The sequence below is a fragment of the Tsukamurella pseudospumae genome (assembly GCF_001575205.1).
In the GTDB taxonomy this organism is placed as follows: Bacteria; Actinomycetota; Actinomycetes; order Mycobacteriales; family Mycobacteriaceae; genus Tsukamurella; species Tsukamurella pseudospumae.
In genome coordinates, this window is sequence record NZ_LSRE01000013.1 from 1 (window position 1) to 114,076 (window position 114,076).

A 114,076-nucleotide genomic window follows, 5' to 3' on the forward strand; every position below is an offset into this window, starting at 1 on the left:
GATGTTCACACCACACTTCTGCAACGCGAGCGACAGATTCTCATTGGCCTTCAAACACACCTCATGAACATGCTGATAGCTCTCCTGATCCACACCCACCCAGTTACCCGCATTCAGATTCGCGGTGTTATTGGCCGTGAGCTCAGCAATATTCGCATCCGCCACCGCCGCAGCCTTACCGAAACTCGCCGACGTGGTGTCATAGCTCGCGTAGTTGACCAGAATCCGGTCGACACTCATGGAAGTTCTCCTCTACTATTCGCAGTCGATCAGGTCAGACAGTGGCATAGCCGGTGAACAACGAACCACCATCACCATCGGTATTAGCGATCAAACCACCATTCCGATTCAGCGCCTCAGCGATCGTCTCCAACTTCTGCTGCTCCGAATTACACACGGCGATCAACTCATCCATATGCGCAACAGCCTTGTTCGTCGTATCACCCGCATTCGCGGCACGATACGCCTCAGCAGTAGTACGCACGAACTTGATGTTCGCCAACGTCAACGCAGCCACATCATGCGTCTTCGCGGTACCAGCAGCATGCGCGACGGTGTTCAGGTCATAGATCTGCGGGGGCATGTTTCCTCATCTCGGTGTTGATCGCCCCGCCCGAGCGGCGGGCGGTCACGTCTTCTCCCCGATCGACGGGACATCGACGGGCACGGACTCGTATTCGGGATCGACATCCAGATAGACCGGTACCGCGGCCGTGTCCGGAACCGCGACACGCTCGCGCCGCCTCCCCTTGGGCCGCGCGACCGGCACCGTCGATCCCGCGGGCAGCACCGGCCTGAGGGGTTCCACGGGCACCCGCGGGAGCGGGGGTGGCGGGGCCACCGTCAGGCCGTCGGTCGCCCAGTTCGACGGTGCCGCCACCTGCGGAACCGCCGACGACGACGCGGTCGCGCGCACCGCGGCCGCGGAACTGGTGGGCCGGTCACCCCGGGACAGCCGCTCCAGCGTCGGCGAGCCCGGGCGTGCCCCGAAGTAGCCGGTGGTCGACGTTCGGTTGTCCGAACCGACCGTGGACAGGATCTGGCTCAACGGCTGGGAGACGACGGTGCCGCCGGCCGCGTGTACAACGCTCGTGCCCGGCACGGCCACCTGCTGCGCGGCCGTGAGCGCGGCGCCCCCGCCCAGTCCGACGGCCTGCGGCGCGAGGCCCCCGACCTGCTGCGCCAGCATCCGGCCGAGCTCCTGCCCCGTGGTGGGCCGGGCCGCGCCCGGCGTATCGGGGGACTTGGATTCGGCACTGAGCGCGGTGGAGACGCCTTGCTCGACACGATGCGTGTTCACCACGATCGTCTGCATCAGCTTCGTTCCGGACAGCACACCGCCCGCGGTGCGCATCGCGAGCATGCTGGCAACGGCGTACGCGCCCTGCGCGGCGAGGGTCATCTTGGTGACCACGGCATCGCCGACCGACGCCGCACCCGCGGCGGCCGCCGGGATCGGCACGCCGATCGACGTCGCTACCGGTGCAGGAGGGACGAACGGCTCGAAGCTCATGTTCGCCACCGAGTTGGCGAGGTACACCGCCATCATCGACGCGTTCTGCGCCCACATTCCCGCGTACTGCGCTTCGTTCGCGGCGATGGCCGCGGTGTTGACCCCCAGGAAGTTGGTGGCGTTCAGCGTGGCGTTCGTGACGTGGTTCAGCTCGATCTCGGGCAACTGCGCCATGCCGGCCAACGCCGCCGAGTAGTCGGCGGCCTGCTTGGTGTGCCGAGTGGCGGCGAGGAGCGCCTGTTCCCGCAGCACGTCGTTGTGAGCGAGGTACATCGCGACGTTCCGCGTCATGAGGGTCGTCTCCGGCGCCTCCCAAGAGGCGGCGAGCCGAGGCAGCAGAGTGGACAGGAACACCGATCGCGCCGTCACCGACGCCGCCACGGCCGCCCACGCCGCAGCAGCCGCCGTCGCGGGGGCGGGCCCGGCCCCGGTCATGAGACGCCCGACGTTGACCTCGGGCGGAAGCGCAGGGAAGGTCATGTCACATCCAGCGTCAGAACTGCACGGCGTTATCCGCCATGATGTACGTCGAAGCGACTGCGGACAGGCTGACGGCGTACTGCGCGACCTCGGCATGATCCACGACCGACGCCGCCAGGAAGTTCGCGGCGTGCGCTGCGGAGCTGGTCGACACCAGCAGGGAGACGTCGTCGGCACCCGCGGGTACGACCGCGCCGATCGCACCCGCTGCACTGCCGATCAGGCCTGATGTGGTCGCGAGGTTGGCCATGACTTCGTTGGTTCCCGCCAGGAGCTGAATGGGTGCCACGTTCAAGCCCACCTGCCGTCCCTTCACTCGATTTTCATATTGCAACTAAAACAGAGATCCCACACTCCGTCAATCCCCAGTTACCCATGTTCTTCTATTCGAAGCACCTCACGGGCCTCTGCCGCCACCGCACGCTCGCCCGTGTCGCTGAGCTCGCCGCCATCGCGCGAGGGCTCGTTCACCCGGTCCTGATCCAGGCTCGCCAGGAAGCGTGCGAAGGTCCAGGCGTAGACGGCCGACTCGATGTCGCTGTCGGCCACTGCCAGGGTGGCGACGAGGACGGCACGCCGCAGCATGCGATCCCGCACCGCAGCGGCGTCCGGTGGGTCCTGCGCCACGTCCTCCGGAGACGCCGGTAGCCGATCGCGCGCGAGCTCATCCCGCAGGGCGCTCTCCTGCTTGCGCAGTTGGTCGAGCACATCGGACGGAATCCGCCCACCCGCATCCGGAACGCACCACGCGTGTTCGTTCGCAGCGACCTGCGCTCCGAGGTCTCTGACCAGGGCACGTGCCTGACGGTCCGCCTGTTCCGGGCTCAGCGAGCGGATCTGCTGCAGGCGTTTCGCCGACACCGTGGCCTCGACGCGGCTTCGCCCGCCGGGCAACACGGTGCCGGGTTCGTCCACGCCGACCAGGTTCTCCTCCCCGACGAAGCCGCCGTACACCCGGCTGGGGTGCGTAGTGGCGACCGCGGCCACCGTGTAGCCGCCCGCTGTTGCGTAGTGGACGAGCTGGCGCACCGGGTCGTCGACCGCCGCCCACCGGAAGCCCATCGGCTGGTTCCACAGGACCCTGACCCCGGCTGGGATCACGACATCCGGCGGCAGCCAGCCCGCATCCGAGGTGGTGACGGCCATGACCGTCTCGACATCGCTCACCAGCAATGCCGCCGCCCAATGCAGTCCGGACTCCGGGCCGTGGGGTCCGCCGCGCAGGGATCCGATGATCGATGCCACCGCGTCGCGAGCCTGCTGCGCCGCCTGGGAGAGGCGAGCGGACAACACGAGCGGTTCTGCGCGGCCCAGGATCACCGGTCCCGTCACAGGCACCGGAACCGGCGGTGTCACCGACGGGACGTTCCCCGGCTCCGCGCGGGGCGCCCCTTCCTGCGGAGGCAGATCCGGGGCCCGCCCCGGTCGCGGCTGGGCGCTGCCGGCGTCCACCATCGCACGGAGGCCCGCCGACACGAAGCCGCCGGCCGTTCCGGTGGTCGCGCCGCCCGCCTTGACGAGGTCCGCGAATCTGACGGCCTTCGGCGTCGCTCTCGTGACAGCCGGCGGCTCCACACGCACCTCCGGCTCCGACCTCGCCCCATCGACGGCCCCCGGAGTTTCGACTTCCGCGCCGGGCTCCGCTTCGGTGTCGAGACCGGAGGTGTCGTCGGGCGCGGAACCGTCCGCGGGCACGGAGTCGGGCGGCTCCGTCGGTCCGACGCGGGTGACCTGCCGTGAATCGCGCTCGTCCGGTACCCGGGCGGGAGCGCCGCCGGCCACCCCCGTCCCGGGCTTCCCCGGCGCGGGCGGAGCGGCGCCCGCGTCCACGAGCGGCACCGTCGAGTCGACGGCGACCGCCTCAACCACCGGCTCGGGGGCCGCGACCGCCTCGATCGGGGGTACGGAGATAGGAAGAAGGTTCGTCTGGGGGGCGACCGGAATCGGGCCGAGGCTCGGCGCGCCGCCCGATACTCCCGCCACGGGCGCCGCACGATTCGGAGCCGGTGTTCGGCCGAGCGAGAGGATGCCGCTGCCGAGCGACTGCGGAACCACCGGTACCGCGCCATGGGATGCTCCGCCCGTGCCGTTCACCGCGCGACCGCTACCGGTGGTCCTGTCCGCCCCTCGTGTCCGGTCGACACCCGGCGTGCGACCCAGTGCGAGGAATCCGGTCCCCGGTGCGGATGGAACCACGGCGTGGGGCTCGTCCGGCTGATCGCCCGCGTCCTCGTCCCGGTCACCATCGGGGACCGGGACCTCGAGGACCGGAGCAGCATCGGGAATCGGCGCGACATCCGTAACCGGAGCAGCATCGGTAACCGGAGCAGCGTCGGGGTCCGGAGCAGCATCGAGGTCCGGAGCAGCATCGAGGTCCGGAGCAGCATCGAGGTCCGGAGCAGCGGCGGCAGTACGGGCACCACTCACAGGCGTTCGCCCGAAGGAGAGGAAGCCGACCGCCGCGGAGGCATCGTCGTCGACCGAGTTCGCGAACGCGTCCAAGGCGGCTGCAGCGGCGTCCTGTCCGGCGGTATCCCGAACCTCGGCCTCGATGACCGGCTTCGCAGGCTCATCGGCGTGCGCACGGCCGTTGGACTTCCCGCGGCCGTCGTGCACGGCGTAACCGTTGCGGGCATGACCGTTCCGCGCGACTCGACCATTGCGCTCGACGGCGCTCACGCTCGCCCCCGGCACTCGTCCGAAGGCCATGAAACCACTGACGAGGCCGACCGGCGTCTTCTTCGGGAGGTCCGGCTCAGGAGTGGGCATCCTGTCGGCGATCTCGGAGACGCGAGCGCGAGCACGGCGATCAGGTACGCGATCCTCTCGCTGGGATCGACTCCGGCCTGCTCCGACTGCCGCTGAGCCGCCTCGATCTCCGCCTCCACCTGGTAGACGATCTCGGACTGCTCCAGGTTCACCTGCTGCAGGCTACGAGCGAGCTCGCCGAGGGCGTGCGAGACGTGCACCAGCGACTCGCCCACGCGGACGATGCCGATGAAGCTCTGCGCCCACCTGCCGGTCTCCGACTCGAGGAAGTCGACCACGTCGACCTCTCCGAGCTCCGCCGTAGCGGTCGTTCCCTCGCTCGCGACACGGAACGCGTACGACGATGCCTGTGCAGCGGAAAGCGCCCGCGATGCCAGGTCGTCCGGCGTCACCTCGTCTTCCCAGATCCCCTCGAGGAGGACGTCGGCGTGGGGGGTGTCAGGACGATCGATCACTGCGCGACCTCATTCATGCCGACTGACGACCGGGAGCACCCGCGGAGTGCATCGCCTCAGCCGCCTCGAGCTCTGGCAGGATCGCATCGACGAGGACATCGATCGTCTCGATGATCCGCTCACCGTGCGTACTGGTGCAGCCCACCGAGGAGCTGATCGACGTGACCGTCGACCGCAACTGCGCCGTCGCGATGGCCGCGCGCGCCTCGATCGCGCGCGCGCCAGCACTCTGGCCGAGGTCCGCACCGCGGTTCCGTTCGGAGCCCATGCCACCCTCCCGTCCTGCCTACGCAGCCGGCACACGGGTACCGGCCGAATCATTGTCGCAAAGAATGTACCACCACTATTGCAACTGCATCCGGCCGAGCGTTCACTTTCAGGATCGCGAGATTCCCAGGTCAGAGACTGTCACACATAAGCGACAATGACGGTTGTCGACCGGAAGCCGTTCACCGAAACCCGCACCACTGGCACACAGCCACAATTCGACCCCCGGGAGTTCGGTTTTGCGTGCCGTATCCGAGAGAGCCCCCGCAGCGCGAAGGACGCGCGAGGTAGCGGACTACGCCGTCACGCGCGACACGGCGCCGAGCGGATCCGTGTAGACACCGTCGAGCGCGGCCGCGCCGGCGGCCTGCTGCTGGACGCGACCACCCGCACCACTGACCCGCACCGCCCGGCCGGGCTCCGCCGAGGTGGCCTTGAGCGCGGCCGAGACGTGCGGCAGGATCGCGGTGTGGTCGGTGAACGCCTGGCCGCCGAGGATCAGGCGGTCGGGGTTGAAGATGTCCGCGACGAGAGCCGCCGCCTCGCCCAGGACGCGGCCGCGTTCGGCGACGATCGCCCGCGCCGTCACATCGCCGGCCTCCGCGAGCTTGTGCAGATCGGCGATGGTCCGTACCGGAAGCTTCTGCGCGCGTGCGGCATCCACCACTGCGGTGTCGGTGACGGCGTCCTCGAGTCGGCCGGTGCGCTGGGGGTCGAGCAGTTCCACGTTGCGAGTCGGCAGGTGACCGATGGTGTGCGGACCGGACTTCGGCGAGTGCACCGCGCCGTGCAACGCCAGTGCCACGCCCACCGTCTCGCGGCCGTAGACGTACAGCGTCGACCCCTGCGACTCGTAGTCCTCCGAGAGGTGCAGCTCGGCGGCGGCCATCGCCTCGACGTGCGGGGCCACCGTCACCGGCAGGCCGATCGCGCCCGAAAGGCGCTCTCCCAGTGCGACGTCCTTCCAGCCGAGGCGCGGATGGTCGGCGACCACACCGCGGTCGTCGACGCGCCCGCCGATCGCGATACCGGCTCCCAGAACGGTACGACCGTCCCAGCGCGCCAGGAACCGTCGGGCGCTCGTGGCGATCACCGACAGCACCTCGCCCGGCTCACCGCTCTCGGGCGTCGGGATCTGGATGGCGCCGACGACCTTGCCCGCAACGTCGTGCATCGTCACAGTGCTCACCCGGAACCCGATGTGGATGCCCAGCGCGAGCGGGCCGTTCGGGTCCACCTCGAGCGGGAGACGCGGGCGGCCGACGACGCCGCTCGCGGCGCGGTCGGCGCGTTCCCGCACCAGGCCCGCCTCGATGAGCGCGGTGACCTGGCGGTTCACGGTGGCCGCGGAGAGCTGGGTCTCGCGGGCGATCTCGTCGCGCAGCACGAGGCCGCCGCGACGGATCACGCGCAGCACGGCGGCCGCCGGCTTCTCCGAGACCCGCAGTTGCGGAGCGAAGACACGAGCGGGGGAGGCCGGCCGCGCCTGCCGTTCGACCCCGGCCGGACGGGCAAGGGGGTTGCGGGGCCGGGTCGTGCGGGCCGCCGCGGGGCGGACCTGGGCGGCGCGTGCCGGCGCGGTGCGGGTGGAAGCGGAAGCAGAGGCGGGAAGGTCGGCATGAAAATCGATGACGGTCATGGTTCCTCGAAGGTGTGCGTACGCCGCGACCTCCGGGGTTCACCCCGGGCGCAGACGTGAAGATGGAGTTGTCGAACGACTCGACCCGATCGACGGGCCGGAGGGAGTGCGAGCGCAAACGCTCAGCAGCAACACATTCGACAGTGCACGCGAACCATGGGGAGACGGCAACCCAGCGCGACGGTCTCATAACCGACGCGCAGATGGGCCTCAAGACTCCCGGACATGACTTGAAACTAGCACCACACACCTCGCGCCGCACAAGCGCCGTGACCGCTAGTGGGACGCAGATCACATCGATGCGCCCTCGAAAACCAGATGCGAAGCGCACGCACCGTTGTCTAGACTCAGCGTCATGCTCTCCTGAGACGTCCCCGGACCTGTTCTTCGCGCACCCGCCTCACCCGCCGTGCCGCGCCCCGATGGACCTCAAGGAGCATTCATGGCTACCTCTCTCGCTGTCTCCGCACTCTCCCTGCGTTGGCCCGACGGCACGAACGTGTTCGACGACCTCAGCTTCACCATCCCCGCCGGCCACGCCGCCCTGGTCGGTGCCAACGGAGCCGGCAAGAGCACGATGCTGCGCATCCTCGCAGGTCGGATCGTCCCGACCGCCGGTTCCGTGAGCGGCACCGGGGTCGTCGGGTACGTGCCCCAGCACCCGCAGGCGCAGCCGGAGGACACGCTCGCCGACGCACTCGGCATCGGCGGCACCGTCGCCGCCCTGCGCCGCATCGAGGGTGGCTCGGCCGAGCCCGAGGACTTCGAGGCCGTCGGTGACGACTGGGACGTCGAGGAGCGCGCGACCGCCGTCCTGGACGGCCTGGCCCTGAGGCTCGGCACCCTGGACCGCACCGTCGGGACGCTGTCCGGCGGCGAGGCCACCCTCCTGGCCATCGCCGGACAGCTGCTGCGCCGGCCCGACACCCTCCTCCTCGACGAGCCGACCAACAACCTCGACCAGCGTGCCCGCGGCCTGCTCACCGACGCGCTCGACCGGTTCGGCGGGACCGCGGTCGTGGTCAGCCACGACCTGACGCTGCTCGAGAAGATGGACAGCACCGTCGAGCTGTACCGGGGATGCGTCCGCGTGTTCGGCGGGCCCTACTCGCACTACCGCGAGGTGCTCGACGCCGAACAGGCCGCCGCCGAACAGGCCGTGACCACGGCCAAGGGCGACCTCAAGGCACAGCAGCGGGACCTGATCGAGGCGCGGACGAAGCTCGATCGCCGCAAGCGCTACGCCGACAGGGCCGAGGCCGAGAAGCGTGTGCCGCCGATCCTCGCGGGCCTGCTCAAGCAGAAGGCGGAGGTGTCGGCGGGCAAGCACCGCGTCCTGCACGAGGGCCGCGTCGACTCCGCCCGGGACGCCCTGGACTCCGCGCGGGAGGGCGTCCGCGACGACCGCTCCGTCCGGATCTCCATGCCCGAGCCCGGTCCGGGCCTGCACCGCACCCAGCTGTCCGACGGTCCGCTACAGGTCACAGGGCCGGAGCGGATCGCGCTGGTCGGCCCCAACGGGGCGGGCAAGACGACGGTGCTGCGGCGTGCCATCGCCGCCGCCCGGGAGGCCGAGACCCCGACGGTGATCGGCTACGTCCCGCAGGACGTGCGGTTCGGCCCCGCCGAGGAGGGCTCGCTGCTGGACGCCGTCCGCGACGCGCACCCGGACCTCGATGCGCAGCACGCGCACGCAGCACTGGCCCGGATGCTGTTCCGCGGCCGGCAGTCGGAGCGGATCGTGAACACGCTCAGCGGCGGCGAGCGGCTGCGGCTCGCGCTGGCGATCGCCCTGCTCGGGGATCCGGCACCGTCGCTCCTGGCGCTGGACGAGCCCACCAACAACCTCGACGTCCCGTCGGTGGAACTGCTGGTGGAGGCGCTGAAGGCGTGGGAGGGGGCGCTGGTGGTCGTCTCGCACGACCGCGCCTTCCTCGATCTGCTCGATCTGACGCGGGCGGTCGAGATCACGCGCTGATGCGACCGGCGTTCCGCGGAGAATCGGCCGAATTCCGCGTCGCGATCGCTGTGGCGGATCGCCGCGCAGGATTCGGCCGGATCCACAACGCGCGATCTCGATAAGCTGCCGGGATGGACGTGCTGGGCGGGGCGATCGCGAACAGCGTGCTCGAGGGCTGGGCTCCCACCCCGCTGGACGTCGATCGCCTCCGCGCCGTGTCCGACGGTGCCGGCCTCGCCCGGTACGTCGACGACGCGATCGCGCGGGCGATGGGGACCTCGTCGGAGGTCGGCCCTCCCGACCTGATCGACGTGCCGCGGGAGTTCACCGACACCTTCTACCCCGGTACCCGGATCCTGCGGAACCGCTTCGGCATCCGCGACGCGGACGTGCTGCGACAGCTCGAATTCGAGGTGGGCACCGCGCAGCAGATCGGCATCGAGACCGGCGCGACCCCTGGGCCGGCGTGCTCCGCAGGTACGACATGGGCTTGCGGCATCAGACCTTCTCGGCGGCGCTCATCGACCGGTACCTGGCCGACGCCACCCGCATCCTGCAGAACCGGCTCCCCCACGAGCCCGTTCGATTGCTCGGCGAGGAGCGCGACCGGCGGGTGTACTCGCACCACGCCGCGGAGGCCTACGCCTATCTCAACTGCGCGCACCCGTTCCGCGAGGGCAACGGCCGCGCGGCCAAGACGCTGCTGCAATTGCTCGCCACGAGGGCCGGGTACCGACTGGACTACGGTGCGGTGACGAAGAAGCGGTGGGACGGCGCCTCCCGCCAGTCCGCCCCGGACCAGGGTCACTACCGCCCCGACGCGCACGCCCTCTTCCGGGTGTTCGCCACGATCACGACCGCCGAGCCGGCCGTACCTCAGAGCCGGTAGGACTCCAGCCCCAGCCAGCCGGCCATCTCGCCGACGGTCTTCTCCAGCGCGGCTTCGGTTTCCGCGTCCCGCCCGCCGTCCTCCCAGGACACCTGATGCACCAGTAGCTCGCCCGCGGCACGGTCCGCCTTAATATCACACCGCGCGACGATCCGATCGCCGAAGACGAAGGGCAGGACGTAGTAGCCGTGCACGCGTTTGTGTTTCGGCGTGTAGATCTCGATGCGGTAGAAGAAGTCGAACAGCGCCTCGGCCCGCTCCCGCTGCCACACCACCGGGTCGAAGGGCGACAGAAGCGCGCGGGCCGCGATCGCCCTGGGCCGCTTGGCCTCCGCGTGCAGGTAGACGGTGCCTGCCCACCAGTCCGCCTCCACCGGGATGAGTTCACCTGCGGCCACCAGCTTCTCGACCGCCGGTGCCGCCTGCGCCGTGGACAGGCGGAAGTAATCCCGCAGGCAGCGCAGCGTGCCGATGCCGTGCGCCCTCGCCGACTGCCGGATCAACTCGATGAACGCGTCCTCGTCCGGGATCACGCGCTCGGCGAGCTCTCCGAGCACCGTCGACGTGGGCGCGTACAGCCGCTCGAACTGGCTGGTGCGCCCCGCGCTGGTGACCTCGCCCGCGTGGAACAGGACCTCGAGGCCCTCCTTCACCGACGACCAGTTCCAGCCCCAGTGCGTCTTCTCCACCACCTGATCGTGCTCGAGGTGCGCCTCGAGCGCGCGTGCGGTGAGCGGCGGCAGATCCGCCAGTTCGGCGCGCAACCGGTCGAGCTGGCCGGGGTTGCGCGATTCGTAGCTCGCGAACCGTCCGACGACCCGATCCGCGGTTCGACGGTGCCGCAGCAGCGGCCAGGTCTCGGGCGGGACCAGGGAGGCCTCGTGCGCCCACGCCTCGATGAGCCGGCGCGGTGCGCGATCACGGGCGCGGTCGAGCAGCGCGATGTCGTAGTCACCGAGCCGTGCGAACAGTGGCAGGTACTGGCTGCGCGCGACCACGTTGACGCTGTCGATCTGGATCAGCCTGAGCCGGTCGATCGTCTTCTGCACCTGCCGCATCGTCGGGGCGGCGTTGCCCGCGAACCCCGACTCGAAACCCTGTGCCGCCAGGGCGATCCGCCGAGCCTGCGGCTGGGAGATCTTCATGCGCCGGCGAGCCGCGGGAACAGGTACTGCTCGAGCATCGGCGCGATCGTGACGCCGCCGTGGTCCGCCGGGTCCAGCCACCGCGCCTCGGCGATCTCGGCGGCGGCTTGAGGATCGACGCGCAGGTCGGTGGAGAACACGGTGGACTCGATATCGGTGTTCGCCTCGTTCGCGGCCGGACCGCGCCAGGCGACCAGCAGGGTCAGGTCCTCCGTCGAGAGCGCGACGCCGAGCTCCTCGTCGACCTCCCGGACCGCGCAGTCGATCGCGGCCTCTCCCGGCTCGAGCTTGCCGCCGGGCAGCATGAAGGCATCCGTTCCGCGTTTGCGCACCGTGAGCACGCGCCCCGTCTCGTCCCGAAAACACACCGCGGCCACCGTCAACACGTCCATGCCGTCACACTAGCGACGAGCACTGACGGGCACCACGGACGGCAACGAGCGCACCCTTCCCGATCAACATCAGTCCCAGTCGACGGCGTCCTCCAGGTGCACCGCAACCGTCCTCCCGGTTCTGAGCGAGGCGAGGAGCCATGCGAGCAACAGGTAGGCCGGGAACACCGCCGGAAACGACAGGAGGACGATCCACTGCGCCCATATGCCGTACGAAGCCAGGAGCGCGTCGACCACGGCATCGAGGGCGCTCGAGCCGAGGGCGAGCTTCGGGTCCAGGAGGTAGTCGATCACCATCGCGGTGGCGATTCCGAACCACGCCACCGCCACCACCCCGATCAGGCACACGACATACCGCCGAACAGTCGGCCTCGCCCACCGGATGCGCCCGCTCACGGCACCGTGCGCACGGTGGGCAGCTGTGATCCGACAGGCGCCAGAGCAGTCCCGGGATCCGTGGTCGGGACCACCACGACCGGCGGGGCCACCGGCACCGGCGCGTAGCCGTCATCCTTCGACCAATTGGTGCCGGGAACGAGGACATTGCCATCGCCACTCATGGTGGTCCTCGCCCATCCGGTGAGCGTGCCGGGGCAGCACTGTTCAACGTGTGGAACCCAGCGCACCTTCGTCCGCCCTGCTATGAGGCCTCCGGCATTTCCTACACTGTCACCACAACGATCAGGAGACGACTGAAGATGAAGCGACTGTTCGCGGCGACGCTCATGCTATCGCTCGTCGCCGGATGCGGCACCATCACCGATATCCGGCGGAACCTCCAGACCATCGAGACCGACAAGGTACCCGTCGAAGGCACCGACGAAGCGAACCGCCTCCACGATCAACTGCGCACGCGACCGTCGTCCAACGCCGCAGAGCAACGCGTGCTCGAACTCATGCACGCCGCCTCCACAGCCCTCGCTCCACAGGTCGGGCAGCCCGTGTTCCGAGATCCATCCGACGGTGTCCGCACTGCGGCGTGCACGTCACCCTACGGTGGGCTCAAGAACGTGCACCTGACCGATCTCACCACCATGTGGGAGACGAACACTGTGCTCGATAATGCTGCACAGCAATCTATTTGGCAATCACTGAAGGCTTCGTGGCAGCAACACGGCCTGATCGCCGACAGCACGAGCGATGTACTCCACCGGCTCAACGAGGGCAAGCACGCACCGGAAGCGCAGTTCGAGACGCAGACGGCGATCTACACGACCGAGCGATCCACTCGGGTCACCATCACCGTCTCGTCGGGATGCCTGCCGAACTGAGAGCGCTACTTCCCCGTCACGCGGGCGCGCTCGATGCCGGAGAGGATCGCAGCGAAGTTGTAACCGGACATCCGGAGCTTTCCGCCGTCGCCCATCCGCGGGTACTCGGAATGCCCGGACGCGCCCTGCAACTGGCCCGCGAACGGTGTCCCACCGGCGCTCGTGGAGAGTTGAGTGATGCCGTCCACATCCCCCGGCCGGTTCCCGAAGTAGTCGGTGATCGGATGACCCGTGGCGTCGTCCAGAAGGCTGAGCCACGTCCCTGCCACAGGGACACTCAGCATCGCGGCCGCCGGGACCGACTTCGTGTAGGTGATCGGATCGTCCGGCGTCAGCTCGTAGAAGGCATGCCCGCCCGGCGCAAGATGCAGTCCCGAAACGCTGCCCAGGTCGAGTCCGGGAGAACCGTAGAACACCGCATTGTGCACGTTGTGCCCGCCCTCCTGCAGCGCCAGGCTGGTGACCAGCGAACCGTACGAGTGGCCGTACGCCGTGATCTCCTGGGTGGGGTTCACCGCGCTCAGCCCGCGGTAGAAGTGGTTCAGGTCGCCGGCGCCGGCGTGCGCGAGGTCCTCGCTCAACAGGCGCGGGTCGGTCATGCCCGACGGTGCCTCGTACCCCACCCAGGAGATCATCGCCACCGACTCCGGGTCGACCGCACCGGCCTGGCGCAGGATGTCGATGGTCTGCGCGCGCACCGCCGTCGCCTCGTCCACCATGCCGGGGAGGCTGCCCGCCGTGGTGGATACACCGCCCACAACGACGCCGAGCCTGCGCGCCTTGTCGACGTCACCCACGCCGATCGCCGCGAGCACCTGCCGGGGATTGCTCGTGGGATCGAGCAGAATCAGCGACCGATGGTCCTGCGGAGCGACCTGCTCATTGATCTTCGCCTGAATACTGCGCAGCTGATCGAGCTTGGTGCTCAGGTGTTCGGTTTCGACCTTCGTGGCCCCGTACCTCTTCGCATCATCCAGCTGCCGCTGCAGCCGATCGATGTCGCCGTTGAGCAGAGACCTGTTCGCGATGTCCCGGTACTGCGCGGGCACCCCGTCGACGTTGCCCACGTCCTGCGGATACTGCTTGGCGTACGCCTGCTTCTGATCCTCGCTCAGGCCGTTCCACCACGCGGCCACATCCTTCGGGTCCGCGTTCTTCGGCGGCGGGGCGGGCAGGCCGGCCGCGCCCGGGCCCAGCGGAACGGCTCGCGCACCGTCGGGAATCAGCACCGTCTCCCGGTAGCTCCCCGGGTCCTCCTGCTTCTCCAGGAGGGTTCCGAGCGCCCCGTACGCCCGTCCCAGAGCGGTGCTGAGCGCACCCATGATGCCGGCGAAATCGTCCTCCGGCACGGCCGCGGCCATACCGTTGAAATCCATGATCGCGTTCGCCAGCTCCTGCCGCGTGGCCAGCGTCATGGCGGCCGATTTGGACACCGCGATCGCCATCCGCCGTCCCACCTCGCCGTACACCCCGGCCATGCGATCGAACGATGCCTTGAGCGTCGCGTACTCGTCGATCCCGGCACCGTCGCCCGGCACCTGGTAGGGCACCGCCGTCACGTTGGCCTGCGCAGGCTCGCCCTGCCCGAGCATGCGCCGCAGGCCCAGGAACAACGAGACCACCGCGACCACGAAGTCCGGATCCTTCGCAATCACCCATGCCGGGAACACCGGCTGGACCTCGAGCAGGTCCGAGCCCGGGACCAGCGGATTGCCGATCCCGTTCTGCAACGGTACGAGGGTCCCGTCGGGCTTCTGCGCCCAGTGCGTCTCGCCGTGCGGACCCACCAGCTTGCCGACGGGCGCCGCATACACCGGCTTGCCGTCCTTGTAGGCGACGACCTGCCGGGCGTCCGGGGAGTAGCGGAACGTGTCCGGTGTGATCTTCGGCCCGGTGGCGGTGCCGTCCCGCGCCAGCTGCTGGACCGAGCCGTCGGCGTTCTGGACGTAGCGCACGGCCTGCCCACCGGACGGGTTCGGCGCGGTGAAGGCTATCCGGCCGTCGGTCGGTAGGGCCGAACCGTCGCCGTACACCATGCGGCGGCCGGGGTTGAGCTGCGTATTCAGCCCGGTCAGGTAGGTACCGGTCTCCTCGAACGTGATTCCCTGGTCGCCGTACACCCGCCGGGCCTCGGAGAGCACGTTGCCCCAGTACGCGTCGGAATGGCTCACCTGGCGGCCGCCCACGTCGTACCAGGTCTCCGCGAGACGCCACGTGAGCGGGCCGCCGGTCTCACCCCAGTGCGTCCCCGGCTCGAAAACGTTGCCGTCTCCCACGCGCGTCCCTTCCGCCACCTGCGCAGACGGCCGTCCGCGGCACGATTTCGGTTGAGCTTAGATCAACATTCCGGGACGTTCACTGCTAACCCGCCGAGCGATGTCTCCTTGTACTTGGACAACATGTCGGCGCCGGTCTGGCGCATGGTCTCGATGGCCTGATCGAGCGAGACACGATGCGTGCCGTCGCCGTGCAGGGCGATCCGAGCGGCGTTGACCGCCTTCACCGACGCGATGGCGTTGCGTTCGATGCACGGGATCTGCACGAGCCCGCCGATCGGATCGCACGTGAGCCCCAGATTGTGCTCGATACCGATCTCGGCGGCGTTCTCGACCTGCGCCGGCGTGGCACCCATGACCTGCGCCAACGCACCCGCCGCCATGGAGCACGCGGAGCCGACCTCACCCTGGCAGCCCACCTCCGCACCGGAGATCGACGCGCGCCGCTTGTAGAGCACCGCGATCGCCGCAGCCGTCAGCAGGTAATCGCACACCACCTGCTCGCGCCGCGCCGCCAACGACGAGCGGAACCTCAGCGCGTAGTACAACACCGACGGCACGATCCCCGCGGCACCATTGGTCGGCGCAGTCACGATCCGGCCGCCGCACGCGTTCTCCTCGTTCACCGCCATAGCCGCGACGTTGAGCCAGTCCATGGCATCAGCACCGTCGGACTCGACGAGCCGGCGGAACAGGCCCGGCGCACGACGCTTCACCCCGAGCCCACCGGGGAGCATCCCCTCAGAGCGGAAGCCCCGCTCGATGCACCCCTCCATCACGTCCCAGATGTGCAACAGCCCGGCACGAACCTCCCGCTCCGCCACCCGCTCGTCCTCGCCCGTCCGAGCGCGGCGCAGCGCGATCTCGTTCTCGAGCATCAACTGCGCAACCGTCAAGCCCGCGCGCGGACAGATCTCGAGCAACGCAGCGGCCGTGTCGAAGTCATGAGGAACACCCGACGACCCCGCCAACGGATTCACCGTCTCCGCGCCGGAATCGCGCTCCACGAAACCGCCGCCCACCGAGTAATAGACCGCCTCGTGCCCCCCGCCGTCGACGAACTCCGCACGGAACCGGATGCCATTGGTGTGCCGCGGCAGCACGGTGAGCGGATGCAACACGATCTGCTCAGCACACAGCGACACCTCATCCCGGTCCGCGATCCGCACGATGTTCGTGGCCTCGATCTCCGCACCACGCTTCTCGACGTAGTCCGGATCCACCGTCTCCGGACGGTTACCCTCAAGGCCCAACAACACCGCAGCGAAGGTCCCGTGCCCGCGCCCCGTCGCAGCGAGCGAGCCATAGAGATCGACATGCACAGCACGCACCGTCGACCGCAAGGAACGCAGCTCATCGGCGAAATCGGCCCCCGCCCGCATCGGCCCCACCGTATGCGAACTCGACGGACCGATACCCACCGAGAACAGCTCGAAGACACTGATAGTCACGCCCTCCAGCGTAGGCCCCATACAGTGGTCGTATGGGCGACGCCGCAGATCTGGACATCGACGCTCTGCTCCTCCCGGGCAAACGCAAGTACACCTTCCGGGAACTCGCGGAGCAGGCGGGTATCGACGTGGAGGACCTCCGTCTCTGGTGGACCTCCGCGGGCTTCGCCGACCTCCGCGACGACGATCAGAAGGCGTTCACGCGCGACGACGTGGCGATCGTCAAGGACCTCGGCGAGCTCTTCAGCGGCGGAGTAGTCGACCGCGATGCGGTCGTCCCCGCGGCGCAGTCGCTGGGCCAGGCGATGTACCGGCTCGCGGAGTGGCAAGCGGGAATGGTCCGGCAGTACCTCGACGGTGCCGCGGAGGCGGGGGTGAAGGATCCCGCGGCCGGCGCGGCGCGGGTGATCGACCGGATGGAGAACCTGCAGGCACATGTGTGGCGCCGCCACCTGTCGTCCGCCACGCAGCGCCTGGTGACCCTCGACTCGTCCGACGCGCTCACGGCACGCATGGCGGTGGGTTTCGCAGACATGGTCGGATACACGCGCCTGTCCCGCGGCCTCGCGATCGAGGAACTGAACACGCTCGTCGCGACTTTCGAGGCGCGCATGCAGGCGGTGATCTACGGCGGTGGCGGTTGGATCATCAAGGGCGTGGGTGACGAGGTCATGTTCGCCGCGGAGAATCCGGCGGACGCCGCGAGAATCGCCCTCGAACTGCAGGAGCCGCACGAGTACCCGGAGCTGGACGCGATCGAGATCGAGTTCCCGCAGCTGCGCGTGGGCATGGCCTACGGTGAGGTGCTGCAGCGCTACGGCGACCTGTTCGGCAGCGTGGTCAACCTGGCCGCACGCCTGACCAGCGCCGCCCGGCCCGGGACCGTGCTCATCGACGACAACTTCACGCAGGCGATCGCCGACGAGCCCGGGATCGACACCAAGAGCCTGCGCGCCTATCGCGCCCGCGGCTTCCGCGCGGTGCATCCGCACCTGCTGCGCTACGACAAGGACACCAAGGCCGCGATGCAGGCCGAGGCCGCTCAGGAGGCGGCAGCGGCGGCCGAGGCAGCCGCCGCCGAGGCGACACAGGGCGACGAGGTGTAACTCAGGCCGCGGCCAGCGCCACGGGCCGCGGGCGCGCGCCGAGCAGCTCACGGTGCACGCCGCCGACGAACTCGATCATCGAGCCGCCGAGGGCGTCGCACACGCTGCTCAGGACCTCCGACGAGGCCTCCTTGCGGCCGCGCTCGACCTCGGAGAGGTACTGCGTGGAGACCCCCGCCTCACCCGCGACCTCGGCGAGGGTGCGGCCCTGCCGCGTCCGCTCCTGCCGCAGCACGCGGCCGAACACCTCACGCAGCAGCGGCGGGCGCGCAGCCTCCGCCGACTCGTGCGTCTCGATGCTCGCCACCCCGCTCGTCATACGTTTCACCCTATCCGACGGTGCGCTCGGCGGGCGGAGCGTTCACGGTCGGCGAAACCGGCGCGTCGTCCTCGGGTAGCGGGTGCTCCAGCTCGTCGCGCGGCATCCGGGCCGCGAGGATCGCGATCGCCGCGAGCGGGATCGGCACCACCGCCGCGACCACGAAGGTCGCGGTGAGGCCGATCGCGTGGCTGACCGGACCCGCCAGGGCGAGCGACAGCGGCATGAACACCAGCGAGACGAAGAAGTCCAGGCTGGACACCCGGCCGAGCAGGCGCCGCGGCACACGGCGCTGCAGCAGCGTTCCCCAGATCACCACGGGCGCCTCGAAGACCACCCCCAGCACGAAACCCGCCGCGACCATGACCAGGACGTTCGTCGCGGTTCCGTACACCGCGAGCGGCAGCGCGCCGACGCCCCACAGGCACATCATCACCGTGAGGTAGCGGCGGGGCAGCTTTCGCGAGGCCATGAGCAGCGCGCCCGCCACGCCGCCGAAACCGTAGGCCGCGAGGATCATCGAGTGGTCCGACGGTCCGCCGCCGGCGTGGTCCTTGATCGCGAAGGGCAGCAGCACGTCGAGCGGTCCGGCCACGAGCAGTACGAGCAGGCTGGCGAACAGGAGCGTCGCCAGCAGCCACGGGGTGCGGCGCACGTACTGCACGCCCTCCCACAGCTCACGCAACGGATGTCCCGGCTCGTGCCCGTCGGCTCCGTCGCCGAGGGCACCGTCGGGCTCGAGACGGATCCGGGAGACGGAAAGGGCTCCGAAGGCGGGAAGGCACCCGGCGACGACGAGGGCGAGACCCGGCGAGTGCACCGCGATCAGGGCGCCCGCGATCGCCGGTCCCGCGGCCATGGACGCCGCCGGTCGCACCGCCGACTCGTAGCCGTTGACCGCGAGGAGCTCACCGGGCGAGACCAGCCGCGGCACCAGCGCCGAGTAGGCGGGGAAGTAGAACCCCGACACCAGGCCGAGGACGAAGGTGGCGATCAGCATCGTCGGCACCGTCACCGCGTCGGTGAGCACGAGCACGCCGACGCCGCCGATCGTGATCGCGTTGGCGATCTCCAGCACGAGCAGGATGCGCTGCTGCGGCAGCCGATCCGCGAGCACGCCGCCGGCGAGGGTCGAGACGAGCAGGCCCGCTGCGGCGCCGCCGGACACGACGGAGACGCTGGTGGGCGAGCCGCCCATGCGGATGACCTGCCAGACCATCGCGATCATCCACATCCCGTCCGCGACGAGCGCGCACAGGAGCGTCACGAACAGGAACCGGTAGTTCCTGCGCAACAGCGGGCGCAGCATGCGGGGCACGTTCCAGCGCGTGCCGAGGTCGGTGAACACCCCTCCACGTTGCCGATTCGCACGTCCGGAATCAACTGGTTTTCCCGCTTGCCATCAACCGCGGTCGAGGTATTAGCGTCGCTGTGGTGAGCATGGACACCGACGTCGATCCGCGGCGCCGCACGAGCGGCCTGCGGTGGTTCCAGGTGGGCTCGGTCGCGCTGATCTCGTTCCTCGCCTTCGAGTCCCTCGCCGTCGGCACGGTGCTGCCGCGGGCCGCCGAGCAGTTCGGCGCCACCGCCGAGTACTCGGTGGCTTTCGGCTCCGCGTTCGCGGCCATGATCGTGGCGATCGCCTGGGCCGGCCCGTGGGTCGACCGCAGCGGGGTCCGTCCGCCGCTGATGGTCGGCGGGATCCTGTTCGTGACCGGCCTGCTGGTGGTCGGGGCGGCGCAGGGCATGAACGTGCTGGCGCTGGGCCGCGCGGTGCAGGGCCTCGGCAGCGGCCTGCTCAGCGTGGTCCTCTACGCCATGGTCGGCCGTCTGATTCCCGCCGACGACCGGCCGCGGATCTTCGCGGCGTTCTCCACCGCGTGGGTGGTGCCCTCGCTCGTCGGCCCTGCGATCGCGGGCCTGACCGCCGATACCGTGGGCTGGCGCTGGGTGTTCCTCGGCATCGCGCTCCCGGCCGTCGCCGCCCTCGCCGCGACGCTGCGGGCCACCGTCGGGCTGGACGAATCCGGTTTCGTCTCCGATGGCCCGCCCGACCGTACGGTCCTGTTCGCCGCCCTGGTGGCGGGTGCATCGACGGCGATGGCGCAGTTCGCGGCGCCCCGCGGCGGGGCGGCCTTCCTGGTGCTCACCGCGGGCTGCCTGGCCGTGGCCGTCGCCGCGACGCGGCGCATGCTCCCCGCCGGGACGCTGCTGGGGCACAACGGCATTCCACGGCTGGTGCTCACCAACCTGCTCCTGGCCGGCACCTTCTTCGCGGCGGAGATCTACGTGCCGCTGTACCTCGTGCACGTCGACGCGATGTCGCCCTTCGCCGCCGGCTCCGTGATGACGGGTGCCGCCCTGCTCTGGGCGGGCGCCGCACAGGTGCAGGCGCGGATCCCCGCCTCCGGGGCGGTGCGCAGGCGACTCCCGCTCCTCGGAGCGGCCCTCGTGCTCGCCTCGGTGGCCGGAGTCGCCGCGTGCTTCGCCGCCGACGCCCCGTGGCCGGTGATCTTCGCGGCGTGGGCGATCGGCGGCCTGGGCATGGGCCTGACCTACCCGACGCTGTCGGTGCTCGTACTGGGCGCCAGCGCGGCCGACCAGCAGGGCGCGAACTCCAGCGCCCTCAAGCTGGCCGATTCCGTCGGCACGGCCCTGTCCATCGCCTGCGCCGGCGCAGTGTTCGCACAGGTACTGGCCTGGGGCCACACGGGATTCGCCGTCACGATGCTGGTGCCCCTGGCCGCCGGGATGGCGACGGTGCTCGTCGCCGCCGGCCCGACGATCGAGAAGTCAGCGGATTCCTGATCGGCGATCCCGCTGGGCGATCGCCGATCAATACTCGGCCGATTCTCCGACCACCGCGGCCTCGCGGAGCAGGTGCATCGCCCGGCGCACCACCGGGTTCCGGCACTCCGAATCCTTGACGTACGCGACGATGGTGCGCCGGGGCGCGGGATTGCAGACGTCGACGGCGACGGTGCCGGACGGCAGTTCGGTCGCGCCCAGGCGAGGCAGCACCGTGACCCCCACGCCGCGGGCGACGAACCGCAGCGCGGACGGGTAGTCGGTGGTCTCCACCACGAACCGGGGCGTGAATCCCGCCGCGGCGCACGCATCGAGCACCGCTTGGCGGCAGGCTCCGCGGCGCACGTCGTTGTCGATCCATCGTTCGTGCTCGAGCTCGGCCATGTCCACCACCTCACGGCCGGCGAACCTGTGCCCGTCCGGCACGACGGCCACGTACGACTCGACCACCAGGTCCTCGTGCGAGAAACCTGCGACGGCGGTGGTCTGCCCGTGCTCCTGCCGCACTGCGACGGCGAGATCAGGACGGCGCGCGGCGATCTCGGTGACCTCGTCCTCGATCCGCAGGCGCAGGCGGGTGTCGGGGAACTCCGCGCTGAGGGTCTGGACGACCGCGGGCATCCAGTGCGTACCCGCGGTGGCGAAGACGTTCATGGTGACCCGGCCGGCCTTCCCCGCCCGCAGATCGTCCACCGTGGCACCGAGGTCGTTGAGGCGAGCGAGGACACCGTCGGCCTCCGTGGCCAGCACCCGGCCGGCGGGGGTGAGCTCGACGCCGCGTCCGACCCGTTCGAGGAGTTTGAGGCCCGTCTCGCGCTGCAGGGCGGCGACGTGCTGCGAGACGGCCGACGGTGTGTAGCCGAGGCTGGCCGCTGCCGCCGCGACGGAACCCGTGGCGGCGACGGAGCGGAAGATCATGAGCCGGTGTGCATCGAGCATGAGGCTCCTCCATTCAGTGTTACTGAATGGTAATGCAGAAACGTTCGCTTGTGCTTACTCCGGAGCGGACGCAGGCTTGAGGCATGACGAAACGACTCCCAGCCCTGGCACTCGTCGCCGTGATGTTCGCGTGGGCCTCCGCGTTCGTGGTGATCCGCGCGATCGGCCCGCACGTCTCCCCGATCGCCATGGCCGAGGGCCGCCTGCTCGTGGGCGCCGCTGCGCTCGGCGTCGTCTGGGCGATGAAGGCGCTGTACGACGGCGGGCTCCGGCTGCCCCGCAGGCGCACCCTCGCGCTGACCGTCGGCTACGGCGCGCTCTGGTTCGCGCTGTACACGGTTCTCGTCAACGCCGCCGAACGCCACCTGGACGCGGGCACCACCGCACTGCTCGTGAACATCGCACCGATCGTCGTGGCGGTCCTCGCCGGGGCGTTCCTCCACGAGGGCTTCCCGCCGCTGCTCGTCGTCGGGATCTCGATCAGCTTCGCCGGTGCGGCCGTCATCGCCTTCACCGGGGACGGCAGGCGCGACGGTGCCGGCGTCGCCCTCGCAGTCGCCGCAGCGCTGCTCTACGGCATCAGCGTGGTCGCCCAGAAGCTGGTGCTGCGCACCGTCGATCCGCTCACCGCCACTGCGCTGGGCGCGGGCGTCGGTGCGCTCGTCCTGCTGCCGTGGGCGCCCCGGCTGTTCCGCGAACTGGCGGTCGCGCCGACGAGCAGCACCGTCGGTGTGCTCTACCTCGGGCTCGTCCCGACCGCGCTCGCCTTCCTGCTGTGGGCCTACGCGCTGGCGCACACCCCCGCCGGGGTCACGGCCTCGTCGTCGTACGCCGTGCCGGGCCTGTCGATCCTGCTCAGCTGGGCCTTCCTGGCCGAGACGCCCACCGGGTGGGGCCTGTTCGGCGGCGCGCTCTGCCTTGCGGGCGTGGCGGTCTCGCGGATCACCCCGCGACATCGGCGCACAGCACCGCCGGCCACGCCCGCACGTCCTGCGGAGTCCGGGCGACCGACAGCGACGCCCGCGGCAGCATCCTGCTGAGCTCCTCCGCCGTCGACACCGGATGCGCCGGATCGTCGATCCACGCGAGCAGCGTCACCGGGATGTCGATCCGCGCCAGCGCTTCCGGGGCCGGGAGGTCGCTGTCGGCTGCGCCCCGGAACAGGGCCGGCAGGAGTTCCTCCGGCACGTCGGGCACCGTCGCAGGATGCCCGACGGTGGCCGGCGGCACCGGCGCGTCCTCTCCCGCGGCGAGGAAGGCCTGCAGGCCCCGCTCTTCGAGGAACGTTGCGGCGGAGCGGTACTCGATCGACTTCGCGGGGCGCGTCGCCCAGGCGGTGGGCGGCACCATGAGAGTGAGGCCACCGAACCTGTCGGGATCGCGCACCGCGGCGTGCAGCAGCGTGCCGGTCCCCATGGACGGGCCGACGCCGTGCACCCGCTCGCCCGGGAACCACGCGTCGAGGAGCCGGAGGAGATCGTCGGCGAGGTTCGGCCAACGGTAGTCGGCGGGGACGGGACGGCCCGTCGAGCGGCCGTGACCACGGGCGTCGTAACGCAGCAACCGGGTTCCGCTGAGGCCGCGCCCGAGATCGAGGTCGAGCACCCGGTCCCGGGCCCGGCTCGAGGTCAGCCCGTGCAGTTGGACCACGGGGCGGCCGCCCTCGTCGCTGTACTCGACGGCGAGACGGGCACCGGGGACGTCGAAGCTGGTCATCGGCCTTCTCTCGCCGGGCGAACGGTGCGTGGAAGGGCTAGGGTACCGGCCATGCGACTGACCAATGTCGCGCACCTGCGACTGCCCTTCGGCCGGCTGTACGGATACGACGTCACCGCGTCGGAGCCTGGCGCCGCGCTGCCGGTGTCGTTCGACCAGGCGCGGCACGTCGGCGGCGGGGATCGGCCCGGATCGTGGATGGCGCTGTCCTTCCGGCTTCCCGGACCCGTACCGCGCGATCGGCTCGCGCAGGCGTGGCTCGCCGTGATCGCGCGCCACGGCGCACTGCGCACCGCCTTCCTCCCCGGGCCCGACGGCCCGACCCTGCACGAGGTCACCGTCGGACCGGGAGCGTGGGTGGAGCACCCCATCGGGCCGGGGCAGGCAGTGGGCGACGCGCTGCGGGACGTGCTCGACGATGCCTGTTCCCCGTACCGGCGTCCGGCGCACCGGCTGTGCGTGCTGGAGACCGCCGCCGGGCCGACGGTCATCGTCGCGGCCGACCACGCGCACACCGACATGTGGTCGATGCTGGTGATCGCGCGCGACCTCCTCACCGCGCTCGACGAGATCGGTGCGGACCGCGCACCGTCGTCGGACCCGGTGCCGCCCTTCGTCGACCACACCCGGGCCCTGCGCGAACGCCCCCGCGCCCCCGCGGAGGTGCGCGGGCGGTGGCGGGAGATCCTGACCGCGAGCGGCGGTGTCATGCCCGTGTTCCCGCTGCCGCTCGGCGCGCCCGAGCCGTACGTCGAACGGGTCGAGGTGCGGGACGTGCTGGGCACCGACGAGGTGGCCGCCTTCGCCGACGCGGCGCGCGCGGCGGGCGTGTCGACGCTGTCGGCGACCGTCGCCGCGATGACGCGGGTGACGCTGGATCGCGCGGGCGCCCCGTTGCGCGCTGTGTTCCCGGTGCACAGTCGCTACGACGAGCGGTGGCACGACTCGGTGGGCTGGTTCATCACCAATTCGGTGCTGGACTCGCCGTCGGCGGAGCCGCGCGCCGCCGCCGACGCCGTGCGCGAGGCGGTGGGCCTGGGCTCGTGGCCGCTCGAGGACGTGCTCGCCGAGTGGGGCGGGATGCCCGAGGCGCCCGGCATGTTCGCCATCTCGTGGCTCGACCTGCGGCGGCTCCCGGTCCGCATCGACGCCGCCCGCCTCGACGCCCAGTACGTCGGCGCGACCATCCGGACCGACGGCGTGATGCTCTGGTTCATCCTCGACGAGGCCGGCCTGCACCTGCGCTGCCGCTACCCGGACACCCTCGAGGCCCGCGCGAACGTCGGCAGTTGGCTCGACTCCGTGGTCGGCGAGCTGCAGGCCCGCGCCCGCGCGTGAGTCCGATCAGCCGGCGGCGCGCTTGCGGGCGGGCCGCTCGGCCTGCGCCTCCCGGTTCTTCACCGAGGCCTTGAGCGCGGCGAGCAGGTCGGCGACCTCGTCGTCCTCGGCCTCCTCCTCGGGTGCCTCGGGGAAGGCCGTGCCGCCGGTGGCCTTGGCCTCGATGAGCTGGCGCAGCTGCACCTGGTAGTCGTCCTCGTACTGCTCGGGGTCGAAGTCCGTGGCCATCGAGTCGATGAGCGAGGCGGCCATCGCGAGTTCCTGCGGCCGGATCTTCACCTCCTCGCTGAGCGCGGGGAAGTCCGCCTGACGGATCTCGTCGGGCCAGAGCAGGGTCTGCAACACCATGACCTCGTCCACGACCCGCAGTGCGCAGAGCCGGGTGCGGTTGCGCAGGGTGAAGGTGCAGATGGCGAGGCGGTCCGTCTCCTGCAGCGCCTGCCGCAGCAGCACGTAGGCCTTCGGCGACTTCGACGAGGGCTCGAGGTAGTAGGGCTTGTCGAACATGATCGGGTCGACCTCCTCGCGAGGCACGAACTCCGTCACCGCGATCTCCCGGTGCTTCTCCACCGGCATCGACTTCACGTCCTCCTTGGACAGCACCACGGTGTCGCCGCCCTCGGACTCGTAGGCGTTGGCGATGTTCGCGAACTCGATCTCGTCGTCGGTGCCCTCGCGGACGCGCTTGTACCGGATCCGGACCCCGTCCTTCGCATCCACCTGGTGCGACTTCGCGTCATGACTCTCGATCGCGGAGTACACCTTCACGGGCACGTTGACCAGCCCGAACGACAGCTCACCCGTCCATATCGCGCGCATGTGACCATTGTGACTGGTGTGAGTGCGGAATGCGAGACCAACTCTCGGCCCTGCGCTCGCCGGGCGTACGAGGCCGGCAACGATCCCCACGATTCGGCACGCATGTCCGTCGCGACGAGGCATGCGTCAGGCGCATGGGCACTGACCTGCGAGATCACGGCCGGGTATGCAGTTCGCGCATAACCGGGTTCGGCACTCCGGCCCGGCGCGGGTCGATCCGCTCCGGCACCAGGTCGATTCGCGACCGAGGCTGACCGGCCCGGCGCCGACCGACCGGAGTTGAAGGATATGCGCCAACCGCATAAACCGACCCCGTTTCTGCAGGTCAACGGGCATGCGTCCGACGCATGGCCGTGGCGCCGACCACCGATCCCTTCCCGGCCGGCGCCAGCACCCGATAATGGGACCGTGGCGCAGATCCGGGAGAACCGCGAGGTCGACGGCATCGCCGTGCAGCTGACCAATCTGGACAAGGTGATCTACCCCGCCACTGGCACCACCAAGGCCGAGATCATCGACTACTACCAGGCCATCGCCCCGTTCGCGCTCCACCACCTGCGGGACCGCCCGCTGACCCGCAAACGCTGGCCCAACGGCGTCGACAAGACGGCCTTCTTCGAGAAGCGGCTGCCCGGTCACGCACCCGTGTGGATCCGCCGCGGCAGCCAGCACCACTCCGACGGCGAGTCCCTCTACCCCGTCATCGACAACGCCGCCGGCATGGTCTGGCTCGGGCAGCAGGCCGCCCTCGAACTCCACGTGCCGCAGTGGACCTTCGTGTCCGACGGTGCCGCCCCTGGCCCGGAGCCGCTCGACGCGCCACCGCCCGGAGCGCAGCTACTCGTCCCGGAGGTCCCCGGCCCGCCCGACCGCCTCGTCCTCGACCTCGACCCGGGTCCGGCGGTCACCCTCGACGATTGCGCGGCCCTCGCGCTGCGCATCCGCGATCTCCTGGCCGCGATGGGCATGGACGCCTACCCCGTGACCAGCGGCTCGAAGGGACTGCACGTCTACGCGCCGCTGCCCCCGGGCGGGATCTCGTCACAGGGCGCACGGAAGGTCGCCCACGCGATCGCCGCCCAGCTCGAGTCCGAGTCGCCCGAGCTGGTCACCGCATCGATGGCGAAGGACCAGCGCGGTGGACGGATCTTCGTCGACTGGTCGCAGAACAGCGCGTCCAAGACCACCGTCTCGCCCTATTCGCTGCGCGGACGCGACCACCCGTGGGTCGCCGCGCCGCGCACCTGGGACGAGCTCGCCCGGCCCGGCCTGCGCCAGCTCGAGTTCGGGGAGGTCCTCGCGCGCGCCCTGTCCGACGGTGACCTCCTGGCCGGGCTCGACCGTGCCGACGACTCCGGGCCGGCACGCCCCGGGCCGGCAGGCTCCGGGGTCGCGCCCGCGGCACCGTCGACGCCCCCGGCCGAGCCCGTGGACCTGGGCGCGTACCGAGCCAAACGGGACGCGCGCAAGACGCCGGAGCCGTTCGGCGGCGCACCGTCGCAGGGGGATCCGATCTTCGTCATCCAGGAGCATCACGCGCGCCGCCTGCACTACGACTTCCGCCTGGAACACGACGGAGTGCTCGCCTCCTGGGCGGTCCCGAAGAACCTGCCCGACGACCCCGAGATCAACCACCTGGCGGTGCGCACCGAGGACCACCCGATGGACTACGCCGCGTTCGAGGGCAGCATCCCGAAGGGCGAGTACGGCGGCGGCGACGTGACCATCTGGGACCACGGCACCTACGAGCTGGAGAAGTGGCGCAGCGGCGAGGTCATCGTCACCCTGTACGGGAATCGCCTGCGGGGCAAGCGGTACGCGCTGATCCGCACCGGCGAGAAGAACTGGCTGGCGCACCTCACCAAGGACAAGACCGCGAGCGCGCAGGCCCCGGCGACCACGTCAGCACCGGATCCCATGCTGCCCACCGAATCCCCCATCGACCGGCTGTCCGGCGCGGACTGGGCCTTCGAGGGCAAGTGGGACGGTTATCGGATCATCGCAACGGTGCGCGGCGGCACCGTCGCGCTGCGCACCCGGTCCGGGCGCGTGGTGACCGGAGAGTTCCCCGAATTCGAATCGCTCGCACACGATCTCGATGGCATGGATGTCGTGCTCGACGGCGAGGCCGTGGTGCTCGACGCGAACGGCGTACCGTCGTTCCACCTGATGGCGGGGGGCGACACCCGGGCCGGCGCCGTACAGCTGTTCCTGTTCGACGTGCTCGCACTGAACGGCGTCGACCTCACCACACGCCCGTGGACGGTGCGCCGGCAGGTACTGGAAGGCCTTGCGCCGCTGCTCGAAGCGGACACCTCGGTGACCCTTCCCGGACTCGTGGACGCCGCCGACGGCGCACAGGCCGCGGCGCTGAGCGCCGAGCTCGGCTGGGAGGGGATCATCGCGAAGCGTCGCGACTCCCCGTACCTGCCGGGGCAGCGCGTGCGGGCCTGGCTCAAGCACAAGAACTGGCGCGACCTGCAGGTCGCCATCGGCGGCTGGAAGCCCGGAAAGGGCTCGCGGGCCAACGGGATCGGCTCGGTCCTCGTCGGCCTGCCCGCCGAGACCGGGCTGGTGTACCTGGGGTCGGTGGGTTCCGGCTTCTCGGACCGCGACCTCGCGGCGCTGCAGGAGGAGCTGGAGCCGCTGCGGATGCGGCGCTCGCCGTTCACCGCGCCGCTCGACGATCCTGACGCCCGCGACGCGGTGTGGGTGCTGCCGAAGGTGATCGGCGATGTCCGGTACTCGTCGCTCCGCCGCGGCGGCCACCTTCGGCAGCCCACGTGGCGCGGCTTCCGGCGCGACCTGCTGCCCGGCGACCTGCCGACCGCCGGCGAGGCGCCGTGGGAGAGCCCGGAGGAATAGTTAGTGCACTATTGATTAGTGCACTACTCGACTGATACCGTCGACGTCATGACCGAGACGACGACCGACGCGGATCCCCTCGCCCTGGAACGCCAGGTGTGCTTCGCACTCGCGCTCGCCAACCGCGCCGTGCTCTCGGTCTACCGGCCGATCCTGGCGCCCATGGGGCTCACGCACCCGCAGTACCTGGTGATGCTCGCGCTGTGGGACTCGTCGCCGCGGTCGGTGAAGGCGCTGGCCGCGACCCTGCAGCTCGACTCGCCGACGCTGAGTCCGCTGCTCAAGCGGCTCGAGGCGCAGGGGCTGCTCACCCGCGGCCGCGCCGCGGACGACGAGCGGCGGATCGACGTCGAACTCACCGAGGCCGGTCGCGACCTGCGCCAGCAGGCCCTCGCGGTGCCGCCCGCCGTCATCGAGAGGCTCGGCGCGAGCCTGGCCGAGCTGGAGGACCTGCACCGCGTCCTCACCACCGTCAACGCCAAGGCGCTCGCCGCGGGCGCCCTCGAGGAGACCCCATGAACGCCGTCCACCGCCCCGATCCGCTGCACTACCTCGCCTGGGTCTACACCGGCTCCCTACCGGAGCGGAACCGGGAGTGGGTGCGCCACAACCTGACCCGCCGCACGTGGATCGCCCGGCACCTGCTGCGCGGCCAGTTGGCCTTCGTGCCCGTGTACGCGCTGCTCGTACTGCTGCTTCCCGGATCACTGTGGCTGCGCGGCGCGACGGTGCTACTCGGCGCCCTGCTCGCGCTCTTCTACAACGCCGTCTACATCGTCCCCAACCGCGTCCGCCGCCTGCAGAAGAACGGCCTCGACCCCGAGCTCGAGAACCCCGCCGTGATCCGCCGCCGCGCCGAGACGCGCCGCGCCTACGAGGCCGCGTACGCGCCCACCCGCTCCTGACCGTCCCGCCCGCGGTACGGCGCACCGTCGTAGCCTGAGGACATGCCCGTCAGTGCGATCGTCACCATCCCCGGCGTCCGCGTCGGCCACACCACCGACACCGCGGCCCGCACCGGCTGCACCGTCGTGACCTTCCCGGACGGCACCGTCGGGTCCGGCGAGGTGCGCGGCGGCGCTCCCGCCTCCCGCGAGTTCGACCTGCTCTCCCCCGAACGCTCCGTGGATGAGATCCACGCCGCCGTGCTCACCGGGGGCTCCGCGTTCGGGCTCGCCAGCGCCGACGGGGTGATGCGCCGCCTCGAGGAGGAGGGGCGCGGCGTCGAGACCGTCGCCGGACGGGTGCCGATCGTGCCCACCCTGGGGCTGTTCGACCTCATGGTCGGAGACCCGACGGTACGTCCCAGCGCCGAGGACGGTTACGCCGCAGCGGCTTCCGCGTCCGCCGATGCCGAACTGCACGGTCCGATCGGCGCCGGCACCGGCGCCACCACGGGCAAGGCCCGCGGCCTGGAGAATCTCCACGACGCCGGGCTGGGGTACGCCGAGGTACGCGCCGGCGAGGTGATCGTGGGCGCACTGTGCGCCGTGAACGCCTTCGGCGACATCCTGACCGGTGAGTCGACGGCCACCGCGGACTTCGGCTACGAGCCCTTCGAGCGCGGCGGGAACCGCGAGAACACCACCATCGGCGTGGTGATCACCAACGCCCGGCTCAGCAAGGTCGAGTGCCTGATCCTCGCGCAGGGCGCGCACGACGGCCTCGCCCGCGCGATCGACCCGCCGCACACCCGGTTCGACGGTGACGCCTTCATCTCCGCCGCCACCGGTGCGGTGGAGGCCAAGGTGGACCTGGTGCGCGCGCTCGCGATCACCGCGGTCGCCGAGGCCATCCGGTCCCGCGCCTGACGTCCGGACCGAGCCGATGATCCCCCTCCACCGCGCCGGCCTGGCGGCGTGCTTCCTGGTGCTGGCCTCCGCCTGCGCCGTGCTGCCCGAGGATCCGGGCCCGGCGCCGGAGGCACCGTCGACCCCGGCGGTGGTGATCACGACGCCGAGCGTGGCCCCGTACAACGTGGTCGCGCCGGGTGTCCCGGCCGCGGTCGCGACGCGGCCCACCACCGGCGCGGGGATCGCCACCTACGCCGACCCGTTCGGGGTGTACTCGAGCATCTGCACGCTGGGATTCCTCGCCCGCTACCCGAACGGGCAGATCGTGGCGTTCACCGCCGGGCACTGCGCCGAGGCCGCGCGGCAGGTGCGGCCGGACCGCAACCCCGTGGCGCGTTACCTGACCTCCGCGGACAGCAGCGTCCCCTTCGGCGAGTACATCAAGGCGACCCGCAGCGCACGCGGACAGGACATCGCGATCATCCAGGTGGCGGGCCGGGATGTCGCGCCGGTCGCCCCGGCGATCGGGCCCGTGACCGGGTTCAGCACCCCGGACCGGTTGCGCGCGGAGCGGCCCGAGATCTGCATCGTCGGCGCCCGCACGGGCCGGCACTGCGGGGTTCTCGAGGACGCCTCCGGCACCCGCGTGACGTGGGCCGGGATCCCCGCCGTCGAGGGCGACTCGGGCGGGCCGGTGTACGCGAAGTGGCCCGACGGGACCTTCACCGCCGTCGGCGTGGTCAACTCCGTGCACACCCGGGCCGACGGCACCGGAACCGGAAGCGGTACGGGCACACTCATCGCCGCCGACATCGAGGCGAACGACATGACGCTGCTGGGGACCGTCTAGAGCACGCCCAGCACCTGGGTATCGATGTGCAGTCCGGTGGGCGAGCCGTCGGCCGCGCGGGTGACGAGGACGGGGTAGAAGCCGTCACCCCAGCCCGAATCGCTGACAGCGATGTTCTCCCCGTGTTGAGCTCCCGGGATCGGAAACATCCCGGAGCCCTTGATGAAGGCACTCGGGTCGTCATCGGTGGGCAGGTATGCGCGAATCGCGGCGCCGTCCGCGAACGCCACCATTCCGGCATCGACCGCGACGCCGTACACCTTGTCACCGGTGGGCGCCGGCTTGCCCGGCGGAACCGCCAGCTCGACGCGCGTCGTGGGCCGATCGGAGAGCACGAGACTGAGGTAGGCGATGCGCCGGTTGGAGCCATCACGGTTCTTGGACATGTCCGCAACGGTCTGCACGACGCGGTACGTACCGTTGGGGACGGCGAACCTGCCCGCCTGCCCCAGGCTGACATAGGGATCCGACGCTTCGACCAGCCCCGATCGGACGACGAGCTGTCCGAGGTCGCGGACGGTGACCGGCACCCGTCCGGTGCGCGTCGGGGCCTCGCCGGCCCGAAGCGCGTGAAAGTCGGACAGTGCGGGATAGCGCGGCTCAGCCTGCGCCGCACCGACGCCGTGGACCAGCGGCCCCGCAAGCGCGACCGCGATGACCGCGACGAGCCCTACGATCGCCAATCGTGCAGATCGAATCACCATGGGTAAATCATGGCATGCGATCGACGCGCGCCGCTACGAAACGTCGATGCACTCGTCCGCCGCAGAGCGCGAGCGCCGGGACCGTCGGCGCGGAGATCATCCTCAGGCACGCGAAAGGAGTCCGCCGGGTGGTCACGCGCCTAGCGGGTGAGGCTGGTGCCGAACACGCGTAGTTCGCGGTAGGCCACGCGGAACGTCGCGCGGGTGTGCAGATCGCCCGCCTCGCCGTCGTGGGCCACGCGGAAGGGCTCGTCGGCGTCGATCGTGACGACGGGGGCCTGCAGCTCGCGGTAGACCTGCGAGTTGCGGATCCGGCCGCTGATCCAGGACAGCAACAGCCGTGACCAGGCGTACCGGTGCCCGTCCTCGAGGTACCGCACGTCGAGCACACCGTCGTCGAGGCGGGAGCGCCGGCCGGGCACGAAACTCGGTGCGCCGTACATGGAATTGCCGAGGAAGAAGAAGGAGACGGCGGCCGGGCGGCCCTCGATCCGCACCGTCACGGGTGAGGAGTGACGCAGCACGTGGCGCATCGCACGGACGGTGGCCGTGGCGCGACCGATGCGACGCTTCTGATAGCGGGTGCGCGCCTCGACGAAGTCCGGGTACGCGCCGATGCTCGCGGTGTTGAGCAGAAGCTTCTCGTCGTTGAGCCACACCACGTCGACCTTGGCGACCCTGCCGTTGCGGATCGAATCGACGACGGCGGCAACGGTTTCCGAACCGATGTCCAGGGCGAAATGGTTGAAGGTACCCGCCGGGAAGACCGCGAGCGGCTTGCCCGTCGCGACGGCGTGCGCGGCCAGCGTGGCCACGGTGCCGTCGCCGCCCGCCACACCGAGGAATTCAGCCCGCTCCGCGGCGTCCGCGGCGACCGTCTCGATATCGGAATCCGCACTGAGCTCAACGATCTCGGCCCGGGGCAATGCCGATCGGATCTCCTCCGCCACGCGCGTGCCGGTGCCGTCGCCCGACGCCGGGTTGAGCACCACGACGAGACCCGCGCCGTCCCGGTCGGTCTCGACGCGCTCGACCGTGGGCTCCGGCGTCATCGTGCGGCTGTCGTCCACGGGCGGCACGAGCCGGGCGCCCGCGATCGCGACGCCGGCACCCACCGCGAATCCCGCCAGGACATCGCCCGGATAGTGTGCGCCGGTGGCGACCCGGGACAGGCCGACGGCGCCCGCCAGGCCCGCCAGTGCGTAACCGGCGGTGCGGTTCTCGAGCCCCACGCCGATCGCGAAGGCCGCCGCGGCCGCCGAGTGCCCGGACGGGAACGAGGTCGAGGTGGGCTGGCGCCGGGCGCGGCGGAGCGGCACACCGTCGAACACCGGGCGGCGACGGGGGTAGATCCGCTTGAGCCCCTGGTTGACGATGAGACTCGTGACCGCGAGCGAGACGATCCCGCGGACGGCGCCGCGGCGCGACGACAGGCCGCCCAAGCCGCCGAGCCCGGCCGCGATCACCAGCCACAGCTTGGAGTGATCCGCCGCCGCGGAGAGCGGGCGCATCGTGAGGTCGAGGAGGGGACTCGGCGAATCGGCGACGGCGTCGAACAGTCGGCGGTCGAGATCGCTCAGCCCCTCGTGAAGGGTGCGGAGGGGGTGCGGCGCGGGATCCGACATGACCCGAAAGTACCCCGGTCCGCTGCGGACCGGACCACGTCGGCGATCAGCGCAGGTGGATCGCCGCCGCGGCGTGGATGGCATCGGTGAGGCGCTCGACGGCGCGGGTGTGCAGCCGCCAGGACTGCCAGTACAGCTTCACGTCGACGGTGTCGTCCGTGAGGCGGAGCAGGGTGCCGCGGTCGATCGCGTCGCCGACGTCGGCCTCCGGGAGGCTGCCCCAGCCGAGCCCGGCCCGCACCGCGTGCGCGAAGGCCTCCGACGACGGGATCCGGTGCATCGGCGGCCCCTCCTCGATCCCGCGCCGGCGCAGCACCCGGGTCTGCAGCTCGTCCTTGCGCAGGTCGTACTGGACGATCGGCATCTCGCGCCAGCGCCAGCGACCGCCCGCACGCCACCGCTCCGCATACGCCGGCGTGCACACCGGGAGGTAGCGCATGGTGCCCAGGTACTCCACCGAGCAGCCCTGCACCGGCTCCGGGTCGGTGGTGATCGCGCCCAGCACCGAGCCCGCGCGCAGCAGGTCCGCGGTGTGGTGCTCGTCGTCCACGACCAGTCGCAACAGCGGACCGTCGGGCTGCGCGGCGATCGAGACGATCACGTCGCGGAACCAGGTGGCGAGGGAGTCCGCATTGACGCCCACGTCCAGCACGGTCGACGGTGCGCCGCCCGCCAACCGGCCCAGCGCGTCGGCCTCGAGCGAGGCGACGCCGCGGGCGAGGCCCAGCAGCACCTCGCCCTGGGAGGTCGGGCGGCACGGTCCCTCGCGGGTGACGACGACGTGCCCGACCTGCTGTTCGAGGGCCCGGATCCGCTGGCTGACCGCCGACTGCGTGATCCGTAGTCGCGCCGCCGCGGCACCGAAGCTCTCCTCCTCCACCACGGCGACGAGGGTCTCGAGATGATGCCCGCTCAGCATGAAGTAATTCTAATGGGTAATCTCCTTCTCGTATTGGCACTTATGTCGGGTCTGGACCTAGCGTCGTGGTCATGACCTCAGCACTCCTCGCCGGCATGGGCCTCGGCCTGTCGCTCATCGTCGCCATCGGCGCGCAGAACGCCTACGTCCTGCATGTGGGTGTGCGGGGCCGCGGACTGGCGGCGGTCGTCGCGGTGTGCATCGTCTCGGACGTCGTCCTGATCGTCGCGGGGGTCGCAGGGCTCGGGGCGGCGGTGTCCGGGCGACCGGTGCTGCTCGAGACGGTGAAGTGGGCCGGCGTCGTGGTGCTCGCCGGGTACGGCCTTCGGTCGCTGTGGTCGGCACGGACCTCGGCCGGCCTCGTCGCGGGCGGCGACGGAGCGGCGTCGGTCGCCGCGATCGTGGCCGGCGTGCTGGCACTGACCTGGCTCAATCCGCACGTCTACCTCGACACCGTGCTGCTGCTCGGGTCGGCGTCCACGCGGTACGCCGGTGACCGTTGGTGGTTCGCACTCGGCGCCTGCGTCGCCAGCGTCCTGTGGTTCTGCCTGCTCGGGTTCGGTGCCCGACGGATGGCGGGAGTGCTGGGCCGGCCGGGCGTGTGGCGCGCGATCAACCTCGGGATCGGCGTGCTCCTGCTGGTACTCGCGATGCGCCTCGCGACGATGCCGCTCGGGGGCTAGCCCTGCGGTCGATTCCTCCCGCGGAGCGAGCACTATCGACCACACCGCCCGCACCGGATCGGGCTTCGAGCCCTGCCTCGCGATGTCGCGCGGGACCACCGGCTCGCGGCCACGGGCTCACGCGGCGATGGCGTTCACGGCGGTGATGACGTCCGTCATCACCGCTTCACCGTCACCGTCGAGCTGATGCCAGCCGAAGCGGAGGACCCGCCACCCGGCGAGCACGAGGCGGTTCTGCTTGCGTGCGTCGTTCATCGCACGATCCGGGGTGCGGTGGAAGGCCCAGCCGTCGACCTCGATCGCGAGTCTTTGTGCGGGGAAGGCGAAGTCGATCGCGTACACCCCGAAGGGGAACTGCGCGCGCCACCCGGTGAGGTGATGCAGTTCGAACATCGTCTGGAACAGGCGCTCCGCCTCCGACTCGGCATCGCCGGCGATCACGGCCAACAGTCGGCGGGCCTCCGCCATGCCGTGCCGCCCGGCGTTCCGCTTCGTCGCAGCGGCGAGTCCGTCCACCGTGACGATCCCCTCCTGGAGCGAGCGATCGAGCAGCGCGCTTCCCCCGACCGCCGCCGACTCGAGCGCCGTCAGCGGGGCCGCGGTCACCGACAGCCCGCGAACCACGTCGAGATCGGCCGGCAGCAGGTCGCGGCGGTGCACCTCCAGGTCGTACGGGACTCTCGGCGCCCTCCGATGGCTGCGGGGCACTGTCAGCGAGATCGAGTCCGGCGGCGACTGCGCGATGCCGTGCCACCACGCCGCGGCCGCACCGTCGACAGCCCCGCCCGTAGCGCCCGCCGCAGCGCGCAATCGGGCCTCGTCCGTGAATGTGTGCGTGGCGGACAGGTACGCGCCGCCACCGAGTGCGATCCACAGCTTCGCCTCGACAAGCCTGCCGATCGCCGACGAGCTGAGCCCGAGGCCCAGCGCCGCAGACCGCGTGATCACACCGTCGTGGTCGGCGAGGTACTCCGCGAGCTCCCGCTGTTCGCGTCGCGCCGACGACTCGGCCGCTCGCTTCGATCCGTCCCCCATATCAATTGGACGCATGGGACCGGACCACGGTTCCGGCCCGACCACCGTGGTCGATTCTTCCCGTGCAGCGGGCAGGATCGACCACACGGCGAAGCGCGTACGTTGGAACGCATGGCAGCTGTCACGATCATCGGTGGACACGGCAAGATCGCGCTGATTCTGGCGCGCATCCTCAGCTCCCGGGGCGATGCGGTCACCTCCTGGATCCGCGACCCGGGGCAGTCGGAGGAGGTCGCCGCAACGGGAGCGACACCGCGGGTACTCGATGTCGAGAACGCCTCCCGCGAGGAGATCGCGGCCGCCCTTGCCGGGTCGGACGCGGTCGTCTTCTCCGCGGGCGCCGGCGGTGGGAATCCCGAACGGACCTACGCCGTCGACCGCGACGCCGCGATCCGCTCGATCCAGGCGGCCGAGCAAGCCGGGGTGAAGCGCTACGTCATGGTCTCCTACCTCGGGGCCGCGCCCGATCACGGCGTCCCGGAGTCCGACCCGTTCTTCCCGTACGCGGAGGCCAAGGCCGCCGCCGACGTCGCACTGCGTGCGTCCGACCTGGACTGGACGGTGCTCATGCCCGGCCGGCTCACGCTCGACGAGCCCACCGGCCGCGTCGATCCGGACGCGACGCGGTCCGCGGACAACCCCGGCACGTCACGCGCCAACGTCGCGCTGGTCGCCGCCTCCGTGCTGGACCGGCCGGACACCGTCGGAAAGGACCTGCCCTTCACCGACGGGGACACGGCCATCGAGAACGCCTGGGCCTGACCACAACGCAATTGAACACCGTTATGGAGGGTAAATCCCCAGGTCAGATTCTCCATAACGGTGTTCAATTCGGGAGGCGGGATGCAGAAGGGCCCGGCACCGTCGAGAAGACGGTGCCGGGCCCGAGTGCTGTGGAGATCAGCGCATGGCGGAGAGGATGTCCTGCACGCGGTCCTTGGCGTCACCGAAGAGCATCGCCGAGTTGTCGCGGAAGAACAGCGGGTTCTGGACGCCGGCGTAACCGGCGGCCATGGACCGCTTGAACACGATCACGTTCTCGGCCTCCCACACGGTGAGCACGGGCATGCCCGCGATGGGGCTGCTCGGGTCCTCGGACGCGGCCGGGTTGACCGTGTCGTTGGCACCGATGACCAGAACCACGTCGGTGCCCGCGAGGTCGTCGTTGATCTCGTCCATCTCGAGCACGATGTCGTACGGGACCTTCGCCTCGGCGAGGAGCACGTTCATGTGCCCGGGCAGGCGGCCGGCGACCGGGTGGATGCCGAACCGGACGTCGACGCCCTTCTTGCGCAGCTCGCTGGTGAGCTCGGCCACGCCGTACTGCGCCTGCGCCACGGCCATGCCGTAACCCGGGGTGATGACGACGGACTTGGCACCGGACAGGAGCTCGGCGACCTGCTCGGCGTTGACCTCGCGGTGCTCGCCGTAGTCCTTGTCCTCGGCCGGGCCGGCCTCGATGCCGAAGCCACCCGCGATGACGGAGATGAACGACCGGTTCATCGCCTTGCACATGATGTAGCTCAGGTACGCACCCGAGGAGCCGACGAGCGCGCCGGTGACGATCAGCAGGTCGTTGCTCAGCAGGAAGCCCGACGCGGCCGCGGCCCAGCCGGAGTAGCTGTTGAGCATCGAGATGACGACGGGCATGTCGCCGCCGCCGATCGACGCCACCAGGTGCCAGCCGAGGAACAGCGCCAGCGCGGTGATGACCCCGAGCAGGATCAGCGACGTGGTGTCGTGGTGCGTGTCGCGCGCGACGTACACCGCGGTCAGAACGACGAACAGCACCAGCGAGCCGACGTTGATGAAGTTCTTGCCGGGCAGCATGAGCGGCGCCGACTTCATCTTCCCGGAGAGCTTCCGGTTGGCGACGATCGAGCCGGTCAGGGTGACCGCACCGATGAAGATGCCGATGGCGATCTCGGCCTCGTGGATGTTGGTCAGCGACCGGATGTCACCGGGGTTCACACCCGTGGTGTCGAAACCCTCGAGGGCGCCGTTCCAACCGATGAGCACGGCGGCGAGGCCGACGAAGGAGTGGAGCAGAGCGATCAGCTCGGGCATGCCCGTCATCTCGACGATGCGCGCGCGCCAGAAGCCGATCAGGGCGCCGACGACGATGGCACCGGCCATGAGCACGACCGGCAGCCACTTCAGGTCGAGGCTGTCGAGATCGAAGACCTTCTTGAGCACCAGCGCGATGGTCGCGACGAGCGCGATGCCCATGCCGGTGATGCCGTAGGTCAGGCCGCTCTTGCTGGACTCGTGCTTGGACAGCCCGGCCAGCGAGAGGATGAACAGAAGCGACGCGACGATGTACGCCGCGGTGGCGATTGCGGTGATGGTCATGGATCACGCCCCCTTGCTGAACATGGCGAGCATGCGGCGCGTGACCGCGAATCCACCGAAGATGTTGATCGAGGCGACCAGGATCGCGATCGTCGACAGCACGAGCACCGTCGTGTTGTCGCTGGCGATCTGCAGTAGCGCACCGACCACGACCACGCCGGAGATGGCGTTCGTCACCGACATCAGCGGCGTGTGCAGCGCGTGCGCCACGTTGCCGATGACGTAGTAGCCGATGACGATCGCCAGCATGAGCACGGTGAAGTGCTGCGGCAGCGGGTTCGGCGCGAAGCTGATCAGCAGGCCGAAGAGCACGACGCCGATCAGGGTGAGCGAGACCTTCTTGGACGCCGACATCGGCTCCTTGACCGGCTTCGGCTCCACCGCGGCGGCGGGCTCCGCCTTCGGCGCGGCCGAGACCTGCACCGGCGGCGGCGGGAACAGCAGCTCACCCGCGCGGGTCACGGTGATCGACCGCTGGACGGGATCCTCGAAGTCGAGCACGAGCTGCCCGTCCTTCTCGGGCGTCACCAGCTTGAGCAGGTTGACGAGGTTCGTGCCGTACAGCTGCGAGGCCTGCGCGGGCAGGCGGCCCGCGAGGTCCGTGTAGCCGATGATGGTGACGCCGTTCGGCGTCACGATCGCCTCGTCCTTGACCGCGCCCGCGACGTTGCCGCCGTTCTGCGCTGCCATATCGACGATGACACTGCCCGGCTTCATCGAGGCGACCATCTCCTCGGTGATGATCCGCGGCGCGGGGCGCCCGGGGATCAGTGCCGTGGTGATGATGATGTCGACGTCTTTGCACTGCTCGGCGTAGAGCTGCGCCTCGCGTGCCTTGTAGTCGTCGTCCATCTCCTTGGCGTACCCGGTGGCCGAGACCTCGGCCTTCTCGTTGGCCACGGAGAGGTACTCGCCGCCCAGCGAGGCGACCTGATCGGCCACCTCGGGACGCGGGTCGGTGGCGCGGACGATCGCGCCGAGCGAGCCGGCGGCACCGATCGCGGCGAGGCCGGCGACGCCGGCGCCCACCACGAGCACCTTGGCCGGCGGGACCTTGCCCGCGGCGGTGACCTGCCCGGTGAAGAACCGGCCGAAGACGTGCGCGGCTTCGACGACGGCGCGGTAGCCGGCGATGTTCGCCATCGACGACAGGACGTCCATCGACTGCGCGCGCGAGATGCGCGGCACGGACTCCATGGCCAGCGCGGTCAGCTCACGGCGGCGAAGGTCCTCGAGCAGGTCGGGGTTCTGCGCGGGGGCCAGGAGGCCCGCGAGGGTCGCGCCGGGGCGCATACCGTCGAGCTGCGCGCCCGACGGTGCGTTGACGCCCAGCACGATGTCCGCGTTCCGCGCATCACCGATCGACGCACCCGCCTCGACATAGGCCTCGTCCGAGAACGAGGACGCCGCACCGGCGCCCGAGTCCACGACGACCTCGTAGCCGAGCTTGATCAGCTGGGCGACGGTGGCGGGGGTGGCGGCGACGCGGGTCTCGCCCGGGCGCGCCTCTTTCAAAGCTCCGATGATCATGCGCAGCACTCCCACTGCTGTCCCCCGAACGGGGACATGGTCGGTTCACCGACGTTCATTGATTCGTTCCTGTCGTCCCTACCGGGCCACGCGGACACGGGCCCAGAGCTCCGGCAGCAGGGCGAATCCACACGAAGACAGTCCCCGCCGCGGTGTGAGCGGGGACGAGGATTCGTGCGGTGCCTGGGATCGCCAGGCTAGGAGGAGAACTCCATGGCCCGCCTGATGCTCAGAACAGTGGGCTGACCATAACACACCCAAACTTACTCGAAAGTAGGGTCCTTAGCGTCGACAATCTCCTGGTCGGGGCGGGTATCTCCCGGCAGATCGACGCTCATGTAGCGGTCGATGAGTGTCGCGAATGTGCGCAATTCGTCCACCGACCAGTCTGCGGTCCGGGCGGCGATCCTGCGCCGCCACTCGCGGTCGGTGTCGGCCAGCACGCGCTCGGCGCGCTCGGTGAGGCGCAGCTGCCGCGACCTGGGATTCGCCGGATCGGCGTCGCGGCGGATGAGGCCCCGTCGTTCGAGGCCCGCGAGCTGACGACTGGCGGTGGACTTGTCGATCGACACGGCCTCCGCGAGATCGACGGCGCGGATGCCCGGCGACTCGTTCAACACGAACAGCAGGGTGAAGTCGACGTACGAGACCTCGGCGCCGACGAACCTGGCGTCGGCACGGATCCGCTTGGCCAAACCGACGATGCCCCGGACGATGAGATCCACGTCGTCGGGGGAACGCGGTGGCGCCCCGCGCGCGGCCCCGGTCATCAGTAGCCCCGGTCCCGATCGATCACGGCGAGCGGCTCCATGCCGTTCGCGACGCGGCGCACGTTCACCTCGACGCGCTCGAGCAGCGCCGGGCGCAGGTGCTGCGGCGGGTTCGCGACGTGCGGGGTGATGATCGCGTTCGGGATGGACCACAGCGGGTGGCCGTCCGGGAGCGGCTCGGGATCGGTCACGTCGAGGCCGACGCCGCCGATCGTGCCCGCTCGCAGCGCGGCGACCAGTGCGTCCGTGTCGATCAGCGATCCGCGCGCGACGTTGACGATCCAGGAGTGCGGCTGCAGCTGCGCGAGGACCTCGGCGTTCACCAGGGCACGGGTCTCGGGGGTCGACGGTGCCGCCACCACGACGTGATCGACGCTCGGCCACACCTCGTCGATCCGGTCCGCGGGGACGACCACGGCATCGTCGACGGGCCGCCCCGAGCGATTGACCGCGACGACCTTGACCCCCAGCGCGCGCAGCGCGGGGATGAGGTCGCGACCGATGCCGCCCGCGCCGACCACGGCCACCGTCGAACCGCCGAGACGGCCCGTGCGCGCGGCGGCCGACGCGGGGTCCCATGAGCCCTCCCGACGCCAGAGTCCGCGGACGCCGGCGAGGAGCAGGGCCAGGGCCTGCTCGGCTACGGTGGCGGAATACGCACCGGCCGCGGAGGTGAAGACGACCTCCGGGTGGCGCGCGAGGGCGCCGCTGCCGAGGAACCCCTCGATGCCGGCGAACGGGAGCTGCACCCAGCGCACCCCGGCGGGCAGCTGCGGGAGCGGCGACCGGGAATCGGTCCACACGAGACCCGAGGCGCGCGAGAGCGGGCCCGGCGCACCGCCGCCCGCGGTGATCGCGGCGTCGAAGTCGGAATCGGGCTTCGGCCCCACGGCGATGACGGGCGCGTCCTGTGACATGCACGAAAGCCTAGTGAGCGGGCGGTGGTCGCGTGGCTGACCGCGCCGACGCGCCGTGTTAAAACTGAGACTTGTGTTAACCCATGAGTCTCAAGTTAAGATTGAGACTATGGCCATGCCCTTCCTCGACCACGCGCAGCCCCGTCTCGCCGCGCTCCGTCGTCGCCTCGCAGCGACGACGATGGGCCGACGACTCGACGAGGTGCGGCCCACCGCGACCTGGAAGGTGGCCAGTTCGGTCGTCTACTCGGGCATCATCGCCGTCGCCGTGATGGGCGTCGCGGTCCTGCTCCTGGGCGTCAAGCCCGCGAACCCCGAGGTCGCGCCGGTCAGCGCGGTCGAGGTCGGGGACTGCGTGACGGTGTCCGGCGGGAACGCCGTGCGGACGGGCTGCGACGGTGACGGCTTCAGTTTCGCCGTCGCGGAGAAGCTCGCCGCGAAGACCGCGTGCAGTGTGCCGAGCTACGCCCGCGTCGAATCCGCGGGCGCGACGCTGTGCGTGGTCCCGCGGCTCACGCTGGGCAGCTGCTACCAGGTCAAGCCCGATACCGCCGCGACCACCGACATCCGGCCCGTCACCTGCCCGACCGCACTGGGCAGCGCACCGTCGAACGTGATCCGCGTGACGGAGCGCGCGGGCGGCGCCCCGCTGACGTGCCGGGGCTCGGCCGCGCTCAACTACGCCGCACCGCAGCGCGTGAGCTACTGCATCGCACCGGTGAACTAGGCACGACGCACAGGAGGGGCGGCCGGATCGATCCGGCCGCCCCTCCCGCGTAGGTGGGTCCGCTCAGGCGTCGAGGTCCTGAGCGACCAGGGCGGCGATCGCGTCGACCGTGCCCTGATCCGCGGATTCGACGGTGACCTCCACGCCCTGCTCGGCGCCCAGGGTCATGATCATCAGCGCCGAGCCGGCGTCCACCGGCTCGCCGCCGGCGACCGCGAGGGTGACCTCGTGGCCCGACTCGTTGACGGCATTGGCGATCACGGCGGCGGGGCGGGCGTGCAGGCCGACGGCCGATCCGACGGTGACGGTGGTGCTGGGCATGTCTCTCCTCGTGGGGTGGGGTTCTGCTCGGCGCGGCCGGTCGGCCACGAGAGCGCTCGGGTCCAGTATTACGCGGCGACGGCCGCGGGCTCAGCGGATTCGACGGCAGCGGCACCGCGACCGGCGAGGGACTTGGCGGCGACGACCGTCACCGCGCTGACGACCACGCCGACGGCGAGCGCGATGAGGAACTTCCACCACGTGCCGTTCATGGCGAACAGGACGAAGACGCCGCCGTGCGGCGCGCGCAGCTGCGCGCCGAGCGCCATCGACAGGCCACCGGTGACCGCGCCGCCGAGCATCATCGACGGGATCACCCGCAGCGGGTCCGCCGCCGCGAACGGGATGGCACCCTCGGAGATGAACGAGGCGCCGAGGAACCAGGCGGCCTTGCCGTTCTCCCGCTCGGGCTCGGTGAACAGCTTCGGGCGCAGCACCGTCGAGGCCAGCGCGAGCGCCAGCGGGGGCACCATGCCCGCCGCCATCACGGCGGCCATCATCTCCCACTGGGCCGGACCGGCATCGGCCAGGCCGATGCCCGCGACGCCGAAGGCGTAGGCCGCCTTGTTGACCGGGCCGCCGAGGTCGAAGCACATCATCAGGCCCAGCACCACGCCGAGCGCGATCTTGGAGCTGCCGCTCATGCCGTTGAGGGCACTCGTCATCTCCTCGTTCACCCAGCGCAGCGGGCCGGCGAGGATCATGTACATCAGGCCGCCCGTGATGAGGGTGGCGAACAGCGGAATGATCACCACCGGCATGAGACCGCGCGCCCACTGCGGCAGTCGCAGCTTGCCGATCCACAGCGCGACGACACCCGCGAGCAGGCCTCCGACCACGCCGCCGATGAAGCCGGCGTTGACGGTCACCGCGAGCACGCCTGCCACGAATCCCGGTGCGAGGCCGGGACGGTCGGCGATCGCGTAGGCGATGTAGCCCGCCAGCACAGCGACCATGAGGTTCATCGCGGCGCCGCCGGTCGCATTGCTGACCGCGCCGATGTACGTGAGGAGTCCGCCGTCCGGCAGATTCCAGAGCGAGTTGTGCAGGGCGATGTACTGGGCGTTCGACATCCCGCTGTCGCCGTGGTCGCTGCCGATCTCGTAGCCCGCCAGCAGGAAACCGAGCGCGATCAGCAGGCCGCCGGCGGCGACGAACGGGATCATGTAGCTGACGCCGGTGAGCAGGGCCTGCTTGAGCCGGCCGCCGATCCCGACCTGTGAGGAGGCGGACTCGGTGCTCGCGGCGGCGGCACCGTCGACCCGTGCGGCGTTCGGATCCGCTGCGGCGGTGAGCGCCTCGGCGATCATCGCGTCAGGCTCGTTGATGCCGCGCTTGACGCCGGACGCGACCACGGGCTTGCCCGCGAACCGGTCCCGGCCCTTGACGCCCACGTCGGTGGCGAAGATGACGGCGCCGGCGTTCGCGATGGTCTCCGCGGAGAGGGGTGTGGAGCCGGACGAGCCCTGGGTCTCGACCGTGAGCTCGACGCCCGCGCGCTCCGCGGCCAGCTTGAGCGCGTCGGCCGCCATGTAGGTGTGCGCGATTCCCGTGGGGCAGGCCGTGATCGCCACCAGGTCGGGCTTGCCCGACGGTGCCTTCGCCGGCTCCGGCGCGGCGGCCGCCGCTGCGGGGGCCGCCGGCGTCGCGGCGGCGGGCTTCGGCGCGATGACCTCCTCGACGAGGGCGACCACCTCGTCCGGGGTCGCGGCGGCGCGCAGCGACGCGGTGAACTCGGGGCGCACGAGCGCGCGGGCCAGTGCGCTCAGCAGCTTCATGTGTTGCGAGCCGCCGGATTCCGGCGCTGCGATGAGGAAGACCAGGTCGGCGGGACCGTCGGGGGCGCCGAAGTCGACCTTCGGATCGAGCCGCGCGAAGCCCAGGCTCGCCGCGGTGACCGCCGCGGAGCGGCAGTGCGGGATGGCGATCCCGCCGGGAAGACCGGTGGCGGACTGCGCCTCTCGAGCGAGGGCTGCCTCGACGAGGCCGTCCACGGAGGTCGACCGACCGGCGTCGGTGATGCGCCCGGCGAGGTAGCCGATCACCTCGGTCTTGTCGGCGCCGGCCGATACGTCGAGCGCGACCAGGTCGGTCGCGATGATCGATGCGGTCATGGGGTGTTCTCCGGTTCTGCAGGTGGATCGTCGGGAGGGAGTCAGAGGGCCGTGACCCGCACGTCGGCGACGGCGAGCTCCTCCGGTCGGGGCGCCTGGGTGCCCGGCAGTGCGGCGGCCGCGGCGCCGTAAGCGACCGCGAGGGACAGGCACTCGGGCGGCTGGGCGCCGCGCTCGTGCGCGATGAGGTATCCGGCCAGGGAGCTGTCGCCGGCGCCGACGGTGCTGCGCACCGTGATGCGCGGGGGCGTCGCGACCCAGGCACCGTCGGCCGTCACGAGCAGCGCACCCGCACCGCCGAGGGTGGCGAGGACGGCGGCGCCGGTGGCGCGGTGCAGTTCGCGCGCGGCGTCCAGGACGGGACCGGGATCGCCCGCGGCGGCCCGCGATTCGAACTCGGCGCCCGCGACGGGATCGCGCCCCACGAGCTCGGCGAGCTCCTCGGCGTTGGGCTTGAGCAGTGCGACGCCGCGCACCGCGGACGCGGCGAGCGCCGCCCCCGAGGTGTCGACGGCGATCCGCGGACCGTCGGGCCCCGCGCCGAGGCGCGCCATGAGACGTGCGTACCAGTCGTCGGGCAGGCCGGGCGGGAGCGAACCGCAGAGCGCGAGCCAGGAGGCACCGTCGGCCGCCGCGACGACGGCGTCCTCCAGCGCCTGCACCGTCTCCGACGCAAGGTGCGGCCCGGGGGCGTTGAGCTTGGTAGTGGTGCCGTCCGGCTCGGTGACGGTGATGTTGCTGCGGACCTCGTGGCCGACGGGCACCGGAATGGCGGGCACGTCGAGGCGGGCGAGGGCGACGAGCAGGGGGTCGCCCTGATCGGCGGGCAGGACCGCGACGGTGCCCGCACCGGCGGCGTGGACCACACGGGAGACGTTGACGCCCTTGCCCCCCGGATCGGCGGCGGCGCCCTGCGCGCGTTGCACGGCGCCGCGCCGGAGGGGTGCGCCGAGCACCACGAGCCGGTCGAGGCTGGGGTTCGCGGTGACGGTGACGATCATCGGGCGACCTCCACGTCCACACCGTGCTCGGCGAGCGCCGCGGCCAGGTCCGACGGCACCGGCGCATCGGTGACGAGGACGTCGATCGCATCGAGCGGAGCGAAGGCGACGAGGCTCTCGCGGGCGAACTTGGTCGAGTCGACGACGAGGACCACGATGTCGGCGGCACGGACCATCGCGGTCTTGACCGCCGCCTCGTCGGCGTCGGGCGTGGAGAGCCCGCGCTCGGCGCTGAGGCCGTTGGCGCCGATGATGGCGACATCCGTGCGCAGGCCCGCGATCTCGGCGACGGTGCCGGCGCCGACGGCGGCCTGGGTGAGGCCGCGGACGCGCCCGCCGAGCAGCCGGAGCTCCACCGTCTCGCGGATGGACAGCGCGGCGGCGACGGGTACCGAGTTGGTGATCGCGGTGATGTGCAGGTTCGTCGGCACCTCCCGGGCCGCGGCGATCGTGGTGGTACCCGCGTCGAACAGGACCGAGCCGCCCGCGGGGGGCAGGAAGCGTCGAGCGGCGACGCCGATGGACCGCTTCGCCTCGGAGTTGGTGCCCTCGCGCTCCCCCAGGCCCGATTCGGCGCCGGCCAGGACGCCCGCCGCGACGGCGCCCCCGTGCACGCGGCGCACGCCGCCGAGCCGCTCGAGCGCGTCCAGGTCGCGGCGCACCGTCTCCGGCGTGACGTCGAACCGCTCCGCCAGCTCGATCACCGACGCGCGGCCGCGCCCACCGACCAGCTCACTGATCGCGCGCTGTCGTTCTTCCGCGTACATCGCCCCTCCGAGTTAGTGGGATTCTGTGGTTTTCCTTTTGCTTTTTCTGTTTTTACGCCTGTTTGTGTTGACAAGTCAAGAGGATTTCGTAATCTAGGTCACATGAGTTCGCAGCAGACGACCGAACCGCACGTCCTCACCGGAACCCCCGTGGTGCCCGGAGTCGCCTACGCCCCCGTGATGCGGCCCGGCGCCCGGCCGGAGGTGCCGCCGCCCGTCGATCTGCCCGAGGACGACCGCGCCGCCGAAGCCGCGCGGTTCTCCACCGCGGCGCAGGCCGTGGCCGATCGTCTGCGCCTCCGCGCCGCACAGGCCCAGGGCGCGGCGGCCGAGGTCCTCGGCGCGAACGCGGGCCTGGCCTCCGACAAGGCGTGGATCGGCACCACCGAGAAGCTGATCCAGGCGGGCACGCCCGCCGCGAACGCCGTCGCCGCCGCGACCGAGCAGTTCGCGGACATGTTCACCAAGATCGGCGGCCTCATGGCCGAGCGCGTCACCGACCTGCGCGACGTGCGGGACCGGGTCGTCGCCGAGTTGCTCGGCGGCCCGGAGCCCGGCGTGCCGGTGCCGGACGCACCGTCGATCCTGTTGGCCGACGATCTCGCCCCCGCCGACACCGCCGGCCTCGATCCCGCACTGATCGTGGGCATCGGCACCCGGCTCGGCGGCCCCACCAGTCACACCGCGATCATCGCCCGGCAGCTGGGCATCCCGTGCATCGTCGGCCTGGCGGAGGCCGGCACCGTCGACGCCGGGACGCCCGTGCTGCTCGACGGCGGGGCGGGCACCGTCACCGTCGCCCCCGACGAGGGCGGGGCGAGGGCACTGGTGGCCGAGTCGGCCCGGCGGGCGGCGGAGGTCGCCCGGTGGCGCGGCCCCGGGCACACGTCCGACGGTGCCGCCGTCGCGATCCTCGCGAACGTCCAGGACGGGGCCACCGCACGGGGCGCCGCCGAGCGACAGGTCGAGGGCGTGGGCCTGTTCCGGACCGAGCTCGCCTTCCTGGACCGCGCCGACGAGCCCTCCGTCGAGGAGCAGGCGACGCTGTACCGCGAGGTGATCGACGCTTTCCCCGGGCAGAAGGTCGTGATCCGGACGCTGGACGCGGGCTCGGACAAGCCGCTGAAGTTCGTCGACCACGGCGAGGAGGAGAACCCGGCGCTCGGCGTGCGCGGGATCCGCATCGCCGAGGGCGATCCCGGCCTGCTCGAGCGGCAGCTGGACGCGATCGCGGCCGCCGCCGAGGGCGCCCAGGCACAGCCCTGGGTGATGGCGCCGATGATCGCCACCCCCGCCGAGGCCCGGGACTTCGCCGCGCAGTGCCGTTCCCGCGGGCTGGTCGCCGGTGTGATGGTCGAGGTACCTGCGGTGGCCCTGTGCGCCGACGCCGTGCTGGCCGAGGTCGACTTCGTGTCGATCGGCACCAACGACCTCACGCAGTACGCGATGGCGGCGGACCGGATGAGCACCGAGCTGGCCTCCCTCACCGACCCGTGGCAGCCCGCGGTGCTGCGGCTGATCGAGCTCACCGGCCGCGCCGGCACGGCAGCGGGCAAGCCCGTGGGCGTGTGCGGCGAGGCCGCGGCCGACCCGCTGCTCGCGTGCGTCCTGGTCGGCCTCGGCGTGACCTCGCTGTCCTGCGCAGCCGGCGCCGCGGCGGCCGTGGGTTCCCGGGTCGGGGGCGTGACCCTGCAGCAGTGTCGCTGGGCGGCCGAGGCGGCGGTGGCGGCGACGGACCCGCAGGCCGCGCGCGAGGCGGCGCGGGCGGCGCTGGCCTGAGCGGATCGGATCGGATCCGCGAAACCTGTCGGTGGTCACTGATACACCTGGGAGTGTTCCGGGCGCGGCCCGTGCCCGGCGGAAACGAGGAGCCGTCATGATCGACCACTTCGGGATCAACTGCGCCGACCTGGACGCCGCCAAGCGGTTCTACGACGGGGTGCTGGCCGTCCTCGGCTCGCGCCGCGTCATGGACTTCGAGGTGGCCGTGGGCTACGGCTCCGAGCAGCCGGTGTTCTGGATCTCGGGCGCCGCCGAGGGGGCGTCGAACCGGGAGGCGCACATCGCCTTCAGCGCGCCGGACACCGCCACCGTCGACGCCTTTCACGCGGCGGCGCTGGAGCTGGGCGCGGAGTCGCTGCACGCCCCGCGCCTCTGGCCCGAGTACCACCCCGGCTACTACGGCGCCTTCGTTCGCGATCCGGATGGCAACAACGTGGAGGCCGTGGTCCACGGGGCCGCCCAGTAGGCGGTCTTCAGGGGACGTTCAGGGCGTGTTCACCGCATCCGGAATACATCGGACTGCGGTCCGGTTATGGTTGATGAGTCTTGAGAGTTCAACCATCGAAGGAGCACCCCATGAGCAACGTCCTCCCCGCCGGCACCTACGTCGTCGATCCCGTCCACTCGTCCGTCGAGTTCTCCGTGCGCCACCTCATGGTGAGCAAGGTCAAGGGCCGCTTCGACGAGTTCTCCGGCACGATCACGGTCGCCGAGGACGGGTCCGCGTCGCTCAGCGCTGAGGTCGACGTGACCTCGGTGAGCACCCGCAACGAGCAGCGCGACGCCCACATCCGCACCGCCGACTTCTTCGACGCCGAGAACCACCCGAAGGCGACCTTCGTGTCCACGGGTGTCGCGACGAAGGGCTCGGACTACGTCCTGTCCGGCGAGCTGACGCTGCGCGGCGTCACCAAGCCCGTGCAGTTCGACCTCGAGTTCCTCGGCACCAACCCCGGCATGGGTCAGGGCGAGGTGGCCGCGTTCGAGGCGAAGACCGTGATCACCCGCCAGGACTTCGGCATCACCATCGACATGCCGCTGGAGACCGGCGGCAAGGTCATCGGCGACAAGATCACCCTGACACTCGACATCGAGGCCCTGCGCCAGGCCTGATCCTGGAGCCCTTGCCCTCCTCCGTCATCTCGTACATACTTTGTACGTACGAGACGACGAAGGAGAGGGCAGTGGCACTCGAAGCCAAAGACCGGCGGATCAATCTGCGCACCACGAGTCGTCAGGAACAACTGCTGCGGCGTGCCGCAGAGGCGTCAGGCGAGTCGCTCACGGAGTTCGTGCTGGAAACGGCGGTCTCGGAGGCCGAGCGCGTGCTGGCCGATCGTCGATGGTTCGCCGCGTCGGAGGCGCAGTTCGTCGAGTTCACCCGTCTGCTCGATGCGCCGCTTCCCACCGCGAAACTGGCCGCCCTGTTCGCTCGCGAATCGGTCTTCGACCGCCCGTTCCACCTGGCCGACTGATGTCCGGCGTACTTCGTGCGCCACGACGACTCACGAAGTCCGACGACCGGTCGTCGTTCACGAGCGGCGCCGAGGAACTCGACGACTGGTTCCGGCGGTTCGCCTGGCAGAACCAACAGGCCAAGAACTCCGTGGTCTACGTCGCTGCCGTCGATGACATCGTGGTCGGGTACTACGCGATCTGCGCGGCTGCCATCGGGCACGACGATGCGCCGGAGGGTTTCACCCGTCGACGGCCGAACCCCATCCCCGTCGTACTCCTGGCACGCCTGGCCGTCGACAGGCGGGCACAGGGGCGTGGTGTCGGCGCCGGCATGGTCCGGGACGCCGTCGCACGAGCACTGTCCGTGAGCACCGGCCTCGGGGCGGCCGCGCTGATCATCCATTGCAGGGACGATGCCGCGCGCGAGTTCGATCTCCGCCACATCGATCTGCTCGAATCGCCGATCGATCCCTTGCACCTGATCCTGCCCCTCCGGGCGGCGGCCGCCGCGCTGGAGGGGCCGGAGGGTCAGTAGTGGAAGGTGTCCGACGGTGCCGGGGCGTGCTCGCCCTCGATCCCGTCCGAGACCACGATGCCGTAGGCGCGGGCGAGGTCGAGGATCTTCGTGGCCCGCGCGATGCGCGGCAGATCGGAGCCGTTGCGGATCTCGCCGCCATCGCGGTCGAACTCCGCGAAGAACTCCCGCGACCAGCGGATGTCCTCGGGCGAGGGGCTCAGCCCCTCGTTCACCGGGTGGCACTGATCCGGCGTGAGGCAGATCTTGCCGGTCATGCCGAACTCGGCCGAGACAGCGGTGGCCTCGCTGAGCAACAACCCCTTCGAACCCACCGTCGGGCCGTCGATGGCGCCGGGCAGGTGCGCCGCCTTCGCGGCGATGGTGAACCGAGACCGGGCGTACGCCAGGGTCATCGGGTCGCCGCCGAAGCCGGTGTCCCGGCGGAAGTCGCCGATGCCGAAGGCGAGCCGGAAGGTCCCCTTGGCGGACGCGATCTCGCCGATCCGCTCCAGCCCCCGGGCCGTCTCGACCAGCGCGACGATGAGCGTGTCCGGCAGCCGCTTCGCGGTCTCGGTCACGTGGTCCATCGACTCGACCATCGCGAGCATCACGCCACCCAGGTGCTTCGCACCGCGCAGCGCCTCCAAGTCGTCGGCCCACCACTGCGTGCCGAAGCCGTTCACGCGCACCCAGGCGCCCGGGGGCACACCGTCGTTCTCACGCCCCAGCCAGTCGACCACGTTCGCCCGGGCGACGGCCTTGTCCTTGGGCGCCACCGCATCCTCGATGTCCAACACCACGATGTCGGCACGCGAGCGGGCGGCATCGTCGAACCGCTCGGGCTGCGCCGCGTTCACCAGGAGCCAGCTCCGGGCGAGCACGGGGTCGATCCGGAAGCCGATGGGCTCGTCGGCGTCGGTGGTGGTGGTGGAGCGCGGCGTCATCGTCGGTGGCCTCAGGTTTCTGCTGTGGGTTCGATGAAGAGGGTACCGATACGCGGGAAGGCCCCGGGCGAGTGCCCGGGGCCTTCCTTGCGATCGCTGTGTCAGCGCGGGGTCAGTTGAACCAACCGGTGCGCTGCATCTGCCACACCTGGTCGCTCCAGTAGCCCCACGTGTGGGTGCCCACCGACGAGAAGTCGTAGTGAGCGGGCACGCCGGCCTTGTCGGCGGCGGCCTTGAAGGCCTCCGACTGCGACTTGGCCAGGATCTCCAGCGGCACGCCCTGAACGATGTCGGCGGGCGACGGGTTCGGGGTGTACTTGCCGGGCTCACCGGTCGAGGCGGTGATCCACAGCTTGATGCCCTTGAGGCGCGCGGCCTGCACGGTCGGGTCGTTCTTCGCCCAGTTGGCGTCGAACGGGCCGCCCCACATGTCGAGCACGTTGTAGCCGCCCGCGTCCAGCATCGCGACACCCACGGCGACGGGCATGCCCGGGGCCGAGGTGTTCAGGAAGCCCGACAGAGCCGCGGCGCGCTTGTACACGCCGGGGTTGTTGGCAGCGTTGATGAGGGCGGCGCCGCCACCCATCGAGATGCCGACGAGCGACAGGTTGCTCGAGAAGCCGCGCGACTTGATGTACGCCGGCAGGCTCGTGGCGAGGAAGTTGCCCCAGGTGGGCTTGTAGGTGCCGTTGCCCTGCTTCGACGAGTTCGCCCAGTTCGTGTAGAAGCTGGCCGTGCCGCCGACGGGCATGACGACGTTGATGCCCTTCTCCGACAGGAAGGCGACGTTGGAGTCGCGCTCCCAGCCCGAGACGTCCTGCGTCGCGCGCAGGCCGTCGAGCAGGACGACGGTCGGGGCCTTGGCCGGGTCGGTCGTGGTGGAAGCCCACGAACGCACCGTGACGGCCGGCATGCCGGCACCGTCGACCTTCTCGGACTTGAATCCCTTGGGCGGGTTCTTGGCGCTACCCGGACCCCAGGCACCGGCGACGCCGGCACCCATGCCGGCGAGGGCGGGCACCATGGCCGCGGTGAGAACCGCTGCACCCGCTCGCTTACCCCAGGCTGCTCGCATTGCTGACCTCTCCTTTTTCACGCGTTGCCGCGCATTTGCTGGTGGACCGGACAGCCTGTCGTCTCCGACCAAGCCTAGTCACAGCCGTCACTCTAACATCGTTCGTCACACATGTCACATGTTTCACATTCGTCACATGGGCGACACTCTCCCTGGATCTCATCGAAATCACAGGGTAAGTCGTTACAGACGCTCCCGTATTCCTCAGGAAAGTCATCTACATCACAATACGACAGACGACCCCATTCGTCCGAACGAGGCCGTCTGTCGTGTGATCTGTTCGTGCGTTCGCGAAGTCTACTTCGAGAACCAACCGGTGCGCTGCATCTGCCACACCTGGTCCTGCCAGTAGCCCCACGTATGGGTGCCGGCCGGCGGGAAGTCGTAGTGCACCTTGTTCAGGCCGGCGCGCTGCGCGGCACCCTGGAAGGCGCGCGACTGCGACAGCGCGAGCCACTCGAGCGGCACGCCCTGGATGACATCGGCGGGGCCCGGGTTCGGGGTGTACTTGCCGAAGACGCCGTTGCCGGCCGAGATCCACAGCGGGACGTTCTTCAGGCGGTTCACCTGAACGGTCGGGTCGTTCTTGGCCCAGCGCGAGTCGAACGGGCCGCCCCACATGTCGAGGCCGGCGTTGTAGCCGCCCGAATCGAGGGAGGCGATGCCGACGGCGATCGGGATGCCCGGCGCCGAGATGTTGTTCAGGCCCGACAGCGATGCGGCGCGCTTGTAGTAGCCGTTCGAATCGAGGGTGTTGATGATCGCGGCGCTACCGGACATCGAGAGGCCGACCAGCGAGACGTTGTCGCTGAAGCCGAGGCTCTTGATGTACTGCGGCAGGCTGGTCTTCAGGAACGAGGCCCAGGTGTAGCGGTAGGGCTGACGGTTCGTCGACGACGGCGCCTGCCAGTCGGTGAACCAGCTCGAGGTGCCGCCGACCGGCATCACGACGTTGATGCCCTTCTGCGACAGGAAGGCCACGTTGGCGTCGCGCTCCCAGCCTGAGACGTCCCAGGTGGCGCGCAGGCCGTCGAGGAAGACCACGGTGGGGGCGGTCTTCGGGTTGGTCGTCGTGGACGCCCAGGTGCGGACCTTCACGTTCGGCATGCCGGCGCCGTTGACGAAGGCCTGCTTGAAGCCCTTCGGCGGGTTCTTGGCGCTACCCGGACCCCACGCGTTCGCGGCGCCCGTGCCGGCGATCGTGAGGGCCGGAATGGCAGCCACGGTGACGGCGGCGGCGACAGCCTTCTTGGCCAAGCCGTTACGCATACGCATTCGTAACTCTCTTCCTTGTTCGGTCGCCCGGTGGGCGCGTCCTACCGCCTGCGCGGCCCCGGGGAACCGGGACCGTCCGGTACCACAGGTGACCCCCATGGCACGGCAGGACAAGCGGAGCAGTGCTCATCAGGCACTGTATGCGAGATATCAGTTCCTGACAAACTCTTAGTCGGGGGCGCGTCGAAGTCCGTTACTCCCGAACGCAAAGATCGTCCATACCGAGTGGTCAGCGCTGGACAACCGGTACTTTTCCGCCTCGGACCACGCCGCATTCAACCCGTCACACTCTCAGCTTCCGCCCAGAATCAGGGCCGACGGAAGGTGTCGGCGCACCGTCGGACCCCGTACCGTCGGGGCGTGTCGTTCTCCCTTCCCGAACTCTCCGAGTCCCCCGCCGAGCGCTACGCCCAGCTCGCCGAACACGCCCGGGCCCTGATCGACGGTGAGCCCGACCGGGTCGCCAACGCCGCGAACCTGTCGGCTCTCGTGAAGGCGACGGTGCCCGACCTCAACTGGGTGGGCTTCTACTTCTTCGACGGTGCCGAGCTCGTCGTGGGCCCCTTCCAGGGGCTGCCCGCGTGCATCCGCATCCCGCTCGACCGCGGCGTGTGCGGGGCCGCGGCGCGCACGCGGGAGACGCAGCGGGTCGCCGACGTGCACGCGGTCGCGGACCACATCGCCTGCGACGGAGCCACTCGTTCCGAGCTCGTCGTGCCCCTCGAGCGCGACGGCGAGCTGATCGGGGTCTTCGATCTGGACAGCGAGAGGCCCGCGCGGTTCAGCGACGAGGATCAGCGCGGCCTCGAGGCCGTCGCCGCGGTGTTCGTCGCCTCGCTCGCTTGATGCAGGCGGACGTGATGCGCCGCCGCGGTACGGACGACGCAGCGAGCGGCTAGAAGCCGCGGCCGGGGTTGAGCAGGTTCTTCGGGTCCCAGACGGCCTTGATGCCGCGGTGCAGGTCGAGGACGTCCTCGGAGAGCTCCTCGCCCACCCAGCGGGCCTTGAGCACACCGACGCCGTGCTCGCCGGTGAGCGTGCCGCCGAGCTCCAGCGCGGCCTGGAAGACCTCGTCGGCGGCGTCCCAGATGGCCTGGGGCACCTCGCGATCGTCCTTCGAGTAGATCAGCGTGGGGTGCAGGTTGCCGTCGCCGGCGTGCGCGCAAGTGGGGATGTCCACGTCGTACTTCGCGGCGATCGCCTCGATCCGCGCGAACATCTCGGGCAGCTGCGAACGCGGCACGCCCACGTCCTCGGAGAAGATGTTGCCCGCGTGCTCGTAGGCGTGAAACGCAGCACGCCGGACCGCTAACAGCTCCGCGGCCTCGGTCGGATCGTCGGAGACGACTGTGTAATGCGCTCCGGCGGCGTTGAACTCGCGTTCCAGCACGGCGGCGTCCGCCGGGGTGCTCCCCTGGCCGATGAGCATTGCGCGGGTCTCGTCCTCGAGGCCGAAGGGGCGCAGCGCCTCCACGCATTCGAGCGTGCGACGGTCCATGAGCTCCATCAGCGCCGGCACGACGCCGGTGCCCACCACCGCGGCCACGGCGGCCGCCGCGCTCACCACGTCCGGGAACGACGCGGCGACGGTCGTCGGCGGGATCACCGGCGCGGGACGGAGTTTGACGGTGACCTCGGTGACGATGCCGAGCGTGCCCTCGCTGCCGACCAGCAGCTGGGTCAGGTCGTAGCCGGTGACGCCCTTGACGGTGCGCCGACCGGTCGTGATGATCCGCCCGTCGGGCAGCACGACGGTGAGCCCGAGGACGTACTCGCGCGTGACGCCGTACATGACGCAGCGCAGGCCGCCGGCGTTCGTCGCGACATTGCCCCCGATGGAACAGATCTCGAACGACGACGGATCCGGCGGATACATCAGCCCGTGCTCGCGGACCGCGCGATCGAGGTCCGCGTTGATGACACCCGCCTCCGCGCGCGCGTACTGATCGGCCACATTGATCTCGAGCATCGCGTTCATCTTCGCGAGCGAGATGATCACGCAGCCCTCGATAGCGCTGGCGCCGCCGGCGAGACCGCTACCGGCGCCGCGCGGCACGATCACCACGTCGTTGGCGTAGCACCAGGCCGCCGCCGCGGCGACGTCCTCGGTGGTCTCGGCGAGCACCACCGCCAACGGCACTGCACCGTGCACGGGCGAGCAGTGGTCGACGGCGTAGGCCGCCGTCACGTCGGGGTCGGTCAGGACCGACCCCGTGATCTCCGGGAAGGTGTCCATCGAGGCCATGACGGGCACCGTCCTACATCGGCATGAGGTAGGTGCGGCGCGGCACGCGCTGCAGCTCCTTGTCGCGCAGCTGCGCGATCGACTTGCGGATCAGCAGGCGCGTGTCCTTCGGCTCGATGACGCCGTCGATGTAGCCGCGCTCCGCCGCCAGCCACGGCGTGGCCATGAACTGGTTGTAGAAGTCGATGAAGGCCTGGCGGATCGCGGGGCCGTTCTCGCCGGCCTCCTCGATCTCGCGCCGCTTGATGATCGCGGCGGCGCCCTCGGCACCCATCACGGCCAGGCGCGCCGTCGGCCATGCGAACACGAAGTCCGCGCCCAGCTGCTTGGAGCCCATCACGGCCCACGCGCCGCCGTAGGACTTGCGCAGGATGATGGTGACCTTCGGGACGGCCGCCTCGACGTAGCTGAAGATGAACTTGCCCGACCGGCGGATGGTGCCGATCTTCTCCTCCTCGACACCGGGCAGGATGCCGGGCACGTCCACGAGGAAGACGAGCGGGATGTTGAAGGAGTTGCACAGCCGCACGAACCGCGCGGCCTTCTCCGACGCCTGCGTGTCGAGCGTGCCGGCCATGTGCATCGGCTGGTTCGCCACGACGCCGACGGGCTGGCCGTCGACGCGGGCGAAGCCGGTCACGATGTTCGGCGCCCACAGCTCCGCGTACTCGAGGAAGTCACCGTCGTCGAAGACGCGCAGGATCACGTCGTGGATGTCGTACCCGGCCGTGTCGGCGTCCGGGATGATCGACTCGAGCGAGAGGTCCGTCTCCGTCAGCTCGGGCTCCAGGCCCGGGTTGACCAGCGGCGGGCGCTGGTGCACCGAGTCCGGCATGAAGCCGAGGTAGCGCTTGACCCAGTCGAAGGCGGCCTGCTCGTCGACCGCGATGTGGTGCAGGTTGCCCCACTGGGCCTGCTTGATCGCGCCGCCGAGGTCCTCCGCGGAGGTGGTCTCACCCGTGGTCGGGCGGATCACCTCGGGACCGGTGACGAACATGTAGGTGTTGTCCTGCACGCCGACGAGGACGTCGGTGTTGGCGGGCGCGTACACGGCGCCACCCACGCAGGTGCCGAGGATCATCGAGATCTGCGGCACCTGGCCGCAGAGGCCGTCCTGGTGCCGGCCGAGCTCCGCGTACCAGGCGATCGACGTCGCGGCGTCCTGGATCCGGGCGCCGCCCGAGTCGTTGATGCCGACGACGGGCAGGCCCGCGGCCGCCGCGAAGTCGTACAGTTTGACCATCTTGCGGCCGAACATCTCGCCGACGGTGCCCGCGCCCACCGTCTGGTCGTGGCTGAACGCCGCGACCTTCCGGCCGTTCACGGTGCCGTAGCCGATGACCACGCCGTCCTTGATCTTGTCGTCGCCGGGCGACTTGGCGAGCTGATCCAGCTCGACGAAGGTGCCCTCGTCGAACAGCATGCGCATGCGCGCACGCGCGCTGGGCAGGCCCTTCGCGTCGCGACGGGCACGGGCCCGCTCGCTGCCCGGATCCTTCGCCGCGTCCAGGCGGCGGTAGAGATCGTCGAGCTTGCCCGCAGTGGTGGTCAGGTCGACCTGGTCCGATACGTCCGTCACGTCAGTCACCCTATCCCCTGCCGTCGATCACGCGACGCCGTCTGCGGCGTCGAGCTCCGTGGTCATGTGCGTCGCGATCTTCCCGACGTACGGCTCGTCGATGATCTGCAGGTGATCGCCGCCGATCTTGACGATCCGCAGGTCCTCGACCACCGGCGCCCAGCCGCCGTCCGGCGCGATGTCCGCGAAGTTCGGCTCCAGCTCCACCGCACCGTCGTGCATGCGATCCGCGCGGTACAACGTGACCGTGCCACCGAACCGGCCGTAGTCGGCGGGGTTCACCTTGATCAGCATGCGGTTGTCCACGAAGGACGTCCGCTGGTGCTCGATCATCGAGGTCGGGATCTTCTTGTCGGACAACTGCACCAGCTCCATGATGATCCGGAACTGGCCCTCGTCGTCGGCCGCCGCGAGGCGATCGATCGGCAGCTCGATCTCGTCGCCGATGTCGTAGTTCTTGCGCGCGAACTTCTCCCAGCGCTCCAGGCGGGCCCGCTTCTCCGCGGGCTCGTCGGTGAGCGGCACCGTCGGCGCTACCACGTCCAGCAGACCCACGTACTCGACCTCCTGGCCCTCGTCCTCGAGGGCGCGCGCGAGGCCGTAGGCGAAGGCGCCGCCGAGGCTCCAGCCCGCGAGCCGGTACGGCCCCTCCGGCTGGATCTCCTTGAGCTTCGGCAGGTACTCGGCGACCCGCTCCTCGATCTCGCCCTCGATGCGCTCGAAACCGTAGATCGGCAGATCCTCGGGCAGCTTGCGCAGCAGCGCCTCGTAGGCGGTGGTGTTACCGCCGGCGGGGTGGAAGAGGAAGAGCGGCCGGCGATCCGAGCCCTCCGGCGTGCGCAGGGTGCGGACGAATCCGTCGACCGGCGTGGCCTCGTTCATGACCGCGCCCACGTAGGTGGCCATCTCCTCGATGTTCTTCGAGTCGATGACGTCCTCGATGTCGATCTCGCCGCCGGCCCGCTCGGAGAGGCGCGCGGTCAGCTTCTCCGCGACCTCCTCGGACAGCACGTCGAGCTCGTTGAAGACGCCGCCGGGGGACGCGCCGACCACGATCGCGTAGGTCGCGAAGGTCAGCCGCTCCGCGGCGTCGCGCGGGGGGACGCCGTCGCCGACGGCTTCCGCGATGGCGGCCGCGTCGTGCAGGTCCGGGGTCTCGGCCTCCGCCACCGGGTCCGACGGTGCTGCCGGCGCGGCCTCGTCGGCAGGGGCCTCCGCGGGAGCCTCGGCAGGGGCGGCGGCGGCTTCGGCCTTCGCCGCGGCCTCCGCCTTGGCGGCCTTCATCATCTCGGCCAGCTGGCCGGCGTCGGCGAGTTCGCCGGTGCCGGACTGGTGCTCGGCCAGCGCGTCCACCTGATCGCGGTGCTCGACCGCGTACTCGACGAACTGCACGACGTCGTTGAAGGACGCGTCGCGCACGGCCTGGATCTGGATCGGCGGGATGTCGAACTCGTACTCGGTGCGGTTCTTGATGCGCATCGCGAGGAGCGAGTCCATGCCGAGATCGATGAGCGGGATCTCCTTGGGGAGATCCTCGATCTCGAAGCCCATGGTCTCCGAGATGATCAGGCCCAGGCGGTGTTCCACCGTCTCACCGGACTCCGGCGACCAGCGCTCGGTGCTGCCCTCCGGCGCGGGGGCCTCGGTCTCCTCCGACACGGTGATCTCGGGCTCGGACTCGTCGAGCTCGTCCATCTCCTCCACCGGTGCGGCGGCCCTCGTGATGAGCGGCGCGGCCGCGGTGCCGGAGGCCTCGCCGGCCACGACGACCGCGTCCAGCAGCAGCCGGAAGCCGGTGCCCAGGTTCTCGTGGACCTGGATCGACGCGCCGCCGGGGTGCGGGGTCAGCGTGGTGGTCAGGGTCTGGCCCTTGCCGACGGTGCCGTGCTCGACAGCAGCGGTGACCGCGGCGCCGTCCAGCACCTGGACGGCGGCCAGGCGCGCGAGCTCGACGAGCGAGATCTCGGTCTGGTCGCCGAGGGTGAGGGCACCCGCGTCGAGCTGCCACACGTGCCGGCCGTCGGGCAGGGCCACGTGGCCGCCGGGCACGACGCCCGAGCCGCCGTCGGGCAGCTTGGTCTGGATCCAGATGTGCTTGCGCTGGAAGCTCGTCCGCGGCACCGGCGCGTACCGGCCGGGGCCGAACAGCGACGCCACGTCCACGTGGTGGCCCCGCGCGAAGACGGTGGCGAGCGCCGTCATGATCGTGCCGGGCTCGTCCTCTTTGCGCTTGAGCGTCTGCACCAGCGCGGCGTCCTGGATGCCCGAGCCGAAGGTGACAGCGGCGACGGAGATCAGGGTGATCGGGTTCGGCGAGAACTCGATGAAGGTGCGGTAGCCGGCCTCGACGGATTTCTCCACGGCCTGGGTGAACCACACGCTGTGGCGCAGGCCCTTGATCCAGTAGTCCACGTCGTGCACCGGCGCGTGGCCGGCCTTGTAGAACTCGTCCTTGTTCACGGTGGAGTACATCGGGTACTGCAGCACGTGCGGCTCGATGCCCATGAGCTCGGCCTGCAGCTCGCCCAGCAGCGGATCCATCTGCGAGGTGTGGGATGCTCCGCGGGTCACCAGCTTCCGGGCCATCAGCCCCTTGGCCTCGGTCTCCTCGACGATCTTGTCGATGACCTTGCCGGGGCCGCCGAGCACGGTGTGCGTGGGCGCGGCGTAGACGCAGATCTCCAGGCCCTCGTAATCGCCCAGCACCGTGTCGATCTCAGCCGCGCTGTACTCGACGAGCGCCATGAAGCGCTCCATCTCCTCCGGGAGCATCTCCTCGCCCTCGCCCATGAGGCGCGAGCGGTTGCAGATGACGCGGACGGCGTCCTCCAACGAAAGACCGCCGGTGACCCAGGCCGCCGTGGCCTCGCCCATCGAATGGGGCAGCACCACACCGGGTTCGATGCCGTGGTGGCGGAACAGGCCGACGAGCGCGACCTGGATGGCGAAGATGCCCACCTGGCCGGTCTCGATGTGGAAGGTCTGCTCGTCGTCGGTGATCATGTCGGCGTAGTCGTTGCCCGACTCGTCGATGATCAGCTCGTTGACCTCGTCGAAGAAGTGCTTGAACACGGGGTTCTCGAGGTAGAGCTGCTTGGCCATCTTGCGGTGATGGCTGCCGAAGCCGGAGAAGATGAACGCCGGGCCCACGCCGTCGGGCTGGTTGGCGGAGATGACGTTCGGCGCGTTCTTGCCCTCGGCGATCGCACGGAAGCCCTTGATCGCCTCGTCGAGGTCCTTGGCCATGACCACGGACCGGACGCGGCCGTGGTTGCGGTGCGCCAGGGTGCGGCCGATCTCGGCGAGCGTGTACTCCTTCGCCTCGTCGGACTCGAGCCACGCGAGAAGCTCTGCGGCGGCGGCCCGTCGGCGGGACGGGACGTAGGCCGTCAGCACGAGCGGGACCGCGGCACCGTCGGCGGTGGCGGCGTAGAAGTCCGGCACGGCGTTCGACGGGGCCTCCGTGGAATCGGACGCATCCGCAGCGCCTTCCACGACCTCCGGAGCGATGTACTCCTTGACCACCACGTGGGCGTTGGTGCCGCCGAAGCCGTTACCGGTGACACCGGCGAGCTTCGCGCCGGAGTACTTGGGCCACTCCGTGTTCCGCGCCGCCATGAGCAGGCGGTTGGCCTCGAACTGGATGTACGGGTTGGGGCCCGCGAAGTTCAGCGAGGCGGGGATCTGCCCGTTGCGCATGCCGAGCAGCACCTTGGCGACGCCCGCGATGCCGGCGGCCGCCTCGAGGTGGCCGAAGTTGGTCTTCGCCGAACCGAGGAGCAGCGGCTTCTCCGCCTCGCGGCCGCGACCCAGCACGCGCCCGATGGCGTCGGCCTCGAGCGGGTCGCCCAGGATCGTGCCGGTGCCGTGCGCCTCGAGGTAGTCGACGGTACGCGGGTCGATGCCGGCGTCGATGTACGCATCGCGCAGGTTCATGACCTGCGCCTCGGGGTTCGGCGCGAAGATGCCGTTGGACTTGCCGTCGGAGGTGACCGCGGAACCCGCGATGACGCCGAGGATCTCGTCACCGTCGCGCTCCGCGTCGGCCAGGCGCTTGAGCAGCACGACGCCGCCGCCCTCGGCGCGGATCATGCCGTTCGCATCGGAGCTGAAGGCCTTGATCTTGCCGTCGGGCGCCTGCGCACCGATGGTGTCGAAGCCGAGCGTGGCCGCCGGGACGATGAGCATGTTCACGCCGCCGGCGACGGCCATGTCGGTCTCGCCGTCGCGGAGGCTGCGGATGGCCTGGTGCATCGCGACCAGCGAGGAGCTGCAGGCGGTGTCCACGGTGACCGACGGTCCGTGGAAGTCGTAGAAGTACGAGACGCGGTTCGCGACGATGGAGGTCGAGGTACCGGTCAGCGCATAGGGATTGGCCTTCGTCGGATCGGCGACGGCCAGCATCTGATAGTCGTTGGCGGAGCTGCCCATCCACACACCGGTGCGCGTGCCCTTGACGGAGCTGGCGGGAATGTTGGCCTGCTCCAGCGCCTCCCAGGTGAGCTCGAGCGCGAGCCGCTGCTGCGGATCGACCATCTCGACCTCGCGCGGGGTCATCTGGAAGAACTCGGCGTCGAACGACGCGACGTCGTCGAGGTAGCCGCCGAAGGTGTTGGCATCGTCGAGGACGGCCTTCAGGCGCGGGTCCTGCTTGAACTCCAGCCAGCGGTCCTCGGGGAGATCGGTCGTGGCGTCGCCGCCCCCGATGAGGAACTCCCACGTCGACTCGGGGGTCTCGCCGGCCTTCGGGAAGCGGGTCGCGAGGCCGACCACGGCCACGTCGTGCCGACCGCGGTCCGCCTCGAAGTCCTCGCCCCGGTCGTACTGGGCCGCCTCGGCCGCGAGGTCGTCGTCGGAGACCACCGGGTCACCGTCGATGATGCGCTGGCTGAGCAGGGCGATCGTGGGGTGCTGGAAGGCGACGGTGGCCGTCAGCTGTACGCCCGTGAAGTCCTCGATGTCCGAGGCCATCGACACCGCGTCGCGCGAGCCCAGGCCGAACTCGTCCAGCGACTTGTCGTCGGTGATGTTCTCCAGCGGCTGCTTGGTCGCATCCGCGATCCACTGCCGCATCCACGCGCGCAGATCCTCGAGGCTCAGATCCTCGCGGGCCTTGCCGGTCGGGCCTTCATGGGGGGTGTACTCGTTCTCAGCCATGGTGTTTCTACCCTTCGCGTCGAGACCGTGGGTGTTGCCTGGGTCGCGTGTGATGAAGTTGTGGAGAGCGCCGGTGGGCGCTACTGGACGTCGTTCGCCTCGGCGTCGGGGAACGCGGTCTGCGTGTAGCCGCCGCGCAACGTGCCGTCGATGTAAGCGGCGCGCCCCGCGCGCCGGGCGATCTTGCCGGAGCTGGTGCGGGGCAGCGAGCCGCCGGGCACGAGCAGGACGTCGCGGGCGAGCACGCCGTGCGCCGCGCCCACGGCCGAGCGGATGCCGTCGGCGAGGGCCTGCTGGTCCTGCTTGGCGCCACCGGCACCGAGCTCGGCGACGATCACGAGCTGCTCCGACTGGTCGTTCACGTCGTAGGTGATGCCCGAGTGCGCGCTGTCGAAGACGGCCTGCGGCAGCTCGTTCGCCGGCACCGAGAACGCCGCGACGTAGCCGGTGCGGATGTACTTGGTGTCCGACTCCTGCGCCGTGAACTCGATGTCCTGCGGGTAGTGGTTGCGGCCGTCGACGATGACGAGGTCCTTCACGCGGCCGGTGATGTAGAGCTCACCGCCGTGGTAGACGCCGAAATCGCCCGTGCGCATCCACTTCGCCTTCTCGAGGTTCTTCACACCCTCGGAGTGGCTGCCCTCGGAGAGCGGGGTCACGTAGTTCTGGAAGGTCTCGCGGGACTCCTCGTCGCGCTCCCAGTAGCCCGAGCCGATGTTCATGCCGTGCAGCCAGATCTCGCCCACGGAATCGTCCGGGACCTCCTTGCCCGTCTCTGGGTCGACGATGCACGCCCACTGGCTCAGCGCCACGTCGCCGCAGGAGACCTGCGGGACCGCGCCCTCGGCGCCCTCGTCGGAGACGACGAAGGTGCCGGCGGCCAGCTGGTCGCGGTCGACGTAGACCACGCGGGCCTCGTTCTCGACGGGGGTCGAGCTGACGAACAGCGTGGCCTCGGCCATGCCGAAGCAGGGCTTGATGGCCTTCGGCGAGAGGCCGTACGGGGCGAACGCGTCGTTGAACTTCTTCATCGACGAGACCGTGACCGGCTCGGAGCCGTTGATCAGGCCCTTGACGTTGGACAGGTCGAGGGTCTCGCCCTCCTTGGGCAGGCCGCGGGCGGCGGCGTGCTCGTAGGCGAAGTTCGGGGCCGCGGCGAAGGTCTCGGCACCGTCCTCGACGGCCGCGAGCTCGTTGATCCAGCGGCCCGGGCGGCGCACGAACGCCGACGGGCTCATGATGGTGATGAACTTGCCGCCGAGGGCGGGCAGGATCACCGTGAGCAGGCCCATGTCGTGGAACATCGGCAGCCAGGTCACGCCGCGGGAGTTCTCGTTGAGGTCCAGCGCGTGGATCATCTGGATCACGTTCGTGCCGACGGCCTCGTAGGTGATCTGCACGCCGGCCGGGTTGCGCGTGGAACCCGAGGTGTACTGCAGGTACGCGATGGTGTCACGGTAGATCGGGAAGGGCTTGAGGGTGGAGCCGACCGAGTCCGGGATCGCGTCCACGGCGATGATGCGCGGCCGCTCCTTCGCCGGGAGGTGGCGGAAGAAGTTGCGGCAGGCCTCGGCGGAGCCCGAGCTGGTGAGGATCGCCGTCGGCTTGCAGTCCTCGAGGACGATGCGCAGGCGGTCCGTGTGGCCCGGCTCGTCCGGGCTGAACAGCGGCACCGCTATGTTGCCCGCGTAGAGGGCGCCGAAGAAGGCGGTCACGTAGTCCAGGCCCTGCGGGGCGAGGATCGCGACGCGGTCCTCGCGCTTGGTGATGTGCTGCAGCCGGGCGCCGATGGCGCGCAGGCGGGCGCCGAACTGCGACCAGGTCAGCTCGTGGACGACGCCGTCGCGCTCGCGGCTGTAGTCGATGAAGCGGTACGCGAGGGTGTCGGCACGCTCCCGTGCGTTCCTCTCGACGAAGTCGACCAGTGTGGTTCCGGGGCGGAAGAAGATGTTGCCGTCTTCATCCAGAAACTGGTCAAACTCGTTGTTCATGCATCGCTCCTCGTAACCGGTGCCGGGCAGCGCCGGTCATACAGTGGTACATCGCGTGGCGGCGCGGACCCGTTGCGGGCCTGTGCGCCACCTCATAGTGCTCGATATCCGTAACGCGTTTCACCTGTTTGGTCAGCTGACACGCGCAGAAAAATCCGCAAACCCGACTATCGTACCGCGCGGTAACGGCGGGTGCGAAAACCGTGAGGTCGGGGTCACTCGCCCTTCAGCTGCTCCAGCACGGGCGCGAACGCCTCCATCTGGGTGGGGACGACGCCGACGTACGACATGCCGGTGGCCTCGCGGGTCGCACGGACCTGGTCGGCGATCTCGTCGAAGGTGCCGATCGCGAGGTAGGGCGAGCCCAGCACGTCGTCGATCGTCACCTCCTTGTCGACCTCGATGTTCGCCGAGAGCCCCCGCTCGATGGCCTTGAGCGCGAAGTCCGCGACCTGCTCCCGGTCGTCGGTGACCACGATCGTGGCGATCGACCAGGACAGCTCGAGGTCCGCGAAACGCTCGCCCGCGGCGGCCTTGACGATCTCGACCTTGTTCTTCACCGCGTCCAGCGACATGTCCGAGATCTTGAGCTTGCCCTCGGCGGAGCTGCGCGGATTGATCGAGACCACGTCCGCGCGGCGCGCGGCCAGCTCCAGCGTGCGGCGCGCGCCGGCGCCGATCGCGATGGGCGGACGCGGGCCCTGCCGCGGCCGCGGGTAGCCCTTGAGGTCCTTGACCCGGAAGATCTCGCCCTCGAACTCCGCCTCCTGGCCACGGAGCAGCGAGTCGAGCACCGTCAGGCCCTCGTCCAGGCGCTGCAGCCGGCGGGCGGGCGACTCGAACTCGATGCCCGACTGGTCGAAGTCGTCCTTGAACGCGCCCAGGCCGAGGCCGATCTCGAGGCGACCCTTGGACAGCACGTCGATGGTGGTCAGCTCCTTGGCCAGGACCGCCGGGTGTCGGAAGGGCATCGCGAGCATCGAGGTGGCGAGGCGGATCGTGGAGGTGCTCACGGCGAGCGCGCCGAGCGCCGCCAGCGGACCCACCTGCGCGTCCAGCCGGTCCGGGATCGCGAAGGTGTCGAACCCCAGCTCCTCGGCCTCCTGCGCGAGCTTGACGAACTTGCGCACGCCGCCCTCGTCGGCGTTGCCGGCGCCACCCGCCGCGAACCGGAACTTGCGGGGCTCAGTGCTCACGTGTGGATACTCCTGGTCGACGGTGGTGCGGTCTGACATGGTTGCGCACAGCCTAACGGTTCGACGGTGCGCCCCGTTCCGGACCGCGGCGGGCACCGTCGTCCCCCGCGCTGCGCCGGATCCCCGCGAAGCGCCCCCTCGCGCGAGAATGGGCGGACGGGGCTGGAGGAGCCGGCACCGTCGAGAGAGGGAATGCGATGCGACGACGGAACTTCCTGATGGCGGCGGTGGGAGCGGTACTGGCGGCGTGCGGCGCACCGTCGAACAGCCCGACCGAGAGGTCCCCGGTGGACCGGGGCGGGCGGCGGTGGCGGATGCCGGACGAGGGCGATCGGCACGAGCGGACGTGGATGGCGCTCGCCGCGCGCGAGGACGTGTGGGGCAAGAAGCTGCTGCCCGACGTGCAGAGGTCGCTGATGCTGGTCGCGACCACGATCGGCCGGTTCGAGCCGGTGTCGATGCTGGTGCGCCCCGACCAGGTGGACCGCGCCCGCGCACTGCTCGGCGCCGCGCCGGGCGTGACGCTGGTCCCGGCCGACCTCGACGACCTGTGGATCCGCGACACCGGTCCGACCTTCGTGACCGGCGACAAGGGGCTCGCGGGCGTGGACTTCACCTTCAACGGCTGGGGAACAAGCAGACCCACGCGTCCGACGCGAAGGTCGCCGGGTTCGTCACCGGGCAGGCGCGGGCCGAGGCGGTGCGGACCGACCTGGTGCTCGAGGGCGGCGCACTGGAGGTCGACGGGGAGGGCACCGCGATCATCACGGAGAGCTGCGTCCTGAACGACAACCGGAACCCGGGGTGGACGAAGCAGCAGGTCGAGGCCGAGCTGAACGACCTACTCGGGATCGAGAAGGTGATCTGGCTGCCCGGCATCAAGGGCAAGGACATCACCGACGGCCACACCGACTTCTACGCCCGCTTCGCCTCCCCCGGCACGGTGGTCGCCGCGCAGGACGACGACCCCGGCTCCTTCGACCACGACGTGACCCGCCGGCACCTCGAGATCCTCCGCGGCGCCACCGACGCGCGCGGCCGGAGGCTGCAGGTGGAGGTGCTACGCACGCCCTCGACGGTGCGCGAGGCGTACGCGCAGGACGACGACTTCGCCGCCGGGTACATCAACTTCTACCTGTGCAACGGCGCCGTGATCTGCCCGCAGTTCGGCGACGCGGAGACCGACGGTGCGGCTCGCGCGACGCTGCAGCGGCTCTTCCCCGGCCGCGAGGTCGTCCAGCTGGACATCGACCCCATCGCCGGGGGCGGCGGCGGGATCCACTGCGCCACCCAACAACAACCCGCCCGGTGAGCCGACGAATCGTGTGCCGTTGACCACCCTGTGAGGGGTCAACGGCACACGATCACTTCGTCTTCGGCGCCTTGTCGATGACGCCGGTGGCCCAGCCGGTCATCCACTGGGTCGCGGTCTTACCGTCGAGCGACCAGTTGGCGGTGGTGCCGTAGGCGGCGTGCGAGTTCTGGGTGATCGTCGAGATCACCTGCGGCAGGCCGGTGGCGAGACCGAGCAGTCCGCCCTTGGGCTGGTTGCAGATCGGGTCGTTGGAGCCGCAGATGGTGACGACCTTGTCGTTCACCGCGCCGAAGCCACCGTCGCGCTTGCCCTGCAGGTCCACGCCCGAGAAGTTGAAGCCGGAGAACGTGACCTCGACACCCTCGCCCTCGGGGTCGACGCCGATCGCGCGCCCCTGCCCCTGCACACGGCGACTGTCCGAGATCAGGCCGACCCCGAGCAGCCGCTGCGCGACGATCGGCCCCTTGCCCGCGCCGATCTGCGCGGCGATGTTGCCCGCGATCGTGGCGCCCTGCGAGAAGCCGACCAGCACGAAGCCCGTGCGCGGGCACGTCGCCGTGACCGCCTTCATCTTCGCGATCGCGCGGTCGGTGCCCTGCTGACGCGAGGCCTGATAGGTCATCTGGCCGTCCGGCGGGACCGCGATCGGGTTGTGGAACTGCGCCGCGTAGTTCACGGTCCAGATATCGGCGCGGCCGTCGTCGTACCGCTTGTCCAGCGGATTCGTCACCTGCAGCATGAGCGAGCGCGGGTTGAAGGTCGGGCGCTCCGGGCTGTCGGTCGCCGAGGATTCCCACGTGCCGGGGAAGGACAGCACCTGCACATCCGGGCACCCCGCCGCCTGCGGGCCGGTGGGCTCGCCGGGCGGGGTGGGCCCCGTCCTGTTCCAGATCGACCAGAGGAGGGTGCCCACCACGATGAGCGCGATGATCGCGGCGATGATCACCGCGATGCCGAACACGTTCAGGACGCGCTTGCTCTTGCCTGCCATTCCTCTGTGGATACCAGGGTCAGCTGTGCGGAGGCTTAGGCGCCTTGTCGATCACACCGCGCGCCCAGCCCTGCAGCCACTGCGTCGCGGTCTGGCCGTTCAGGTTCCAGTCGGCGGTGGTCGCGTACAGCGCGTGCGAGTTGCCCGTGAGCACCTTCTGCAGCTCGGGCAGCGTCTTCGTCAGCTCGTCCACCTGGAAGATGTCCTTGGGCTGGTTGCAGATCGGGTCCTTGGTGCCGCACAGCGAGACGGTGCGGTCCCGGACCGAACCGAAGCCGCCCTCACGCTTACCGCGCAGCGACAGGCTGCCGAAGCTGAAGCCGCCGTACGCGACCTCGACGCCGACGCCGGGCGGGTTCGGGCCGACGGTGCGCGCGTCCCCCGGCTCGCGCCGCGGGTCGGAGATCAGCCCCACGCCGAGCACGTTCTCGGCGGGGATGAGCTTGCCGGCACCGATCTCGGCGGCGATGTCGCCCGCGATCACGGCGCCCTGTGAGAAGCCCATCAGCACGAAGCCGGTGAGTTTGCACCGCTCGTAGACCTTCTTGATCTGCGCGACCGACTTGTCGTAGCCCTCGGTGCGGGACTTCTCGTAGGACGCCTGCCCGTCCGGCGGGATCGCGACGGGGTTCGACAGCTGCGCCACGTACGGCGTGGTCCAGATGTCGGCGCGCGCGCCCGGGATCGAGGACGCGAGCGGCCCGGTCACCTTGAGCATCAACGAGTTCGGGTTGAACGTGGGCCGGTACGGGTCGTCGGTGCTCTTCGACTCCCACGTGCCGGGCACGGAGATCACCTGCACGTCCGGGCAGTCCGCCGGCTGCGACTTCGGGCGCGGCGGGAACCCGGAGGTGCTCGGCGCCGAGCTCTGCGATTCCGACGGTGGCGGAATCGAGGGCCCCGGCCGCAGCCACGTCCCGACGAGGATCGCCAGCAGCACCAGCGCGATCACGACGACGACACCCACGACGATGACGAGCGGCGAGAACCTGCGTCCCGACGGCGTACCGTCGGGCTTTCCGGGCTGCTGGTGCGTCACCCGACTAGGCCTTGCAGTACGAGGTCTTGGCCTCGGCGATCAGCTTGGTCGCGTCGGCGGTGGCGAGCTTGTCGGCCTGCTCGGCACTGACGCCGCCGCCCGTGCGCGAGGTGCCGATCATCGCCTTGACCAGCGTCGGCAGGGTCTTCTCCTGGTACTGCTTGTTCGGGTTCTGCGACAGCGCGGAGCACACGTAGCCCGCGGCGCCCAGGATGTCCGAGTCGGAGGCCACGAGGCCCTGCGACTTCATCTTCGCGACGAAGGCCGCGTCCTTGGGATTCGTCGACGCCGCCGAGGACGACGCGGGCGCGGTGGCCGGGAGCGTCGTCGGGCCCGACGAGGTGCCGCCGCCGTCCGCCGCGGTGGTGGGCGCCTCGACCGTCGAACTGCCGCCGCACGCGACGGCGCCCAGCAGCACGCCGCCCGTCAACACCGCGGCCACAAGGGCTTCCCGAAGTCCAGCCATGTCTTCTCTCCTTGAAGTACGTCCGCACGCAACGCTGCAAGGCTACCGGCAGCGGTGAACCACAACCCCCGGACGGGCGTCAGCGCGTGGTGGCGACGCCGTTCACCAGGGCGATCACACCGTGCTCGAAGCGCTGCTCCCAGCCGCCGGGGATCGGCGTACCGTCGGCGAGCGGGTAGCCGAGCCGGCCCGCCTCGTAGCCCTGACGACCCCATTCCGCGTAGATCGGGCCGCTCACGACCGCCGCCTCCGTCTTCGGCGACCAGTAGATCTGCCCGCCCTGGAAGCGCTGGAAGGCGCCACCGGCGAGCTTCGTCTCGTCGGACGCCGGAAGCCCCAGCGCCGAGCGCTCGAAGTTCAGTGCGGCGTACTTCTCGCCGATCTTGCCGCGCACCGCCCGTGCCCCCGTCTGCGGCGTCCAGTACACGGTGCCGTGCTGGAACTGCTGGTAGCGGCCGTTCTTGTCGGGCAGGGCCCGCTCCCCCGCGGTCGGGTAGCCGAGCGCGCCGCCGGGGCCGCCCGCGCCCAGGTAGGCGCCGCCGATCGCGCCGCCCACCACCTGAGCGCCGGTGTCGGCCGACCAGAACACCTGTCCGCCGCGGAAGTCCTGCGCCCGGCCGCCGGGAACGGGATATTCGACGGTGACGCACGATCCGAGTGCCGGAGCCTTCGGCGCGGCCTCGGCGATCGCCCCGCCGATGCCGCACGGCTTCGGGTTCGCGATCCCCAGCGCCGACTGCACCTGCGGCCACGCCTGGCCGTTCTCGAACTGCCAGTACGGCCAGCTGTGGTTGCCCGACGGCCGGTAGAGCGCGTTCGCGGGGATGCCGAGGCGGTTGAGCTCGACCGCGAAGGCCTGGTTCGAGGAGCGCGAGAGCACCTCGAGCGCCAACGCCTGCAGGTCGGTGGGCGCGCCGGTACCGCCGGATCCGTTGCCGGAGCTGAAGTACAGGCTGACGCCGCGCAGCTTGTCCGCGAGCTTGAGCGGATCGTGCTGCGCCCACGCGGGATCCGTCGGCGGGCCGTACATGGCGTCGGCGTTGAAGCCGCCGGCGTCGCGCATGGCGAGCGCAATCGATTCCGGCGTGCCGGGCGTGCTCGTCGAGAGGATGCCGGAGTAGGAGCCCGCGAACCGGTAGAGGCCCTTGTTGCGGGCCGCCAGGGTGAACGCGGCGGTGCCGCCCATCGAGACGCCCGCCGCGGCGCGGACATCCGTGGCGCGCCAGCCCTGCTGCAGCAGCGGCGGCAGTTCCTTCGCGAGGAAGGTCTCCCACTGGTAGTTCTTGCCGTTGTCGGGTCGCTTCCAGTCGGTGTACCAGCTGGATTGGCCGCCGACGGGCAGCACGACCGTCACGTTCTTGTCGCGGTAGAAGTTCGCGACATCGGTCTCGATCAGCCAGCCGTTGCGGTCCTCGCGCGCCCGCATCCCGTCGAGCAGGTACAGCGTGGGGAAGCGCGCCTTCGGATCCGCGTGCCAGTCGCGGGCGAGCAGCAGCTGGACCTTGATCGTGTCGTTCATCGCCGCGGAGTAGACGCTCAGGTCCACCTGGTGGTCGCCCTGCCACTGCGCGCCCACGATCCTGGACTTCGCCGGCGCCGGGTCCGCATGGGCGGGTGCGGTGTTCAGGGTCGACGGTGCCGCCACGACGGTCCCCGCCGCCACGGCACCGGCGACGAGCAGCGTTCCGAGTCGGCCCATCGATGACATGCGACCAGTGTTACACGGGTGTTGTTTCGCGTCCCGGTGCCGCGCGGAGGGTGGTCGGGGTCACCGGCCGTCGCACCCGTGATAGGACTGTTCGATGACCGAAATGCACGCCTCCGCGCAGCCCTTCACCGTCGCCGCGGGCGGCCTGACGATCGCTGGCGATCGCTGGGGCGAGGGCGGCACGACGCTCCTGCTCCTGCACGGCGGCGGACAGACCCGGCATTCGTGGGACCGGACCGCCGCGGCGCTGGCGGGCAGGGGCCACACGGTCCTCACTCTCGACGCGCGCGGTCACGGCGACACCGCCTGGGCCGCGGACGGCTCCTACGCCCTGGGCGACTTCGTCGGCGACCTCCTGGCCGTCCTGGGCACGCTCGACGGTCCGCCGCCCGTGCTGATCGGGGCCTCGCTCGGCGGGATCACCAGCCTGTGCGCGGTCGGCGAGAACCCAGGCATCGCGTCGGCACTCGTTCTCGTGGACGTGGTGGTCGACGTGGAGCCCAAGGGCATCGACCGCGTGACCGAGTTCCTCTCCGCGCACACCGACGGTTTCGCGGACCTCGAGGAGGTGGCCGACGCCGTTGCCGCCTACAACCCCGCCCGCAAGCGCGCCCGCAACCTCGAGGGCCTGAAGAAGAACGTGCGGCAGCGCGCCGACGGCCGCTGGTACTGGCACTGGGACCCGGCGTTCATCCGCGGCGACGACCGCGGGGAGGCCCGCATCCAGGACAAGGACCGGCTCGGGGCCGCGGCCGCGCGGGTCACCGTGCCCACGCTCATCGTGCGCGGCGGCAAGTCCGACGTGGTCAGCGACGAGGGCGTGCAGAAGATGCTGCAGCGCGTGCCGCAGGCCGAGGTCGCCGACGTCAGCGGTGCCGGGCACATGGTGGCGGGCGACGACAACCAGGTCTTCGCCGCCGCGATCGAGGACTTCCTCGACCGCCACGAGCTCTGATCGGCGCTGGTCAGGGCGAACACACGCGCAGGTCGTCAACCGCGCCCATCAGGGCTTCGGCATCGACTTCTGGTCGTCGGTGAGCGGCGGCGGCACGTCGAGTCGGCACATGCGCAGCGTGTACTCGGGCACGCGGTCGATGCGCAGCTTGTAGTTCGCGTACGACAGCTTGAGGTTCCGCTTGAACAGGTCGAAGGTGAGCGGCGCCGAGTACGAGGCCTGCAGCTGCTGGATCTGCGGACAGGTCAGCGCGACTCGGGACTGGTTCACCCAGTCCGGGTCGATGAAACCCGGCAGCGCGGGACGCTTCGGATAGGCCTTGGCCTCCGCCACGGCCCAGTCCGGGAACATGTCCTTGTCGTGCCCGATCCGGCCGTCCTCGAGCCGCGCCGTGTGCGAGGCCATCGGCCAGGCGAGGCCGATCTGGTCCCACACGCGCACGTCCAGCGGCAGGTTCATCCCGGTCATGCCGAGGTTGGTGAAGAACACCGTCTGCCGCAACGGCACGTCGTCCGGCCGCGGATAGGGCAGCGGATCGATGAACCACCAGTCGTAGTCGATGGACGGCAGGTAGACGCCGCCCCGCGGGGTCTGCCTGAGGATCTCCTGGAGCGCCTGCATGCGCGGGTAGTCCAGGTAGTCGTCGGCGGTGATCGGGTGCGCGTGACCCGTCTGCAGGGAGTAGAACGCCCGCTCGTCGACGATGCCGGTCCGGCCGATCGAGGTCCCGTCGGGCTGCCCGCGCAGCGTCGTGGCATGCAGGGCCCAGCCGATGACGAGGACCCACAGCACCGCCGCGATCGCGGCGCCCGCGGTGCCGCCGGCGAGCCGCGCGAAGCCGCGGGCCTTCGAGTCGCCCGGTTGCCGCGCGGGGATCCGCAGTGGGATCACCATCACGGGCAGGAGCAGCAAGAACAGCGGCGCGAGCAGGACGCGGCCGGACATGAAGTCGCCGCCCTGGCGCAGCCAGTACAGGGTCTCGGCGACGCCGCCGAGGAACATCACGGCCACGATCACCGCGGGCCGCTGCAGCTGGTCGCGCAGGCCGCGGGCACCGCCGCGGGGCAGGCGGAACCGGCCGGTCAGCGGGGCGCGGGCGCCGCGCGCGGGCAGGAGCAGCAGCGGCATCGCCAGGAGCAGAGCCAGCACGGGCAGCCACAGCGAATAGGGCTCCACGAGGTTCATCAGGTACGTGAAGCCCTGGCCCCACTTGGACCCCGTGGCGTCCTTCGCGACGGCCGTGTTCGGCACCGGCAGGCCGTAGTAGCCCATCCGGAAGATCTGGTACGCGACGGGCAGGAACCCGCCGGCCGCGGTGATCCCCAGCCGCAGTCGCCAGCCGATCGGCGCGACGAACATCACGAGCAGCACCAGCCCGCCGACCAACGCCATCTCGGGCCGGACCAGCCAGGACAGGCCCGCGACGAAGGCGGTGGAGAGCGTCAGGGCCCAGTACCGGATCACATCCCGCCGCTCGACCGGATCGCGGTCGGCCTGCGACCAGGCGACGGCCAGCCACCACAGCAGCGCGACCCAGAAGATGGTCAGCGACACCTCGAGCCCGGAGGTCGCGAAGTCGCGCGCCGGCGGCAGCGCCATGTAGACCAGGCCGCCCGCGGGCAGGAGCAGCAGCCTCGAGCCGCGGAGCCGGGACCAGCCCGCGCCGCCCTTGTACAGGCGGGCCGTGCCGAGCATGGCCAGCGGGATCGCGGCGACGGAGAGCACCAGCGCGACGGTGAGCACCACGTACTCGGTCTGCACGCCGCTGATCCAGGAGAAGAACCAGATGATGTAGGTCCAGGCCGCGGAGGTGTTCACCTCGACGCGCTCGCCCACGTTGAAGACGGGGCCGTTGCCGGCCAGCAGGTTCCGGACGGTCCGCAGGACGATCAGCCCGTCGTCGGCGATCCACCGGCGCTCCCACGCGCCGTACGCGAACGCCACCGTGCAGACCGCGACCCCGAGCCAGAGACTGACCCGGGGTGCGGAGATCCTCGACGGGGCCCCGGCGTCGGTCGAGCTCGACGGGGCCGTGTCGTCAGGCGAAGTAGACCGCGGCAACGACGGTTCCAATCCACGCGATCGCGAGTACCTGCAGCACGCGATCACCGAGGGCGATCTCCTCCGGCTCACCCGCCTCGCCACCGTCGACGTCGACGGCGTACCGGAGGATGGCGATGGTGAAGGGCACCATCGACAGGCCGTACCAGATGTTGTTCGGGTGCGCGGTCTTGTCGAAGGCCCACAGCCCGTAGCAGAGGACGACGGCGGTCGCGGCGAGCGTCCAGACGAAGCGCAGGTAGGTGGTGGTGTAGTACTCGAGCGACTTGCGGATCTTCGCGCCGGTGCGCTCCGCGAGCTGCAGCTCGGCGTAGCGCTTGCCGGCCGCCATGAACAGCGAGCCGAAGGCCATCACCAGCAGGAACCACTGCGACAGGCCCTTGGGCAGCTCGGCGGCCACGCCACCGGCGACGGCGCGGAGCAGGAAGCCGGAGCTGACGATGCAGATGTCCAGCACCGCCTGGTGCTTGAGGCCGAAGCAGTACCCGAGCTGGATCACGATGTACACCGCGATGACCACGGCGAGGTGCCAGTTCGCGATGAACGAGACCGCGATGGCACCGGCACCGAACAGGAACGACAGGACGTAGGCCAGGTTCACCGGCACCACGCCGGCCGCGATCGGCCGGAACCGCTTGGTGGGGTGCTGGCGGTCGGCCTCGACGTCGAGGGCGTCGTTGATCAGGTAGATCGACGACGCGGCCAGGCAGAACGCGATGAACGCGATGCCGACGTTGCCGAACTTGACGAACTCCAGCTGGTCGCGCCCGGCGGCCAGCGGGGCCACCACGACCAGGACGTTCTTGACCCACTGCCTGGGCCGGATCGCCTTGACCAGTCCGGTGGCGAGGTTCGACGGTGCCTTGGGCTCGCCGTGCTCGATCGGCTCCTCGCTCATCAGTCGTCCGACCCCTTCGTCTGGTTCTTCCGGTACTTCGTGGAGCAGCGCGCCGCTCGGTCAGCCCACAGTCTCTCACCCTCGATCGCGGCCAGCGCGGTCACGGCACCGATCGCGGCACCGGCGGCCACGTCGGTCGGGTAGTGCACACCGAGCACCATGCGCGAGGTGAGCATCGGCGGCACGACCACCGCCGGCGCGAGCACGGCTCCGCCGGGCACGCCGGACGCGCGGCCCAGCAGGATCGCGCCGGCCGTCGAGGACGTCGCGTGCGAGGACGGGAAGCTCAGCTTGCTCGGGGTCCCCACGCCGACGGTGATGTACGGATGGTCGGGGCGCCTCCGCCGGACGATCCGCTTGATCACCACGGACGCCGCGTGCGCGACGAAGGCGCCCACGCCGGCGGTCACGTACTCCCGGCGACGCTTCGGCTGCAGCACCGCGCCGAGCGCGGCGAGGCCGAGCCAGCCAAGGGAGTGCTCGCCGAAGTGGCTGAGGCCGCGGGCCGCGGGGAGCACCCCGGGGCGGCCGGCCAGCTGCGCCTGCACGCCGACGAGGATCATCTCCTCCGGCTTCAGCGCCTGCTCCGGGTTGTCGGTCACTTCGTCTCCTCGGGCTCGAAGATCGTCGACCACGCCTCCCGGCTGGTCAGTTCGGGGTACGCGGCGCGGTAGCGCTGCTTCATCTCGTCGAAGCGGCGGTCCACCTCGCGGTGCACGGCCAGGCTCTCGCGCATGAGCGCGAACATCTTGTCCCGGTCGCGCTGCCGGTAGACCACGCCGCGGCCGTCGGCGGTGGTGACGGTCACCCCGTCGACCCTGCCCAGGCTGAACCAGCGCGCCTCGAGCGGAGGGTAGTTGGCCTGCGGCACCTCGTGGTTGCGCGGGTCGGCGGGGCGCAGGTTGTTGCGGACGGCCTTGGCCAGGGTCGCGACCTTCGTGACGGGGTTGAGCGGGATCCTCGTGCCGAACGCGGTGGCCTGGCCGCTGGTGCGGGGCAGCTCGGTGGCGCTGGGCAGCACGACGGCGTCCGGGTACTCCTTGCGCATCGCGGCGATCTTCGGCAGCGCGGTGGGCAGCAGCTCGTGGAGCGCCTCGGGGCCGCGCAGGAAGTCGCGCATGGCCTCGATCTGGATCGCGACGGTCGAGTACTCGAGGCACAGCAGGTGCTTCATCAGCGCCTTGATCGAGCTGGTCATGATGCCGCGGGTGCTGCCCTCGTGGTGGATCGCGGCGACGACCAGCCGGTTGCGCAGGTGGAAGTACGCCTGCCAGTCGATGGCGTCGTCCTTGTCGGACCAGGCCATGTGCCAGATCGCGATGCCGGGCACCGTCGCCGTCGGGTAGCCCGCCCGGGCGGCTCGCAGGCCGTAGTCCCAGTCGTCCCACTTGATGAACAGCGGCATCGGCAGGCCGATCTCCTCGGCGACGACGCGCGGGATCAGGCACATCCACCAGCCGTTGCCGTCGACGTCGATGCGCCGGTGCAGGTTCTTGCTGTTCTCCTTGTCCTTCAGCGGGTACTCGGAGAAGTCGTGGTCGTACTCGACGAAGGGCGCCGCGGTCCACATGAAGGCGTTCCGGTCGATGACCTCGCCCATGCAGTGCAGGTGGCTGCGGTCCTGCAGGTTGAGCATCTGCCCGCCGACCAGCATCGGGGACTTCGCGAACCTGGCGAACGCGAGGGCGCGCAGGATCGAGTCGGGCTCGATCGCGATGTCGTCGTCCATGTACAGCACGTACGGGCTGTCGGTCAGGCGCAGCGCCTCGTACATGATGCGGCCGTAGCCGCCGGAGCCGCCGAGGTTCCCCTGCTCGAAGCGCCGGTAGCGCTCGCCGAGCGGCGCGATCGCGGCCTCGTAGTCCGGGTGGTCGATGACCTTCCTGTTGCCCTGGTCGGGCATGAGGACCGCGTCGATCACCTCGTCGACCAGCGGATCGCTGGTCAGGGCGGCGATCGCGGCGACGGCGTCGTCGGGCCGGTTGAAGGTGGGGATGCCGACGGTGACGCGCTTGGCCGGCAGGCCCTCCTCGCCGATGGTGGCGTACCAACCGGCGGAGAGGATCTCGGTGTCGCTGTCGGCGGTCACGTCGAACCAGATCCAGCCGCCGTCCTCGAACGGGCCGAGGTCAGTGGCGAACTCGGCGACGCCGTAGCCGGTGGCGTCGGTCTCGACCAGGCCGCCGCCCAGGGCGATGCGGGCACCGTCGACCTTGGAGCGGTAGAGGTCGACGCGGGCCGTGCCCTTGAGCTCGATCCGCAGGACCACGTCCGTGAGCACCGTCCAGCGGCGCCAGTACGACGCGGGGAACGCGTTGAAGTAGGTGGCGAAGCTGACCTCGGACTCACCGGCGACGTTCAGCTGGGTGCGGGTGGGCGCGTGCGAGCGGCGCGAGTTGGTCTCGGCCTCCTCGATGTACAGCGATCGCACGTCGAGGGGCTCCCCCGGGCGCGGCAGGATGACGCGCTGCAGAAGGGTTTTCGCCTGGTTCGTCACTGTGCCGTCTCCTCGGTGAGCGCGGCACCGGTTTCGAGGTGCGGACGCAGCGTGTTGTCGAACATCGACAGCGCGCTGGCGATGGCCATGTGCATGTCGAGGTACTGGTAGGTGCCGAGGCGGCCGCCGAAAAGCACCTTGCGGTCCGCGGCCTCGGTCTTGGCCAGCGCCCGGTAGGCCGCGAGCATCTCGCGGTCCGACGGGGTGTTGATCGGGTAGTAGGGCTCGTCGTCGTCGTTCGCGAAGCGGCCGAACTCGCGCATGATCACGGTCTTGTCCGTGGGGTAGTCCCGCTCGGGGTGGAAGTGGCGGAACTCGTGGATACGGGTGTACTGCACATCGGCGTCGTTGTAGTTCATCACCGGGGTGCCCTGGAAGTCGCCGGTGGGTAGGACCTCGGTCTCGAAGTCCAGCGTGCGCCAGCCGAGGCGGCCTGCGGAGTAGTCGAAGTAGCGGTCGAGCGGGCCGGTGTAGACGACGGGGGCGTCGGGGCTGGCGGCGCGGATCTCATCGCGGACGTCGAACCAGTCGGTGTCCAGCCGCACGTCGATGAGGTCCGACGCGGCCATGTTCTCGAGCCAGGCCGTGTACCCCTCGACGGGCAGGCCCTCGTGGGTGTCGTTGAAGTAGCGGTTGTCGAAGTTGTAGCGCACCGGCAGGCGGGTGATGTTGCCCGCGGGCAGGTTCTTCGGGTCGGTCTCCCACTGCTTGGCCGTGTAGTGCTTGATGAAGGCCTCGTAGAGGGGGCGGCCGATCAGGGAGATCGCCTTCTCCTCGAAGTTCGCGGCGTCCTTGGAGTCGAACTCGGCGGCCTGCTCCTGGATCAGCGCCTTCGCCTCGTCGGGCGTGAAGTAGCGGCCGAAGAACTGGCTGACGAGGCCGAGGCCCAGCGGGAACTGGTAGGCCTGACCCTTGTGCATCGCGAAGACGCGGTGCTGGTAGCCGGTGAAGTCGGTGAACTTGTTGACGTACTCCCACACCCGCTCGTTGGACGTGTGGAAGAGGTGGGCCCCGTACTTGTGGATCTCGATGCCGGTCTCGGGCTCCGCCTCGGAGTAGGCGTTGCCGCCGAGGTGGTGCCGGCGCTCGACGACGAGGACCCGCTTGCCCAGCTCAGCGGCCGTGCGCTCGGCGATGGTCAGGCCGAAGAAGCCGGAGCCGACGACGATGAGGTCATAGGACTGGGGAGAGGAGGTTGCCACGGACGTTCAGGGTACCGGCCGGACGGCGTCCATGACGCCACCCGGCCCGGCGCTGTGACCGAGGCCGGCCGGCGCCGGTTCCCCGGAGCCGGTCGGCACGGCCGTCGTCACTGCGGCGCGCCCGGCACCGTCGGGACGGCCAACGGGGTGGAGCCCGCGGCCGGAGCCGGAGCGGCGGGGGCAGCCGGGGTGGTCGGCGCCGCCGGGGTGGCAGCGGCCGCCGCGGGGGCCGACGGTGCCGCGGGCGCGGACGGGACGGCCGGGGTCGCCGCGGCGCTCGACGGTGCGCCGGGCGTCACCGGCACGGCGGGCACGCCGGACGCGGCACCGGTGGACGCCGGGTTGACTCCCAGCAGGTCGCCCCAGCCGGGGATCAGGTTGAGCAGCGGTAGCGGCGGCAGGCTCGGGGCGCCGCCGGACGCGAAGGCGGTGACCCAGTTGAGCAGCGTCGTGGGCGCCGCGACGCCCGAGGGCACCACCTGGGCGCCGTTCGCCTGCGTGTAGTAGATCGTGCCGTTCTGATACGACTGGAACATCGACCCGTCGGGGAAGGTGATCGGGTTCGAGACCGCCTTGCCCAGCGTGCCGGCCTCGCCGCCCGCACCGGCGTACGCGGCTTCGACCGCGGCCTTACCGGTCACGGCCTGCGCCACGGGCGCGACCGCGGAGGCGGCCGGCGGCCCGGGGATCCCCGGGATCACCGGCGCGGCGGGCGCGGTCGGGGCCGCCGCAGCGGCGGGGGCCGCCGGAGCAGCGGGCGTCGCGGGTGCGGCCGGGGCCGCGCCGGGCACCGTCGGGACGGCCGGTACGGCGGGTGCCGCTGTGACGGCGGACGCCGCTGCGGTCGCCGAACTGGCGGCCACAGGCGCGGACTGCGCGGCGTTCGGCGCGGTCGGGACCGGGTTGAAGGGGTCGACGGGGGCCGCCACGATCTGCCGGTCCACGACCTGCCCGGGGACCGGTGCCGGGGTGGAGCCCGACGGTGCGGTGCCCGCGCCGGGAGCGACGGGCGCGGGAGCCGCGCCGGGAGTGCTCGGGGCGCCGGAGGCGGGCGCCGCGGCCGGAGCCTGGCCGTCGATGGTGAACCAGTCCGAGCGCAGGCCCAGCTTCTTGCGGACGTCCGCGCCGGTCGCGGTGACGGTCTTGCCGGCACCGACGATCTCGACGGCCTCGACGCGGGCGGCCTGCGCCGACTGCGTCTTCGTCACGCGGATGGACTTGAACGTGCCGACGCCGAACTCCTGCGCGATCTTCGCCGTCGGGACCTTCTGCGTCCAGTTCCGGTAGGGCGAGACGACGTCGCCGTCGTCCTTGACGGCCGTGAAGTCGCCGCCCGCGGTGAAGCCGCCGGTGGAGCTGGAGAACTCGGTGGACACGGCGTAGCCGTTCTTCGCCATGACCAGGCCGGCGGTGCTCGCGACGGCCTTGTCGGTGCGCGGGTCCTCCTTCGAGGCGCCGCCGTAGACCTGGGAGTCCTGGGTGTCGTTGTACGTGTCGCCACGCTTGGCGCCCTCGGCGAGCGCGTAGGACCGGGCGGCGATGGCCTGGGCGCGCAGGGCCTCGTAGCCGCCCTGATCCGCCCACTCGACCTTGCTCTCGACCGGGACCACACCGCGCAGGTAGTCCTCGATGTTGACGACGTTGAAGACCTTGCCGTCCTTCGCGGCGACCGCGCCGCGGTAGGTGGCGTTGGTGCCGCAGAACTTCAGGAGCTCGGCCGTCGGGCGGTTCGCGGCCGCGTTCAACGGGTTGATCGTCGCGTCCCCGGCCGGGACGGTCTTGACGACGGGGCCGCCGCAGCCGGTCGTGATGACGGCCTTGTCGCCGTCGATGCGCACGGCCTGGCCGGGCGCGACCTGCTGATCGCCGATCTTGGCGCCTGCCGGGGCGAGGACGTTCGCGGTCTTCTGCGTGGTGAGCTGCACGCGCACGGGCAGGTTCGTGTCCGCACGGGAGAGCTGGGAGCCGCCGTAGTAGTGCGCGACGATCTGCTCGGCCGTCCATCCGGACTTCGCGTAGCCGAAGGCGCCCCACTGGCCGAGTCCCCGGCCGTGGCCGTTGCCCTGACCGGTGAAGGTGACCTCGCTCCCCGCCGTGAGCTGCGGGTCGCCGACGATGTTCGTGGTGCTGAGCAGTGCCGCCGCGCCGCCCACGGCCAGTGCCGGGAGCATCGCCAGGGCGACGGTACGCCGTACGCGGCGGCGACGCGGGCCACCGTCGATCCATACGGGCATGGTTTCTCCTTAGCTCGACGCAGGTGAGCCGTGCCCGGACGGGACAAAGCTCAACGTGAGGTCGAGACTAACACCATCAACAACATTCGTCACGTAAGCAACATAAGTCACACAAGTCACACCAGGAGAGCAGACGGCTGGGGCGAATCGGGTGCGGGAGCCGATTGCTAGCGGTTTCGGCGGAAGGATCGCACGTCGCGATCACAGAAACGACTAGCAATCATCGGCGGCCGCGCCGGCGCCCCCAACCGGCCCGGCCGGACTTCGCACCGTCGGACTCCTTAGAACCAGCGCTCCAGGACCCGGGCCACCCCGTCGTCGAGGTTGGTGGCGGTGACGAGGTTCGCGGCGTCGAGGGCGACGGGGTGCGCGTTCGCCATCGCGACGCCGACCCCGGCCCAGCGGAGCATCTCCGAGTCGTTCGGCATGTCGCCGAAAGCGGCGGTGCGGACGTCGGCGGCGAGACCGAGGTGCTCCATCGCGGCGCGGATGCCCGTGGCCTTGGTGACCCCCGGCACGTGGAACTCGATGAGGCCGTTGTTGGTGGCGTAGGTGACATCGGCGACACCGTCGAGGTGCGGGACGATCCGGGCGGACATCTCGTCGGAGGTCATCCCCGGCTGCCGGACCAGGAGCTTCACGGCCGGGTGCGCGAGCACCTCCGCGTCGGCCGCGGCGACCGTGTCCGGCTCGAGCCAGGCGTGCTGGTACCCGGTGGACGCCGCGAACCGCGGGGTCGCGGAGTCGTGCTCGCCGCGGGCCACACGCTCGGCGGCGAAACCCGCGCCGGGGAGGTAGCGGCGGATCAGCTCTGCGACGGTGTCCAGCAGCTCCGGCGACATCAGCGACGCCGAGACGACCTGCGAGGTCGCGGTGTCGTAGAGCACCGCACCGTTCGCGCACACCGCGAGCGGCGCGAAGTCGAGCTGCGCGGCGATCGGGTCGACGGCGCGCGGCGGCCGCCCGGTGGCCAGCACGAAGTGCCCGCCCGACGCCTGCACGGCGTTCAGTGCGACGTGCGTGCGCAGGCTGATCCGCTCGTCGTCGTCGACCAGGGTCCCGTCGACGTCGCTCGCGACCAGAAGCGGGGCCGGGCCGAGGACGTCCAGCCCCGGCGCCTCGGGCACGGGCACGCCCGGCACCGTCGGGCGGACCGTCGAATCCCGGACGCCGAACTCGCTCCGGGCGCCGTCAGGCACCGTCGGCCTGCCGGTCCTCCCGGAGACGGCGACGCTCGTCGAGGTCGGCGGCGTCCATCGCGTCGGCCTCCTCCAACGTCGGCGCGGTGCCGCCGAGGCGCGCGGGCACCCAGGGCTCACCCTGCGGATGCGGGCCGTACAGGTCCTGCAACTGCAGCAGCATGGCCTGCATCGACTCCTTGAGCCGCGCGGTCAGCTCCTCGGGCGGCCCGACGGGGTCGAGCGGATCGCACACGCCGATGACGATGCGGAACTTGTTGCGACCGAGCTTCTTGGGCAGGCCCTTGGTCCAGATCTGCTGGGCTCCCCAGACCACGACGGGGATGACCGGCACGCCGGCCTCGATCGCCATCCGGGCCGCGCCGGACTTGAAGCCCTTGAGCTCGAAGCTGCGACTGTGGGTGGCCTCGGGGTACACGCCGACGAGCTCGCCGGACTTCAGCGCCGCGACCGCCGCGGCGTACGCGTCGGCACCGGCCTCGCGGTCGACGGGGATGTGGCGCAGCGCCCGCATGATCGGCCCCGACTTGGAGTTGTCGAAGACCTCCTTCTTCGCCATGAACCGCACCTTGCGCCGGCCGGCGGCGTAGGCGGGCTTCCCGGCGAAGGGGAAGTCGAGGTAGCCGGTGTGATTGATGGCGACCACAGCCCCGCCCGTGCGGGGGAACTTATGGAAGTCCACCTCGGTGAACTTGATGCCTTGGAAGGCCCACATACCGCGGGCAACTTCGAGAATCGTTCCGTAGACGGGTTCCACACGGCAAGAGTAACCGTGGCCACGTCTGCGCGGTGCCGCAGCCGAGGAGTCGGCGCTCCCATTACGCTGTACTGGTCAGTGAAACAGGCGAAAGGCTTCACCGTGCAGGTCACCAGCGTCGGGCACGCGGGTTTCCACATCTCCACCGCCGCAGGCACCATCCTGTGTGACCCGTGGGTGAACCCCGCGTACTTCGGGTCGTGGTTCCCGTTCCCGGACAACACGCAGCTGGACTGGAAGACACTCGGCGACGTCGACTACCTCTACGTCTCCCACCTGCACCGCGACCACTTCGACGCGAAGAACCTGGCCGAGAACGTCAGCAAGGACGCCACCGTCCTGCTACCGGACTACCCCGTGCCGGACCTGCGGCGCGAGCTGGAGAAGCTGGGCTTCACGAAGTTCTTCGAGACGCAGGACTCGGTGAAGCACACGATCAGCGGGCCCAAGGGCGACCTGGACGTGATGATCATCGCGCTGCGAGCACCCGCGGACGGCCCCATCGGCGACTCGGGCCTCGTCGTCTCCGACGGCGAGACGGTGCTGTTCAACATGAACGACGCCCGCCCCGTCGACATGGAGGTGCTCGACGAGTTCGGCGGCATCGACGTGCACCTGCTGCAGTACTCGGGTGCCATCTGGTACCCGATGGTCTACGACATGCCCAAGGGCTCCAAGCGCCGCTTCGCCGAGCAGAAGCGCCAGCGCGGCATGGACCGCGCCCGCAGCTACGTCGACCAGGTGGCCGGCACCTGGGTCGTGCCCTCGGCCGGCCCGCCCGCCTTCCTCGACCCGGAGCTGCGCTACCTCAACGACGAGGGCCGGGTGGACCGCGAGAGCATCGGCGGCGACCCGTCGAACATCTTCCCGGACCAGATCACCTTCCTCGAGCAGATGAAGAGCAACGGGAACGATGGCGGACTGCTGTTCATCCCCGGTACCGTCGGCGAGTTCCGCGGCAAGGAACTCGTTGCACTGACCCACCCGGTCTCCGAGGCCGAGGTGATGGACATCTTCGAGAACAAGACGGCCTACCTCGACGCCTTCGCGGCGCGCCAGGCCCCGGTCCTGGAGGCCGAGAAGGCCACCTGGGCACCCGACGACGGGGTGCCGCTGCTGGGCGCGCTCAAAGCCAAGTTCGAGCCGATCATGCAGGCGTCGGCGCTGATCAGCGACGGGATCGGCTACGCGGTCGGGCTGGAGATGGCCTCGCCCGACGGTGCCGTCGAGACCGTGGTGCTCGACTTCCCGACGCGCACCGTCCGGGCCCCGCAGGAGGGCGACGGCAAGTACCGCTACGGCTTCCGCATCGCCGCCGAGCTGGTGCGCACCGTGCTCCGCGACGACGAGCCGGACTGGGTGAACACGATCTTCCTGTCGACGCGGTTCACCACGTGGCGCATCGGCGGCTACAACGAGTTCCTCTACACCTTCTTCAAGTGCCTCACCGACGAGCGGATCGCCTACGCCGACGGCTGGTTCTCCGAGGCGCACGACGACACCGCGTCGACCGAGCTGGACGGCTGGGAGGTGCAGCGCCGCTGCCCGCACCTCAAAGCGGACCTGTCGACCTTCGGTGTGGTCGACGGCGGCAAGCTCACCTGCAACCTGCACGGCTGGCAGTGGGACCTCGAGTCGGGCCGCTGCCTGACCTCCAGCGGCCACGAGATCCGCGCGAAGAAGCTGACATGAGCGGGCAGAATCCGAACCGGCGGCCGCCGAGCAACCGGCAGCGCGTCGAGGACTACTACGGCGTCCACGACACGGGCATGGGCTCGCGCCCGGCACCCCCTCCCGCTCCGAGTGGCCCGACGGTCCCGCCCACTCCCCCGACGGTGCCGCCCCGCCCGTCCGGCACACCCCCGCAGGGCCAGGTCCCGCCGGCGCCGCGGCGTCCGCGGGTGATCCCGCCGCCGGAGGTCCAGGTCGCCGCGCAGGAGGCTGCGCGCGCCGCGGCGGGCGCACCGCCGCAGGCACCGGGTTCGCCGTCGGTCCCGCCCACGGGGGCGCCGTCGGCCCCGCAGCCCGGCGGTCAGGCGCCCGAGGCGAGAGCCGGCAAGCCCGACCCACTGACGGACCCGCTGACCTCCGAAACCTTCCAGGGCGTGCAGCAGGCGTCGGACACCTTCGACACGGGTGTCGTGGGCGGCTTCGGCTACAGCGCCACCACCGGCCCGCAGACGGCGTCGAACACCTCCGCGACCGCCTTCGACGGGGGCTTCGATCAGTTCGCGCCGCCCCGGTTCGAGCCGCGCGCCGAGGGCCGCACGGAGGACCTCTGGGCCGAGCCCGTCGCGTCCTCGCCCGACGGTGCCGACCAGACCTTCGAGGCCACGTTCGCCCCGCACGACGAGCCTGTGGCCGAGACTCTCGACGAGCCGGACGATTCGTACATCGACGTCGAGGTGGTCGACGTGGAAGTGCACGCGCACGAGGCGCCGGAATCTGCTGCGGATGTGGCGGCGGACGTACCTGCGGATGCTGCGGCTGATCTCGACGAGGACGCCGTGGCCGACATCGACGAGGAGCCGGTTCCGGCGTACGAGTCGGAGATCCGGGACGGCGAGGTGCCCGAAGCGGAGGTGCAGCACGCGGAGTTCGTGGATCATGAGCACGACGCGGACGAGTCCGACGCGGACGACACGGGGGACGCGGACGCCGACGAGGAGTCCGTCGCGGCCGAGGCTGCGGCTGCGGCTGAGGAGGCTGCAACTGCCGAGGAGCCGGCGCAGCCGGTGTTCCGCGAGCCGCTCGCGATCGATCCGTTCCCGTACACCCAGATCGATGAGACCTACGTCGACGCCGAAACCCTGCACACGCTGCAGGCCCAGCACGAGCCGAAGGAACCCGGTGACATGACCGAATTCAACGAGTCCCTGACCGAAGCGATGAACATCGACGGCGCGCTGGGCGTCGCGCTGGTCGACGCGCAGAGCGGCATGGCGCTGGCCACGGCGGGCGAACCGTCGAGTTTCAATCTCGAGGTGGCTGCTGCGGGCAACTCCGCGCTGGTCCAGGCCATGGGTCGCACGCTCGGCGACATGGACCTCGACGATCACATCGAGGACATCCTCATCACGCTCGGCACGCAGTACCAGATCGTTCGCCCCATCAACCAGGGCTCCGACGACCTGTTCCTCTACCTGGTGCTGGACCGCTCGCGCGCGAACCTCGCGATGGCCCGCTTCCGCCTGACCAAGCTCGCGGAGCAGATCGAGGTCTGATCCGGCGCGGCCCGTCGGTCCGTGGGTCGGGCGCGGCCCCCAAGGGCCTGCCGGTCAGGCCGCGCGGGCGTCGTCGAGGCGGGTCGTGCCGAGCGGGTTACGCCCCAGCGCCACCCGTGCCCGCAGGTCGACGAGGTAGGCGCGGTAGAGCAGGCTGCCCGGGAACACCCGATCCGCCACGCCGACGAGGCGCATGAGCCGCTCGAGTCGGCGCTGCTCGGCGTCGCTCCACGACCAGCCCATCGCCTCCCGGATGCGGGGGTGGACGGTGCCGCGGGTGAAGAAGTTGTACGGCCGGCCGAGCAGCGCGGCGAGCGCGACGCCGATCGGGCCCCACGGCTCGCGGACGAACCGCAGCGTGGCGAGGTCGTCGAGGTAGGCGCGGACCTCGGGGGCGATCTCGACGTCGTCGAGCGACTTCTCCCAGTAGGCGGTGAAATCCACCCAGGTCTGCGGCCACTCCTCGGCGGTCACGTTCACGCCCGTCGCGAGCACGGAGGCCTCGACGGTGAGCCGGTCCAACACGGGCTCGTCGAGCGGGCCGTGCACCAGCTCGTACTGGTCGACGTAGTAGTAGAACAGGCACGCCGCGACCCAGAGCTGCAGTTTCCGGGAGTTGCCGCTGTAGCGGACGGGACTGTCGTCCGTGGAGTAGACGTGCGAATGCACCTCCGCGATGGCCCGGCGATACACCGACCGATCCCGCTCCGAGCCGTACAGCGCGACGGCCAGGTACTGCGTCGTCGTCCGGGCCCGCTTGAGCGGCCGGTCGACCACCCGGCCCGACGCCACTCGACTCTCCTCGACACCGTGCCCGACGCCCGGGATCGCGAGCTGCATCACGACATTGGCCGCGTTGTTCGACAGCCCCGCCAGGGTCACGAGATCGTCCAGGGTCTCCGGCGTCCGCCGCCGCATGCGATAGATCTTGGTCATGAACCTATCGTGAACCACATCACACGCGTTGGCAAGAGTTTGAGAACATTCATTTACATCAACGCGATCGGGCTGACACAGCGTCACTTGTCATCAACCCTTTCCAGCGACACTCGGATCCCGTCCACAATGGACACCACGTCCGAATCGGACAGGAATCGAGAGTCGACAGCGCGAGCCGACCCACATGACGCACCAGCATTCGCGATCTAACATTCAAGAGTGACGTACACGTACAACGCCCTGCCGCACCCGGATCTCCCGCCCGCGGCGCCGATTCCCCCGGCGCCACCGGCCTCCATCGTCCGCCACCGGCTGTGGGGTCTTGATCTGGCGATCGCGATCGCGACGATCGTGGGTCAGATCGCGATCTGGGTACCATTACTCACTGCGCAGGACATGAACCGACTGTCGATGAGCGCCGGACTGTTCATGACGGTCGGCCTCGCGCTGGGCGGTTCGACGTTCGGCGCGTGGCTCGTCCGCTGCGTCGTGCTCCTCGCCCAACGGACTGTGAGCGTCTGGTACGTCGTCGCCCCGACCGTGGTCGTCGTCCTCGGCGTGCTCGCGATGGCAGTCGGAGTGGCACAGCAGATCTAGCCACCCACGAAGGCACTACGGGCGCAGCACGTCCGTCCCGATGAACGGCTGCAGCGCTGCGGGGACGCGCACGGAACCGTCGGGCTGCTGGTGGTTCTCCCAGATCGCGACGAGCCAGCGCGTGGTGGCGAGGGTGCCGTTCAACGTGGCCGCGATCTGCGGCCTACCGTCGGAATCGCGGTACCGAATGCCCAGGCGACGGGCCTGGAAGGTGGTGCAGTTCGACGTCGACGTGAGCTCGCGGTAGCGGCCCTGCGACGGCACCCAGGCCTCGCTGTCGAACTTCCGCGCCGCCGACGAGCCCAGGTCGCCCGCGGCCACGTCGATCACCCGGTAGGGCACCTCGACGGCCGCGAGCATCTCCTTCTCCCAGTTCAGCAGGCGCTGGTGCTCGGCCTCCGCGTCCTCCGGCTTGCAGTAGACGAACATCTCGATCTTGTCGAACTGGTGCACGCGGATGATGCCGCGCGTGTCCTTGCCGTACGAGCCGGCCTCGCGCCGGAAGCAGCTCGACTGCGCGGCGTAGCGGACGGGACCGTCGGACAGGTCGAGGATCTCGTCCATGTGGTACCCGGCCAGGGGCACCTCCGAGGTGCCGACCAGGTACAGGTCGTCGGCCTCGAGGCGGTAGATCTCGTCGGCGTGCGCGCCGAGGAAGCCTGTACCGGCCATGACCTCGGGCTTGACCAGCACGGGCGGGATCATCAGCGTGAAGCCGTTCGCCACGGCCTTCTGCACCGCGAGCTGCAGCAGCGCCATCTGGAACAGTGCGCCGTGGCCCTTCATGAAGTAGAACCGCGAGCCCGAGACCTTGGCGCCGCGCTCCATGTCGAGCAGGCCCAGCCCCTCGGCGAGCTCGAGGTGGTCCTTCGGGTTCTCGATCTCCGGGATCTCGCCCACGTGCTCGAGCACCACGAAGTCGTCCTCGCCGCCGGCGGGCACGCCGTCGATGATGATGTTGCCGATCTTGCGCGCAACCTCGTCGAAGGCCTCGTCCGCGCGGGTCTGCTCGGCCTCGGCCTCCTTGACGCGAGCGGCGAGCTCGCCGGCCGCGGCGACGAGGGCCTTGCGATCCTCGGGGGCCGCCTTGCCGATCGATTTCGACGATGCCTTGTGCTCGGCCCGCAGGGTGTCGGCCGCCAGCACCGCAGCCCGACGGTCCGCGTCCGCGGACAGCAGGGCGTCGACCAGCGCCGGATCCTCTCCACGGGCGCGCTGCGAGGCGCGTACACGGTCGGGGTTCTCGCGTACCAGCTTGACGTCGATCACGAGGGCCAGCCTATTACGGCACCGTCGCCCCACCCCAATTGATATCCGCGCGCCCGGCCCGGCCCGGGCCAGGCATGATGGGAGGCGATGGCCGACGACACCGATCCCCAGCCCGAGACCGCCCCTGCGCAGAAGAGCCGTGCGGGCGCGTGGACCGTGCGCGCCGTTCTGGCCGCGCTGATCGTGGGCGCCGTCGCGATCGGCGGCGTGCTGTTCTTCACCGGCGCATTCGAACCGAAGAACGAGGAGAAGGCGCCGCGGCTCGCGGCGAGCGGTACCGTCCTCGCCCGATCGAAGCCGGGTACGTGCCTGACCTGGGACAAGGACCCGACGACGATGGCGCCCGTCGACTGCCTCGAGTCGCACAAGTTCGAGGTCGCGGGTGAGCCCGCGCGCACGCTGCCCGAGAATGCGCCGTATCCCACGGAATCGGCGATTGCGGCGCAGCGCGACCAGCTCTGCCCGCCCGTGGTCACCGAGTACCTGGGCAAGCGGCTCGACCCGATGGGCCGGTTCCAGACGAATCTGCTCACCGCCGGCCAGAAGGCGTGGGAGTCGGGCGATCGCACGATGCGCTGCGGCATCCAGGTGGCCGACGGTGCCGGCAACGCGCTCGAGACCAAGGGCAAGGTGGTCAACCAGGACCAGTCGCTGACCTGGCCGCCCGGCACGTGCATCGGCCTGAGCGATCGCGGAAAGCCGACCGGCCCCGTCGAGTGTACGAAGCCGCACGCCCTCGAGGTCACGTCCGTGATCGACCTGCGGCAGGCGTTCCCGGACGCGTCGTGGCCCACGAAGCAGCAGCAGGAGGACTACCTGGGCCGGATCTGCCCGTCGCGCACGACGGGGTGGTTCGGGTCGCAGGACGGGCTGCGCAAGTCCGGGCTGCAACTGGCGTGGAACACGCTGTCGCAGCCGTCGTGGACCGCGGGTTCCCGCTCGGTGATCTGCTTCCTGGCGTCGTCGAAGGACACCGTGACGTACACGCCGATCACCGGCTCGGCGAAGTCCCCCGGCCTGCTCATCGACGGCAAGCCGCCCGTCATGCCGACCTTCCCCGGCGCGAAGCCGGCCGAGCCCTCGACCGGACCGAGGTAGCCGTGCACGTCTCGCGCCGCGCGTTCCAGGAGTGGGTGTCCGACGCCCTCGACGACGTTCCGCCCGAGCTCGCGACAGCGATGGACAACGTGGTGGTGCTGGTCCGCGACCGCAACGAGGACGAGCCGACGCTGCTCGGCCTGTACGAGGGCATCGCGCTCACCGAGCGGGACTGGAACTACGTCGGCACCCTGCCGGACACCATCACGATCTACCGTGAGGCACTGATGGACATCTGCGACACCGAGGAGCAGCTCCGGCGCGAGATCCGCGTGACGGTACTGCACGAGATCGGCCATCATTTCGGTATCGACGACCACCGACTGCACGAGTTGGGCTGGGCCTGACATGCCGACCGCGCACAACTCCGCCGCCCCGGGCGACTACGCCTCCGCCGTCCTCATGCCCGGCGACCCGCGCCGCGCCCGCCGGATCGCGGAGACCCTCTTCGACGACGCCCGCCTCGTCAACGAGGTCCGCGGCATGGAGGCCTACACGGGAACCGTGGGCGGGCGGCCGATCTCGGTGATGGGCTCGGGCATGGGCCTGCCCACCATGACGATCTACGCGACGGAGTTGTACCGCGAGTACGGCGTGCGGCGCATCATCCGGGTGGGAACCTCCGGCGGCTACCAGGACGACATGTCGCTCGGCGACGTGATCATCGCGACTGCTGCGCACACGGATTCGGCGATCAACGACCCTCGCATCCCCGGCGTGCGCTTCGCGCCCGCGGCGTCGTACCCGCTGCTCCGCGCCGCCGCGGATGCCGCCGACCGCGCCGGCACGACGGTGCGCGTGGGCCCGGTCTACTCCTCGGACCACTTCTACCTGGCTCGCCCGGGCCTGCATGAGGGCCTGCGCGATCACGGTGTGCTCGGCGTCGACATGGAGACGGCCGCGTTGTACGCCGTCGCCGCCGCGGAGGGCCGCGAGGCGCTGACCGTCCTGACGGTGACCGATCACATGTTCCGCGACGAGGCGCTGCCGCCCGAGGACCGCGAGAACGGCTTCGCCGCCGCAGCAGCCATCGCGATCGAGGCCGCGTTCAGCTGATGGGCTCTAGCCCATCGGGTCCAGATGCGACGGTGCGTCGGCCCAGCTGACGAGCTCCCAAGCGCCGTCGTCGACCGGCCGGAGCACGATCTCGCCGGTGTTCGGCAGGTGGTGCTTGTGCGCGTAGGCACCGTCGACCCCGGACAGGCGGAAGCCGACGAGCCGGATGGCGGCGCCATGGCTGACCAGGTAGGCGTCGCCGTACGGAAGATGCTCGGTGCGGATGGCGTCCACGGCGGGCAGGTAGCGGGCGAGCAGATCGTCGGCGGACTCGCCGCCGGGCATCGCCGCCGTGGATTCGCCCGTGTACCAGCGCTTCACGACGTCCTGGAAGACTGCGATCGAGTCCTCGTCGTTGAACCCCTCCAGGTCGCCGGCCTGCACCTCGTGCACCCCGTCGACCACTGCCGTCGGCACGCCCCACGCCTCGGCGATGTGCCCGGCGGTCTGCTGCGCGCGCCGTGCGACGGAGCTCAGCAGAACGGGCCGCGCGCCTGTGCCGCGCACGCTCGGCCGCGCTGCGCCGAACGCCCGCGCCTGGTCCACACCCTCGGGCGTCAGCGGGGCGCCGGGCGGGCGGGTGTCGAGGATCCGTGCCACGTTCGCGGTGGTCTGGCCGTGCCGGACCAGGTGCAACAACCCCGTCATCGCTCACCCCTGCGCAGCCCGTCGAACCAGACCTCGGAGTCGCCCGGGTCGACGGGGGCCGTCCCCGGCCCGCCCGGACGGGGCCAGGACCCCAGGAATCGGAGCTCGTCGCACACCCGGTGCAGGGCGCGCAGCGCCTCCCCCACCGCGGGGTCGTCGATGTGGCCGACGCAGTCGAAGTGGAAGACGTAGCTGCCGAACACGGTCCGCTTCGGTCTCGACTCGATGCGAGTGAGATCGACACCACGCAGGGCGAACTCGGCCATCGCGAGCGCGAGCGAACCGGGCCTGCTGGGCACGTCGATCACCACGGCCGTGCAGTCGCTCCCGGTGCGCGCCGGCGCCGGACCGGGCTTGCCGCACAACACGAACCGGGTGCGGGCGTCCGCCACGTCCGCCACGCCCGTCGCGACCTCGGGTACGCCGTACATCCGCGCGGCGAGCGCGGTGGTCACGCCCGCGTCGACGCGATCCTCGGCGACGTCGAGAGCGGCGGCGGCGTTGGAGGCGGCCGGAACCACCTGCGCCTGCGGCATGTTCACCGCCAGCCAGGCCCGGACCTGCGCGGCGGCCACGGGGTAGGCGCCCACCGTGCGCGCCTGCGCGAGCGGCACCCGCGAGGCGATCGAGAAGGCGACCGCGAGGTCGGTCTCGGCGAAGATCTGTAGCGGCGCACCGAAGCCCAGCGCGTCCAGCGTGGGCGTCACGGGTCCCTCGACGGACGACTCGATGGGCACGCAGGCGAGGTCGGCGGCACCGTCGGACACCATCTGGAGGGCGGCCACCTGACTGGGGGCACTGATCCGCTCGGCCCCCACGAGATCGAACCCGGGCACCGACATCGCCCCCCGCACTGCGAGGTCCTGGCACTGGAGCAGCGCCATCTCAGTGAAGGTTCCCTCGGGTCCGAAGTAGGCGATGCGGGTCACGCCACGAGCCTAGCCGAGAGCGTCCACCGTCCGCGGTGGTCGACCCGTCCACGATTCAGTATAGTCATTCCGTTCTTGCAGGAATGGGGGCGAGATGTCGCACGACGAGAACCCGCTGGACCGGATCAGTTCCGGGCCGGCGCCGACGGGACCGAGCCCGTGGCGGTCGAATCGGCTGCCGACCGGGAGCCCGTACGCGAACGGGCTGTACGGCACGGGCGAGGTCCGGAGCCCGCGGCGCCTCGGCCGTTCCGGGTGGATCACCCTCATCGTCGCGGTCGCTCTCATCGCCGGCGCCGTGGCCTGGGCCGCCGTGTCGAAGCCGGATCGGTCGGATTTCGCCTCGCCGATCGGCACGCCGACGTCCCCGCCCCGGCCCCCGAGCGTCGGCCAGGTGACCGGTAGCGCCGTTTTCACGACCGCGCTCGTCTCGCCGCCCGGGTGCGCGCTCCCGCCGCTCGCCGCGACCCGCGAGTCGGTGGAGGCGTTCGCGCGGTCCGGCACCGTCTGCCTCGAGGCGGTGTGGGGCCTGCGGGCCGCGACGGTGCGCCCGTTCAGCTCCCCCGACGATGTACCGCCCGGCCCCGGCTGCTTCGCCGGCGAGCCGATCACCACCTTCGGGACCTGCAACGACGACATCTACCTCAACGTCGATGCCGCGATCGAGGGCGCCGGCAACCAGGCGCCGCACCTGCTGCAGTGGCTCTCCATGGCCGTCGCCGACCGCGCCGAGAACCGGGCCGGAGCCGCGGCCGACGCCGCCGCGCTGATCCGCTCCGTGGACGGCGCGAGCCCGCTCGGCATCGAGTACCGCAAGCGCAGCCACGCGCAGACACTGTGCCTCGCCGGCGCGACGATGCAGCGCCTGGTGGACCACGGCATCACCCGGGCGGACATCGGCCAGGCATCGGCCCAGTCCCGGACCTGGACCCTGCTCGGCGACGGCACGGGCGGCCCGAAGGTCCAGGCCGCGACCGCGCAGCAGTGGTTCGACCGCGGCAGTCTGTCGCCGACGCAGGAGGTCTGCCGGACCGCGTGGACGGTCCCTGTCGACCAGATCTCCTAGCGCAGCCCCAGCCCGTGCAGGCGGTCGGTCACGGCCTGTGGGTCGGGCGCGACGATGTGCCGCAGCCGCTCGCGGACGGCGTCCTGCGCCATCGGGTTGAGGGCGGCCAGTCGCGCCTCGTCGGGAGTGGTCACGGCGGCCTCGATGTCGGCACCCGTCAGCGCCGCGACCGTGGCGCACAGCACCGCGATCGCCTGCTCCGCGTCGGCCACGGCGATCTCGAATCCCGGCCCGTCGTCGTGCACGCCCCACACCAGGAACTCCGCGAGCGCAGTAGGGTCCTCGGGCGCGTAGGCGCAGCTCTGCAGGCCCGACGGTGCCGCCACGGCCAGCCCGTCGACCAGGGACATCGGCTCGCGCGGGGGCGCCAGCAACTCCAGTTCGATTGCCATCTCCTCGACCCTAACCCTTGCCCGGGGTTGCTCCACGCATTAGGTTAGGGTTACCTTCATGAACACCATCACCGAGCGAGAGGAGCCGTCATGAGTGCCCCCACTATCGTCGAGCCGACCCCGGCTGAGCGCGTCCGCACCGTCGCGGCCGTCCCCCACGCCGCCGTCCTCGTCGCCGACGGCTACGAGCCGATCACGCTTGCCCTGCACCACGTGCTCGGCGATCGGCTCGTCGTGTCCGTCCCCGACGACGCGCCCTGGCTCGAGGGCGCCCGCGCCATGGTCGAGATCAACGACATCTCGCCGCTGGCGCTGCGCGAGCGCACCCGCTCCCTCGTCTGGCTCTCCGGCCGGCTGTCCGAGGTGGCCGACGGCGCCGCCCTCGCCGCGCGGGTCGCCGTCGAGAACCCGCTCGAGGCACTGCTCGACGTGGGCAACGGCGCCCGCCTACTGGTCATGCCGATCGAGTCGGCCGTGCTCGCCGACACGGCCGGCGCGGCGTCCGTATCGGGTTCGGAACTGGCAGAGGCGCAGCCGGATCCGTTCGCGGGCTACGAGTCCGCGTGGCTGGCGCACGTCGAGTCCGGGCACCCCGAGATGGTCGGGCAGCTCGCGCGCCGACTGCCGGGCAGGCTCCGCAACCACCGGGTCCGCCTGCTCGGTATCGACCGGTTCGGCATCCGCTTGCGCGCCGAGCACCACGAGCTCTCCGATGTGGACGTGCGCCTGAACTTCCAGCAGCCCGCCGGCGACATGGCCGCGCTGCAGCGCGGCATCCGCATCCTGCTCGGCTGCCCGTTCCTCAACGGCCTGCGCGCCGGCTGACTTCTCCTCACAATGTGGAGTTCCGCGGCATCGTGAGCGTTCTCAGGTGCCTGACAGTGCCGCAGAACTCGATTCTGTGAACAACCGCGAGGCAGCGAAAGTTTCATACGCTTACTGGGGATGAACCTCCTCCGCTCCGGGGCAGGCCTCGGCGCCTACGGTCACGCTGAGCGACATGGACCTCGTGACGCTGATCGCCGAGAACGCCGACGCAGGCGTCATCTCCCGGGCGCGGCTCATCGCGCTCGGAGCGGAACCGCGCGAGATCAGCAAGCTCCGCCACGCCGGAGTCCTGCTCGTGATCCGTCGCGGGTGGTACGCGGTCGCCGGTGCGGATACTGCGGTGATCACTGCCGTCCGCGCAGGCGGAACGGTGACCTGCGTGTCGGCGCTCGCCTTCCACCCCGAGGTGTGGGTCCCGCCCGGCGTGCAGCGCACCCACATTCGTTGGCCGGTGCATCGCGCCGAGCTGAGGGGCTCCGGCAAAGTCGCCCAGCAGCGGACTGCGCGCGCGGCCATGGCCGCGCGGCGCCAGCGGGACCGCGGGCGGAACCCACGGCGTGCCGACACGGACGACATCGGCTGCGCAGACGGGGCACGTCGCGCGAGACGGACACGGGACGGGCCGTGGTCGAAGATGCGCGCGTGGTCGAAGAGTTCTCCTGGCTCGACTGCCCTCTCCGCCCGATGTCACTCGCACCGACCGCTGAGTACGTCCGACCGCGCCGTGGACCCGCGACCGATCGCCCTGCAGTGCGCGGCGAACTGCCTCTCGCCCGACTACGTGGTCGCGGTCTTGGATTCGACGCTGCGAAGGCAGCCGGCCTACACGCTGGAGGACCTGCGCGTGATCTTCGCCGGCGCGCCGCATCGGGTGCTGCGTCTGCTCGATCGCCTCGACGCGGAGGCCGGCTCCGGCAGCGAGTCCGTGGCGCGGTTCCGACTCCAGAACGCGCGCTTCGCGGTGCGCAGTCAGGTCGAGATCGAGGACGTCGGACACGTCGACCTGCTGGTCGGCGAACGATTGATCGTCCAGTGCGACAGCAAGGCTCACCACAACGACGAACAGCGCAGGGAGGACAACCGCCGAGACCGCCGGGCCACCGTCAGCGGCTACAGCGTGCTCCGGATCGAGTACGTGGACGTGATGTTCTCGTGGAACACCGTGCTCGCGGACGTCGTTGCGATCATCCGTGGACGGCCCCGCGTGCCCGGGCGGCACTAGTTCGCGTATTCGAGTTCCGCGGCACCGAGGGTCATCTCGTGACGTCTTCAGTGCCGCCGAACTCGAATTCCTGAAGCGACTGTCGTCAGTGCGCCTGCACCGTGATGTCGGTGCCCTTCGGGGTCAGCGCGTACACGCCGATCGCGACGGCGAGCAGGATCACCCCGCCGACCAGGCCCGTGGTCTGCAGTGACGCGGTGAATCCCTCCGCCGCGTGCCGCGCGATCTCGGGGTTGCCGGCCTGCTCCGCGATGGCCATCGCGGCGCCGAGGGATTCACCCGCGGCGTCGGCGGTCGCCCCGTCCACACCGGGGATCGCGCCGAAGTCGGCGTCGGCGGTGTAGAGCATCGCCGCGACACTGCCGAGGATCGCGACGCCCAAGACGTTGCCCAAGTCGTACGAGGACTCCTCGAGCGCGGCGGCGTTGCCCGCCTTCTCCTCCGGCGTCCCCGACATGATCATCGCGGAGGCCACCGTCATCGCGCCCATCCCGACGCCGACCAGGATCAGCGGGGCCACCAGTCGCGCGTAGTCCAGGTGTGCGGGGGCCGCGAGGAGGACCATGCCGACCGACGCCGCCACCAGGCCGCCGGCGAGAACGACGCGGGCGCCCAGGAAGTTCGCCAGCCACGGGGCCGCGAGCGAGGCCACCACCGCGGCGACGGCGACGGGGAGCAGCCGGACACCGGTCTCGATCGGCCCGTAGCCCGCCACCAGCTGCATCCACTGCGCGAGCAGCAGCAGCGCGGCGGCCATGGCGAACATGACGCCCAGCGCCGCGATGATCCCGGCCGAGAACTGGCGACGCTCGAAGAGTCGCACGTCGAGCAGCGGGTACTCGCGATGCAGCGAGCGCCGGACGAACAGCCCGAGCACCAGCACGGCGATCAGCAGCGCGACGAGCGCGGGACCCGACAGCAGGCTGTGATCCTTCGCGAACCGCTTGATCGACCAGACCAGGGCCACCATGCCGGTGATCGACATGAGCGCGCCGAGTCGGTCCCAGGCGCCGCGGGCGGGCACTGTCGACTCGGGCAGCAGGAAGAGCCCGATGGCGAGCACGATCGCCATCACCGGGACGTTCACCATGAACGCCGCGCGCCACGAGAAGTTCTCCAGCAGAACACCGCCCACGATCGGCCCGATCGCCGCGCCCACGCCGGACACCGCGGCCCACAGGCCGAGGGCCTTCGCCCGCTCCGCGGGGTCGGTGAAGATCACGCGCAGCATGGTCAGCGTGGTGGGCATGATCATCGCGCCACCCACGCCGAGCGCCGCCCGCAGGGCGATCACCTGGCCGGGAGTCTCCGCCCACAGGACGAGCGCCGAGGCGACGCCGAAGACGACGTAGCCGAGGAGCAGCATGCGCTTGCGGCCGAACCGGTCCCCCAGAGAGCTGGTGGAGACCAGGAGCCCGGCCAGCACGAGCGAGTAGACGTCGATGATCCAGAGCTGTTGCGCGGCACTGGGTCGCAGGTCGGCCGCCAGGTCCGGGACGGCGATGTTGAGGATCGTCATGTCCACGGTGATCACGAGCAGGCTGGCCGAGAGCAGCAGGGCCGCGGCCCAGCGCCGCGTCGCGGACATCGCGGGCGCGGTCGAGAGGTCGGTCATGGCGTCGTCTCCTGTCGAGGGGTCCAGAGCGCAGCGATCGCACGGTCGAGGAGCGTTCGCTCCGAGGGCTTTTCGGAGAGCGCCGTCTGCATGATCGCGCCGTCCGTGAGCATCGACACGGCCGCCGCGCTCTCGGTGGTGATGTAGCGCTCCAGCATCGTGAGGAAGTCCGCCTCCCACCGGACGGCGAGCATCCGGAGGTCCGGATGCAGGGGCGCCGAACAGGTCACGGCGAAGTCGGCACCGACGAGACGCGTGTCCTCGAGGTAGCGGTGCAGCGACGCCGTGTAGGCGGCGGGCGATGCCCCCTCCCGGACGAACTCGGCCTCCAACTCGCCGAGCCAGCGCTCCGCGTCCACCACCAGCGACGTCAGGGCGGCCGCGCGCAGGTCGTCGAGCGTGGCGAAGTACTGCGTGGTCGAGCCGAGGGGTACGCCCGCCCGGGCCGCGACCTTCCGGTGGGTCAGCGCGTCGGGCCCGTCTTCGAGGACGATCTCCGCGGCGGCGGCGATGATCTCGCGGCGGCGGCGCTCGGGGTCGCGACGACGGGGGATGTCGGTCATTGTTTCACCCCTCATGTACGTCTGTACATGTACAAATGTACATCAGATGGAACGGGACGAAAAGGACTAGATTGTGATCATGACGACACCCGAACCCGTACCGGCGTCCGCGGAGAAGAAGCCGGTCGGCGAACGCGCAGGTGAGATGGCCAAGAAGGGCGCGCAGCAGGTCGCGATCTGGGTCGGCGTCGCCGTCGTCGCGGTGATCGTCTATTCGATCGCCGCAGCGGTCATCCCGCGGTGGTGGGCCCAGCGGGTCGGCGAATGGGTGAACAAGAGCATGCTCACCGGCACCGGACTCGGCCTCACGTTCGGCATCCTCTGCACCCTGATCCCGCTCCTGCTGCTCGTGTTCGCGGTCAAGCGGATCCGCCGGTCACCGAAACTGGCGACGGCGGCCGCCGTCCTCGCGGTGGTCGTCGCCGTTCCGAACCTCATGACGGCGAGCATCGCCGCCGGCATCAGCAACGCCGCGAAGGCCGGGCGGGACGTGATGAACGTGGACGCACCGATGTTCCGTGGCGCCACGTTGTGGGGCGCGATCATCGGCCTGGTACTCGCGATCGCCATCCCGATCGCCGTCAGGATCTACGGGAAGCGTCGGGAGGCGCGCAAGCTCCAGAAGGCGGCCGACAAGGCCGCGGTGAAGCAGGCCAAGATCGCCGCCAAGGAAGAGGCACGGGCCGAGAAGGCCGCCGCGCGGACCGATCACGAGTCCGGCGACCTCTGACTCTCCGCCGCGTGACGGTGCCCGATCCGGCGCCGTCCGCTACGCCGGCGTCGTCCCGCCCACCAGGGCGGCGATCCGGTCCGCACTCGCGATCAACCTCTCGCGCGGGTAGCGATCGTCCTCCGCGAGCAGCAACCTGCCCGACTCGACGATCACCGCGAACACCATCCGCGCCGCCAGCGACGGATCTTCGACGTCCGCATCCGGATGCTCGGTCAGCATGCGCTCGATCCGCCCCGCCGCCGCGGCGCGGCCGCGTTCGAGCCGAGCCCGAAACACCGTCGTCGTGCTGTCGGAGAGCTCGAACACGGCGCGCCACAGGTCGGGCGATCGCTCGAAGGTGAGCAGCAGGCCCGCGTAGAGCTCCGCGACCAGCTCGGGGAGCGCACGCCCGGCGGCGGCCGACGGGAACGCTGCGAGGTACTGCTCCGTCGCCCTGCGCTCCTCCCGCACGAGGGATGCGCGCAATAGGGCGTTCGAGTCGTCGAACAGCTTGTAGACGACGGGCCGGGTGACGCCCGCCTCCTTGGCGACGGCGTCGATCGACACCTTGCCGACGCCGCGCGTCGCGATCACCCGGAGCACAGCGTCCAGGAGCTGTTCCCGACGGTCCGCGGGCGTCATACGGGCGGCGTAGGGACGTTTGGCGGGGCGGCGGCGGCCCGTAGCCTCCGCCGTCACATCGTCGATCACCGTCTTGACTCTCCCAGCCATATCGGGAATGTTACATCGACTGAAGCTACAGTGGATGTAACAATTGAGGAGGCGCCATGATCGACGACCACCGTGGGCGCGTGTGCGTCATCGGTGCGGGCTACGCCGGAATCGGGCTCGCGCGGGCACTGCGGGGCGCCGGCATCCCCTACGACCACCTGGAGGCCACCGATCGGATCGGGGGCAACTGGTCGCACGGCGTCTACGACTCCACGCATCTCATCAGCTCCAAGAAGTCCACGCAGTACGCGGACTTCCCGATGCCGGAGCACTACCCCACGTTCCCGAGCGCCGCGCAGATGCTCGAGTACCTCCAGTCGTACGTCGACCGTTCCGGCCTCGCGGAGAACCTCGAGTTCGACACGGAGGTCCGTTCGGTCCGGCCCGTCGACGCGAACGGCACCGCCGGATGGCTCGTCGAGCTCGCCTCCGGCGAGGTCCGCCACTACCGCGCAGTGGTCGTCGCGAACGGTCACTACTGGGAGCGCAACCTCCCGTGGTACCCCGGTGAGTTCACCGGCACCCAACTGCATTCCAAGGACTACAAGAATCCGGCGGACCTCTCCGGCCGCCGGGTCCTCGTCGTGGGCGCGGGCAACTCCGCGAGCGACATCGCGGTCGAGGCCTCGGCCGCGGTCGGCACGGCGGACGTCTCGATGCGCCGCGGCTACTGGTTCATCCCCAAGACCCTGTTCGGCGTCCCGTCCTCCGAATGGGACCGGATCTGGTGGCCGATACCGTTGCAGCGCACCGTCTTCAAACAGGCGCTTCGACTGAGCTACGGCGACTACCGCCGATACGGCTTGCAGCGACCCGACCACCGGCTCTTCCACCCGCGATGTCACGGTCAACACGTCCCTCATGTACGCGCTCCAACACGGCAAGGTCTCCGTCCGACCCGAGATCGAGCGGTTCGACGGTGCCCGGGTCCGTTTCACGGACGGCACGAGCGCCGAGTACGACACGATCGTCTGGGCCACCGGGTTCCACACCCGGTTCCCCATGCTCGACGAGTCGATGTTCGTCTGGGAGAACGGCGATCCGCTCCTCGTCGAGCACGTCCTGGTGCCGAGGTACGCGAACCTCTACCTGTGGGGACTCGTCGCGCCGCGGTCCGGCGCCGGACGCATCATCTCCTTCGGCGCCGACTTCCTCGCCGAGGCCATCCCGGCCCAGGACGGGGTCACCGAACCGCTGTCGGACATGCTGGCCCGACGGTTCCCCGCACGATCCTCGATGCTCGCGGGATCCGCCGAGATCCTCTGCCGGATCAGGTTGCTGCGCAGCGCACTCCGCCTCCAGCGCGCCCGCGCCGTCCTCCGCCCCCGGAACAACCTCTCGAAGGAGCCGATCGGATCATGAGTATCCCGTCCCCCACCCCCGATGCCCGTGTCCTCATCACGGGCGCCTCCAGCGGCATCGGCGCCGCCCTCGCCGAATCCTTCGCGCGCCGCGGACATTCGCTGATCCTCGTCGCTCGGCGGGAGGATCGGCTGCACACGCTCGCGGCCCGGCTACGTGCCGACCACGTCGTCGATGCCGATGTCCTCGCCTGCGATCTCGCCGACGGCGCCGCCCGGGCGCAGCTGCTGACGCGTCTCGAGACGGTCGAGCTCGCCGCGGTGGGCCTCAACGCCGGCTTCGCGACCTACGGCTCCGTGCTGGAACTGGACCCGGCACGGGAACGGGAGCAGGTCGTGCTCAACGCCGTCGCGGTCCACGACCTCGCCCTCGCACTCCTGCCGTCGATGGTCGCCCGCGGACGGGGCGGCGTTCTCATCACCGGTTCCACCGCGGGAAACCAGCCCAGCCCCAACAACGCGACCTACGCGGCCACCAAGGCCTTCGCGAACACGCTCGCCGAGTCGCTGCACGGCGAGCTCGCCGGCACCGGGGTCACGTGCACGCTGCTCGCGCCGGGACCCGTTCGCACCGAGTTCGCGTCCGTGTCGGACCTCGGCGCGATCGAGCACCGCCTCCCCGGCATCGCCTGGGTCACTGCGGAACGCGCCGCCGAGGCCGCCGTCCGCGGACTCGTGACCGGCCGGCGGCGCGTCGTGCCCGGCCCGATCGCCAAGCTCCAGGGCTTCGGCGGAATGCACACGCCGCGGAGCATCCTCAACCCCGTCCTGCGCCGCGTCTACGGGGACCTGCGATGAGTGAGTACGGACTCCTCGGCGGGATCCGCGAGACACTGCGGCTCGCACCGCCGCGCGGCCTGCTCTACTGCGACGCCCACTACTTCACCGCGACCGTCGAACTCGATCCGGCCGCGATGCGGCCGTGGCTGCCCACCGGCGTCCGGCTCGCGCAGCCGTACCGCGCCGAGGTCTTCACAGCATGGTTCCCGCACTGCACGTACGGATCGGTCTACCACGAGGCCGGGATCTTCGTGCACATCAGAACCCTCGGCGGGCGCACCGGGATCCACTGCCCGTGGATGATCCTCGACGACGACACCGCGCTCATCCTCGGCCGCGAGCTCCTCGGCTACCCGAAGAAGATGGGCGAGATCGGCTGGAACCTCGACGGAACCGCGATCAGCGCGAGCGCCTCCCGCCGCGGCCACGACCTCATCGCGATGCGCGGGGAGCTCGGTGCGACGGTGCCCGACGCACCTCCGATCCTCGGCCGCCCGCACCGCAACGTGACCGGCACGCTCGGCCTCGCGCTGCCCCGGATCATCGGCTTCACCCCGGGCGAGCATCCCATCGAGACCCGACGGGTGCACCTCGACGAGTTCACGGTGTCGGGTTCCGAGCGGGATCCACTCCACCTCATGGGAATCGGGCGCGTCGTCGACGCCCGTCTGCACCGCGTGAACCTGTCCGCCGGCAGCCCGCCGATCCCGCTGCGCCCACTCACCCCCCTCCATTCGATCGCCCACCTCCGACCGAGAGTGCTCTGACATGACCGCCACCCTCCTGTCCGAACCGTTCCGCCTGCCGTGCGGCAGTGTCCTGTCGAACCGGATCGCCAAGGCCGCGATGAGTGAACAGCTCGCGCACCGCGACGGCGTACCCGGCGACGGCCTCCGCCGGCTGTACGCCGTGTGGGCCCGGGGCGGCGCGGGACTCCTGTTGTCCGGCAACATCATGATCGACCGTGCCGCGCTCACCGAGCCGGGCAACGTGATCCTCGACGACAGCCGCTGCCTCGACGCCGTCCGCAGTTGGACCGACGCGACCGGGGGACCGACGCGGCGATCTGGGCCCAGATCAACCACCCCGGCAGAGTCGCGGTCTCGCCCTTCAACCGGCGGCCGGTGGCACCGTCGGCGTCCCGGAGCACCGTTCCCGGATACAACTTGCGCCGGCCCCATACGCTCTCGAACGCCGAGATCCACACGGTGATCGCGCGATTCGCCCGCACCGCACAGCTCGCCGTGGCCGGCGGCTTCCACGGCGTCCAGGTGCACGCCGCGCACGGCTACCTGCTCTCCCAGTTCCTCTCGCCCCTGGCGAACACCCGCACCGACGAGTGGGGTGGAGACCCCAGGTGCCGGAGCCGGATCCTTCTCGAGACCGTCGCCGCCGTGCGCGCGGCGGTGGGCGAGTCGATCCCCGTCTCGGTGAAGCTCAACTCCGCCGACTTCGTGCACGGCGGCTTCACCGGCGAGGAGGCGCTCGCCGTGGCGGTCGCGCTGGGCGAGGCCGGAATCGACCTGCTGGAGATCAGTGGGGGCGGGTACGAGCAGCCGGCGATGACGGGCGTCGCAGCGGGCCAGGAGACGAGCGGAGAGGGCTACTTCGTCGACTTCGCCCGCCGGATCCGCGCGACCTCCACCGTTCCCATCATGCTGACCGGCGGCCTCCGCGACACCTCCGCGATGGAATCACTGATCGGCGACGGTGTCGTCGACGTCGTCGGACTCGGACGGCCGCTCGCCTTCGTCCCCGACTACCCCCGCCGAATCCTCGCCGGTGACACCCCCACGCTCCCGCCGGGCGCCCCGCGGCTCGGCTATCGACCGGCCGACGGCTACCTCGAACTGGCCTGGCACAACGACCAGTTGCACCGCATCGCGGCCGGCAGGACCCCGCAGAAGCATCCGGGAGCGCTCACTCTCGCGCGGGCGATCGGCCGGATCGCCGGCGGCGCCGCGAAACAGGCGGTGATCCCCCGCTAGACCGACCGCACCGTCGAACAGCGTTCCGGGAGATCAGATCCCGAACAGGGTCTCGATCGGCGTCTTCGCGAAGTACAGCAGGAACAGTGCGGCCACGATCCACAGCAGCGGGTGGATCGTCCGCCACTTGCCGCGTGCCACGGCCATGATCACCCAGGTGATGAAGCCGATGCCGATGCCGTTCGCGATGGAGTAGGTGAAGGGCATCGAGACCACGGTGAGGAACACCGGCAGGGCGATGTCGAACCGCGACCAGTCGATGTCGCGCAGCTGGCCGATCATCATGGCGCCCACGATCACCAGCGCCGGCGCGGCGGCCTCGGACGGCACCACCTCGTAGAGCGGGGTGAAGAACATGGCGAGCAGGAACAGCACGCCGGTCACGATGTTCGCCAGGCCCGTCCGCGCGCCCTCGGCGATGCCGGACGCCGACTCCACGAACACGGTGTTCGACGACGCCGAGGCCCCACCACCGACGATCGCGCCCGCGCCCTCGACCGCCAGGGCCTTGCCGATGTTCGGGACGGATCCGTCGTCCTTCATCAGCCCGGCCTCCTTGGTCAGGCCGGTGATGGTGCCCATGGCGTCGAAGAAGTTCGACAGCACCAGCGCGAACACCAGCACCGACGCCGCGAGCACGCCGATCCGGGTGAACGCACCGAACAGGTCCACCTCGCCGACCAGTGACAGGTCCGGCGCGCCGCCCAACGAGGACGGGAGCTCGGGGATGTTCAGGCTCCAGCCGTGCGGGTCCTTGAACGACGGTCCCAGGCCCGCCACCTTCTGCACGATCAGGGCGACGATCGTGGTGACGACGATGCCCAGCAGGATCGCGCCCGGCACCTTGCGGACCACGAGGATCCCGATGAGCAGGACGCCGAAGACGAACACGGCCGTCGGCCACGCGGCCACGGAGTTGCCGATGCCGAGGCCGACGGGCACCGTCGTCCCGGCGGCGTCGGGGATGCGCCGGACGAACCCTGCGTCGACCAGGCCGATGAACGCGATGAAGCAGCCGATGCCGGCGGCGATGGCCGCCTTGAGCTCGGCGGGAATGGCGCGGAACACCGCGGTGCGGAAGCCCGTGACACCGAGGATGACGATGATGACGCCGTCGATCACCACCAGGCCCATCGCCTCGGGCCAGGTGACCTGCGGCGCGATGGTCACCGCGAGCAGGCTGTTGACGCCCAGGCCCGCGGCGATGCCGAAGGGGTAGTTGACGATCAGGCCGAAGGCGATGCTCATGACGCCCGCGGCGAGGGCGGTCACGGCGGCGACCTGCGCGGTCGGCAGCACGTGGCCGAGCACGTCGACGTTCTTCGTCTGCCCGACGACGCCGCCGATGATGATCGGGTTGAGCACCACGATGTAGGCCATCGTGAAGAACGTGACGAGGCCGCCGCGGAGCTCGCGGGGCACCGTCGAACCGCGCTCGGAGATGCGGAAGAACCGGTCGAGCGGTCCCAGGCGGGACTCGGTGGGAGCGGACACGCGTGTTCCCCTTCGGGCGGTGGGCTTCGATCGCGCGAATCGTACAACGCCCCCGCTAGGGTGGCCCCGTGACCGTCCCCGAAGCCGCGCCGCGCGAGCGCCGCCTGCTGCGCGCCGAGGTCGCGATCGTCCTGACGGTGACCTTCGCCTGGTCGGGGCTGTATTCGCTGGTCCGGTTGATCGGTTACCAGCTCGGGGCCGGGGTCGGATCGACGACGGTGACCCTCAACCCCGTCCGCAGCCCGCACGCGGTCATCGACTTCCTCCTGCAGGTCCTGGGCGCGGTCCAGTTGTTCGGATGGGCCGCACTGGCGCTCTACCTGCTGATCCGGTCGGGCATCGGGTTCGCGGACATCGGCCTCGCGCTGCGCGGCCCGCGCGCCGCGCTCATGCGCAACATCGGGTTGGGCACGGGCCTGGCCGCGCTCATCGGGATCCCCGGCCTGGCGCTCTACGCCGCCGGGCGGGCGTTGAGCGTGACCGCGAGCGTGGTGCCCGCGTCGGGCGACGTGCAGTGGTGGCGGATCCTCACCTACGTCCTGCTCGCGGCCGGCAACGCCGTGGCCGAGGAGGTCGTGGTGGTGGGCTACCTCATGACGCGGCTGCGGCAGCTCGGGATGGGTCGCGCGGGCACCCTCGCGTCGTCCGCGGTGCTCCGCGGCAGCTACCACCTCTACCAGGGCTTCGGCGCCGGCCTCGGGAACCTGGTGATGGGCCTGGTCTTCGGCGCCGCCTACGACCGCTGGCGCAGGCTGTGGCCGCTGGTCATCGCGCACTTCCTGCTCGATGTGGTCGCCTTCGTCGGGTACGCGCTCCTGCGGCCGCACCTCGGCTTCCTACGCTGAATTCTCAGTCACGGCCCGTACAGTCGGACGACGTGAACGACGAACGACCGCGCGGCCGGGACCGGCACCAGCCGAACCTCGCCTGGTCGCAGGTGCCCGAGGGCGACCCGCGCTCCCGCGCGCCCCGGCACCCCCAGGGCATCCCCCGCCCACCGCAGGGCGGACGGCCCGTACCGCCGCCGCAACAGGGTCAGCAGCCGCACAGTCGCCCCGGGCAGGCCGCACCGTCGGCCCAACCCCGCGCCACCCGCGTCGAGCGACCGGCTCCGCAGCCCCGACAGGACTGGGCGCCCCGCCAGGCCCCCGAGCCGCTCCCCGCGGACGAGGTCCAGCGCACCGTCGGGGCCCGGGGCAGCAGTGGCGGACGCGTCCCGCCGCCCCCGCGCCCACCCCGCAACAAGGACCGGGGCCGACGGTCCGCCGCCGCCCCCGAACCGCAGGCACCGGCGCCCAAGAAGGTGCGCCGCAAGCGCAAGCTGCACCCCTTCCGCTGGCTCGTGGTGATCGTCGTGCTCCTCCTCGTCGGCACGGTCGCGGGCACGTTCTACTTCGACGGCAAGCTCAAGCGGATCGACGCGCTCGCCGCCTACTCCGGGCGGATCGCCGACACACCGGGCACCAACTGGCTGCTCGTCGGCACCGATGCGCGCGAGGGGCTCACGCCCGCGCAGCAGAAGGCGCTGGCCACGGGCGGCGACCTCGGCGGCGCGCGCACCGACACGATCATGCTGGTGCACATCCCGGAGTCGGGCGATGCGACGCTGATCTCGATCCCCCGCGACCTGTACGTGCAGATCCCCGGCCAGGGCGGCCACAAGATCAACGCCGCGTACTTCCTCGGGAGCACGTCCGGTGCGGGCGATGCGGGCGGCGCGCAGCTGCTGGTCCAGACCTTCGAGAAGGCCGCCGGCGTCCACATCGACCACTACGCGGAGATCGGCTTCGGCGGCTTCGCGAACATGGTCGACGCGGTCGGCGGCGTCGAGATGTGCCCGAAGTACCCGATCAACGACCCGAAGGCCGGGATCCGGCTCAAGGCGGGCTGCCAGGAGCTCGACGGCGCGCAGGCGCTCGGCTACGTCCGCACCCGCGCGACCCCCAACGCCGACCTCGACCGGGTGGTGCACCAGCGCGAGTTCATGTCGGCGCTGTTCAAGGAGACGACCTCGCCCACCACGCTGCTCAACCCGTTCGAGCTGTGGGGCCTGTCGAACGCGGTCGCCGACGCGCTCACCGTCGACTCCGATACGCACCTGTGGGACCTGGGCCGGCTCGCGTGGGCACTGCGCGGCGGCACCGTCACGACGACCACCCCGACCGCCGGCAGCGAGTACACCAGTGACGGCGACTCGCTCGCGTGGGGGAAGAACACCACCGAGTTCTTCGGCCTGATCGCCGCCGACCAGCCCATTCCCGCACGTCTACTCAGTGGGACCCCCGGAACCGGATAAGGTGACGTCATGACTGAACGCGGCCGCATCGGCCGTCCGCCGAAGGTGAATCGCGAGCAGGTGGTGGCCGCTGCCGCGGACATCCTCACCAACGACGGGCCGCTGAAGTTCTCGATGCGGACCCTCGCCGCGCGCCTCGACATCAGCGCGATGGGCATCTACCACTACTTCGACTCGAAGAACGACCTCCTGGGCGCCGTCCTCGAGCACCAGTCGTGGAACACGCCGATCCCCGACCTGTCCGACGACCCGCGCGAGCGCCTGATCCAACTGCCGCTCGCGGTCATCGAGCACCTCACCCAGCACCCGTGGGTGATCGACGTCCTCGCCGGCGACGAGATCATCGACGCCTACTCGGCGTGGTCCTTCGACGAGTTCCTGCAGACCACCGACCGCCTCGACATCCCCGAGGACGAGTCACTGCACCTGCTGCTGGGCCTGTGGCGCATCGTGATCGGCGAGGTGACCGTCCGGACGAACCACGCCCTGCGGGACGCCCGCCCGACGTCCAGCGCCTGGTACGAGCGCGAGATCCCGCAGCACGTGATCGACCGGCCGCGGCTCGCCCGCACGCTCGGCGCCCTCGATCCGAGCACGGCGACCTACGACATCCGCGGCACGATCACCGCGTACCTCCACGGCGCCCTCGGCGACCGCTTCCCGGGCTGAGCCCTACAGCGACACCTGACGGCCGCGCAGGCCGTCGCGCGAGCGCCGCTGCGCGGCGGTGAGCTCGCTGTCGTCGGCCAGGGCCTCGGCCAGCCGCTTGGCCAGTTCGACGGTGCCCGGCACCCACTCGTCGGGGTGCGACTCGCGGTCGAGGTCGAAGACGGGGACCAGCAGGCCGTCGGACCGGAACGAGCCGGCGAACCGGGAGCCCTCACCCACCGTCAGGCCGCCGGCGGCGTGCACGCGGGCCAGCGCGGCCATGAGCTCGTCCTCGGGCGCGGGGTGCACCCAGCGCAGGTGCGCCTTCGACCCCGTGTCGGCCCACCACGGCGCACCGATCCCGTCGGCGCCCAGGTCCAGGCGGGCGGCGGGCGTGATCAGGGAGTTGGCGTGCTCGACGAGCTGCTGGGTCTGCGCGTCCGTTCCGGCGGTCCCCGCGAGCCACCAGTCGAAGTCCTTGTGCACGGTGATCTCGAGCGGCGCGGCGGCGTCGAGGACCTCGAGCAGCGCACCGTCGGGCGTCTCGGACAGCGCCTCGCCGACGGACGCGTCCGCGGCGAACCGGGCGGCACCCGCGAGCGCGGCGCCGGGCGCCTCGGGGCGGGTGGCGGTCTGCAGCGCGGCGTAGCCGACGACACCGTCGGCCTCCTCGCGGACCAGCGCGTACGCGGCGCCCGGGAGCACCGTCGCGAGGCGGACCTCGCGGTTCGCGCCCGCGACCTTCAGTGGCGCCGTGGCGCTGGGGACGAACTGGCGCAGCGCGACGATGTCGCACTCGGCGGCCAGGCCCTCGAACGGGCGGGCCGTGACGGCCTCGGCGGCCTCGGTGCGGGCGCGCTGCGCGGCCAGCTTCTCGGCACGGTTGGATCCCTCGCGGGGAGTGGCATTGCGTTCGCGTCTACCCATGCGGGAAGCCTATCCGCGCAGCCAGGACCGCGTGCGCGCCGGGTGGTTGGTCGCGATCCACTCGACGCCGAGTCCGTTGCACAGCGCGACGTCGACCTCGGAGTCCACGGTCCAGCAGTAGGTGAATCGGCCGGCGGCCCGTGCCTTGGCGACGGTGTCCGGACGCTCGCGCAGGGATTCCACCGACGGGCCGATGCCCTGCGCCCGGACCGCCGTGGCCGCGCCGCCGCCCAGCAGCCGCGAGGCCTCGCCGAGCAGAACCGCGGGCACCCCGGGAGCGTTGCGCCGCACGCGCCAGACTGCGGAGCCGGAGAACGAGATGACGGTGACCGGCGCGTCCCGCAGGTCGGCGGGCTTGGCCAGCCCGTGCCGCTGCAGTGCGGCGACGAGCTTCTGCTCGACCATGCCGCCGAACCGCACGGGGTGCTTGGTCTCCACGAACAGCTTCCGCTCGGACGCGCGCGCCAGCTCGATCAACTCGTCGAGGGTGACGACGGGCTCGGGGTGCCCGGGCCGCTTCCAGGAGCCGAAGTCCATGGCCTTGAGGTCGGCCAGGTCGAGCTCGGAGACGGCGCCCGTGCCGTCGGAGGTGCGCTCGACGGTGCGGTCGTGCAGGCAGACGAGGTGCTGGTCCTTGGTGAGCCGCACGTCGCACTCGATGGCGTCGGCACCCTCGGCGACGGCCGCCTCGAACGCGCTCATCGTGTGCTCGGGGTACTCGCCGCTCGCTCCCCGGTGCGCCACGACCCCCGCTACGCCGCCAGCCATCGCGTCTCCTCCCGTTCGCGGGCCGTCGGCCCCCCGTCGATCATGCGCACCGATCGCGCCGTCACCAGCAGGAACGCGCCGGACAGCAGATAGGTCAGCGCGGTGTACACCATCGCGTCGGCGCCGTGCTGCAGGCCGCCTGCCGCGAACGAGTACGCCATGCACGCCACGGTGACGATAGTCAGCGCGATCCACGCAGCCCACCAGCGCCGGATGAACATCGCGCGACGATCCGTCCGCGCGCCGTCCGCGCGCCGCTGCGCGTCGACCAGCTCGAGGACCAGCACCGGCGCCGCCACCAGGTTCACCACCGGGACGAGGCAGTACACCCAGAGCTGCCAGACGGGCCGTGGCTCACGGGTGCCCAGCTCGGCGAAGGCGCGGGCGCGGGCCGCCTGCAGCCACAGCGCGAGCACCGCGATCAGCGCGAGGACCGCGAGCACGGCGAGCCATCCCGTCGCGAACACGGCGACCGTCGCCACGATCGCGAGCCAGCCGGGCACCGGGCCCGCCCGGTTGATCACCAGCAGCAGGTAGGCCAGCGCCTCGGCCGCGGCGGCGACGAAGACGATCACCGTGGTCAGGCGGAGCACGAAGGGCGTCACGTCCGCCGCGGCCTCCGCCGCGCTCAGCGGCGCGGCCGGCACGGGCGTGAAGTCCTGCCGCAGCCCCCAGCGCGGGACGGCCGGGTAGCGCGGGGTCGGCTTCGGGCCCGACGGTGCCCGCCTCGGCACCGGGAGCGTCTCGGGCGGGCGGCGCGCCAGCCAGCGGATGCGCCGGCGCGGGGCCTCGGTGCGCGCCGAGGTCGGGTGCATCAGACGGCCCCCGGGGTGCCGTCCGGGCGCACGACGGGCCGTTCGGACGACGCCCACGCGATCATCCCGCCGTCCACGACCACCGCCTCGACACCCACGGTCTCGAGATAGCGCACGGCCTGCTCCGAGCGGCCACCGCCGCGGCAGATCACCAGTACCTCGGAGTCGAGGTCGAGCTCCTCGAACCGGACCGGCAGCTCGGCCAGCGGGATGTGCAGCGCGCCGGGCGCGTGGCCCAAGTCCCATTCGTCCTGCTCACGGACGTCGAGCAGGGTGATCGCCGCGGCGGCCGCCACATCGGCCGGCAGCGCGTCGACGGGGATCGGGCCGTCGCCGGAGTAGTCCGTCATAGCACCAGTCTTCCACGCGCGGGGGTGGACTCCCCGGAGATATCAGCGCGAAGGCGATGCCTCCGAGCGGCTTCATCCACAGTTTCCACAGGCTCATCCACAGGTTGAGGGTTGTGTTGTGCACGCTTCACCAGCGCGGATCCTTCGCCCTGTGGATCGATCACGTCAGGATCCGTAATTCGCCCACAGGCCGCGGCGCTGGAGACCGGACAGCGCACCGTCGAGCACCCCGGCGGTGAGCGACGCGGCGAGCCCGGCACCGTCGATCGCGGTGCTGCCGCCGAGCAGCCGGGCGAGCAGCGGCTTCGGAGTGTGCATCGCCTCGATCTCCGCGTCGGGGAAGCGGTCGGCGAGGACGCCGCGCAGGGTGCCGATGCCGTCGGCGAGGCCCAGGTCGACGGCCTTGCGGCCGATCCACACCTCGCCCGTGAACAGGGCGGGATCCTCGCCCAGGCGATCGCCGCGGCGGGACCGGACCCACTCGCGGAAGGCGGTGTGGATGTCGCCCTGGATGCCGTGCAGCCACTCGAGGTCACCCTCGCGGACGTCCTCGAACATGTCGAGGCGATGCTTGGCGTCCCCCTCGGTGAACACGCGCCGCTCCAGGCCGATCTTGCCGATCAACTCCTTCGCGCCGAAGCTCGCCGAGATGACACCGATCGATCCGACGATGGACGTGCTGGTCACGAAGATCTCGTCGGCGGCGCAGGCCAGCCAGTAGCCACCCGACGCGGCGACGTCCTCGCAGAACGCCAGCACCGGCAGGTCGTGCTTCTCCGCGAGCTGCCGGATGCGGGTGCCGATGAGCTCGGACTGGGCGGGCGAGCCGCCGGGACTGTTCAGCGCGAGCGCGACGGCGACGGCGTCGTCGGTCTCGAAGGCGCGGCGCAGCACCGGCTCGACACCGGCCAGGTTGAGCGCGCCGCGGCCGAGCCCGCCGGACATCGCGGGCGCGGCGATCGGGCCCTCCAGGCGGACGACGGGGACGACTCCGCCGGCCTGGCCCAGGGCGGCGCGTACGCGGTGGCTCGCGGCCTTGGCCGCGTCCTGCAGATCGGTCACGAGAGGACTCATGGCCCCGACGGTAGCGGGCCACCCCGACATCTCGGCGTCGGCGCAGGTCAGGGCGCCAGTGGTGAGCCCGGGAGGTTGCGGGCGACGGTCCACACCGCGATCAGGACGCCGACGGTGACCCACAGGTAGGTGTTCGTCGGTAGGGACGGGACCCGGAAGCCGACCTTTCTGCCGAGCCAGCCGATCCACAGCCACACCACGATCGCCGCGGCGGGGTAGACGAGCGCGTTCGACCCGAGAGCGGCGCCGAACGCACCGTTGGTGATGTCGTTGATCGCGCGGAGGCCGCCACAGCCCGGGCAGTACAGGCCGGTCACCGCGTACAGCGGACAGACGCCCCAGCTGCCCTGTTGGTGCGGGTCGCGCAGGTGCAGGGCGAGAGCGGTCGCGCCCACCGCCGCCGCCGTGGCGAGGGGACCGGCCGCGGCGCGCAGGCTCCACCGGGCGGGTGAGGTGGTGGCCGTCATGGGGTCCAGGCTAGCCTCCCGCGGTCGACGGGGCCCTGGCCGATCAGGCTGCGGCGATCCAGGCCAGGCCGCCGAACAGGCAGCCCACCGAGACGAGCGCGTCCAGCGCCGCGTAGCCCCAGGCGTTGCGGCGGTTGAGCAGGTTGAGCACCGCGTGGGCGCCGAAGGTGGTGCCGAGCAGCATCGAGGTCAGGAACGTGATCGCCAGGACGTCGAGGTCGCCGCCGTAGCTGCAGGCCATCGCCGCGCAGTCGCGGAACGAGGGCAGCGCGCGCACCGCGAGCACGAGGTTCGCGATGGTCGCGGTGAACGAGGCGACGAGCAGTGTCATCGACACGACGATGTCGGCGCGGGTCTGGCGGCCGCCGACGAGGGTGCGAATGCGGCCGGCCCGACCAGCGTGCGGGTGCTGGGTGCGCACCCCGATGCTGAATCCGGTCATGACAACCATGATCCGTCCGCACACGGCGGATTCCAAGCGTTTGCGATAGGAACTGCGACCGATTCTATCGACCGCGTCGGTCGCGACGCAGGTGAGCGCCGTAAAGCAATCCGGCGGTCTAATAGGTCACATTCACTCGCGTGAACAACAAATATCGGACAATCCGGCGACGCGGACTTCGGGTGCGGATTATCGGGGCGCGATATCAGATCCGATTTCCTACGTCCGTGTAGGTCGGCTATGGTGGTCCACACCACAGCTGTGACAGAATTCACAGTTGCAATCACGGGAGGGCGCGATGGCGGTCAAGCACACTCGATCCATCGCGACGGGCGCCGATGCGGCGGCCCGCAGCTCGTGCACCGTGCACTTCTCGCGTTCGCTGACCCGCACCGGCCTGACCGTCGCCGCGCTCGCGCTCGCACTCGTGCTCATCATCGCCCTGGGCTGAAGCCCCGGCGGGCGGCTGAAGCCCCGCACGAACCTCAACAGCACTTCATGCGCATTCGGCCGTCCTTATTGCGGAACCATTCCAGATAAGAAAAGCTGGACGAGTACGTAGGACCAATCAGAGGACGATCGTCCTCGCAATCGAAGGGAAAGACGTGGCCGTCTACACTCTGCCGGACCTCGACTACGACTACAGCGCTCTCGAGCCCTACATCTCGGCCGAGATCATGGAGCTGCACCACAGCAAGCACCACGCCGCG

The 114,076-nt window shown here is 70.6% G+C and carries 106 protein-coding genes and 3 pseudogenes (1 of these 109 cut by a window edge); 43 read left to right on the plus strand and 66 right to left on the minus strand.

Translation table 11 applies throughout. The features are described from left to right. From AXK61_RS10930 to AXK61_RS10960, 8 genes are all read right to left on the minus strand, one after another. Window positions 1–240, minus strand: a 240-nt coding sequence (locus AXK61_RS10930) for a hypothetical protein (protein ID WP_156485633.1), incomplete at its 3' end; no start/stop codon positions are given. 34 nt (window positions 241–274) lie between these two features. Next, window positions 275–583: a hypothetical protein gene (locus AXK61_RS24930; protein ID WP_068746359.1), complete on the minus strand. Its 309-nt coding sequence runs from the start codon at window positions 581–583 to the stop codon at window positions 275–277. 45 nt (window positions 584–628) lie between these two features. Next, window positions 629–1,993, minus strand: coding sequence for a PPE family protein (locus tag AXK61_RS10935; protein ID WP_068745305.1), 1,365 nt, complete (start codon window positions 1,991–1,993; stop codon window positions 629–631). Window positions 1,994–2,006: 13 nt separating this feature from the next. Next, entirely contained in the window at window positions 2,007–2,282 is a 276-nt protein-coding gene (locus AXK61_RS10940) for a PE domain-containing protein (RefSeq protein WP_156485634.1), read from the minus strand. A gap of 80 nt (window positions 2,283–2,362) precedes the next feature. Then, window positions 2,363–4,609 carry a hypothetical protein gene (locus tag AXK61_RS10945; protein ID WP_156485635.1) on the minus strand — a complete coding sequence of 749 codons (2,247 nt, stop codon included), beginning with the start codon at window positions 4,607–4,609 and terminating at the stop codon, window positions 2,363–2,365. Between the two features lie 59 nt (window positions 4,610–4,668). Further along, window positions 4,669–5,217, minus strand: a complete 549-nt coding sequence (locus tag AXK61_RS10950) for a hypothetical protein (RefSeq protein ID WP_068745310.1) — start codon at window positions 5,215–5,217, stop codon at window positions 4,669–4,671. Window positions 5,218–5,230: 13 nt separating this feature from the next. Beyond that, the gene (locus AXK61_RS10955; RefSeq protein ID WP_068745312.1) at window positions 5,231–5,485 is read right to left on the minus strand and encodes a hypothetical protein; all 255 of its coding nucleotides are present in this window, start codon (window positions 5,483–5,485) and stop codon (window positions 5,231–5,233) included. 294 nt (window positions 5,486–5,779) lie between these two features. Further along, on the minus strand, window positions 5,780–7,123 hold the full coding sequence (locus AXK61_RS10960; RefSeq protein ID WP_068745314.1) for an ROK family transcriptional regulator: 1,344 nt from the start codon (window positions 7,121–7,123) through the stop codon (window positions 5,780–5,782). Window positions 7,124–7,565: 442 nt separating this feature from the next. On the opposite strand from AXK61_RS10960, the gene AXK61_RS10965 reads away from it, so the two are divergent. Both AXK61_RS10965 and AXK61_RS10970 read left to right on the plus strand, forming a co-directional pair. Continuing rightward, on the plus strand, window positions 7,566–9,101 hold the full coding sequence (locus tag AXK61_RS10965) for an ATP-binding cassette domain-containing protein (RefSeq protein ID WP_068745316.1): 1,536 nt from the start codon (window positions 7,566–7,568) through the stop codon (window positions 9,099–9,101). Between the two features lie 466 nt (window positions 9,102–9,567). Then, entirely contained in the window at window positions 9,568–9,972 is a 405-nt protein-coding gene (locus AXK61_RS10970; RefSeq protein ID WP_156485636.1) for a Fic family protein, read from the plus strand. Here AXK61_RS10970 and AXK61_RS10975 read toward each other — a convergent pair. The 3 genes from AXK61_RS10975 to AXK61_RS10985 all read right to left on the minus strand — a co-directional run bounded on the left by AXK61_RS10975 (window position 9,960) and on the right by AXK61_RS10985 (window position 11,833). Next, window positions 9,960–11,117: a winged helix-turn-helix domain-containing protein gene (locus AXK61_RS10975; RefSeq protein ID WP_068745320.1), complete on the minus strand. Its 1,158-nt coding sequence runs from the start codon at window positions 11,115–11,117 to the stop codon at window positions 9,960–9,962. The genes AXK61_RS10970 and AXK61_RS10975 overlap by 13 nt on opposite strands. Then, complete coding sequence (locus AXK61_RS10980) at window positions 11,114–11,509, minus strand: NUDIX hydrolase (RefSeq protein ID WP_068745322.1); 396 nt, start codon at window positions 11,507–11,509, stop codon at window positions 11,114–11,116. The genes AXK61_RS10975 and AXK61_RS10980 overlap by 4 nt, the downstream gene beginning before the upstream one ends. Before the next feature lie 69 nt (window positions 11,510–11,578). Next, a complete protein-coding gene (locus AXK61_RS10985) occupies window positions 11,579–11,833 on the minus strand; it encodes a hypothetical protein (RefSeq protein ID WP_156485637.1) in 255 nt (84 codons plus the stop codon). A 374-nt stretch (window positions 11,834–12,207) separates the two neighbouring features. Here AXK61_RS10985 and AXK61_RS10990 point away from each other — a divergent pair, with 374 nt between their 5' ends. Continuing rightward, window positions 12,208–12,780, plus strand: a complete 573-nt coding sequence (locus tag AXK61_RS10990; RefSeq protein WP_068745326.1) for a hypothetical protein — start codon at window positions 12,208–12,210, stop codon at window positions 12,778–12,780. A 5-nt stretch (window positions 12,781–12,785) separates the two neighbouring features. Here the strand turns inward: AXK61_RS10990 and AXK61_RS10995 are convergent, their stop codons facing one another. Then, a complete protein-coding gene (locus tag AXK61_RS10995) occupies window positions 12,786–15,056 on the minus strand; it encodes an alpha/beta hydrolase (RefSeq protein ID WP_068745329.1) in 2,271 nt (756 codons plus the stop codon). A 62-nt stretch (window positions 15,057–15,118) separates the two neighbouring features. After that, the gene (locus AXK61_RS11000) at window positions 15,119–16,507 is read right to left on the minus strand and encodes an L-serine ammonia-lyase (protein ID WP_068745330.1); all 1,389 of its coding nucleotides are present in this window, start codon (window positions 16,505–16,507) and stop codon (window positions 15,119–15,121) included. Window positions 16,508–16,539: 32 nt separating this feature from the next. Between AXK61_RS11000 and AXK61_RS11005 the strand changes: the two genes are divergently transcribed. After that, a complete protein-coding gene (locus AXK61_RS11005; protein WP_068745332.1) occupies window positions 16,540–17,613 on the plus strand; it encodes an adenylate/guanylate cyclase domain-containing protein in 1,074 nt (357 codons plus the stop codon). 1 nt (window position 17,614) lies between these two features. Here AXK61_RS11005 and AXK61_RS11010 read toward each other — a convergent pair whose 3' ends face one another. After that, on the minus strand, window positions 17,615–17,932 hold the full coding sequence (locus AXK61_RS11010; RefSeq protein ID WP_068745334.1) for a helix-turn-helix domain-containing protein: 318 nt from the start codon (window positions 17,930–17,932) through the stop codon (window positions 17,615–17,617). A gap of 10 nt (window positions 17,933–17,942) precedes the next feature. Continuing rightward, complete coding sequence (locus AXK61_RS11015) at window positions 17,943–19,280, minus strand: MFS transporter (RefSeq protein ID WP_231855511.1); 1,338 nt, start codon at window positions 19,278–19,280, stop codon at window positions 17,943–17,945. A gap of 92 nt (window positions 19,281–19,372) precedes the next feature. Between AXK61_RS11015 and AXK61_RS11020 the strand changes: the two genes are divergently transcribed. Further along, window positions 19,373–20,740 carry an MFS transporter gene (locus tag AXK61_RS11020; RefSeq protein WP_068745500.1) on the plus strand — a complete coding sequence of 456 codons (1,368 nt, stop codon included), beginning with the start codon at window positions 19,373–19,375 and terminating at the stop codon, window positions 20,738–20,740. A 27-nt stretch (window positions 20,741–20,767) separates the two neighbouring features. On the opposite strand, the gene AXK61_RS11025 is transcribed toward AXK61_RS11020, so the two are convergent. Beyond that, a complete protein-coding gene (locus AXK61_RS11025) occupies window positions 20,768–21,679 on the minus strand; it encodes a LysR substrate-binding domain-containing protein (RefSeq protein ID WP_068745335.1) in 912 nt (303 codons plus the stop codon). Between the two features lie 83 nt (window positions 21,680–21,762). On the opposite strand from AXK61_RS11025, the gene AXK61_RS11030 reads away from it, so the two are divergent. Continuing rightward, on the plus strand, window positions 21,763–22,719 hold the full coding sequence (locus AXK61_RS11030; protein WP_068745337.1) for a DMT family transporter: 957 nt from the start codon (window positions 21,763–21,765) through the stop codon (window positions 22,717–22,719). Here AXK61_RS11030 and AXK61_RS24355 read toward each other — a convergent pair. Continuing rightward, window positions 22,622–23,395, minus strand: coding sequence for an alpha/beta fold hydrolase (locus tag AXK61_RS24355; protein WP_082789312.1), 774 nt, complete (start codon window positions 23,393–23,395; stop codon window positions 22,622–22,624). The genes AXK61_RS11030 and AXK61_RS24355 overlap by 98 nt on opposite strands. A 51-nt stretch (window positions 23,396–23,446) precedes the next feature. Between AXK61_RS24355 and AXK61_RS11035 the strand changes: the two are divergent. After that, window positions 23,447–24,730: pseudogene (locus AXK61_RS11035) on the plus strand (condensation domain-containing protein); the annotation flags it as partial. A gap of 9 nt (window positions 24,731–24,739) precedes the next feature. Here the strand turns inward: AXK61_RS11035 and ku are convergent. Continuing rightward, window positions 24,740–25,552 (minus strand): non-homologous end joining protein Ku, encoded by an 813-nt coding sequence (gene ku, locus AXK61_RS11040; RefSeq protein ID WP_068573655.1) that lies wholly within the window; start codon window positions 25,550–25,552, stop codon window positions 24,740–24,742. Window positions 25,553–25,960: 408 nt separating this feature from the next. On the opposite strand from ku, the gene AXK61_RS11045 reads away from it, so the two are divergent. From AXK61_RS11045 to AXK61_RS11065, 5 genes are read left to right on the plus strand one after another with little or no spacing between them, the layout of a single operon-like run. Next, window positions 25,961–28,417 (plus strand): ATP-dependent DNA ligase, encoded by a 2,457-nt coding sequence (locus AXK61_RS11045; protein ID WP_231855512.1) that lies wholly within the window; start codon window positions 25,961–25,963, stop codon window positions 28,415–28,417. Window positions 28,418–28,465: 48 nt separating this feature from the next. Next, window positions 28,466–28,936 (plus strand): MarR family winged helix-turn-helix transcriptional regulator, encoded by a 471-nt coding sequence (locus tag AXK61_RS11050; protein ID WP_068575244.1) that lies wholly within the window; start codon window positions 28,466–28,468, stop codon window positions 28,934–28,936. Next, complete coding sequence (locus tag AXK61_RS11055; RefSeq protein ID WP_068573654.1) at window positions 28,933–29,322, plus strand: DUF5313 family protein; 390 nt, start codon at window positions 28,933–28,935, stop codon at window positions 29,320–29,322. Before AXK61_RS11050 ends, AXK61_RS11055 begins: the two co-directional genes overlap by 4 nt. A gap of 42 nt (window positions 29,323–29,364) precedes the next feature. After that, window positions 29,365–30,228, plus strand: a complete 864-nt coding sequence (locus AXK61_RS11060; protein ID WP_068573653.1) for a P1 family peptidase — start codon at window positions 29,365–29,367, stop codon at window positions 30,226–30,228. 16 nt (window positions 30,229–30,244) lie between these two features. Further along, a complete protein-coding gene (locus tag AXK61_RS11065; RefSeq protein ID WP_068573652.1) occupies window positions 30,245–31,060 on the plus strand; it encodes a chymotrypsin family serine protease in 816 nt (271 codons plus the stop codon). On the opposite strand, the gene AXK61_RS11070 is transcribed toward AXK61_RS11065, so the two are convergent. The 3 genes from AXK61_RS11070 to AXK61_RS11080 all read right to left on the minus strand — a co-directional run bounded on the left by AXK61_RS11070 (window position 31,057) and on the right by AXK61_RS11080 (window position 34,308). Beyond that, entirely contained in the window at window positions 31,057–31,764 is a 708-nt protein-coding gene (locus AXK61_RS11070; protein WP_082778131.1) for a DUF4241 domain-containing protein, read from the minus strand. The two genes, AXK61_RS11065 and AXK61_RS11070, sit on opposite strands and share 4 nt — an antisense overlap. A 140-nt stretch (window positions 31,765–31,904) precedes the next feature. Continuing rightward, entirely contained in the window at window positions 31,905–33,389 is a 1,485-nt protein-coding gene (locus tag AXK61_RS11075) for a bifunctional phosphatase PAP2/diacylglycerol kinase family protein (protein WP_068745338.1), read from the minus strand. A gap of 46 nt (window positions 33,390–33,435) precedes the next feature. Further along, window positions 33,436–34,308, minus strand: coding sequence for a LysR family transcriptional regulator ArgP (locus tag AXK61_RS11080; protein WP_068573649.1), 873 nt, complete (start codon window positions 34,306–34,308; stop codon window positions 33,436–33,438). 71 nt (window positions 34,309–34,379) lie between these two features. Here AXK61_RS11080 and AXK61_RS11085 point away from each other — a divergent pair, with 71 nt between their 5' ends. Further along, window positions 34,380–34,991 (plus strand): LysE/ArgO family amino acid transporter, encoded by a 612-nt coding sequence (locus AXK61_RS11085; protein WP_068575243.1) that lies wholly within the window; start codon window positions 34,380–34,382, stop codon window positions 34,989–34,991. Window positions 34,992–35,108: 117 nt separating this feature from the next. Here the strand turns inward: AXK61_RS11085 and AXK61_RS11090 are convergent, their stop codons facing one another. Further along, window positions 35,109–36,026 (minus strand): type IV toxin-antitoxin system AbiEi family antitoxin domain-containing protein, encoded by a 918-nt coding sequence (locus AXK61_RS11090; RefSeq protein ID WP_068745340.1) that lies wholly within the window; start codon window positions 36,024–36,026, stop codon window positions 35,109–35,111. A gap of 111 nt (window positions 36,027–36,137) precedes the next feature. On the opposite strand from AXK61_RS11090, the gene AXK61_RS11095 reads away from it, so the two are divergent. After that, on the plus strand, window positions 36,138–36,788 hold the full coding sequence (locus AXK61_RS11095; RefSeq protein ID WP_068573647.1) for an SDR family oxidoreductase: 651 nt from the start codon (window positions 36,138–36,140) through the stop codon (window positions 36,786–36,788). Window positions 36,789–36,926: 138 nt separating this feature from the next. Here AXK61_RS11095 and pntB read toward each other — a convergent pair whose 3' ends face one another. From pntB to AXK61_RS11115, 4 genes are all read right to left on the minus strand, one after another. After that, window positions 36,927–38,378 (minus strand): Re/Si-specific NAD(P)(+) transhydrogenase subunit beta, encoded by a 1,452-nt coding sequence (pntB, locus tag AXK61_RS11100; protein ID WP_068573646.1) that lies wholly within the window; start codon window positions 38,376–38,378, stop codon window positions 36,927–36,929. Between the two features lie 3 nt (window positions 38,379–38,381). Beyond that, window positions 38,382–39,908: a Re/Si-specific NAD(P)(+) transhydrogenase subunit alpha gene (locus tag AXK61_RS11105; protein WP_068575242.1), complete on the minus strand. Its 1,527-nt coding sequence runs from the start codon at window positions 39,906–39,908 to the stop codon at window positions 38,382–38,384. 263 nt (window positions 39,909–40,171) lie between these two features. Beyond that, window positions 40,172–40,678: a MarR family winged helix-turn-helix transcriptional regulator gene (locus AXK61_RS11110; protein ID WP_068573645.1), complete on the minus strand. Its 507-nt coding sequence runs from the start codon at window positions 40,676–40,678 to the stop codon at window positions 40,172–40,174. Continuing rightward, window positions 40,678–41,595: a D-isomer specific 2-hydroxyacid dehydrogenase family protein gene (locus tag AXK61_RS11115; protein WP_068745342.1), complete on the minus strand. Its 918-nt coding sequence runs from the start codon at window positions 41,593–41,595 to the stop codon at window positions 40,678–40,680. The genes AXK61_RS11110 and AXK61_RS11115 overlap by 1 nt, the downstream gene beginning before the upstream one ends. Before the next feature lie 109 nt (window positions 41,596–41,704). On the opposite strand from AXK61_RS11115, the gene AXK61_RS11120 reads away from it, so the two are divergent. Then, window positions 41,705–42,322: a hypothetical protein gene (locus tag AXK61_RS11120; protein ID WP_068573643.1), complete on the plus strand. Its 618-nt coding sequence runs from the start codon at window positions 41,705–41,707 to the stop codon at window positions 42,320–42,322. A gap of 63 nt (window positions 42,323–42,385) precedes the next feature. On the opposite strand, the gene AXK61_RS11125 is transcribed toward AXK61_RS11120, so the two are convergent. The 4 genes from AXK61_RS11125 to AXK61_RS11140 all read right to left on the minus strand — a co-directional run bounded on the left by AXK61_RS11125 (window position 42,386) and on the right by AXK61_RS11140 (window position 46,525). After that, a complete protein-coding gene (locus AXK61_RS11125) occupies window positions 42,386–42,643 on the minus strand; it encodes an HPr family phosphocarrier protein (protein WP_068573642.1) in 258 nt (85 codons plus the stop codon). Between the two features lie 68 nt (window positions 42,644–42,711). Beyond that, entirely contained in the window at window positions 42,712–44,757 is a 2,046-nt protein-coding gene (locus AXK61_RS11130) for a PTS fructose transporter subunit IIABC (RefSeq protein WP_068573641.1), read from the minus strand. Window positions 44,758–44,798: 41 nt separating this feature from the next. Continuing rightward, complete coding sequence (locus AXK61_RS11135) at window positions 44,799–45,758, minus strand: 1-phosphofructokinase family hexose kinase (RefSeq protein ID WP_068573640.1); 960 nt, start codon at window positions 45,756–45,758, stop codon at window positions 44,799–44,801. Next, on the minus strand, window positions 45,755–46,525 hold the full coding sequence (locus tag AXK61_RS11140; RefSeq protein ID WP_068573639.1) for a DeoR/GlpR family DNA-binding transcription regulator: 771 nt from the start codon (window positions 46,523–46,525) through the stop codon (window positions 45,755–45,757). The genes AXK61_RS11135 and AXK61_RS11140 overlap by 4 nt, the downstream gene beginning before the upstream one ends. Before the next feature lie 102 nt (window positions 46,526–46,627). On the opposite strand from AXK61_RS11140, the gene AXK61_RS11145 reads away from it, so the two are divergent. The 5 genes from AXK61_RS11145 to AXK61_RS11165 all read left to right on the plus strand — a co-directional run bounded on the left by AXK61_RS11145 (window position 46,628) and on the right by AXK61_RS11165 (window position 50,300). Continuing rightward, window positions 46,628–48,304: a phosphoenolpyruvate--protein phosphotransferase gene (locus AXK61_RS11145; RefSeq protein WP_068745344.1), complete on the plus strand. Its 1,677-nt coding sequence runs from the start codon at window positions 46,628–46,630 to the stop codon at window positions 48,302–48,304. A gap of 97 nt (window positions 48,305–48,401) precedes the next feature. Continuing rightward, a complete protein-coding gene (locus AXK61_RS11150; RefSeq protein WP_068745346.1) occupies window positions 48,402–48,773 on the plus strand; it encodes a VOC family protein in 372 nt (123 codons plus the stop codon). A 110-nt stretch (window positions 48,774–48,883) separates the two neighbouring features. Then, window positions 48,884–49,420: a YceI family protein gene (locus AXK61_RS11155; RefSeq protein WP_068573636.1), complete on the plus strand. Its 537-nt coding sequence runs from the start codon at window positions 48,884–48,886 to the stop codon at window positions 49,418–49,420. A gap of 71 nt (window positions 49,421–49,491) precedes the next feature. Beyond that, window positions 49,492–49,782, plus strand: coding sequence for a type II toxin-antitoxin system TacA family antitoxin (locus AXK61_RS11160; RefSeq protein ID WP_068573635.1), 291 nt, complete (start codon window positions 49,492–49,494; stop codon window positions 49,780–49,782). Further along, entirely contained in the window at window positions 49,782–50,300 is a 519-nt protein-coding gene (locus AXK61_RS11165; protein WP_068573634.1) for a GNAT family N-acetyltransferase, read from the plus strand. The genes AXK61_RS11160 and AXK61_RS11165 overlap by 1 nt, the downstream gene beginning before the upstream one ends. Here the strand turns inward: AXK61_RS11165 and AXK61_RS11170 are convergent. From AXK61_RS11170 to AXK61_RS11180, 3 genes are all read right to left on the minus strand, one after another. Then, complete coding sequence (locus tag AXK61_RS11170) at window positions 50,294–51,226, minus strand: HpcH/HpaI aldolase/citrate lyase family protein (protein WP_068573633.1); 933 nt, start codon at window positions 51,224–51,226, stop codon at window positions 50,294–50,296. The two genes, AXK61_RS11165 and AXK61_RS11170, sit on opposite strands and share 7 nt — an antisense overlap. Window positions 51,227–51,338: 112 nt before the next feature. Beyond that, on the minus strand, window positions 51,339–52,301 hold the full coding sequence (locus AXK61_RS11175) for an alpha/beta hydrolase (RefSeq protein WP_068745348.1): 963 nt from the start codon (window positions 52,299–52,301) through the stop codon (window positions 51,339–51,341). A gap of 297 nt (window positions 52,302–52,598) precedes the next feature. Next, window positions 52,599–53,570, minus strand: coding sequence for an alpha/beta hydrolase (locus AXK61_RS11180; RefSeq protein WP_068573631.1), 972 nt, complete (start codon window positions 53,568–53,570; stop codon window positions 52,599–52,601). Between the two features lie 366 nt (window positions 53,571–53,936). Between AXK61_RS11180 and AXK61_RS11185 the strand changes: the two genes are divergently transcribed. After that, entirely contained in the window at window positions 53,937–54,422 is a 486-nt protein-coding gene (locus tag AXK61_RS11185) for a GAF domain-containing protein (RefSeq protein WP_068745352.1), read from the plus strand. 49 nt (window positions 54,423–54,471) lie between these two features. On the opposite strand, the gene AXK61_RS11190 is transcribed toward AXK61_RS11185, so the two are convergent. From AXK61_RS11190 to AXK61_RS11210, 5 genes are all read right to left on the minus strand, one after another. Further along, a complete protein-coding gene (locus tag AXK61_RS11190) occupies window positions 54,472–55,821 on the minus strand; it encodes an FAD-binding oxidoreductase (protein ID WP_068745354.1) in 1,350 nt (449 codons plus the stop codon). Between the two features lie 13 nt (window positions 55,822–55,834). Further along, on the minus strand, window positions 55,835–57,409 hold the full coding sequence (locus tag AXK61_RS11195; protein ID WP_231855513.1) for an acyl-CoA carboxylase subunit beta: 1,575 nt from the start codon (window positions 57,407–57,409) through the stop codon (window positions 55,835–55,837). A gap of 18 nt (window positions 57,410–57,427) precedes the next feature. Beyond that, a complete protein-coding gene (pks13, locus tag AXK61_RS11200; RefSeq protein ID WP_068745356.1) occupies window positions 57,428–62,557 on the minus strand; it encodes a polyketide synthase Pks13 in 5,130 nt (1,709 codons plus the stop codon). Between the two features lie 80 nt (window positions 62,558–62,637). Then, window positions 62,638–64,548: a long-chain-fatty-acid--AMP ligase FadD32 gene (gene fadD32, locus AXK61_RS11205; protein ID WP_068573627.1), complete on the minus strand. Its 1,911-nt coding sequence runs from the start codon at window positions 64,546–64,548 to the stop codon at window positions 62,638–62,640. Between the two features lie 215 nt (window positions 64,549–64,763). Beyond that, on the minus strand, window positions 64,764–65,783 hold the full coding sequence (locus AXK61_RS11210) for a TIGR03621 family F420-dependent LLM class oxidoreductase (protein WP_068573626.1): 1,020 nt from the start codon (window positions 65,781–65,783) through the stop codon (window positions 64,764–64,766). 158 nt (window positions 65,784–65,941) lie between these two features. Here AXK61_RS11210 and AXK61_RS11215 point away from each other — a divergent pair. After that, window positions 65,942–67,056: pseudogene (locus AXK61_RS11215) on the plus strand (agmatine deiminase family protein). Window positions 67,057–67,108: 52 nt separating this feature from the next. Here AXK61_RS11215 and AXK61_RS11220 read toward each other — a convergent pair. The 4 genes from AXK61_RS11220 to AXK61_RS11235 all read right to left on the minus strand — a co-directional run bounded on the left by AXK61_RS11220 (window position 67,109) and on the right by AXK61_RS11235 (window position 71,263). Then, on the minus strand, window positions 67,109–68,050 hold the full coding sequence (locus AXK61_RS11220; protein ID WP_068745358.1) for a cutinase family protein: 942 nt from the start codon (window positions 68,048–68,050) through the stop codon (window positions 67,109–67,111). 19 nt (window positions 68,051–68,069) lie between these two features. Then, a complete protein-coding gene (locus AXK61_RS11225) occupies window positions 68,070–69,089 on the minus strand; it encodes a cutinase family protein (protein WP_068745361.1) in 1,020 nt (339 codons plus the stop codon). A gap of 4 nt (window positions 69,090–69,093) precedes the next feature. Then, window positions 69,094–69,555: a DUF732 domain-containing protein gene (locus AXK61_RS25380; protein WP_175400075.1), complete on the minus strand. Its 462-nt coding sequence runs from the start codon at window positions 69,553–69,555 to the stop codon at window positions 69,094–69,096. Window positions 69,556–69,634: 79 nt separating this feature from the next. Next, window positions 69,635–71,263, minus strand: a complete 1,629-nt coding sequence (locus tag AXK61_RS11235) for an alpha/beta hydrolase-fold protein (RefSeq protein WP_068573621.1) — start codon at window positions 71,261–71,263, stop codon at window positions 69,635–69,637. A gap of 94 nt (window positions 71,264–71,357) precedes the next feature. On the opposite strand from AXK61_RS11235, the gene AXK61_RS11240 reads away from it, so the two are divergent. Beyond that, a complete protein-coding gene (locus tag AXK61_RS11240; RefSeq protein ID WP_068573620.1) occupies window positions 71,358–72,218 on the plus strand; it encodes an alpha/beta fold hydrolase in 861 nt (286 codons plus the stop codon). 48 nt (window positions 72,219–72,266) lie between these two features. Here the strand turns inward: AXK61_RS11240 and zomB are convergent, their stop codons facing one another. The 8 genes from zomB to AXK61_RS11280 form a co-directional block, all read right to left on the minus strand. Continuing rightward, the gene (gene zomB, locus AXK61_RS11245) at window positions 72,267–74,279 is read right to left on the minus strand and encodes a flagellar motor control protein ZomB (RefSeq protein ID WP_414929996.1); all 2,013 of its coding nucleotides are present in this window, start codon (window positions 74,277–74,279) and stop codon (window positions 72,267–72,269) included. Next, window positions 74,257–75,177: a decaprenyl-phosphate phosphoribosyltransferase gene (locus AXK61_RS11250; protein WP_068745363.1), complete on the minus strand. Its 921-nt coding sequence runs from the start codon at window positions 75,175–75,177 to the stop codon at window positions 74,257–74,259. Before AXK61_RS11250 ends, zomB begins: the two co-directional genes overlap by 23 nt. Continuing rightward, window positions 75,177–75,740, minus strand: coding sequence for a phosphatase PAP2 family protein (locus tag AXK61_RS11255; protein WP_068745510.1), 564 nt, complete (start codon window positions 75,738–75,740; stop codon window positions 75,177–75,179). The genes AXK61_RS11250 and AXK61_RS11255 overlap by 1 nt, the downstream gene beginning before the upstream one ends. 35 nt (window positions 75,741–75,775) lie before the next feature. Then, window positions 75,776–77,674 (minus strand): glycosyltransferase, encoded by a 1,899-nt coding sequence (locus tag AXK61_RS11260; protein WP_068745365.1) that lies wholly within the window; start codon window positions 77,672–77,674, stop codon window positions 75,776–75,778. Next, window positions 77,671–78,876 carry a UDP-galactopyranose mutase gene (gene glf, locus AXK61_RS11265; RefSeq protein WP_068745367.1) on the minus strand — a complete coding sequence of 402 codons (1,206 nt, stop codon included), beginning with the start codon at window positions 78,874–78,876 and terminating at the stop codon, window positions 77,671–77,673. Before glf ends, AXK61_RS11260 begins: the two co-directional genes overlap by 4 nt. 107 nt (window positions 78,877–78,983) lie before the next feature. After that, on the minus strand, window positions 78,984–81,110 hold the full coding sequence (locus AXK61_RS25890; RefSeq protein ID WP_068745369.1) for a SpoIID/LytB domain-containing protein: 2,127 nt from the start codon (window positions 81,108–81,110) through the stop codon (window positions 78,984–78,986). Window positions 81,111–81,391: 281 nt separating this feature from the next. Next, the gene (locus tag AXK61_RS11275) at window positions 81,392–82,219 is read right to left on the minus strand and encodes an HAD family hydrolase (RefSeq protein WP_068575239.1); all 828 of its coding nucleotides are present in this window, start codon (window positions 82,217–82,219) and stop codon (window positions 81,392–81,394) included. Window positions 82,220–82,301: 82 nt separating this feature from the next. After that, complete coding sequence (locus AXK61_RS11280) at window positions 82,302–83,066, minus strand: lysophospholipid acyltransferase family protein (RefSeq protein WP_068745371.1); 765 nt, start codon at window positions 83,064–83,066, stop codon at window positions 82,302–82,304. Window positions 83,067–83,168: 102 nt separating this feature from the next. Here AXK61_RS11280 and AXK61_RS11285 point away from each other — a divergent pair, with 102 nt between their 5' ends. Both AXK61_RS11285 and AXK61_RS25700 read left to right on the plus strand, forming a co-directional pair. After that, window positions 83,169–84,758 carry a Rieske 2Fe-2S domain-containing protein gene (locus AXK61_RS11285; RefSeq protein WP_068575238.1) on the plus strand — a complete coding sequence of 530 codons (1,590 nt, stop codon included), beginning with the start codon at window positions 83,169–83,171 and terminating at the stop codon, window positions 84,756–84,758. After that, on the plus strand, window positions 84,755–86,290 hold the full coding sequence (locus AXK61_RS25700) for a roadblock/LC7 domain-containing protein (protein WP_231855517.1): 1,536 nt from the start codon (window positions 84,755–84,757) through the stop codon (window positions 86,288–86,290). The genes AXK61_RS11285 and AXK61_RS25700 overlap by 4 nt, the downstream gene beginning before the upstream one ends. 54 nt (window positions 86,291–86,344) lie before the next feature. Here AXK61_RS25700 and AXK61_RS11295 read toward each other — a convergent pair whose 3' ends face one another. Then, window positions 86,345–87,226: an oxygenase MpaB family protein gene (locus AXK61_RS11295; RefSeq protein WP_197466796.1), complete on the minus strand. Its 882-nt coding sequence runs from the start codon at window positions 87,224–87,226 to the stop codon at window positions 86,345–86,347. Between the two features lie 222 nt (window positions 87,227–87,448). Here AXK61_RS11295 and AXK61_RS11300 point away from each other — a divergent pair, with 222 nt between their 5' ends. Continuing rightward, window positions 87,449–87,826 carry a hypothetical protein gene (locus AXK61_RS11300; RefSeq protein WP_068745373.1) on the plus strand — a complete coding sequence of 126 codons (378 nt, stop codon included), beginning with the start codon at window positions 87,449–87,451 and terminating at the stop codon, window positions 87,824–87,826. A gap of 15 nt (window positions 87,827–87,841) precedes the next feature. On the opposite strand, the gene serS is transcribed toward AXK61_RS11300, so the two are convergent. After that, window positions 87,842–89,095, minus strand: coding sequence for a serine--tRNA ligase (gene serS, locus AXK61_RS11305; protein WP_068573611.1), 1,254 nt, complete (start codon window positions 89,093–89,095; stop codon window positions 87,842–87,844). Window positions 89,096–89,182: 87 nt separating this feature from the next. Between serS and AXK61_RS11310 the strand changes: the two genes are divergently transcribed. From AXK61_RS11310 to deoD, 3 genes are read left to right on the plus strand one after another with little or no spacing between them, the layout of a single operon-like run. Further along, window positions 89,183–90,193, plus strand: a complete 1,011-nt coding sequence (locus AXK61_RS11310; RefSeq protein WP_068745375.1) for a septum formation family protein — start codon at window positions 89,183–89,185, stop codon at window positions 90,191–90,193. Between the two features lie 2 nt (window positions 90,194–90,195). After that, window positions 90,196–90,540 (plus strand): metallopeptidase family protein, encoded by a 345-nt coding sequence (locus AXK61_RS11315; RefSeq protein ID WP_068573609.1) that lies wholly within the window; start codon window positions 90,196–90,198, stop codon window positions 90,538–90,540. A gap of 1 nt (window position 90,541) precedes the next feature. Then, window positions 90,542–91,249, plus strand: coding sequence for a purine-nucleoside phosphorylase (deoD, locus tag AXK61_RS11320; protein WP_068745377.1), 708 nt, complete (start codon window positions 90,542–90,544; stop codon window positions 91,247–91,249). Between the two features lie 6 nt (window positions 91,250–91,255). Here deoD and AXK61_RS11325 read toward each other — a convergent pair whose 3' ends face one another. Beyond that, entirely contained in the window at window positions 91,256–91,897 is a 642-nt protein-coding gene (locus tag AXK61_RS11325; protein ID WP_068745378.1) for a histidine phosphatase family protein, read from the minus strand. After that, a complete protein-coding gene (pheA, locus tag AXK61_RS11330; RefSeq protein WP_068745380.1) occupies window positions 91,894–92,826 on the minus strand; it encodes a prephenate dehydratase in 933 nt (310 codons plus the stop codon). Before pheA ends, AXK61_RS11325 begins: the two co-directional genes overlap by 4 nt. Window positions 92,827–92,920: 94 nt before the next feature. On the opposite strand from pheA, the gene AXK61_RS11335 reads away from it, so the two are divergent. Then, entirely contained in the window at window positions 92,921–93,892 is a 972-nt protein-coding gene (locus tag AXK61_RS11335; protein WP_068745382.1) for a hypothetical protein, read from the plus strand. On the opposite strand, the gene AXK61_RS11340 is transcribed toward AXK61_RS11335, so the two are convergent. Further along, the gene (locus AXK61_RS11340; protein WP_068745384.1) at window positions 93,889–94,284 is read right to left on the minus strand and encodes a hypothetical protein; all 396 of its coding nucleotides are present in this window, start codon (window positions 94,282–94,284) and stop codon (window positions 93,889–93,891) included. The genes AXK61_RS11335 and AXK61_RS11340 overlap by 4 nt on opposite strands. 90 nt (window positions 94,285–94,374) lie before the next feature. On the opposite strand from AXK61_RS11340, the gene AXK61_RS11345 reads away from it, so the two are divergent. Together AXK61_RS11345 and AXK61_RS11350 are read left to right on the plus strand one after the other, a co-directional pair. After that, window positions 94,375–95,109, plus strand: coding sequence for a DUF2470 domain-containing protein (locus AXK61_RS11345; protein WP_068745386.1), 735 nt, complete (start codon window positions 94,375–94,377; stop codon window positions 95,107–95,109). Between the two features lie 175 nt (window positions 95,110–95,284). Beyond that, complete coding sequence (locus tag AXK61_RS11350; RefSeq protein ID WP_068745388.1) at window positions 95,285–96,334, plus strand: type IV toxin-antitoxin system AbiEi family antitoxin domain-containing protein; 1,050 nt, start codon at window positions 95,285–95,287, stop codon at window positions 96,332–96,334. A gap of 85 nt (window positions 96,335–96,419) precedes the next feature. On the opposite strand, the gene AXK61_RS11355 is transcribed toward AXK61_RS11350, so the two are convergent. Then, window positions 96,420–97,949 carry an MFS transporter gene (locus AXK61_RS11355; protein ID WP_068745389.1) on the minus strand — a complete coding sequence of 510 codons (1,530 nt, stop codon included), beginning with the start codon at window positions 97,947–97,949 and terminating at the stop codon, window positions 96,420–96,422. Then, window positions 97,946–98,512, minus strand: coding sequence for a TetR/AcrR family transcriptional regulator (locus tag AXK61_RS11360; protein WP_068573600.1), 567 nt, complete (start codon window positions 98,510–98,512; stop codon window positions 97,946–97,948). The genes AXK61_RS11355 and AXK61_RS11360 overlap by 4 nt, the downstream gene beginning before the upstream one ends. A 79-nt stretch (window positions 98,513–98,591) precedes the next feature. Here AXK61_RS11360 and AXK61_RS11365 point away from each other — a divergent pair, with 79 nt between their 5' ends. Further along, window positions 98,592–99,242, plus strand: coding sequence for a hypothetical protein (locus tag AXK61_RS11365; RefSeq protein ID WP_139058047.1), 651 nt, complete (start codon window positions 98,592–98,594; stop codon window positions 99,240–99,242). A 39-nt stretch (window positions 99,243–99,281) separates the two neighbouring features. Here AXK61_RS11365 and AXK61_RS11370 read toward each other — a convergent pair whose 3' ends face one another. Then, window positions 99,282–99,956, minus strand: coding sequence for a TetR/AcrR family transcriptional regulator (locus tag AXK61_RS11370; RefSeq protein ID WP_068745393.1), 675 nt, complete (start codon window positions 99,954–99,956; stop codon window positions 99,282–99,284). 56 nt (window positions 99,957–100,012) lie between these two features. Between AXK61_RS11370 and AXK61_RS25895 the strand changes: the two are divergent. From AXK61_RS25895 to AXK61_RS11390, 5 genes and pseudogenes are all read left to right on the plus strand, one after another. Then, window positions 100,013–100,582: pseudogene (locus AXK61_RS25895) on the plus strand (flavin-containing monooxygenase); the annotation flags it as partial. A gap of 235 nt (window positions 100,583–100,817) precedes the next feature. Then, window positions 100,818–101,318 (plus strand): NAD(P)/FAD-dependent oxidoreductase, encoded by a 501-nt coding sequence (locus tag AXK61_RS25900; RefSeq protein WP_269451166.1) that lies wholly within the window; start codon window positions 100,818–100,820, stop codon window positions 101,316–101,318. After that, on the plus strand, window positions 101,315–102,115 hold the full coding sequence (locus AXK61_RS11380) for an SDR family NAD(P)-dependent oxidoreductase (protein ID WP_068573597.1): 801 nt from the start codon (window positions 101,315–101,317) through the stop codon (window positions 102,113–102,115). Before AXK61_RS25900 ends, AXK61_RS11380 begins: the two co-directional genes overlap by 4 nt. Continuing rightward, a complete protein-coding gene (locus AXK61_RS11385; protein WP_068573596.1) occupies window positions 102,112–102,864 on the plus strand; it encodes an acetoacetate decarboxylase family protein in 753 nt (250 codons plus the stop codon). Before AXK61_RS11380 ends, AXK61_RS11385 begins: the two co-directional genes overlap by 4 nt. A gap of 264 nt (window positions 102,865–103,128) precedes the next feature. Further along, window positions 103,129–104,085, plus strand: coding sequence for an oxidoreductase (locus AXK61_RS11390; protein WP_231855518.1), 957 nt, complete (start codon window positions 103,129–103,131; stop codon window positions 104,083–104,085). 33 nt (window positions 104,086–104,118) lie between these two features. Here AXK61_RS11390 and AXK61_RS11395 read toward each other — a convergent pair whose 3' ends face one another. Next, the gene (locus AXK61_RS11395) at window positions 104,119–105,579 is read right to left on the minus strand and encodes an NCS2 family permease (protein WP_068573595.1); all 1,461 of its coding nucleotides are present in this window, start codon (window positions 105,577–105,579) and stop codon (window positions 104,119–104,121) included. A gap of 68 nt (window positions 105,580–105,647) precedes the next feature. Between AXK61_RS11395 and AXK61_RS11400 the strand changes: the two genes are divergently transcribed. The 3 genes from AXK61_RS11400 to AXK61_RS11410 are packed head-to-tail and all read left to right on the plus strand — an operon-like array spanning window position 105,648 to window position 108,544. After that, a complete protein-coding gene (locus AXK61_RS11400; RefSeq protein ID WP_068573594.1) occupies window positions 105,648–106,424 on the plus strand; it encodes a CPBP family intramembrane glutamic endopeptidase in 777 nt (258 codons plus the stop codon). 32 nt (window positions 106,425–106,456) lie between these two features. Then, window positions 106,457–107,875, plus strand: a complete 1,419-nt coding sequence (locus AXK61_RS11405; RefSeq protein ID WP_231855519.1) for an LCP family protein — start codon at window positions 106,457–106,459, stop codon at window positions 107,873–107,875. Between the two features lie 9 nt (window positions 107,876–107,884). Continuing rightward, a complete protein-coding gene (locus AXK61_RS11410; protein ID WP_068573592.1) occupies window positions 107,885–108,544 on the plus strand; it encodes a TetR/AcrR family transcriptional regulator in 660 nt (219 codons plus the stop codon). A 3-nt stretch (window positions 108,545–108,547) separates the two neighbouring features. On the opposite strand, the gene AXK61_RS11415 is transcribed toward AXK61_RS11410, so the two are convergent. From AXK61_RS11415 to AXK61_RS11445, 7 genes are all read right to left on the minus strand, one after another. Then, window positions 108,548–109,450 (minus strand): DUF5926 family protein, encoded by a 903-nt coding sequence (locus AXK61_RS11415; RefSeq protein ID WP_068573591.1) that lies wholly within the window; start codon window positions 109,448–109,450, stop codon window positions 108,548–108,550. Window positions 109,451–109,459: 9 nt separating this feature from the next. Continuing rightward, window positions 109,460–110,218 (minus strand): glycerophosphodiester phosphodiesterase, encoded by a 759-nt coding sequence (locus AXK61_RS11420; protein WP_068745395.1) that lies wholly within the window; start codon window positions 110,216–110,218, stop codon window positions 109,460–109,462. Then, complete coding sequence (locus AXK61_RS11425; protein ID WP_068745397.1) at window positions 110,203–111,033, minus strand: DUF4328 domain-containing protein; 831 nt, start codon at window positions 111,031–111,033, stop codon at window positions 110,203–110,205. Before AXK61_RS11425 ends, AXK61_RS11420 begins: the two co-directional genes overlap by 16 nt. Next, window positions 111,033–111,383 (minus strand): rhodanese-like domain-containing protein, encoded by a 351-nt coding sequence (locus tag AXK61_RS11430; RefSeq protein WP_082778128.1) that lies wholly within the window; start codon window positions 111,381–111,383, stop codon window positions 111,033–111,035. Before AXK61_RS11430 ends, AXK61_RS11425 begins: the two co-directional genes overlap by 1 nt. A gap of 165 nt (window positions 111,384–111,548) precedes the next feature. Then, complete coding sequence (locus AXK61_RS11435) at window positions 111,549–112,457, minus strand: S49 family peptidase (RefSeq protein ID WP_068573588.1); 909 nt, start codon at window positions 112,455–112,457, stop codon at window positions 111,549–111,551. Window positions 112,458–112,504: 47 nt separating this feature from the next. Beyond that, on the minus strand, window positions 112,505–112,924 hold the full coding sequence (locus AXK61_RS11440; protein ID WP_068745399.1) for a DUF2752 domain-containing protein: 420 nt from the start codon (window positions 112,922–112,924) through the stop codon (window positions 112,505–112,507). Between the two features lie 43 nt (window positions 112,925–112,967). Beyond that, a complete protein-coding gene (locus AXK61_RS11445; RefSeq protein ID WP_068745401.1) occupies window positions 112,968–113,366 on the minus strand; it encodes a hypothetical protein in 399 nt (132 codons plus the stop codon). Between the two features lie 277 nt (window positions 113,367–113,643). Between AXK61_RS11445 and AXK61_RS24940 the strand changes: the two genes are divergently transcribed. After that, the gene (locus AXK61_RS24940; protein WP_156485639.1) at window positions 113,644–113,817 is read left to right on the plus strand and encodes a hypothetical protein; all 174 of its coding nucleotides are present in this window, start codon (window positions 113,644–113,646) and stop codon (window positions 113,815–113,817) included. Between the two features lie 154 nt (window positions 113,818–113,971). Continuing rightward, a protein-coding gene (locus AXK61_RS11450) for a superoxide dismutase (RefSeq protein ID WP_068573585.1) crosses the window boundary here: on the plus strand, window positions 113,972–114,076 show its 5' end (the start). Its footprint extends 498 nt past the window's final position; only the first 105 of its 603 coding nucleotides appear in the window; it begins with the start codon at window positions 113,972–113,974; its stop codon lies beyond the right edge, outside the window.

Coding starts and splice junctions, on each gene's coding strand:
- AXK61_RS11090 (WP_068745340.1), bottom strand. CDS start 36,026: ATGGGGGACGGATCGAAGCGAGCGGCCGAGTCGTCGGCGCGACGCGAA.
- AXK61_RS10975 (WP_068745320.1), bottom strand. CDS start 11,117: ATGAAGATCTCCCAGCCGCAGGCTCGGCGGATCGCCCTGGCGGCACAG.
- AXK61_RS11220 (WP_068745358.1), bottom strand. CDS start 68,050: ATGGCAGGCAAGAGCAAGCGCGTCCTGAACGTGTTCGGCATCGCGGTG.
- AXK61_RS11110 (WP_068573645.1), bottom strand. CDS start 40,678: ATGACCGGGGCCGCGCGCGGGGCGCCACCGCGTTCCCCCGACGACGTG.
- AXK61_RS11165 (WP_068573634.1), top strand. CDS start 49,782: ATGTCCGGCGTACTTCGTGCGCCACGACGACTCACGAAGTCCGACGAC.
- AXK61_RS24355 (WP_082789312.1), bottom strand. CDS start 23,395: ATGACCAGCTTCGACGTCCCCGGTGCCCGTCTCGCCGTCGAGTACAGC.
- AXK61_RS11115 (WP_068745342.1), bottom strand. CDS start 41,595: ATGTCACAGGACGCGCCCGTCATCGCCGTGGGGCCGAAGCCCGATTCC.
- pntB (WP_068573646.1), bottom strand. CDS start 38,378: ATGACCATCACCGCAATCGCCACCGCGGCGTACATCGTCGCGTCGCTT.
- AXK61_RS11240 (WP_068573620.1), top strand. CDS start 71,358: ATGACCGAAATGCACGCCTCCGCGCAGCCCTTCACCGTCGCCGCGGGC.
- AXK61_RS11360 (WP_068573600.1), bottom strand. CDS start 98,512: ATGACCGACATCCCCCGTCGTCGCGACCCCGAGCGCCGCCGCCGCGAG.
- fadD32 (WP_068573627.1), bottom strand. CDS start 64,548: ATGAACAACGAGTTTGACCAGTTTCTGGATGAAGACGGCAACATCTTC.
- AXK61_RS11250 (WP_068745363.1), bottom strand. CDS start 75,177: ATGAGCGAGGAGCCGATCGAGCACGGCGAGCCCAAGGCACCGTCGAAC.
- AXK61_RS24930 (WP_068746359.1), bottom strand. CDS start 583: ATGCCCCCGCAGATCTATGACCTGAACACCGTCGCGCATGCTGCTGGT.
- AXK61_RS25700 (WP_231855517.1), top strand. CDS start 84,755: ATGAGCGGGCAGAATCCGAACCGGCGGCCGCCGAGCAACCGGCAGCGC.
- AXK61_RS25900 (WP_269451166.1), top strand. CDS start 100,818: ATGTACGCGCTCCAACACGGCAAGGTCTCCGTCCGACCCGAGATCGAG.
- AXK61_RS10965 (WP_068745316.1), top strand. CDS start 7,566: ATGGCTACCTCTCTCGCTGTCTCCGCACTCTCCCTGCGTTGGCCCGAC.
- AXK61_RS11430 (WP_082778128.1), bottom strand. CDS start 111,383: ATGACGGACTACTCCGGCGACGGCCCGATCCCCGTCGACGCGCTGCCG.
- AXK61_RS10960 (WP_068745314.1), bottom strand. CDS start 7,123: ATGACCGTCATCGATTTTCATGCCGACCTTCCCGCCTCTGCTTCCGCT.
- AXK61_RS11030 (WP_068745337.1), top strand. CDS start 21,763: ATGACGAAACGACTCCCAGCCCTGGCACTCGTCGCCGTGATGTTCGCG.
- AXK61_RS11135 (WP_068573640.1), bottom strand. CDS start 45,758: ATGATCGTCACCGTCACCGCGAACCCCAGCCTCGACCGGCTCGTGGTG.
- AXK61_RS11415 (WP_068573591.1), bottom strand. CDS start 109,450: ATGGGTAGACGCGAACGCAATGCCACTCCCCGCGAGGGATCCAACCGT.
- AXK61_RS11335 (WP_068745382.1), top strand. CDS start 92,921: ATGTCGCACGACGAGAACCCGCTGGACCGGATCAGTTCCGGGCCGGCG.
- AXK61_RS11295 (WP_197466796.1), bottom strand. CDS start 87,226: ATGACCAAGATCTATCGCATGCGGCGGCGGACGCCGGAGACCCTGGAC.
- AXK61_RS11255 (WP_068745510.1), bottom strand. CDS start 75,740: ATGATCCTCGTCGGCGTGCAGGCGCAGCTGGCCGGCCGCCCCGGGGTG.
- AXK61_RS10935 (WP_068745305.1), bottom strand. CDS start 1,993: ATGACCTTCCCTGCGCTTCCGCCCGAGGTCAACGTCGGGCGTCTCATG.
- AXK61_RS11055 (WP_068573654.1), top strand. CDS start 28,933: ATGAACGCCGTCCACCGCCCCGATCCGCTGCACTACCTCGCCTGGGTC.
- AXK61_RS11105 (WP_068575242.1), bottom strand. CDS start 39,908: ATGATCATCGGAGCTTTGAAAGAGGCGCGCCCGGGCGAGACCCGCGTC.
- AXK61_RS11310 (WP_068745375.1), top strand. CDS start 89,183: ATGGCCGACGACACCGATCCCCAGCCCGAGACCGCCCCTGCGCAGAAG.
- AXK61_RS11435 (WP_068573588.1), bottom strand. CDS start 112,457: ATGAGTCCTCTCGTGACCGATCTGCAGGACGCGGCCAAGGCCGCGAGC.
- AXK61_RS11075 (WP_068745338.1), bottom strand. CDS start 33,389: ATGTCGGATCCCGCGCCGCACCCCCTCCGCACCCTTCACGAGGGGCTG.
- AXK61_RS11350 (WP_068745388.1), top strand. CDS start 95,285: ATGGACCTCGTGACGCTGATCGCCGAGAACGCCGACGCAGGCGTCATC.
- AXK61_RS11095 (WP_068573647.1), top strand. CDS start 36,138: ATGGCAGCTGTCACGATCATCGGTGGACACGGCAAGATCGCGCTGATT.
- AXK61_RS10970 (WP_156485636.1), top strand. CDS start 9,568: ATGGGCTTGCGGCATCAGACCTTCTCGGCGGCGCTCATCGACCGGTAC.
- AXK61_RS11065 (WP_068573652.1), top strand. CDS start 30,245: ATGATCCCCCTCCACCGCGCCGGCCTGGCGGCGTGCTTCCTGGTGCTG.
- AXK61_RS11020 (WP_068745500.1), top strand. CDS start 19,373: ATGGACACCGACGTCGATCCGCGGCGCCGCACGAGCGGCCTGCGGTGG.
- AXK61_RS11410 (WP_068573592.1), top strand. CDS start 107,885: ATGACTGAACGCGGCCGCATCGGCCGTCCGCCGAAGGTGAATCGCGAG.
- AXK61_RS11060 (WP_068573653.1), top strand. CDS start 29,365: ATGCCCGTCAGTGCGATCGTCACCATCCCCGGCGTCCGCGTCGGCCAC.
- AXK61_RS11130 (WP_068573641.1), bottom strand. CDS start 44,757: ATGACCGCATCGATCATCGCGACCGACCTGGTCGCGCTCGACGTATCG.
- deoD (WP_068745377.1), top strand. CDS start 90,542: ATGCCGACCGCGCACAACTCCGCCGCCCCGGGCGACTACGCCTCCGCC.
- AXK61_RS11345 (WP_068745386.1), top strand. CDS start 94,375: ATGAGTGCCCCCACTATCGTCGAGCCGACCCCGGCTGAGCGCGTCCGC.
- AXK61_RS11150 (WP_068745346.1), top strand. CDS start 48,402: ATGATCGACCACTTCGGGATCAACTGCGCCGACCTGGACGCCGCCAAG.
- AXK61_RS11125 (WP_068573642.1), bottom strand. CDS start 42,643: ATGCCCAGCACCACCGTCACCGTCGGATCGGCCGTCGGCCTGCACGCC.
- AXK61_RS25380 (WP_175400075.1), bottom strand. CDS start 69,555: ATGGCTGGACTTCGGGAAGCCCTTGTGGCCGCGGTGTTGACGGGCGGC.
- AXK61_RS11355 (WP_068745389.1), bottom strand. CDS start 97,949: ATGACCGACCTCTCGACCGCGCCCGCGATGTCCGCGACGCGGCGCTGG.
- pks13 (WP_068745356.1), bottom strand. CDS start 62,557: ATGGCTGAGAACGAGTACACCCCCCATGAAGGCCCGACCGGCAAGGCC.
- AXK61_RS11210 (WP_068573626.1), bottom strand. CDS start 65,783: ATGTCAGACCGCACCACCGTCGACCAGGAGTATCCACACGTGAGCACT.
- AXK61_RS11340 (WP_068745384.1), bottom strand. CDS start 94,284: ATGGCAATCGAACTGGAGTTGCTGGCGCCCCCGCGCGAGCCGATGTCC.
- AXK61_RS10955 (WP_068745312.1), bottom strand. CDS start 5,485: ATGGGCTCCGAACGGAACCGCGGTGCGGACCTCGGCCAGAGTGCTGGC.
- AXK61_RS11445 (WP_068745401.1), bottom strand. CDS start 113,366: ATGACCGGATTCAGCATCGGGGTGCGCACCCAGCACCCGCACGCTGGT.
- AXK61_RS11170 (WP_068573633.1), bottom strand. CDS start 51,226: ATGACGCCGCGCTCCACCACCACCACCGACGCCGACGAGCCCATCGGC.
- AXK61_RS11380 (WP_068573597.1), top strand. CDS start 101,315: ATGAGTATCCCGTCCCCCACCCCCGATGCCCGTGTCCTCATCACGGGC.
- AXK61_RS10990 (WP_068745326.1), top strand. CDS start 12,208: ATGAAGCGACTGTTCGCGGCGACGCTCATGCTATCGCTCGTCGCCGGA.
- AXK61_RS11140 (WP_068573639.1), bottom strand. CDS start 46,525: ATGTACGCGGAAGAACGACAGCGCGCGATCAGTGAGCTGGTCGGTGGG.
- AXK61_RS11425 (WP_068745397.1), bottom strand. CDS start 111,033: ATGCACCCGACCTCGGCGCGCACCGAGGCCCCGCGCCGGCGCATCCGC.
- AXK61_RS11085 (WP_068575243.1), top strand. CDS start 34,380: ATGACCTCAGCACTCCTCGCCGGCATGGGCCTCGGCCTGTCGCTCATC.
- AXK61_RS11370 (WP_068745393.1), bottom strand. CDS start 99,956: ATGGCTGGGAGAGTCAAGACGGTGATCGACGATGTGACGGCGGAGGCT.
- AXK61_RS11025 (WP_068745335.1), bottom strand. CDS start 21,679: ATGCTCGATGCACACCGGCTCATGATCTTCCGCTCCGTCGCCGCCACG.
- AXK61_RS11120 (WP_068573643.1), top strand. CDS start 41,705: ATGGCCATGCCCTTCCTCGACCACGCGCAGCCCCGTCTCGCCGCGCTC.
- AXK61_RS11190 (WP_068745354.1), bottom strand. CDS start 55,821: ATGGCCTCGATGGACACCTTCCCGGAGATCACGGGGTCGGTCCTGACC.
- AXK61_RS11145 (WP_068745344.1), top strand. CDS start 46,628: ATGAGTTCGCAGCAGACGACCGAACCGCACGTCCTCACCGGAACCCCC.
- AXK61_RS10980 (WP_068745322.1), bottom strand. CDS start 11,509: ATGGACGTGTTGACGGTGGCCGCGGTGTGTTTTCGGGACGAGACGGGG.
- AXK61_RS11440 (WP_068745399.1), bottom strand. CDS start 112,924: ATGACGGCCACCACCTCACCCGCCCGGTGGAGCCTGCGCGCCGCGGCC.
- AXK61_RS11070 (WP_082778131.1), bottom strand. CDS start 31,764: ATGGTGATTCGATCTGCACGATTGGCGATCGTAGGGCTCGTCGCGGTC.
- AXK61_RS11005 (WP_068745332.1), top strand. CDS start 16,540: ATGGGCGACGCCGCAGATCTGGACATCGACGCTCTGCTCCTCCCGGGC.
- AXK61_RS11010 (WP_068745334.1), bottom strand. CDS start 17,932: ATGACGAGCGGGGTGGCGAGCATCGAGACGCACGAGTCGGCGGAGGCT.
- AXK61_RS11365 (WP_139058047.1), top strand. CDS start 98,592: ATGACGACACCCGAACCCGTACCGGCGTCCGCGGAGAAGAAGCCGGTC.
- AXK61_RS11175 (WP_068745348.1), bottom strand. CDS start 52,301: ATGCGAGCAGCCTGGGGTAAGCGAGCGGGTGCAGCGGTTCTCACCGCG.
- AXK61_RS11235 (WP_068573621.1), bottom strand. CDS start 71,263: ATGTCATCGATGGGCCGACTCGGAACGCTGCTCGTCGCCGGTGCCGTG.
- AXK61_RS25890 (WP_068745369.1), bottom strand. CDS start 81,110: ATGCCCGTATGGATCGACGGTGGCCCGCGTCGCCGCCGCGTACGGCGT.
- AXK61_RS11080 (WP_068573649.1), bottom strand. CDS start 34,308: ATGCTGAGCGGGCATCATCTCGAGACCCTCGTCGCCGTGGTGGAGGAG.
- AXK61_RS11420 (WP_068745395.1), bottom strand. CDS start 110,218: ATGGCTGGCGGCGTAGCGGGGGTCGTGGCGCACCGGGGAGCGAGCGGC.
- AXK61_RS11180 (WP_068573631.1), bottom strand. CDS start 53,570: ATGCGTAACGGCTTGGCCAAGAAGGCTGTCGCCGCCGCCGTCACCGTG.
- AXK61_RS11325 (WP_068745378.1), bottom strand. CDS start 91,897: ATGACGGGGTTGTTGCACCTGGTCCGGCACGGCCAGACCACCGCGAAC.
- AXK61_RS11050 (WP_068575244.1), top strand. CDS start 28,466: ATGACCGAGACGACGACCGACGCGGATCCCCTCGCCCTGGAACGCCAG.
- AXK61_RS11155 (WP_068573636.1), top strand. CDS start 48,884: ATGAGCAACGTCCTCCCCGCCGGCACCTACGTCGTCGATCCCGTCCAC.
- ku (WP_068573655.1), bottom strand. CDS start 25,552: ATGCGCGCGATATGGACGGGTGAGCTGTCGTTCGGGCTGGTCAACGTG.
- AXK61_RS11385 (WP_068573596.1), top strand. CDS start 102,112: ATGAGTGAGTACGGACTCCTCGGCGGGATCCGCGAGACACTGCGGCTC.